The organism is Barnesiella sp. An22 (assembly GCF_963931395.1).
GTDB classification, from domain to species: Bacteria; Bacteroidota; Bacteroidia; order Bacteroidales; family Barnesiellaceae; genus Barnesiella; species Barnesiella merdigallinarum.
Genome location: NZ_OZ007014.1, coordinates 2017994 through 2133336, shown reverse-complemented (window position 1 = coordinate 2133336; position 115343 = coordinate 2017994). Strand labels below are relative to the sequence as shown.

The following is a 115343-nucleotide window of genomic DNA, read 5'->3' as shown; positions in this document are numbered from 1 at the left end:
TGCTTGCGGAATATGGCCCATGTAGGTGGCGGCATTGACCATCGACTGGAGTATGGCCAATAAGAGCCGTTCGGTGCGGTGCTCCAGGTCGAGCATCTGCTCGGCGGCCCATCGCAGATATTGCAGCGCATGGCTCATATCGACATTCCCGTACAAGGGTAGCATGTACATCCTGCCTATGCGATAGGCGGCCAGAGCGCGGTATTCGGGCCAGATTTTTTCGTCGTCGACTACCGACTGGTACAGTTGCGAGGCGCGGGTGAGGTATTCGCTGCCGGTCATGCCACTCTCGTGCAGGAAACTCCAGTGGTCGGGATTGGCAAACCAGTCGGCCGCATTCAAGGCCGATTGATAGTCGCCGGCTTCGCCCTCCCTTTGCCATTCCAGGACTGTCGCATACTCCTCTTCGAGGTTGGGGGTGGGAGTGCTGTCGTCCGATGGGTCGATAGCCTCTTTACACCGTTCGTATTGGGTACGGGCAGTATAGATGAGGTCGGTATAGTCTTCGTCGAGATCGCGCAACTTCTGCAATTCGAAGTAGCAGTTCCAAGCCCGTTCGGCCATATCGAGGGCTTCGTGATAGCGCCCCTCCTGATACAGGGTGCCGCTGGCGCTCAACGATGTTAATGCTTCTTTCTTCAGTTCGATTTTGTTCATGGTATGCGTAATGAGGGGGTATGACGATAAACAGATTGAGTCTCGGATACAATGAATAAGTCCCTATGATAATATCTCGGTGGCTAAAGGTATGGAAAATTTATAGGATTTCCATCGTTTTCGTGAAAAAAATGTAGGATAATTGCTGAAAACATAGCATTCCGTATCCGATTCTCCTCTTTTGTCTTCGAGTACAGAGCTGGGGTGAGATTGGGTTTGATGCTTATGCTTGCATGGGATAACCCCATAAAAAAAGCATCCGGAGAAAATCTTCTCCAGATGCTTCTGTATAGTTTATAAAGCAGGGTATTAGCCTTGAATAGCGGCGATACCGGGCAATACTTTACCTTCGATAGCTTCGAGCAGGGCACCGCCACCGGTCGAAACGTAAGAAACCTGGTCGGCCAGACCGAACTTGTTGATACAAGCAACCGAGTCACCACCACCAACGAGCGAGAAGGCACCGTTCTTCGTAGCCTCTACGATAGCGTCGGCAACAGCGCGCGAACCCGAGGTGAAGTTCTCAAATTCGAATACGCCCGTCGGACCGTTCCAGAGGATGGTTTTCGATTTCTTGATTACGTCGGCAAACAGAGCTTCCGATTTGGGACCGATGTCCATACCTTCCCAACCGTCGGGAATTTTGTCTACGTCGCAGAAGTCGGTGTGAGCGTCGTTCGAGAAGTCGTCGGCGATTTTGGCATCGACGGCCAGCACGAGGTTCACGTGGTTGGCTTTGGCTTTTTCAATCAGTTCGAGAGCCAGGTCGAGTTTGTCGTCCTCGCAGATAGAGTTACCGATTTTGCCACCCAGAGCTTTGGTGAAGGTGTAGGTCATACCACCGGCGATGATGAGGTTGTCGACTTTGGTCAACAGGTTTTCGATGATTTCGATCTTCGACGAAACTTTCGAACCACCCATGATGGCGGTGAAGGGGCGAACCATCTCTTTCATCACTTTGTTTACGGCAGCAACTTCTTTACCCATCAGATAACCGAACATTTTGTTTTCGGGGGTGAAGTATTCGGCCATCAGAGCCGTGGAGGCGTGAGCACGGTGAGCCGTACCGAAGGCGTCGTTTACATAAACGTCGGCCAGGCTGGCGAGGTCTTTGGTAAACTCTTTCTGGCTGGCTTTGATAGCTTTCTTGGCAGCAGCTTTTTCTTCGTCGCTGGCATCTTCGGCCAAGCCTCTGGGTTTGCCCTCTTCTTCGGCGTGGAAGCGGAGGTTCTCGAGCAGCAGCACTTCGCCCGGTTTCAAGGCAGCGGCAGCAGCTTTTACCTTGTCGCCTACGCAGTCGTCGACAAATTTAACCTCGGTGCCCAGCAGTTCGCTCAGGTGAGCTACGATGTGACGCAGAGAGAATTTATCTTCGGGACCTTTTTTGGGACGGCCCAGGTGCGAACCGATAATGAGGCTGCCACCATCGGCCAGAATCTTTTTCAACGTAGGCAAAGCCTTTACCATACGAGTGTCGTCGGTGATGTTAAAGTTCTCGTCGAGGGGAACATTAAAATCTACGCGTACAAATGCCTTTTTACCGGCAAAATTGTAATTGTCAATAGTTTGCATATCGTTTAATATTTAGTATGTAACTCGTTTCCGTTTGGCAAATTTAGGTAAAAATCGATTATCTTTTTACTATTAAATGCTATTTTCTTTAAAAATCAGAGTAATCCCTTGCTGTGCAACAGATGTTCCATCTCGTATTGTACCTTCAGGGCCTCTTCGCGGGCAGCTTGGGCGAAGGTTTCGTCGTTGGCCGCGTAGATGATTTTGCGCGATGAGTTAACAAGCAGGCCGCACTCGCTGTTCATTCCGTACTTGGCAACCTCTTCGAGACTGCCGCCCTGGGCGCCTACGCCGGGCACCAGCAGAAAGTTGTTGGGGGCAATGCGGCGCACATCCTCAAACAGTTGGCCTTGTGTGGCACCCACGACAAACATCAACTGCTCGTCGGTAGCCCAGGTCTGTGCCGTGCGCAGCACCTTCTCGAACAGGCGCTCGCCGTTGGCGTCGGTCGTCAGCTGGAAGTCGTGCGACCCTTTGTTCGAGGTGAGGCCGAGCAGAATGACCCACTTGTCGGGGTAGCCGAGGAAGGGCTTCACGCTGTCTTCGCCCATGTAGGGAGCCACGGTCACGGCATCGAGATCGAGGTGGCAGAAGAAACTGCGGGCATAGAGTTCCGAGGTGTTGCCGATGTCGCCCCGTTTGGCGTCGGCGATGATAAACTGGTCGGGGTAGTTCTCGCGCAGGTAGCTGACGGTTTTCTCAAAGGCCGTCCAGCCCATCACGCCCAGACTCTCGTAGAAAGCCAGGTTGGGCTTGTAGGCTACGCAGAGGTCGGCCGTGGCGTCGATAATCGCCTTGTTGAAGGCGAAGATGGGGTCTTCGTCCGACTTCAGGTGCTCGGGAATCTTCTGGATGTCGGTATCCAGTCCCACACAGAGGAAAGATTTTTTCCGCTTGATATTCTCGAATAGCTGTTTCTTATTCATATTGAAGAGTTCTTTAAATATGCAATTTCTTTTTGGATTTCTTCTATAACTTCGAGGTTTACAATTTGTTGTTTACCTGTCAAATCGTTTCTAAAGAAAACAAAGAATACATTTCCTTTGTATTTTTCTATGAAATGATGATATTCGTTTAACCTCTTTTCTATTTGTGAATAGTTGTTTATAGTTGATATTGATTTGATGATGATTCCGATACAGTATTTCTTGACAGAGATGTAACAGTCTATGCCAAAAGTTTGTTTCAATTCGTCTGTAGCTAACTGGATAGGATAATCTATTGATGATGTTAATTGATTGTATATTAAGTCTTTAGAAGTGATATATGGTTTGTCGGGTTCAAAAATAGTTTGATTTATAATCAAATGCTCTATCCCTATCTTTTCTCCTTTTAAAGGAGTAATATCTACAACGGCACCATATTCAATAAAATAGTGAAAAAATCTTTGGATATTATTGCCCCAATACACAAGGCAACAAGCCATTGGAGCGCCTTTCCCAACATCTTCTCCTTCCACCAAAAAACGAAGTCTGGTATCATATAGAAAACAAATAGATGAAGCTTGTCCGAATACAAATTTTTTCCAATGTGTAGTATTGGACGCTACGGGAATAAGGGCTATTATTTCTGAATTATATAAATTATGTGATAATGCGCACTTTGCCAACCAGTCTTTTATGGTTGTACCTCTATTCCTATCTGCTCCATAAGGAGGGTTAATATAGATAGTAGAATAATTCCACTGTTGTTTTAGCCCATCTGTTTCAGGTAATTTAAATTCGGTTTCTGCATGTACAATGGAAAAGGAGTTAGAACAAGGATCTAAATCTATTGTCCCGCCAAAAAATCTTTTAACTGCGTTTACGTATTTGGGTGGAGTACACCAACTTTGGCTCTGTGTATTTACTTTTCGTCCAGCAGTCATACAATTTCCTCCCAGTTTTTATCTCTAAGAATGTAGAGCTCATTTTTTAATGTCATAATGGAGGCATTCTGAGGAGAGATAATGTTAAACCAGTTTTCAATCTCATTGATATGAGAATGAAAATAGTGACATAATGCCATATGAGCTGCTAAATTCATTTTGACTTTAGTAAAAATATTACTTTTTTTACCTTCTTTGTAAGAATCTAAAAAAGATGTTTTTATCGATTCGTATTGTGGAGCTGGTGATAATAATAAATCTGTGATAAATTGAGCCAGGCCTAAATCAGATAAAAACAGTAGCCAATCATAGGATTGAGCGAGTACCTTTAGTTCTTTATTTGGATTTTCAGAAGTAAACCAGTTACCATGATTACTTACAATTCCAACGGATAATGTAAAGTTTTTCAGTAATTTTTCATGTTCTTTGCTGATGATAATGGAGTGTAATAGGTCTGAATAGGGTTGTATGATAGGCTTATTATTATCATATATTATACCATATTTTTCTCCTTTTTCATTACGGATTTTTTGAAGTGAAGATGTGTTTTGTGCTACGTATGCCCCCTGTTTTGCTTTTTCAATTGTTTGTGGCCCTTTTTTGTTTCCTTCTTCTACTCCTACACGCTTGCATTCAAACATCGCATAGGGCTTTTGATGTTGGATGTTTACCTTTACAGAAATAATACTATCTGTTATGTCTGTGATAGTAGATAGGACAAGCATATTCGAACTTTCTGCAATATTACAAGCATTCCTTAAAGTTAGATTTTTATCTAATAAACAGTTACTCTTTGTAGTAAATTCATCTCCTAGGTTGATTATTTTTAATATTTTGGAGGACGTTAAAGGTAGATGGTTTGCCACAAAGACCTCTTGTGTCTGTAATAAAGGATGTAATGTGAACTCTACATTATGAGTAATAGAAGGGTTCCCATATTCAGGTAATCCTCTTTCTATGGAGATAGAATCATTTAGTCCCCACTCGTTTAACAAATAGTAGGAAATGATTTCTATCATGGTTCCTAACGCTCTCCCAGCTGCTTTTTTAGCATCTTTAGTATGGAAGAATACCTGTTCGCTTAGAACTTTCTGTAAAGAGTCTATGGATAGATAACTCATAAAGATTCTATTTATGCAGATTATAATTCACTCTCTTTCATTCGTTCGGCATTCTCGGCCACGATGAGGTGGTCGATGCAGTCCTGTATGTCGCCGTCCATGAAGGCTGCCAGATTGTAGATGGTGTAGTTGATGCGGTGGTCGGTGATGCGTCCCTGCGGGTAGTTGTAGGTGCGAATCTTGGCCGACCGGTCGCCCGTCGATACCATGGTCTTGCGCCGGCTGGCGATGTCGTCGATATATTTCTGGTGCTCCTTGTCGTAGATGAACGAGCGCAACCGCGAGAGGGCCCGTTCCTTGTTCTTGGGCTGGTCGCGCGTTTCGGTACACTCGATGAGTATCTCTTCCGTCACGCCGGTAATGGGGTTCTTCCAGTTGTAGCGCAGCCGCACACCCGATTCTACCTTGTTCACGTTCTGGCCGCCGGCACCGCTCGAGCGGAAGGTATCCCACTTGATTTCGCCCTCGTTGATTTCTACGTCGAACTCTTCGGCTTCGGGCAGCACGGCTACCGTGGCGGCCGAGGTGTGTACGCGCCCCTGGGTTTCGGTGGCCGGTACACGTTGCACGCGGTGTACGCCCGACTCATACTTGAGGGTGCCGTACACGTTGTCGCCTGTCACGGTGAAGATAATTTCTTTGAAACCGCCCGAGGCACCTTCGCTGTAACTGCTTACCTCGGTCTTCCACCCCTTGGTCTCGCAATACTTGGTATACATGCGGAAGAGGTCGCCGGCAAAGATGGCAGCCTCGTCGCCGCCCGTTCCGCCACGTATCTCGACGATGGCGTTTTTGCTGTCTTCGGGGTCGGCCGGTACGAGCAGCAGCTTTATCTCCTCCTCGAGTTGCGGCAGTTGGGCCGTGCACGATTCGAGCTCGTCCTTGGCCATCTCGCGCATTTCGGGGTCGTTTTCGCTGTCGAGTATCTGTCTCGATTCGTTTATTCCGTTCAGCAGTTGTTTATAGCGTTTGGCTGCTTCCGATATTTTTTCGAGTTCCCGGTATTCTTTGGTGAGTTTTACATACCGTTTCATATCGCCTATGACGGCAGGGTCGGTGATGAGAGTCCCTATTTCTTGAAATCGGATAAGCAATCCCTCTAATTTTTCCAGTAGTGAATTTTGTTCGCTCATGAGGTTTATGTTTGCTTTGCGATATTTGCTTTGTGCAAAGATACGAAATTCGCACGATTTATTTTAACGGTAAGAGGGAAAAGATGACTCGGTGCAGGGACGGGGCATTGCCTGTCGTCTCGACGCCGGGTCATCTTGATATACAGAGTAGTAGTTTGGGGATAAAACGCATGTGTGGAAATAATGTTTGTCGAGACGAAAAACTTAACGAGCTTTAACAAAAACAGATCGCCAGACTCCCGTGCGGGAATCTGGCGATAGATGGTATAGGGTCGGGAGAATGTTGGTCGGGAGCCGCCCTCATGCGAAGCAGAGTGTGGTCCCTCTCTCCACGACGACTCCGATTAGAACCAGCGGACGTATGCCAAATCTTGACGATGGGGCAGGTCGGGGTTCTGGGGGAACATGCGGAACGAGTAGCGGAATACACCCGAGTCGTTGAGCAGGTAGCGCAACTTGTAAGTCACCTTGGTGCCATCGGTCTGTACCGGTTTCATTTCGAGAGTCTTGTACGGTTCGGTATTGCCCTCTTCGGCATTGGCGATGACGAGTTCTACACCCAGGCAGTTGCCCAAGCCCTTGTTGTCGAGAACGACTGTCATCTCATACTCTTCGCCTACGTGGGGGTTGTAGAGCAGACCGTCGGGAATCGATACCGAGCAGATTTCGATGTCGTTCCATTTCGATACGAACTCCTCTTTCCAGGCGGCAATCTCTTTGGCTTTGGCATAGTTGTCGGCCTTGAGCAGGTGAGTACGCTTGCCCTCTTTCAGGTAGAAGCGGTCGATGTAGTCGTGCAACATGCGCTCCATGGTGAAGTGGGGAGCAATCTTGGCAATCGAGTTCTTGATGTATTGAATCCACTCGGGAGAGTAGCCTTTGCTGTTCTTGGCGAAGTAAAGAGGAACGATTTGGTTCTCGAGCATCGAGTAGATGGTAGCGGCATCGAGTTTGTCTTGCTGTCCTTGGTCCTGGAAGGTGCGTTTGTCGGTCAGCGCCCAGCCGGCACCCTCTTTGTAACCTTCGTACCACCAGCCATCGAGTACCGAGAAGTTGAGCACGCCGTTCATTTCGGCTTTTTCGCCCGACGTACCCGATGCCTCGAGCGGACGGGTAGGCGTGTTCAACCAAATATCCACACCCGAGATAAGCCGTTTGGCAACCTTCATGTCGTAGTTCTCGAGGAAGATGATCTTGCCCAGGAACTCAGGCATGCGCGAGATTTCGACAATCCGTTTAATCAGACCCTGGCCGGCACCGTCGGCGGGGTGAGCCTTACCCGAGAAGATGAACTGTACCGGGTAGTTGGGGTTGTTGACAATCTTGGAGAGACGGTCGAGGTCGGTAAAGAGCAGGTGTGCACGTTTATAGGTGGCAAAACGACGGGCGAAGCCGATGAGCAGGGCGTTGGGGTTGATTTTCTCGAGAACCGAAACGATGCGTGAGGGGTCGCCCTGGTTTTTCAGCCAGGTTTCGCGGAAGTCGTCTTTCACGAATTTCACGAATTTGTTTTTCAACGTCTGACGGATATTCCAGATGATTTCGTCGTCTACGTCGTAAATCTTCTCCCACATCTTGGGGTCGGACTGGTGATCCATGAAGTCGGGACCGAAGGTCTTTACATAGAACTCTTTCCACTCCAAAGCGGCCCAGGTAGGCATGTGTACACCGTTGGTTACGTAGCCTACGTGCAGTTCGTCGGGGCTGTATCCTTTCCAGATGGGTTGGAACATCTTTTGCGATACCTTGCCGTGGAGCCAGCTTACACCGTTCACCTCCTGGCAGGTGTTGCAGGCAAATACACTCATCGAGAACTTCTCGTTGGTGTCGGGGTTTTCGCGACCCATGTTCATCAGGTCTTTCCATTCGATGCCCAGTTTGGCGGGGAACTCACCCATGTACTTGCCGAAGAGCGACTCGTCGAAGTAGTCGTGACCGGCAGGTACCGGCGTGTGTACCGTATAGAGCGACGAAGCACGCACTACCTCGAGGGCTTCGCCGAATTTCAGATGTTCGTTTTGTACATAGTCTACCAACCGTTGTACATTCAGCAGGGCAGCATGGCCCTCGTTGCAGTGGTAGAGATCGGTCTTGATACCCAGCTTGTTCAGCATCAAGATACCGCCGATACCCAGCAGATACTCCTGTTTCATACGGTTTTCCCAGTCACCGCCGTAGAGCTGGTAGGTGATGGAGCGGTCCCATTCGCTGTTCGAGTCGAGGTCGGTGTCGAGCAGATAGAGTTTGATGCGGCCTACATTCACGCGCCAGATGTGGGCATAGACAATGCGGCCGGGGTAGGGAACCTCGAGTACCATAGGACGGCCGTCTTTTTCGGTCATCTGCTCGATGGGGAGCTGGTTGAAGTTCTGGGCCTCGTAGTTGGCTATCTGCTGACCGTCCATCGAGAGGGTCTGCGTGAAGTAGCCATAACGGTAGAGGAAGCCAACGGCCGTCATATCGACGTTGCTGTCGCTGGCCTCTTTCAGATAGTCGCCGGCCAGAATACCGAGACCTCCCGAATAGATTTTCAGCACGTGGCTCAAGCCATATTCCATGCTGAAGTAGGAAATCGACGGTACATCCTTCCGCTTCTCTACCTGAAGATATTTTTCGAAATGATCATACACCTCTTTGATGTCGTGCATGAGCTGTTTGTCCTTAGTGATTTCTTCGAGTCTTTCGTACCCGATGCGTTGCAAGAATAGAACGGGGTTCTCGTGAACCGCTTTCCACAAATCCTTATCTATCGATTTAAACAAGTTTTTGGCCTCACTATTCCATGACCACCATAGATTTTTTGCTAAGACTGCCAGGCAGTTCAACTCTGCTGGAACTTGCGATTTAACAGTAATATCACGCCAGTTAGGAGTGTTTGTGTTGCTTACTTGTACTTTCATAATAGAATATTGAATTTATTATTAAGTCTTTTCTACATTAAATTATCCGAGTTATCCGAGTTGTCCGAGGGCTTTCGCAGAGCCGACTTTTTCAGCGCTATGTGGAAGGCCTCCGTGTAGTAGGTAATAAAGTTTTTCCATTCGGCTTCGAGCGAAACGGCCGTGGCTGCCTGCGATATTTTTTCGCGTTGTGCCTTTCCGCAGTGGCTCAGGGCAAGGATGGTGTCGGCCAGCTCTTCTGATACCTCTACGAAATTGAAGTCGCTGCGGTGCAGCACCTTTACGCCCGATTTCTTCAACCCCTGTTCCTGGCGGCTGTTGATCCATTGGCCGAATCCCGAGAGGTCGGTCGTGATGGTGGGCACCCCGAAGGCGATACTCTCGAGCGGGGTGTAGCCCCACGGTTCGTAGTACGAGGGGAATGCCGTGGCGTCGAGGCCGATAAGCAGGTCGTAGTACGACAGATTTACAATGCCGTCGTCGCCAGTCAGGTACGACGGGATGAAGACAATCTTCAGCCGGCTGCCGGCCTGATTGTCGAGATGCAGATAGTGTATCTGGTTCACCACACTGTCCTGGTCGTAGTTGTGCAGGGTGTGGGTGATAAAGGGTTCGGGCAGGGGGGTAGTCTCGTGAGCCTGTCTTTTCAACCGGTCTTGCAGATCGGCCCGGGGAACATCAATCCAAGCCGGCACCAGTACGAAGGCTACGATTTCGCGCTCCAGGTCGGGACTCTTGGCTATGCGTTTAACCGCATCGACAAAGAGGTCGATACCCTTATTCTTGTATTCATAGCGTCCCGAGGTGGCAATCAGGTATGCGTTTTTGTCGGGACGTTCGCCCGTGAGCGCTTCGGTGATGTCGAAGAGCCGTTGGCGGGCCACTTTGCGACGCTCCTTGTAAACCTCTTCCGAGGGAACGAAATTCCGTTCGAATCCGTTAGGGGTTACGATGTCGGGTTTGCGGTCCAGCAGTTGGGTACACTCCTTGGCCGTGATTTCGCTCACCGTTGTGAAACAGTCGGCCTCGATAGCCGCCGTTTTCTCCAGCGAGTGCTTCGATACGATATTCAACTCTTCGGCCATTTGGTCGCCGTTGTAGCCGGCCAGATAGTCGTACAGCGGTTTGCCGTTACCGGCAATCGAGCGACCTATCGAGGTGGCATGTGTGGTAAAGAGGGTAGCCACCTGCGGCAGGGTGTATTTGATATGCAACAGCCCCATGCCGGTCATCCATTCGTCGAAGTGGGCCACGACGTTGTATTTCTCGCCATGGATAAACTTGTAGTAGCTCTCGATAACCAGCGCCGAGGCGTAGGCAAAGGCACACGACTCGTCGTAGTCGCCATAGGCCGGCAGCGAGTTTACGCCATAGCGGTTCCACATCTCGCCGTAGAGGTCGTTTTTGTAGGCATAGAGCGGTTTGAAGTCTACCAGAATCACGATAGGGCGACCCGGTACATTCCAGCGGCCCACCTTTACCTTCATGTTCTGCGGCAGACATGCCTCACGTTGCCACTCTTTCAATAGCGTTTTCGAGCGGGTAAAATAGGGTGAGGGTTTATCGCCCCAGACATCGGGGCCTATAAAGATGACTTTATCCTTATATTGTTTTTGCAGAGTCTTTGCTTTGGTAGAGAGCACCGTGTAAATCCCGCCTACCTTGTTGCAAACTTCCCAACTAACTTCAAAAATATAATCAGGTACGAGTTGTTTTTCCATTACTGTAAAATCATTCCCTGTTGTTTCTTGGGGAATGGAGAGTGCAAATTTAGAGAAAATATTTTGTAACACAGCGATAAAAAAAATTTTTTGCAAATTCTTATCACGATAAAACGATGACCCGTGGAGTAAAAATCGGTTGTGCTCTCTGATCGGGAAAGGAAATCTTTTGTATTGCAAAAGTTGTATCTGTTCTATAAAGGATATAAAAAACAAGAGCCCGATTCTCAATTCTATGTCTATTGTATTTATCGAGGGTATGCGTTATTCCATACTATTCGTTGATGATGTCTTATAAAAGGAGGAAAGAAAGGTTTTCGTAATCTTCGAAATTCAATTTACCTGAAAAAACTGCGCCTTTCGTTTGCCTTTCCGCACTCCTTTCCTTATCTTTGTTACACGAAAATAGGATGCGGTTCGGCATAGTCAAACTTTCCTGTTTGCCTCTGCGCTATCCTTTTGTTATCTTTGCTACAGCGTAAATTTAAAATAGATAAGCTATGGCTAACAAAAGAACATTGAAAAAAGAGATTAACTACATCGCCGGTGAATTGCTGGCCGAGTGTCTGTTCAATAAATATTATGTGCCCGGTGTCGATGCCGACAAGCTCGATGAGCTGATGGGTAAAATCGCCAATATTCAAGACGATTTTCTGTGCCGTGTAAGTGCCAACGGCGACAAGGATCCCAAGAAGGTGAAAGTCTATTACAAAAAACTGCGTGCCGACTTCGACAAGGCTATCGACGGTGTTTTCGAAGATTTGGCTGCCCTTAACGGCTAATGGGTAGGATGAAGCGGGTCCTGAGTTCCTTCGTGCTGAAGGCTCTGGGGTGGCGGGTAGTGGTCACGCTGCCCGATTATCCTAAGTGTGTCATCTGCGTGGCGCCTCACACGAGCAACTGGGATTTCATCATCGGCAAGCTGGCCTATCTGTCGATAGGGCGCTTTGCCGGATTCATGATGAAGAAAGAGTGGTTTTTCCCGCCTCTCGGTGCCCTGTTCCGCTCGATGGGCGGGGTGCCTGTGTCGCGCGACAGACGTACCGATATGGTGTCGCAACTGGTGGCGATATTCAACGAACGCGAACGCTTTGCGATAGCCATTACCCCCGAGGCTACCCGTAAGCCCAATGCCGATTGGAAGAAGGGTTTTTACTACATTGCTCAGGGGGCGGGGGTTCCCATCGTGCTGGCCTATATTGACTACAAGGAGAAGCGGGTGGGTATCGAGCGTACCTTTACCCCTACGGGCGATGTCGAGGCCGACATGCGGGCCATCAAGTCGTATTACCAGGCGTTTCATGCCCGCAAGCCCGAGAATTTCATAACCGGATTGTAAGTAAATTTTGTATGAGCCGAGCGGGCTGGCTGGTCTGCTCGGCTTTTTTGTATAAACACGATTGAGATGAACGAATTGTTGAGGGTCGCCTTGGTGCAGACCGATATTGTGTGGGAGGATAAGGTACAGAATCGGGCGCGTTGTGCTGCGATGCTGGAGCGGCTCGCAGGGCGCTGCGACCTGGTGGTGCTCCCCGAGATGTTTACCACGGGCTTCTCGATGCGGGCCGAAGAGTTGGCCGAGCCGGTTTCGGGTCCGACGGTCGAGGCTTTGATTTCGTGGGCTCGGCAGTACAATCTGGCTGTGGCAGGCAGCTTCATGGCCCGGGAGGGTGAAGTGTGCTACAACCGCGGATTTTTGGTTACTCCCGACGGTACTCCGCACTACTACGACAAGCGTCACCTCTTCCGCATGGGCGAGGAGGGGCGTCATTTTGCAGCTGGCGACCACAAGCTCGTGGTGAATTATCGGGGGTGGAATATCGCCTTGCAGGTGTGCTACGATTTGCGTTTCCCGGTGTGGTGCCGCAATGTGAACAACGAGTACGACCTGATGCTGGTGGTGGCCAACTGGCCGCAGTCGCGGGCCTATGCCTGGCGCAGTCTGCTGGTGGCTCGTGCTATCGAGAATGCCGCCTATGTGTGCGGGGTGAACCGTACCGGCAACGATGCTACCGCAATGGTCTATCGGGGCGATACGATGGCCGTAGGGGTGAAGGGCGAGATTCTGGCCGAGACCGAACCCTTTGCCGAGCAGGTGCTCGAGGTCGAACTCGACTTGTCGAAGGTGCGTCGGTTCCGGGAGAAGTTCCCCGTATGGAAGGATGCCGACGATTTTGAGCTGCGGTAGTCTTTGCCGGAGTTATAAGGACATTTAAAAAAGGAAAGTGGCAGCGACCCTCTCGGGCCTCTGCCACGCTTGTTATTGTGTGTAATCTGTAAAAGTCGTATTTGTCAGGGCTGGGGATTGGTTGCAGCAGCCTGTTCGCGCAGGCGGCATTCCCAGATAACCCCTTTGTCGACGGCACCTTCGAAAAACTGCCGGACCGCTTCCCGACGGGCCGGGGGCATGAGGCCTCCGTATTTGAGGCACATCTTGCCCTCACTGTCGTAGACCGTAGTGGTGTTTTTGTCGAAGGCTCCGGGAGTAGGCATATAGACGACGTAGTAGAGCGCCCCCTCTTTCTCGTAGAGGGTGATGCGGCATTCGGTCTGCGAAAGAGTTTTCTTCCGCTCCTTCAACCACTCGATTTCATCGACGGGGTTGTGCTTTGTGGGATTCTTCTCCACTACATATTTACTACCGGCGCAAGAGGAGAGCATCAGCAGACCGGCGCATAGCAGAGTTATGAAATTTCGTACCGTTTTCATACTGCTCAGGCTTTATAACGTGTCCATTTAATCATCTCTTTATAGCTGGGTTTCTTGCCGTACATGAGTATGCCCACACGGTAGATGCGGCCGGCTACCCAGGCCAGCCCGATAGCCGAGCCGTAGAGGATAACCATCGAGAGGGCCAGCTCCCAGGTCGATACCCCGAAGGGGATACGCACCATCATGACGATGGGCGAGGTAAAGGGTATCATCGAGCACCACATGGCCAGCGGTCCGTCGGGATTCTCGGCACTGAAGATGCCGGCATAGAGGGCAAAGATGATGATGAAGGTGATGGGTACCATGAATTGTTGCGTGTCCGACTCGTTGTCGACGGCCGACCCGATGGCGGCGAAGAGCGAGGCATAGAGGATATACCCGCCGATGAAGAAGAACACGAAGCTGACGAGCAACTGGGTGATGTTGATGCTCCCCAGCATTTGCTGTACTTTGGCCATGGCGCCCATGTCGCCGGACAGTTGAGTGGCGTCGACACCGTTCATCGTAGTGGTCATGGCGGCCATGTCGCTCATTTGGGCGGGATCAACACCTCCGTTGAACGAGAAGTAGGCACCGGCCGAGAGGAATATGCCCACCAGGAAGATAATCCAGATGCCCAACTGGGTGAGCCCTACCAGCCCGATGCTGACGATTTTGCCAATCATCAGTTCAAACGGTTTGACCGACGATACCATCACCTCGACGATGCGGTTGGTCTTCTCCTGCATGACGCTCGACATCACCTGTCCGCCATAGAGCATGAGGAACATGTAGATGACCAGTGTCATAACCATGCCGATAATCGTCACGAACTCGGTCGAGGTCTGGGTCTCGGCCCCATCCTCTTCGAGCCGGATGGTGTCGACCTGGAGATTGATGTCCGACTCGTCGATGATGCGCTTGATGTCGGGGATATTGTACGAGAGCAGTTTCTCGTCCTTGAGGTAATCTTCCATCTGCGAGATGATGTTCAGCTCGCAACTGGAGGTAATCTGTTTCTGCGAATAGATGGTCATGCCCTGAGGATTGTCGAGCAGGTTGTCCTTGATGATGACATAGGCATAGGGCATGGTGCTTTCGTCGCCGTCGACCCGCATCTGGTCGGGCGATAAGGTCCCTTGGGTATACGTGTAGTGATACTCGTCGGTATCGTGATAAATATCCTTGTACAGGCCGGTCTGGTCGATGATGGCAATGAGGCGGGTCTCGTCGCTCGAGAGCTTGGAGAGCCAGATGGGTGCGAAGACGAGGGCCACCATGATGATGGGGGAGAGAATCGTCATCAGGATGAACGATTTCTTTTGAACTCGGGTGAGGTACTCGCGTTCTATGATAAGCGATATTTTACTCATGATGCAGTGTGTTTAGCTAAGCGTTTTGTTTTTCTTCCAGAGCCGACTCGCCAACGGTATCGATAAAGATTTCGTTCATCGTGGGCAGTATCTCTTCAAATCCGGCTATCTGGCATTGTTGCGTGAGCAGCCCGATGAGCTCGTTGTTGCTCATGTGCGGGTCGCGCTTGCGCAGGGTATAGGCGTGGCCGCGGGCGATGGTCCGTGCCTCGGTAATTTCGTAGAGGTCGTTGCTTTGCAACTCGCCCTGTTGTACTTCGACCTGAAAGAGATGCTTCTTGTGCTGTTCGCGGATGTCGTTGACCTTGCCTTGCAGCACGGCGTGCGAGCGGTTGATGAGGGTAATCTCGTCGCACAACTCCTCGACCGAACCCATGTTGTGAGTCGAGAAAATGATGGTGGCACCCTTGTCGCGCATTTCGAGAATCTCGCGTTTGAGCAGATTGGCATTCACGGGGTCGAATCCGCTGAAGGGCTCGTCGAAGATGAGCAGTTGCGGGTTGTGCATCACCGTGGTGATGAACTGTATCTTTTGTTGCATGCCTTTGGAGAGCTCTTCTATTTTCTTCTTTTCCCAACCGCGGATGTCGAATTTGCCCAGCCAATAGTTCATGCTCTCTTTGGCAGCTTGTCGCGACATGCCTTTCAATTGGGCCAGGTAGAGAATCTGTTCGCCCACCTTCATCTTTTTATAGAGGCCTCGCTCTTCGGGCAGATAGCCTATGTGCTCGACATCCGAGGGGTGTAGCGGGCGGCCGTCGATGAGAACTTCGCCTTCGTCGGGGGCGGTAATCTGGTTGATGATACGAATCAGGGTCGTTTTACCGGCTCCGTTGGGCCCCAGCAGGCCATAGATGCCGTTGCGGGGTACGCGCACGGTGACATCGTCGAGTGCTCGGTGTGAAGCATATTGTTTGACAATGTGATTGGCTTCGAGATAGTACATAGTGTTTTGACAATAGGTATATGATTGATGAGACAAAGGAACGTATATTTTTTGAATTAAACAAGTAAAATGATAAAATTTTATTGTTTTTCGATAAATAAATATTGAATATCTTTTTTATCTCGGCGATACGATACGGTCGCCTATCTGCTTGGCCAACGCTGTTCTCACCCGGTTGAGCTCGACGTTCTGCTCGATGAGCTCGATTATCCGTTGCTCGTCCTTGTTGCGCGAGGCCTCTTTGATTTGCTCCTGTATCTGCTTGATCGACTGCTCGAGAATGGCGTTTTTCAGCTCGTAGATGGCCCGTGGAATAAGCTCCCACAGACGATCGGCCTCCAGTTCTACCTTCTGGAATTTGGTGTGTACTTTGCTGAGCTGGTATTTCTCGCTCACCAGGTCGACGGCAAGCATGCTGATCGAGGAGTCGGGATGGGTCGTGAAATAGCGTTCGAGAAAATTGGTTTCGAAGGTTTGCAACTCTTCTTCCATCTCGCGGGCGATACGTGTTTGAGCTTCGGCCTCTTTCCGTTGTTTGTCGGCAATATCGCCGCTTTCGAGGCGTATCTGTTCGATGGCTTCGTCGACCAGTTTTTGTTCCTTCACCTGCAGTTCGGTTCGCAAGGCGGCTACTTGTTGAGCTTCGTATTCCCGCTGTTCGGCTGTTAGTTCTACGATATGCTTGTACAGCGGATTGCACAGTTCGATACTATCGATCGAGAGCTCTTCGACGATGTATTCCCACACCTTTTGCCACGACCCGTCGGGCAATTCGAACAGGTTGCGGTAGCCATAGCGCACGATATAGCGGATAATCTCCCGCTCGTATTTTTCGAGGGGCGATTGCTGTACCATCCGTTGCGACAGCGTGTGGTTGGTGACGGGGACGGCTTCGGGTGTTTCGGCCGGTGCCGGCATATCGGCCAGCGAAGGGGGTGGGGGAGTTTCGTTGCCGTTGGCCGGTGCGGCGGTTGTTGTGTTTCCCGATTTCGGGGCGTTCGTCGTGGCGGCCGATTGCCTCTCCTGATTGTAGCGCTCGCGCGAGAACTGCTGTTCGGCCCGTTTCTGGCGGCGTTTGTTCAGCTCCGACAGCAGTACCTGTTCGTCGATTTGCAACAGGCGGCTGCACTCTTGCACGTAGACCGAGCGGACAATGGCATCGGGAATGAGAGAGATGCTCTCGACGATATTCGAGATGATGTCAGCCCGTTTGATGGGGTCTTCGCCGGCATCTTCGAGCAGCAGTTGGGTCTTGAACCGAATGAAATCGGTCTCGTGTCCCTTGATATAACGGGTGAACGACTCGGCACTCTGACTCTTGGAGAAAGAGTCGGGGTCTTCGCCGTCGGGCAGCAACACCACTTTGATGTTGAGCCCCTCCTGCAGCAGCAGGTCGATACCTCGCAACGAGGCTTTGATGCCCGGAGCATCGCCGTCGTAGAGCACCGTGATGTTGTCGGTGAAGCGGTGAATGAGTCGTATCTGTCCGTGGGTAAGTGCCGTACCCGACGAAGCTACGACATTTTCGATACCCGACTGGTGCATCGACAGCACGTCGGTATACCCCTCGACCAGATAGCAGCGCCGCTCTTTCTCGATGGCCCGCTTGGCCTGGTAGATGCCGTAGAGCTCGTCGCTCTTGTGGTAAATATCCGATTCGGGCGAGTTGAAGTATTTGCTTATCTTCACCCCCGACTTCAAGATGCGTCCGCCAAAGGCGACCACCTTGCCCGATACGCTGTAGACCGGGAACATGACCCGGCCCGAGAAGAGGTCGTAGATGCGGCCGTTCTGCCCTTCGCGGCAGAGCCCCGTCTTGAGCAGATAGTCGATTTTATAGCCCCGTTTCTGGGCCTCCACGGCCAGGGCGTCGCGCTTTTCGGGCGAATATCCCAGCCCGAACTTGCGGATGATGTCTTCGTTGAAGCCCCGCTCCTTGAAATAGGCCAGACCCACCGAACGGCCTTCGTCGGTCTCGAGCAGCGACTTGCTGAAGAACTCTTGAGCGAAGGTGTTGATGACAAACATGTTTTCGCGTTCGCTCCGTTTCTGACGCTCTTCGTCGGTCAGCTCCTTTTCATGAACCTCGATGTTGTATTTCTTGGCCAGGTATTTCAGCGCTTCGTAGTAGGAGAGCTGTTCGTGTTCCATGATGAAGTGTATGGCGCTGCCACCCTTGCCGCAACTGAAACATTTGCAAACCCCCTTCGACGGCGATACGCTGAACGAGGGCGACCGGTCGTCGTGAAACGGGCATAACCCCCAATAGTTGGCTCCGCGCCGGCGCAAGCTGACGAAGTCGGATACGACATCGACGATGTCGGTCGCGGCCATAATTTTATCGATGGTTGCCTGGTCTATCATCTCTTTTCGTTTGGGTGCACGAAGATAGCGATTTCTTGACGATAATGGTTCGTCGAGCTCTTACTTTTTTCAATGCTGCAAAAATAGGTTAGAGTTGGTTGTTTTTGATTCTATTTTGCTAAAATATTGTATTTAAATAATAAATAAAGTTGTATACTCTCGTTTTTGAGTTGATTTTCTTGTCGTCGACTCAGAAAATTCATACATTTGCAATGTGTTTTTCATAGTATTAGATTTAAGGTTAATGAAGATTGGTTGTCGTGAGACAACCTTTCCTTTTTTAAACCCCTCGCAAGCTCTTCCTTCGGCGACATTCCCTCTCTTTTTCTACGAGTGTGGCAGTCATCTGTTGTGGTCCCGATAAATTGTATTGTCGGTACGCTCCGTTTTTTGTGGCCTGTTGTCAATCAACACAATCGATTTGTATTTTTCTGTTAAACAGATTGTTGTGGAAATATCATCTGCTTTGAGATTAAAATTTGCAGGGGTGTAATCATTTTCAAAATGAAATTTTTAATAGATTTTTATTAGAAAAATGACTTTATTTATCAAAATATTATTACATTTGTGTACATATTTTTTGACCCCAAAGTAGTAACTTAAAAAAAGTGGTATGAAAAAATTTACTTTTGTTTTGGCCGCTACGGCCTTGTGTGTAAATGTTGGCTTTGCCCAAACATTTGAACCGATGAATCGCTTGACTCCGGTTAAACAAGTAGCCCTCGAGAAGATTGAAAAGTCCTCGTTGAGCAGAACTTTACCGGGTACTGCTGAAACCAAATTTGATTTTATTAAGGAGAATCAAAAACGTATTGCCAAAAAACCGGCACAAGTTGCTGCTTTGACGGCACCTGAAGCTCTCCCTGCTACAAATGTAACACCTTCTTATTTTGTAGCTAACTGGAATGCTGTGTCGGGAGCTAATTATTACGAAGTAGATACATATAGAATATTTACTACGGCTGCCGATTCTGTTGAATATTGTGCTTTGTATGAAGATTTCTATTTCGCAGAGGCAAGTGATGAGTCGATTACCAACTATCTTAATGGTAGTACCTACCGTTCTCAGTGGGTATTGATCGATGGTAAGTTGGGCGATCAGTCTGTTATTCTCCCTGCCGCAGCTGCAGAGGGTTGCGAGTTGGATACTCCCCCGTTGGATTTGACGGCTGGTGGTGAAACCGGGAATATCCATTTCAGTCTCAGTCTAGAGGGTAATACCGGTGATAAGGTTTATATAGGGTATTATTATGATGAAAATGGTGAAAGCAAAGCTTATGCTTTGGGTGACCTGACTTTGGAAGATGGCGGGTTGAAAGGAAGTTATTCGGTTCCAGATCTTCCGTTGACTGAAGAATCGGGACTTTTCTTATATACGATGGCTTCGGAGAATACAGGTGATATAAAGGTTAATGAATTCGTTGTATCACAAACTCTTGCTCCCGGTCTTGAGTTTATGGCTTTCCATGATTATGCCACGACCACGGGTACATCGGTTCAGGTATTTACGATGGAGAGAGATGTAATGTCCGAAGGGGTAACTGATAATTTCTTCTATGGTGTATTTGCCTTGAATGTCAATATGGCCACCGGTCAAGTTACCGATGCTTCCAATATTTCAAATTTGATTGATGTAGATGGCCAAAGCGGTGTAGAAGGTGTACAAGTTAGCAACGACAAGATTTTCGTACACGACAATCTGCACGTTGTTCTTGAGAAACCGGCTACAATTGCCGTTTACAACATGGCCGGTGTACTGGTTATGAGTGTCGAGGGTGTGGAAGGTGAGAACGAAATCGCCTTGCCCGCTGCCGGTGCCTATATTGTAAAAGCCGGTAACACGGTTGCCAAAGTGATGAAATAATCTTATCACAGACTGATAAGACAAGGGGCTGCATCGCAACCGATGCAGCCCCTCTTGTTTTTTGCTTTCTGTTCTTATGAGTCTATGACTTCAGGTCGTCTTTTTTCTTAAAGGGATTCAGAAGCCACGACAGCCAGTTGTTGCGAGGCTTTGGCTTTTTCTCCAGAACCTCTTCGACATTGAAGATGATTTGGTCGGTCTCTTCGTCGATTATCGCCCCGCTGTCGGTATCCATATAGGTACACAAATCGACCAGCAGCTCTTTGCATCGTTCCATATCCAGCTTGCTCCTCTTCATGGTCCAAATCAATATGGTGCCCATGTAGTCGGGAAACTGGCCAAAAATCTGCGCTCTCGACTTCACCAGTTCGTTGGTCAATATCCCTACATATTGGGGAGTTACCTTCTTGGGATTTTTTATGTCGCAGCCATTGGTAATGGTGTACCAGTAATCGCTGATGATAGAGCCATGATACATGCGCTTCTTCGACAGGTGCAGGCGCACGCCGGGATAACTCAACCAGGCCACGGGTATCTCTATATGGTCGGCATCAAACTCTTTTCCCATGGTGGCGTAGTAGCCATATTTGTCGGGGCAAATAAATCCGTCTTTATAGGTGCAGAAGAAACGGATTATCTTCTCGGCATACTCGTTATGACTTTTCTCCCACAGGTCGTGTAAAAAGGTATTTAATTTGGCCCTATCAAAGTCCCAGTTCTGCATGAACTCTACAAATCGCGGGTCGGTCAGGTTGGGCTTGACCTGTACACATAAGCATAAAATCGGTGGCTGTTTGCCGGGCTCCTGTTGCCGTATCGCGGGTTTCTGCTCCTGGTTTTGTGGGTCGGCGATTTCCTGTCCCTGGCTCTGCTGATTGGCCAAGGCCTTTTGCATGAGGTTGTTGAAGTATTCTTCGGTCTCTTTTTGTGATTTCCACTTCTCTTCGTAGATGTTTTTCTCGGCATTGCCGAAGAGATCGAGCAGGACTTCGCCCGTTTTATCGTCATACATGATGCCGTAGTCGGCTTTCAGGTATTCGCAAAAGTCCCGCAGAAGTTGTTCCACAAAACTCCTGTCAATCTTCCATTGTTTGTGAAAAACAAAGGTGATGACACCCATATATTCCGGTAAGACACGTTTGGGACGTAAGACTTTTTCCACTCCTCCATCTCCGATAATAGCATATGACTTATTGTATATAAGAACAAGATATTTACGCAGTTTCTTCATATACAAGTCTCCTGCCGGAAAACTTAGCTCGGCAATCGGGTCTGATATATCGTTCTTGTCAAAGGGATATTTTATCGGGTCACAACTGTTGTACCGATCGGGACATATAAGCCCGTCGCGATAGTTGACAAAAAATTCTACAATTTGTCGAGCCCGTTCATTGTAGAACGGTCGTTCCAAGGAATCCAGAAATGTATGAAAGTCTTTTAATGAGAAATTCCAATCTTTTTCTTCGAGAAATTTTGTTATTCTCGGATCGGTCAGATTCTCTCTTATCTGTATTCTTATACCGATGTTTTCACAATTTGTCGCTTCCATAGGTGTGTTTTTTTTCAGATTGGGGTTACTCGTATCTGTTACATTCTGTATCGCAGGTTTCTGTTCCTGGTTTTGTGGGTCGGCGATTTCCTGTTCCTGGCTCTGCTGATTGGCCAAGGCCTTTTGCATGAGGTTGTTGAAGTATTCTTCGGTCTCTTTTTGTGATTTCCACTTCTCTTCGTAGATGTTTTTCTCGGCATTGCCGAAGAGATCGAGCAGGACTTCGCCCGTTTTATCGTCATACATAATACCGTAGTCGGCTTTCAGGTACTCGCAAAAGTCCCGCAGAAGTTGTTCCACAAAACTCCTGTCAATCTTCCATTGTTTGTAGAAAACAAAGGTGATGACACCCATATATTCGGGATATTTTCCCCGAGGGGGACGAACTATATCATCGTCAGGACCGGCAACTATTGCAAACTCTTCATTCCTTATGAGAGCAATATACTTGCGCAGTTTCTTTAGATAAAGGCCTCCCGAAATAAAACTTAACTTGGAAATCGGTTTTGATATATCGTCCTTGTCAAAAGGATATTTTATCGGGTCACAAATGTTGTACCGATCGGGACATATAATCCCGTCGCGATAGTTGACAAAAAATTCTACAATTTGTCGAGCCCGTTCATTGTAGAGCGGTCGTTCCAAGGAATCCAAGAATGTATAAAAGTCTTTTAACGAGAACGTCCAATTTTTCTCCTTGATGAACTCCAAAATTCTCGGATCGGTCAGGTTATCTTTTATCTTTATTTTTATACCGATGTTTTCACAATTTGTCGCTTCCATAAGTGTGTTTTTTTTCAGATTGGGGTTACTCGTATCTGTTACATTCTGTATCGCAGGTTTCTGTTCCTGGTTTTGTGGGTCGGCGATTTCCTGTTCCTGGCTCTGCTGATTGGCCAATGCCTTTTGCATGAGGTTGTTGAAGTATTCTTCGGTCTCTTTTTGTGATTTCCATTTCTCTTCGTAGATGTTTTTCTCGGCATTGCCGAAGAGATCGAGCAGGACTTCGCCCGTTTTATCGTCATACATAATACCGTAGTCGGCTTTCAGGTACTCGCAAAAGTCCCGCAGAAGTTGTTCCACAAAACTCCTGTCAATCTTCCATTGTTTGTAGAAGACAAAGGTGATGACACCCATATATTCGGGATATTTTCCCCGAGGGGGACGAACCACATAATCGGGATCGGCAACTATTCCAAATTCTTCATTATCTATAAGAACAAGATATTTGCGCAGTTTCTTCATATTCAAGTCTCCTGCCGGGAAACTTAGCATGGCAATCGGGTCTGATATATCGTTCTTGTCAAAGGGATATTTTATCGGGTCACAACTGTTGTACCGATCGGGACATATAATCCCGTCGCGATAGTTGACAAGAAATTCTACAATTTGTCGAGCTCGTTCATTGTAGAGCGGTCGCTCTAAGGTATCAAGGTATGCATCAAAGTCGTCTAATGAAAAATTCCAATCTTTTTCTTCGAGAAATTTTGTTATTCTCGGATCGGTCAGATTCTCTCTTACCTGTATTTTTATACCGATGTTTTCACAATTTGTCGCTTCCATAGGTGTGTTCTTTTTCAGATTAAGGCTTTACATATTATATCAGTTACAAAGTAGCAAAAAATTATTGAAAGAAACAATCTAGACCCATGCTTTTCTCGGGTGGAACGATTATGTACGTTTATACGGAAAGAGGCTGCATCCAAGATAGATACAGCCTCTTTCGTTATCCTGTGGAGTAGGGGGATTCCCTAAAATTCCCGGGCACACTCTTGCAGCACCTCCGAGAGGGTGGGGTGTGCATGTACCATCTCTTTCAGTTGGGCTACGGTGGTAGCGCGGTTCATCAGGGCCGAAATCTCCTGTATCAGATCGGCAGCGTGGGCCCCGAAGATATGGCCGCCGATGATGCGGCCGTTTTCGTCGGCAATGAGTTTGCACAGCCCGTCGGGCTCGCCCATGCTCACCGCCTTACCGTTGGCCCGGAAGAGCGATTTCTTGGCCGTGAAGGCGATGCCCTGCTGTTTGCACTCCTCTTCGGTGAGTCCCACCATACCGGCTTCGGGGTGGGTAAATACGGCCGAGGGAATGATACTGAGGTCGATGCCGCTCTCCTGGCCCAGCAGGTGGTCGATGACCTTGCGTCCCTGGAACGAGGCGGCATGGGCCAGCAGACAGCGGCCGTTTGCATCGCCTATGGCATAGACGTCGGGCACGTTGGTCTGCAGGTTGTTGTCGGTCTCGATGCCTTTGGGTGAGTAGTGTATGCCCACGGTGTCGAGTCCCAGCCCTTCGACGCGAGGGGCCCGGCCGGTAGCAATCAATACCGTGTCGGCCTCGACCGTGTGCTCCTGGTTTTTCCAGGTGTAGCGGACGGTCAGCCCCGAGCCGGTCGACTCGATGGAGTTTACACCGGCCTGGTTGAAGAACTCGATGCCCCGCTTGGAGAGAACCTGTTTCAGCCGTTTGCTGATGTCGGTGTCGAAGTTGGGCAGAATCTCTTTGGCAAACTCGAGCATGGTGACTTCGCTGCCGAAGCTGCGGAAGATGGAGGCGAACTCGAGCCCGATGACACCGGCCCCCACGATGCAGAGCCGCGAGGGTATGTGGTCGATGTCGAGCAGTTGGGTCGAGGTGACTACCCCGGGAAGATCACTCCCCGCGATGGGCGGAATCTTGGCCGTAGAGCCGGTGGCTATGAGTATGTGCCGGGCCGTATAGGTCTCGCCCGAGGCGCTCTTCACGGTGTGGGCGTCGAGCAGTTCGGCCCGCTCGGGTATGCAGGTGATGAGTTTGTTTTTCAACAGAAACTCGATGCCGGCGGTGAGTTGGGCCACCACCTCGTTTTTGCGGGCTACGACACGTGCCATATCTACGGTAGGAGCCGTCGCCCCGATACCCATCGCCTCGCAGTGGGCAATGGTGTCGGCCACCTCGGCGCTGCGACAGAAGCATTTGGTGGGGATACACCCCTCTTGCAGACAGGTGCCTCCGACCCGGCGCTCTTCAAACAGGGTGACGCTCAGTCCCTTCTTGGCGGCATACAGGGCCGTTTCGTATCCGCCGGGGCCGGCTCCGATGATGATAATATCGCTGTTCATGTGCATGTAAGAAATAAAAAACGGAGAGGGGAAAGCGCTGGGCGCCTTCCCGGTCTCCGTAAAGGTGAGGTTTTAATAATTCAAATCTTTGAAGCGCAAGATGGGGTTCTTGGCTGCGGTCGTCTCGTCGAGTCGGCGTACGGGTGTCACGTGCGGAGCGCTCTTCACCATTTCGGGGTCGTCGATGGCTTCGCGGGCCACGGTGCGCATGGCTTCGATAAACTCGTCGAGCGTCTCTTTCGACTCCGTCTCGGTAGGCTCGATCATAATCGACTGATGGAACAGCAGCGGGAAGTAGATGGTAGGCGCATGGTATCCATAGTCGAGCAGACGTTTGGCCACGTCGAGTGTAGTGACGCCGGTCGACTTGTCGAGCAGGCCGTCGAATACGAACTCGTGCTTGCAGATGCCCTCGATGGGGAGGTAGTAGCAATCTTTCAACGACTCTTTCACGTAGTTGGCGTTGAGTGTGGCCAGTTCGCCCACATGTTTGATTTGCTCCTTACCCAGCGATAGGATATAGGCGTAGGCCCGCATCATCACCCCGAAGTTGCCGAAGAAACCCGATACGCTGCCCAGGCTGTCGGCACCCCCTTCGACGGCGTAACGGTCGCCGTGTTTCACCACGCGGGGACGGGGCAGATAGTCGACCAGAGCGGCAGCCACACCTACGGGGCCGCTACCGGGACCACCACCGCCGTGCGGGGTAGAGAAGGTCTTGTGCAGGTTGATGTGCATGATGTCGAAGCCCATGTCGCCGGGACGGCAACGGCCCAGCAGCGGGTTGAGGTTGGCTCCGTCGTAGTAGAGCAGACCGCCGCATCCGTGTACCAGCTTGGCAATCTGGGGAATCTCTTTCTCGAAGATACCCAGCGTGTTGGGGTTGGTCATCATGATACCGGCAATCGTGTCGTCGAGCAGCGGTTCGAGCTTGGCCACGTCGATGGTTCCTTCGGGGGTCGAGGGCACCTCGACAATCTCCAGGCCGCACACGGCCGCACTGGCCGGGTTGGTGCCGTGGGCACTGTCGGGTACGATGACCTTGGTACGTTTCAGGTCGCCCCGTTTGATGTGGTACTGACGCATGAGCATCAGACCGGTCAGCTCGCCGTGAGCACCGGCAAAGGGGTTGAGCGTGAATTCGGCCAGACCCGAAATCTCGGCCAATGCCTGGGCCAACTCGTAGTAGAGCCGCAGGGCACCCTGTACCGACTCTTCGCTCTGCCGCGGGTGCAGCGTGGTGAAGGCCGGCATCGCAGCCATCTCTTCGTTTATCTTGGGGTTGTACTTCATGGTGCAGGAGCCCAGCGGATAGAAGCCGGTCTCGACACCGAAGTTCTTGTTCGATACGTTGGTATAGTGGCGCACTACGTCGAGTTCGCTCACTTCGGGCAATTCGGCCGGAGTCTCTCTCCGCAGTGTCTGGGGCAGGTCGGCCAGCGAATAGTTGCCGAAATCGGATTGGGGCAGGGAGTAGCCTACGCGTCCCGGTTTTGAAATTTCGAATATCAGTTTGTTGTAATACTTCATGGCTTATCCCTCCTGTTCGATTAGTGAAACCAAATTGTCAATCTCTTCGCGGGTGCGTTTTTCGGTTACGCAGAAGAGTATCGTGTCGTCGGTTCCTTCGACGGGGATACCGGCCAGGAAGCCTTTCTCTTCGAGATGTTTCATCAGCGTCTCCCGGTTCAGGGTGGTGCGTACGGCGAACTCTTTCAGGAAGGGTTTGTCGAAGCAGAGCGAGAATTTGCCCGTAGCCAGCAGTTTGTCGCACAGGTAGTGTGCCCCGGCATAGGATTTCTCGTTGACCTCCTGCAAACCGCGTTTGCCCATGAGAGCCATGTAGATGGTGACATACAGCGCCATGAGCGACTGGTTGGAGCAGATGTTGCTGTTGGCCTTCTGCCGGCGGATGTGCTGCTCGCGAGCCTGCAGGGTGAGTACGAAGGCCCGTTTGCCGTCGACATCTTTCGTAGCGCCTACGATACGGCCCGGCAACTTGCGCACCAGGTCGCGCGAGGCGGCCAGATAACCCACGTAGGGACCGCCGAAGTTCAACGGCATGCCCAGCGACTGACCGTCGCCGCAGGCAATATCGGCACCCCATTCGCCGGGCGTCTTCAACACGGCCATGGCCGAGGGGTCGGCGTTGACGATAAAGAGAGTCTTGTGGGCGTGCGTGCTCTCGGCAAAGCCAGTGAAGTCCTCGATGATGCCGTAGCGGTTGGGGGTGCTCACGATGACACCGGCCACGTCGTTGGCCTCGAGCATCTGTTCCATGGCGGCCTTGTCGGTCACGCCATCATTCTCGGGAATATAGTCGAGCGTCACGCCGTGGAAACGGGCGTAGGTCTCTACGACGGCAATCACCCGTTCGCTCACCGTGCGCGAGATAATTACCTTGTTGCGTTTCTTGGCATGGGCGATGGCCATGAGCATGGCCTCGGCCGTAGCGGTGGCGCCGTCGTACATCGAGGCGTTGCAGCACTCCATGCCGGTGAGTTCGCACATCATGCTTTGGAACTCGAAGATGTATTGCAGGGTTCCCTGCGAAATCTCGGGCTGGTAGGGGGTGTAGGCCGTGAGGTACTCCGAGCGGGCGATGAGCTGTCCGATGACCGAGGGAGAGTAGTGGTCATAGGCTCCGCCGCCGGCAAAGACGGTGAGCGGGTGGTTCAGGTTGCCCAGCTCCTTGAAATAGTTACGTACCTCGTCTTCCGACATCGACTTCTTCAGGTTGTAGTCTTTGTCGAAGCGAATGCTTTCGGGGATTTCGGCGTAGAGATCGTCGAGCGACGCGACGCCTATCCGCTCCAGCATTTCGGCAATATCCGATTCGGTATGCGGGAAATATTTGTACATGTACTTATCCTCCTCCGTCGATTATTCGCAAATAGCTTTGTAGGCCTCGGCGTCCATCAGGTTCTTCAACTCTTCGGGGTCGCTTATCGTTACCTTGCAGATCCAGTTGTTGAAAGCATCTTCGTTCAACAGTTCGGGCTTGTCTTCCAGCGCTTCGTTAATCTCCACGACGGTTCCGCTGATGGGCGACAGCAGGTCGCTGGCAGCTTTCACACTCTCGACGGCTCCGAACTCTTCGCCCTGGTTCAGCTCATCGTCTACCTCGGGCAGGTCTACGTATACTACGCTACCCAGTTGGTGTTGGGCATAGTCGGTGATACCGATGTAGCCGAATTCGCCTTCAACTTTTAACCACTCGTGTGATTCGGAATAATAAAGTCCGTCCAATACTGTACTCATAATCTTGTTATTTTTAGGTTTGTCAATAAATCATTTTTTATAGTTCTTTTCGTAGAAGCGTTTCTTGACGACCGTTCCCTTGAAGAATTTCTTGCGGATGTGAATCTCTACCTCGGTACCCAGGGCGGCGTAGGCGCTGTCGATAAGGGCCATGCACACGCTCTTGCCGGTAGATATGGAGTTGTAGCCGGTTGTGACGTGGCCTATCACCTTGCCGTCGGCATAGACTTCGTAGCCGCTGCGGGGGATAGCCTTGTCGGCCAGTTCGATGCCCACGATTTTGCGTTTGGCACCTTCGGCCTTCTGGCGGGCGATAGCCTCTTTGCCGATGAAATCGTCCTTGTCGAGTTTGACAAACATGCCCAGGCCGGCCTCGATGGGGGTGATGTCTTTTTCGAGTTCGTGACCGTAGAGCGGCAGTCCTACCTCGAAGCGCAGCGTGTCGCGGCAACCCAGTCCGCAGGGTAGTACCTGTTTCGAACCTACCAGCACATCCCATACCTTGTTGATGAAGGCGTGGCTGCCGTAAATCTCGAAACCGTCTTCGCCGGTATAGCCCGTGCGCGAAACGATGATGGTTTCGCCGTCGCACTCAATCTCCTTGCAGGTGTAGAACTGCAGATCCTTTACCTCGAGGTGCAGCAGCTCTTCGATGCAGGCTTCGGCTTTGGGACCCTGCACGGCCACTTCGCCGTAGTAGTCCGACTGGTTCTCGATATTCAGGTTGTAGCCGGCGCTGTGCTCGACAATCCACTGGTAATCCTTGGCAATGTTCGAGGCGTTTACCACGAGGAAGAATCGCTCGTCGCCCATTTTGTAGACCAGCAGGTCGTCGACGGTACCGCCGTCGGGGTAGAGCAGCATGCCGTAGAAGATTTTCCCGGGCTCGGCACCCCGTATGTTGTTGGTGAAAATGTAGTTGATGTAGCGCTCGCTGTCGGGGCCGGTGATGAGTATCTCGCCCATGTGCGACACATCGAATATGCCGGCGGCGTGGCGTACGGCATTGTGCTCCTCGATAATCGAGGTGTATTCAATAGGCATGTCAAATCCGCCGAAAGGCATCATCTTGGCACCCAGATCGAGGTGTTTCTGATGCAGGCACGTTTTTAAAATATCTTCCATAGTCAACAGGTGTTTTTTATGATAAAATCTATTTCTGCTCGTTGAATAAAATATGGGTAAAGGCCGCCCGGTCGAGCCGGTGTATGTGGCGCTCGATGGGGGTATCGTCGAGCACCCGGTCGAAGGCTTCGCGGGTGAAGGGCACCTCGCGGAAGCGGTCGAGGAACTCGTCGATTTCGCCTATCGGGAAGTAGTCGCCCATGAGGTTCAGCGCCTTGACGATGCCGTTTTTGATTTCGATACGGGCCTCTATCTCACCGGCCGAGCCGTAGCCGCGGCGCACCAACGTGTAGCGTGGGTTGTTACCCAGAATCCACTCCTCTTTCAGGTACTCCTTTTCGATTTCGCCGATGCGGGCGATGTCGTCGGGGGTAAGGCACTCCTCGCTGTCGCAGAGCGACGTGCGCATGAAGCGCTTGAACTCCTCGATGTCGATGTCGAGATACTCCTTGAGGTTGGTCACCCGTTTGCGCACCGACTCCACCCCCTTAGTGATGAGCTTCTCGTTGCTGGGGGTAATGGAGAGAATCAGGTCCTCGAGGTTGGTGTCGAAGAGCATGGTGCCGTGTACGATGCTGCGGCCTCCCACGCGGTAGAACGCGTTGCCCGACACCTTCTTGCCGTCGACGGTGATGTCGTTGCGTCCCGAAGCCAGGGCCTGCACGCCCAGTTTGTTCAGGGTGCGGGCGATGAGTTGCAGGTAGCGGTCGAAGGTGAAACTGACGTTGAAGTCGTCGGTGATGTAGGAGAACATGATGTTGCTGAAGTCGGCATAGACGCAGCCTCCGCCCGATTTGCGGCGATAGTACTGGATGCCGTGCGAGCGAACGTAGTCCATGTTGATTTCATTCTCCATCAACTGGTTGCGTCCAAAAATAACGGTAGGATTTACCTGCCACATGAAGAAGCAATCTTCGCCGCTTCGCGTACGGGCTATGTATTCTTCCATAGCCAGGTAGAACGACAGGCGGCGCACTGTTTGGTCCGGCAGGGCGATATATCTCATAGGTATCAGGTCAACAGCGTTTGTACCTTACAAATTTATATATTCTTTTGTAAAGGACGATAAATTGTCTCGAATTTTTCTTGAATTTTCTTGTTGCCCCGGTTTGGATGCTTTCAAATTGTACAAGAGTCGAACAGCGGTAGTCTTGTGAGTGTGTGGCGGTTTGGTCCTGTTGGCTCGTGTGTACGGACAAGCAGGTATGCAAAAAGCCCGCGGCTCACATGGGGGTGAGTAGCGGGCCTTTTATCTTGTTCGGACCGATTAGCGGTTTACCTGGTTGACGATGTTCCCGGCGATGTATTGCCGTATGTTGTCGGCAGCAATCTGCATCAACCGTTCGCGGGCCTCGAGAGTGGCCCAGGCAATGTGCGGGGTGATGTAGCAGTTGCGGGCAGCGACGAGCGGGTTGTCGGGCCGCGGCGGCTCCTGCGACAGAACGTCGACTCCGGCGGCCTTGATGCGGCCGCAGTTCAGGGCTTCGGCCAGGTCGTGCTCGTTGACCAGCGGACCGCGCCCCGTGTTGATGACGATAGCCGTCGGTTTCATGCGGGCAATGGCGTCGGCATTGACGAGGTTGCGGGTCGAGTCGGTGAGAGGGCAGTGCAGCGTGATGACGTCGCTCTCGGCCAACAGGGTTTCCCAGTCGACGGGGGTGACGTAGTCGGGCAGGGTTTCGCGGCTCTTGGAGGTCTTGGCCAGTACCTTCATGCCGAATGCGTGGGCGATGCGGGCCACGGCACTGCCAATGTGTCCGAACCCGACGATGCCGATGGTCTTGCCGGCCAGCTCGAATACCGGGCTCTTCAGATAGCAGAAGTCTTTGCAGCGTGCCCAGTCGCCGGCCTTCACGCTCTGCGAGTGGGTGGCCACGTCACTGGCTATGTTGAGGATGTGGGCAAATACCATTTGAGCCACCGAGTCGGTGCTGTACGACGGTATGTTGGTGACTACGATGCCGCGCTCTTTGGCGGCTTCGATGTCGACGATGTTGTATCCCGTAGCCAATACCCCGATGTAGCGCAGCCGGGGCAACTTGTCCAGCGTAGCGGCACTGAGCGGAGTCTTGTTGGTGAGTACGATGTCGGCTTCGGCGGCCCGTTCCACAATCTCGTCGACTGCGGTGCGGTCGTAGACGGTGAAGTCGCCCAGCGCTTCAATCTTCTCCCACGACAGGTCGCCGGGGTTCAGTCCGTAGCCGTCGAGCGCCACGATGCGGTGTGCCGGGCGACGCTCTTCGGCGGTCTTTTCGGTCGTACGTTTCAGTTCGTTCCAAGAGACTTCTCCCTCTTTTACTTTATATCCTTCGGTTATTTTCCACTCTTTCATAATGCACTATTCTTATTTAATCTCTATGGCATTTTTTACCTTTTCGTCGGTGAGGGCAATCTTCAACACCTCTTCGATATTCTTCACGTAGTGGAAGGTGAGCCCTTTCAGGTAGGTATCCTTGATTTCTTCGATGTCTTTGCGGTTCTCCTCCGAGAGGATAATGTCGCGTATGCCGGCTCGTTTGGCCGCCAGAATTTTCTCCTTGATACCGCCCACGGGCAGCACTTTGCCCCGCAGGGTAATCTCGCCCGTCATGGCCAAGTGGTCTTTCACCTTGCGTTGCGTGAAGGTCGAGGCCAGCGAGGTGACCATGGTGATACCCGCCGAGGGTCCGTCTTTGGGAATGGCACCTTCGGGTACGTGGATGTGCACGGCCCACTTGTCGAACACATCTTCGTCGATGCCCAGCAGCGAAGCGTGCGACTTGATGTATTGCAGGGCAATGACAGCCGACTCCTTCATCACGTCGCCCAGGTTGCCGGTGAGGGTGAGTTTCTCGCCCTTCGATTTGCTTAGGCTCGATTCGACGAAGAGTATTTCGCCGCCTACCGCCGTCCAGGCCAGCCCGGTTACGACACCGGCGTAGTCGTTGTTTTCGTATTTGTCGCGGTTGTACTCCTGAGCTCCCAGATACTCGTGCAGGTCGTCGAGCGAGAGGGTGTGGTTGTACTCCTTGCCCGAGGCCTTCATGCGGGCGATTTTCCGCATGATGCGGGCTATTTTCTTGTCGAGCTCGCGCACGCCCGACTCGCGGGTGTACTGGTCGACGATGGCAGCCATCACCTTTTTGGGTATGACTACGTCGCCCTCTTTCAACCCGTGGTTCTCGAGTTGCTTGGGTACCAGGTGCCGGCGGCCGATTTCGACCTTCTCCTCGAGTATGTATCCGCTGATGTCGATCAGCTCCATACGGTCGAGCAGGGGCTGCGATATGGTGTTGAGATTGTTGGCCGTAGCGATGAACAGAATCTTCGACAGGTCGTAGTCGATGTCGATGTAGTTGTCGTGGAAGGCGTTGTTCTGTTCGGGGTCGAGTACCTCGAGCAGAGCCGAAGCCGGGTCGCCCTTAAAGTCGTTACCTATCTTGTCGATTTCGTCGAGCACGAATACCGGGTTGGAGCTCTTCGCCTTGATGAGTCCCTGGATAATACGGCCCGGCATGGCCCCGATGTAGGTGCGCCGGTGACCCCGTATCTCGGCCTCGTCGTGCAGACCGCCCAACGAGATGCGTATATACTTGCGGTTCAGTGCCTCGGCTATGGATTTACCCAGCGAGGTCTTGCCCACGCCCGGAGGTCCGTAGAGGCAGATGATGGGCGATTTCATGTCGCCCCGCAGCTTCAGCACGGCCAGATGTTCGATGATGCGCTCTTTCACCTTGTCGAGACCGTAGTGGTCCTTGTCGAGCTGTTTCTGCACGTGGTTCAGGTTGAAGTTGTCTTGCGTGTACTCGTTCCACGGCAACTCGAGCAGCGTGTCGAGGTAGGTATACTGCACCGAGAAGTCGGGCGATTGCGGGTGCAGCCGCTCGAGCTTGCGCATCTCTTTCTCGAAAATCTCGGCCGTCTTGGCATCCCATTTCTTCTTTTCGGCCCGTTCGCGCAACTCCTGTATGTCCTGGTCCTGCATGTTGCCGCCCAGCTCCTCCTGGATAGTACGTATCTGCTGTTGCAGGAAGTGTTCCCGTTGTTGCTGGTTCAGGTCCTCGCGGGTTTTGGACTGGATGTCGGCCTTGATTTGCAGCAGTTGCGCCTCTTGGGTGAGCATCTCGTAGAGCTTGAAGAGGCGGGCCTTCATGTTGTCGATACCCAGCAGTTCCTGTTTTTGAGCAGCTGTCAGCGGGATATTGGCTCCCAGGAAGTTGATGAGGTAGTGGGCATTGTCGATATTTCGAATGGCAAAAATCAACTCTTTGGCCTGCTCGCCGATGTTTTTCAGCAAGTCGAAGGTCAGGTCTTTCATGGCCGATACCAACGCTTCAAACTCCTTGTCGTCGGGTTCGGGCATGATTTCGTCGAGTAGCGACACATTGGCACGCATGTAGGGGAAGGTCTCGGTCACTTCGTCGATTTTGAAGCGCTTCATCTTACCCTGCAGAATCACGGTCGTGCTGTCGTCGGGCATCTCCAGTATCTTGATGATTTCGCCGATTACACCCACCTCGTACAGGTCGTCGCGCCCCGGGTCTTCAACGGCTGCATTGCGCTGACATACCACGCCGATGGGGGTATGGTTGTTCTGAGCATCCTTGACCAGTTGCAGCGACTTGGGGCGGCCTACGTTCACCGGGATGGCTACTCCCGGGAACAATACCATGTTGCGCAAGGCGAGAATAGGCAATCCTTTGGTGTCTAACGTCTTGCATTCCGAATCGTTTTGTCCGGATATTTCGGTAAACAGTGGCATAATCGAAGGTGTATTTTCGTCGTTTTCGCAGATCATAAACTTGTTCTTATTCTTAGGTGTTTGGTTCCATATTGACATTTTGGCAGGTAGCCATACTTCTGTTGCAAGCATAGTCTTCCCCTGTCTCTTATTTTATGTTATCCTGCAACAGGCGTGCCAAAGTTACGCAAATAAGAGGGCATTGTCGAAATTATTATGTTTTTTTGTTTATTTTGCATGCCCAAAGCAAAGCAATATGGCAAATTCTTTTTTCAAATTCAAGCAGTTTACGATTTATCAGGAGCGTGCCACCATGCGGGTAGGTACCGATGGGGTGTTGCTCGGGGCCTGGTGTCGCATCGGAGAGGGCAAGCGCATTCTCGACGTGGGGACCGGCACCGGGCTGATAGCTCTCATGGCGGCTCAACGCTCGGCGGCTTGTATCGACGCCGTCGAGCTGGATTTCGGGGCTGCCTGCGATGCGGCTCTGAATGCGGGACTGTCGCCCTGGAGCGACCGTGTCACAATCTATAAGGCCGATTTCGGTGATTGGTTCGGCCGATACACCCGGCCGCGGTACGACCATATTCTCTCCAATCCGCCCTATTTCGTGCAGTCGTTGTTGCCGCCCGACAGCCGTCGGGAGAGGGCCCGGCACACTGGTACGCTCGACTACGAGACTCTGTTCGAGGGGGCAGCTGCGCTGCTGTTGCCGGGCGGACGTGTGTCGCTTATCTCACCGGCCGATTTGGAGGAGCATCTCACCTTTGTGGCCCTGTTGCACGGCTTCTATCCGGCCCGGTTCACTTATGTGTCGGGTATCGCGGGGCGAGCACCCAAACGGTTGCTGTCGGAGTGGGGCAGGGCACGCCGGCCTTTGCAGACCCATGCCATGGCCATCGAACAGCGGGGCACGGGCTACACAACAGACTATGTGTCGCTTACCCGTGATTTTTATCTGAAAATGTAAAACCCGGAACAAATGCGGTATCCCGACTGTTATAGTTGTAGTTTGTGTGATTCTATAATTTTAATTACAACTTGCTATGATGGATATTGCAACCATGTATTTCTGGGGTAAAACCAAGTATTGGTGGACCCTGATTGTTGTCGGGTTATTGATGATACCCTGTGGCTTCTGGCTCTGGTCGCAGCCTGCACTGGGCTACGAAGTGCTCTCCATGCTGCTGGGCTGGATGCTGATTCTCTTCGGGGTCGTGCAGCTCATCGTTTCGAACAATGTGAAGCGTAAGGTACGCGGCTGGGGCTGGTGGTTGGCCGGCGGCATCATCGACATGCTTGTCGGCTTCATCCTGGTAGGGAACCTCTCGTTCAGCGAGACGGTGCTGCCATTCTTCTTTGCGTTCATCTTTCTGTACAAGGGTATTTCAAACCTGACATCGGCTTTTGCCATGACCTCTACGCATCGCTACTGGTGGGTCTATCTCATCAACGGCGTGTTGCTGCTCATCCTCGGATTCCTGTTTCTGTCGATGCCCTTCATGGCTACCTTCTCGATAGTCTTCTTGTGTGCTGCCGCCTTTCTCTATTGGGGCATCACGCTTATCCTTTTCGGCTATTCGTTACGGCCCGGGGCCCAATGACGATTCCGAATCGGCCGCTCTCTCGTCGGGCGCTCTTCTCTGTCGGAGGGGAGCGCTTTTTGTTTAAGTGCGTTAAATCCTTTTGCAAGTGTTTCTTATAAACGGGAAAAGAGTATATTTGTAGAAAATTAAGAGAGCTGTATGCAGTATTTGTCGGCTTTTTAGTTTCTTTTAGTAGACAGAAGATTAAACTATTTTTCGAAAGGAAAGTCTAATAGAAAAAATAAAATCAATCAATAGAGTAATTAAACAAGGAGAAGTGGTTATGAAAACAAGAAGATTTGCCCTGTTGATTATGTTGTCGATGCTTGTGGTGAGCTTTGCCAGGGCAAGCTCGTATGTAATCGAAGACGATATTTATTATAATCCGAATGATAAGAATCCGATTGTAGAACAAAAGTCAAAAGAGAAAGCCGCCGAGGCTGCGGCTCAGGCTGCCGCTGCTCAGCCTGCATCGGATGCGGTAGTGAAGAAGACGCTGGTGATGACCACTGACAACCAGCTTTTCGACGTCGACGAGTACAACCGTCGCGGCGATTCGGCTACGGAGGTGACGCTCGACCAGTTGGCTGCCAACCAGCAGGAGAATCATGTCGAGTATAATATTGTCGACGAGAACGGCGACGACGGTTACTACCTGAGCGGCTTCAACGGATCGGCGTCGGACTACGAATATGCGCTGCGTATCCGTCGGTTCCACAACCCCAAATTTGTCGTATCGGTAAGCGATCCCTATTATTCCGACATCTATTTCCTCGACAACAACGACTGGAATGTCTATATTTCGGATAACTATGCGTGGGTAACTCCCACCTGGACGAATCCCTGGTATTGGGATTACATGTGGACTCCCTATTCCTATACCAGTTGGTCGTGGCGCTGGAGCCTGGGCCCGTGGCGGTTTGGCTGGGGCTACGATCCCTACTACTACGGTTGGGGCGGCTACTGGGGCGGTTACTGGGGTTGGAACTCGTGGTACAGTCCCTATTACCATCACCATCACCATCACTACTATTCGCCCTATTACCACCATCGTCCCTACTACGGATGGAATGCTCCGGCTCGCCCGCAATATACACCCAACGGACGTCAGCCCAACCGCTATGGCGGCAACGTGGTATCGTCAGGCAATGGGGTGAATACTACCGGACGTCGGGCTACGGTAGGTACGGCTTCGACTTCGGCTTCGAGTACCGTAGGCCGTCGGGCTACGACCAGCGTATCCTCTTCGTCGAGCGGCAACAGTTCCGTAAACGGTGTTCGTACCAATCGGGGAACGGTAATCAGCAATAGCTCCAACTCCGGTTCCAATTCGAACCGCGGGTACAGCTTCGGCTCTGCCAATACCTCTCGCCGGGGTACCAGCTCGTCGTCGGGTTCGGTATCGGTTCCGTCGACGACTCAAAGTCGCAGACAGACGACAATCAACACCCGTCCGAGCTCCTCGAGCAACAGCTATAACCGCGGTTACAACAGCGGTACTGTCGGTACGAGCCGTCGGGGTAGCAGTTCGAGCTCAAGCTCTTCGTTCAATCGCAACTCCTCGACTTCGGGACGTTCCTCGAGTTTCTCGAGCGGGTCGTCGAGCCGTCGCTCTTCGGGCAGCTATTCGGCTCCTTCCTCTTCGTCGAGAAGAAGCAGCGGTACCTCTTCGCGGGGTTCCAGCGGAGGAGGCCGTGGCGGTCGCAGATAAGCAAGGTGTGAATAATCAAGTAAGAACAATATGAAAACGATAAAATATGCTTTGGCTGGAGTTGCTCTTTGCAGCAGCTCCATGCTCTTCGGTCAAGGCGTGGTCGATGCCTTGAAATACTCCCAGCAAGATATACGAGGTACGGCCCGGTATATGGGTATGGCCGGGGCCTTCGGTGCATTGGGTGGCGATATAACCACCCTGAGTCAGAACCCGGCCGGTATCGGTGTCTATCGCAACTCCGACATTGCCGCCACCATCGACTTTTCGAATCAGGTGAGCACGGTGAATACCGCGGGAAACAGTTTTTCCGACAACAAATTCAAATTCTCGTGCAACAACTTCGGCTTTGTCTGGACCGTGCGGTTCAATCAGGAGGCCCTGAAAAATCTGAACTTCGGCTTTGCCTACAACAAGCAGAAATCGTTCGATCGTTCCTATCGGACCCGTTACTCGAACATCATGGGGGCCAACTCCCTGTCGGGGTATATCGCCAAGGTGTCCGAAGGATATACTGCCGACGACTTGGGCTATGACGATAACTCGAGCTACAACCCCTATGACAGTAGCCCTTGGTTGAGTGTGTTGGGAGCTAAGTCAAAGTTGATTAATCCCAAGACATCGGATCCAATGGCTCCTTGGAGTAGCATTATAGGCAGCGGCTCGTTGGCCTCGGGCGACCTGTATGTACGCGAAAAAGGCTCGATCGACGAGTACAATTTCAACATCGGCGGTAACATCTACGATGTCTTCTACTGGGGTATCGGTATTGCCGTTACCGACTTTTCGTATGACATACAGAGCGGATATGGCGAGAACTTTACCGGGGGCTATCTGCCCGACGATAACGGCTCGGTGAGCAGCGCCAATACCAATGGCTGGTATCTCATGCAGAATGCCTTGCACACCAACGGCTCGGGTATCAAGGCCAACTTGGGTGTAATTATGCGGGCAACCAACAATTTCCGGTTGGGTTTTGCTTTCCATACCCCCAACTATTACAAAATGACCGATACCTATTCGGCTGCCGTAAAATATAATTTCGACCGTAGCGGGACCTCGTATAACGATTTGGCCGAGACGCCTAACGGAAGTTACAGCTACGAGTTTGAGTCGCCTTGGCGCATGATTGCCAGTGCTGCCTACGTGTTTGGGCAGGGTGGTATTCTGAGTTTCGACTACGAGTATACGGCCAATAACAACATGTCGTTCGACGATCCCTATACAATTGACATGTTTTACAATACAAACAACGAAATTTCCGAGATGCTCTCTCCCGTGCATACTTTCAAGGTGGGTGGCGAATATCGCATTACTCCGCAGTTTAGTGCTCGGTTGGGCTATGCCTACCAAACGTCTCCTGTGAAATCGGAGTACAGGTCGGGACATGAGATTCCTACTGCCGGGACCCTGACCATGTTTACCCTCGACCGGGAGACCAACTACTTTACCGTAGGGCTTGGGTACCGTTTTGCCAATGTCTATGTCGATGTTGCCTATATGCACCGTTATCGTCGCAGCGAGCTTTTCCCCTTCTCTCCGCTGCCTTCGGGTTCCGACGACCTCTTCGATCCCGGTGTCATCAATCAGGCGTTGGCTATTTCGCCTCAAATATCAACGCTAACCGACCACAACAATTCGTTTGCCTTGACGATGGGAGTGAAGTTCTGACCGGCAGAAAAACAGTTTTTGAAAGGACGTTTCGTTTTGAAGCGTCCTTTCGCTTTTTGGGGGACCAGTAATAAGTGTTTATACGAATCAATAGTCGAAAATCAACTAAAATTCAGGACCTGAAGAGGCTATATATCTATTTATTAACCATCAAAATATATCCCTTTTTCTTTAATGAGTAATAGAAATCCGTGTGGTTGTTATACGTTACATGAGACCAATTGCTATTAAACTTCGGAGGTAAAGAGAAAGATGTAGAATATGATGCGCCCGAGATTTCAATATGGATGAATATAGACTGTAAAGAATAGAAGAGCTGAAATATTCCCTCTAAATATTTCAAATTGATTAAAGGGAGAACCCTCCGGTCCGATACCGAAAGATTCTCCCTTTATTGTATTCTTAAACAGAAGTCTATATTCTTCAACGGCCCGTCCAGACGGGAACAATGCGTTGCATACGCTAAATGTCAGCACAAATAAGTTAAGTTCCAGAAACTTACTGACCAATTATCTCTCAAAGCCCACTATGATGGCACAAGCATCATTATAATCCAAAGAGTTTATGATTGAATCCTGTTCAACCTGTCCCAAGCGGTTGTAAAAAAGGGTGTCTATTTCCCAGCCTTTGTTTTTGAACAAAGCATCCAAAGAATCTTTCTTCTCTTTTAACAGACTTCTGTATAGTGACTTCATATCATAATTCTTATTTGTCGCTATTTGGAATGTGCCACTTTCCAATCTCATATTTATACGAGGCGCGGTAATTACGGAATCATTGAATACAAATCCCATTCGCTTGTCTACCAGCTGTTCTGTCGAATCGGACCACGCTTGCAATTTATGTTTACTTACATTTCCTATTATCACGCTTTTCCCAAAATAATCTTCGTCCAATCTCAAATCGGTAAATTCTTTTACCGTAATGATAGGAGTGGAAGCGATACTGTCTGTTTGTCCGTCTATAATGCGATACCAGCCGTTTTCACGATGATGGTCCGTGCCTTGATGACCATCTCCATGACAACTTGTGGCAAAGAAAGAGATCAGCAGAAGAAGTCCAAATGCGTGTGTATTCATGTTCATATTACGTTTTCTTTTGTTTATCGCAAATATACGGATTATGTCCTATTTAGTTATAAGCAAAGGGATATATAATTTATTCCGTTAATCTTTGCTCAAACCATCTGCAAATCTATAATATGCCAATCCTCAGCCTTGCTCACTAACTACAACAATAAAGAAGAACAGTAGAGAATATAAAAAGGGAAAATCTCTCAACTCGATACCGAAAAATTCTCCCTTTTTTCTTTTACTCTTCAATGAGTAGCATATACTCTACTTTCTCTTTGCGTTTGAAGGTCTGTGCAGTTTTGCTTTATCGGACAGCAATAATTTTTTTATATAAAAAGAAATCGCTACCTTTGGATAGAAGGTCGTAGTTGGCAGGGTATGGACGAATGAAAAACGGAAGTCTCCCTTTGTCTCTCTGCCATTTATTACTTTTGAAAAAGAGTCGAAAAACAGAAATGCCCTCATGGACAAGCAGCCCACCATAGATACAACGAATAAAGAGCTTCAAGATGCCTTGAGCCTTATTCGCTATACGCATCAGTCGGTATTCCTTACCGGAAAAGCCGGCACAGGCAAGTCTACCTTTTTGAAGTATGTGTGCGAGCATGTGAAGAAGAAGCATGTTGTGCTGGCTCCTACGGGAGTGGCCGCCATCAATGTGGGCGGCAGCACCATCCATTCGTTTTTCAAGATGCCGTTCCGGCCCATGCTGCCCGACGATCCCGACTTGAGTCTGACCGGCGGTCGCATCTACGACCTGCTCAAGTACAACAAAAAGCAACGCCAGCTCTTGCGTGAGGTCGAGCTGATTATCATCGATGAAATTTCGATGGTGCGGGCCGATATGATCGATTTCATCGACCGGGTATTGCGCGTCTATTCGGGCAACATGCGCCTGCCGTTCGGTGGCAAGCAGTTGCTGCTGGTGGGCGACGTCTATCAGTTGGAGCCGGTGGTGACGGCCGACATGCGCGATATTCTGGGCCGTTTCTATCGCAATGCCTATTTCTTTTCGGCCCGGGTGTTCCACGAGATGGCTCTGGTGCCCATCGAGTTGCAGACGGTCTACCGCCAGCAGGACAGTCGCTTTGTCGAGATTCTGGACAAGATACGCAACAACACCGCTACCCGCGAAGAGCTTACGATATTGAACAGTCGCTATATACCGCAATATGAGTGCGACAAGGAGGATTTCTCGATTACGCTGGCAACCCGTCGCGACCAGGTCGACTATATCAACGAAAACCGGCTGGCTCGTCTGCCGGGCGAGGAGCATACTTTTCACGGTGAAATCAAAGGCGATTTCCCGGAAGGAAGTTTGCCCACGCTGCTCGATTTGGTCCTCAAGAAGGGGGCTCAGGTCATGTTTATCAAAAACGATCCCGAACGCCGGTGGGTGAATGGCACGATAGGCATCGTGTCGGACATTACCCCCGACGAGAAAATCGAGGTCGTGCTCGAGTCGGGCGAACTGTATGAGTTGGAGCGTTGTGTGTGGGAGAATATCAAGTATACCTATAACGAGAAAGAGAAGAGTATCGAGGAGAATGTGCTGGGTACTTTCGTGCAGTTTCCCATCCGGCTGGCCTGGGCCATTACGGTGCACAAGAGCCAGGGGTTGACCTTCAACAAGGTGGTTGTCGACTTTACCGGCGGAGCCTTTGCCGGCGGGCAGACTTATGTGGCGTTGAGCCGCTGCAAGTCGTTGGAGGGGATTGTACTGAAGAAGCCTATCATGCACCGCGACATCTTTGTCAACCCCGATATTGTGCGGTTCAGCCGGGAGTTCAACAACCCGGCGCTCATCGAGCAGTCGCTCAAGCTGGCCCAGGCCGACCGCCTGTATGCCGATACGGTGAAAGCCTTCGACGAAGGCGATTTCGACCTCATGCTGCAATCGTTTTTCAAAGCCATTCACACCCGGTACGACATTGAGAAGCCGGTAATCCAGCGCTATATCCGCCGCAAGTTGGATGTGATAAACCGGTTGAAGGACCGGAACCGTGAATTGCAACAGGCTTTGGCCGATAAGGAGGCGGTGCTGCGTCAGTATGCCCGGGAGTATTATTTGCTGGGCAACGAGTGCATCACCAAGGCCAAAGATGTGCGGGCGGCTTTGGCCAACTTCGACAAGGCGTTGTCGCTCGACCCGACGATGGTCGATGCCTGGGTACGTAAGGGTATTACGCTCGAGGACAGCGGCGACGAGCACGAGGCCATGGCCTGTTACAACGAGGCCGTGCGGTTGAGCCCGCTCAACTTCAAGGCCCTCTACAACCGGGGCAAGTTGCGCTACAAGCAGGGCGATTACGACTCGGCACTCTCCGATTTTGCCAAGGCCGTGAAGCAGAAACCGGGCCATGCCACGGCACACGACCGCCTGGGCGACACTTTTATCAAACTCGATATGCCCGACATGGCTGCCCGCCACTGGGCCATAGCCGAGGAGCTGCGAGAGAAACGACAACAAAACAACCAATAATAGCGACCATGATGAACAAAAGACTGAAAAAAGGTTTGAAAATTACCGGCATAACTCTGGCGGTGATTTTGGTATTGATGTTTGTCTTGCCCTTTGCGTTCCAAGACAAAGTGATGAACATCGTAAAGAAGGAGGCCAACGAGATGTTGAATGCCCGGCTCGACTTCGAGTCGCTCCACATCAGCCTCTTCTCGCACTTCCCCAGTGCCTCGATCGAGTTGAATGAGCTCTCCCTCTCGGGCGTAGGCGACTTCGAGGGCGATACGTTGGTATCGGCTCGCTCTATCGATGTGGCTGTCAATGTGATGAGCCTTTTCGGCGACGAGGGTTTCGATGTGAACTATATCGTGCTCGACCGGCCGTCCGTCAAGGCTGTGAAGCTGGCCGACGGGCGGGTAAACTGGGATATCATGAAACCCGATACCGTGGCCGAGGAGGATACGGTCGAGGAGGAGAGTTCGTCGGCTTTCAGGCTGAAACTGAAACACTTCAAGATTATCGACGCCACCCTTGTCTATCTGGACGATTCGACCCAGATGCAGTTCTATACCGACAAGTTGAACCTGAAACTCTCGGGCGACATGAGTGCCGACGTGACCGATATAGACAGCAAGCTCTCGTGCGAGAATATCTATTTTGCCATGGGCGGTGCCTCTTATCTGAAACAGGCCCGGGCCGAAGCCAAGTTGACGGTATCGGCCGATTTGAAGAACAGCAAGTTTACCTTGAAGGAAAATTCGTTGAGCCTCAATGCAATTACTTTGAACCTGGACGGTTGGGTGGCCATGCTCGACAACGGGGCCATGGATATGGACCTGAAGATAAACACGCCCGAAATCAACTTCAAAGAGATATTGTCGTTGATACCGGCCATCTACCAAAACAATTTCGACAAGTTGCGCACCACGGGCAACATGTCGCTCACAGCCTTTGCCAAGGGCCGCATGGTGGGTGATACGGTACCACAATTCGGCCTTACGCTGGGTGTGAAAGATGCCACTTTCAGCTACGAAGGGATGCCTGCCTCGGTCAACGGTATTCAGATAGCCGCTACCGTGAGCAATCCCGGCGGTGTGTTGGACAAGACAATCATCGATTTGTCGGACTTCCGGCTCAATATGGCCGGCAATCCCTTCCAGGCTACGCTCTATGCCGCCACGCCCATCTCCGATTTGAATTTCCAGGCTACGGCTAAAGGTACGGTACATCTGGGTAAAGTCAAGGATATTTATCCGCTGGGCGACTCAATCAGTCTGAGCGGTATCGTTACCGCCGATTTGCGCCTGGCCGGACGCATGTCGGATATTGAAAAAGAGAACTACGAAAAGATACAGGGCGAAGGTACCTTCTCGATTGCCGACATGGACCTGACCATGAAGGGAATGCCTGCCGTAGCGGTGAAGAAGGCTCAAGCCTCGATTTCGGCCAAGGCCATGTCGCTCTCGCAACTTGATGTGAAGGTAGGGCAGAGCGACCTGCAGGCCCAAGGCTCACTCACCAACTATCTGGCTTATGTATTGAAGGACGAGACGATAAAGGGTACCCTAACGGTTACCTCGTCGCTGCTCGATTTGAACGAACTGATGGGCGAGAGCGAAACGACCGAAGAGCCGACGGCCGAGGCCGATACGACAGCCCTCTCGGCCATCGAGGTGCCCAAGAATATCGACATGACCCTGAACGCTTCGTTCAACAAGATTCTGTTCCAGAAGATGGTGCTCGAGCAGGTGAAGGGCAAACTGGTCGTAGCCGACGGGGCCGTGCGCATGACTCCGCTCAGCTTGAAAGCCTTCGGCGGTACGATGGTGGCCAACGGTACCTATTCGACGGCCCAGAACGCATTGCAGCCGCAAGTCAACTTCGACCTCGATATACAGAAAGCCTCGTTCGAGAAGACGTTCGATCAACTCGATATGGTGAAGCAGATTGTTCCCATATTTGCCAAAACGGGCGGAACCTATTCGGTTCAATTCGATTTGAAGTCGGCCCTCGACAGCCAGATGTCGCCCGACCTGAATACTTTGACGGCTCAAGGTGTTATCCAGTCGAACGATATACAGTTGCAGAATATCGAGGTGTTCAGCCAGTTGGCAACCCTGTTGAAGAACGACAAGTTGCGCAACATCGAGGCCAAGGATTTGAAAATCTCCTTTGCCATAGCCGACGGCAAGGTGAAGACTTCGCCTTTCGACATCAAGATGGGCAACATCACCATGAACCTCTCGGGTGTCACCGGGCTCGACCAGACTATCGACTACACGGCCAAAATCAATATTCCTGGAGCCGGCGCCTTGAGCAACGTATCGGCTACCATCGGGGGAACCTTTACGAAGCCTTCGATCAAGCTGAATACCGAGGAGGTGGTGAAGAATGTGGTGACCAGTACGGTCGCTTCGAAAGTGCTGGGTGTCGATGCTGAGGATGTGGAGGCCCAGAAGGCCGCTATTCGCAAACAGGCCGAGGATGCCGGAAACAAACTGATTGCAACCGCCCAGTCCGAGAGTGAGAAACTGGTGGAAAAAGCCTCGAATCCGTTGGCCAAGATAGCTGCTCAGGCAGCCGGCAAGAAGCTGGTCGAGGAGGCCGAGAAGCAGGCCCAGAACTTGAAGGAAGAGGCCGAGAAGCTAATCGAGAAACAGTACGGAAGCGGCAAGTAATCGATGTTGTAGCAGAGAATACAGAGGTACAATGTACCCGTAGCTGATATTCAGAGGAGGGGAATCCGATCGGTTATACCGACGGTTTCCCCTCTTCGCTGTATCTATACCCGGCCAAGGAGGAGTGAAGCGATTATGAATTAACAATGCTATATAAAATATAAATTGTATTTGCTTTATTCTGATGTGGATTTTATCTTTGTAAGGTTAAATATATAATATTATGAGACATATCTGTAAAAGATTAACATTAGCCTCGCTTGTCATAGGAATGACAAGTATGACTTTTTCTGTGAAATCGCAAGATTTTACGGAGCAAAACCTCCCGAATCCCGATAATATTCCGGCTCCTGTTTTTCCGGTACCTACCGAGAGACAATTAAACTGGATGGAGACCGAGTTTTATGGATTCTCGCATTATGGACCCAATACCTTTATGAGTACCGAGTGGGGAAATAATCGCCGGCCCAATCCTAAAGAGTATGCACCGCAGACGATTCCCGATTGCGACCAATGGGTAGAATCGATGCACGCTGCCGGTATGAAAGGGGCCGTGGTTATCTGCAAGCACCACGATGGTTTCTGTCTGTGGCCTACCGAGAGCACCGATTTCTGTGTGACGAACGGTGGCGGTGTGAGTGCACAAGTCGATATTCCCCAACTCTTCTCCGAAGCCTGCCGCAAGTATGGCATGAAATTCGGTGTATATCTGTCGCCGTGGGATGCCAGCAACGAATATTATGGAACCAGCACCTATGTGACCGACGTGTTCTTGAAACAGATTACCGAGCTTTGTACCAATTACGGTGAATTGTTCGAAATCTGGTTCGACGGTGCCAACGGCGGTAGCGGTTACTATGGCGGATCTTACCTGACAACCCGTACAATCGACAAAAAGACCTATTACGATTGGGATAACCTCACGCAACGTATTCACGAAATGCAGCCCAATTGTGTCGTATGGGGACGTGAGTTCCGCTGGTGCGGTAACGAAGACGGTTATTCGGGCAAGACCTGCTGGTCCAATTTCGACGTAAACGCAGTCAATAGCGAAACCACCAATAATGTAGGTGCCGAAGATGGTCTGCTGTTCATGCCCTCTGAGGTCGATGTAAGAACGACGTCGAAGTGGTTCTGGACCTCGTCGGAACAAGCCAAGTCGGCCGAGCAACTCTTCAAAATCTATCTCGAGAGCGTAGGTCGCAATGCTACGCTGATTATGAACTGTGCCCCCAACAGCGACGGGAAAATGCCCGACAACGTACGCACGAGCCTCAGCGGTCTGGGTACATTGCTCACCGAGCGTTTGAGCAACGACATGGCCTTGCACGCCAATGTAACGGCCGAGCAGACCCGTACCCCGGGTAATTTTGCCGCTTCGAACATGACCGATGGCGACAAGACTACCTACTGGGCTACCAACGACGACGAAACTACGGGTACTTTCGTTATAGATTTGGGCGAGCTGAAAACGATTCACTACGTTACCCTGCAAGAGTATATCGCGCTGGGACAACGCGTAAAGGGCTTTACCATTGAAACCAGCCAGGACAACGGTTCGTGGGATTCGTTTGCTACCGGTACCACAATCGGTTACAAACGCATCATGGCCAAGAACGACGACACTACCTCGTATGGCAGTGGTACGCAGGCCCGTTATATCCGTGTGAAGATAACCGACAGCAAAGCCTGTCCGCTCATCAGTACCGTTTCGGTTTTCTAACAAATCAATCCTATCTAAAATTGTAAAAGATGAAAAGAATATATAAGAACCTCATTGGTGCCGTTTCGTTGCTTTGGGCATTTGGTGGATATGCCGAAACTACTTTGTGCCAGTTTGAGGAAGTTGATTACAGCGCAATCTCCACCTATGATTATTGGGACCAGTCTCCGTTCAATACCGGCTCGCTGACCGGTCAGATTGAGGTGGTAGACAACCCGGTATCCGACGATATAAACGGGTCGGCCAAGGTGCTGGCTTTCCAGCGTTCGCGATATGGCAGCCACTTGTACGGTGCCCGCATCGATTTGACTTCGCCTATTGCTTTGTCGCCCACACCGCAATACATCCATGTACTGATGTATAAACCTGTGGCCGGTCGTGTAGCTCTTGTCGGACTCGGTAAACGTAACGACTGGGCCGACCAGCCGGCTACGACCGTACAGTTTGTGACGGCTGCAACCAAGGAGATCGACGCCAACAAGTGGGTCGATGCCGTATTCAGTGTATATGGCAACGATGCTGCCGAGCTGCATAGCATTGTCATTGTGCCCGATGTAGATTCGCACCTGGCTACCGAAACCGATTACGTGGCCTATTTCGATGATATTCTCATCAACGACGATTCGCAACAGCGCTTTACGTTCGATCCCTATCCTTTGAACTTCGATGCCACGCAAGAGAAAACTCGTAATGACCGTGCTCTCGAGGGCCTTGCATTCTCGGGTGATATGGGCGCTTCGTATGAGTCGGATATCGCAAGCGAAAGAACCGTATATGTCGATAAGACTTCGGCCGATCCCATCGAATTGAAGGTGGGCGAGACCGTCAATGTAGAATTTACCTACACCGGTAGCTGGATGCACCGATATGTATACATCGATAAAGGCAATGACGGACGTTTCGATGTAGATATTCAGAACAATGTTCCTACCGCCAGCAGCGATTTGGTCGCCTATTCTTATTTGTCGGGCTATAACAGTACCGGTGCATCGGCTTCGAACGATACAAGCCTCGATCCTCCTGCATTTACGCTTGCTTCCGACATGGCGCCGGGCTTCTACCGTATCCGTTGCAAGGTCGACTGGGATAGCTCGGTGGCTGCCGGTAACCCGGCTTCCGACAACTCGGTTGTAGCCAATGGTGGTGGTATTGTCGATTACCTGGCCAATGTACACCGCGACAATGTGGCTTTGAATGTAGTAGCCAGAATGTGCGAAGTGACTGCCGCCGACGGTTCGGCTCTGCCTGCTGAGATTCCCTTTGGCGAAGACTTCTCGTTCAACATTGCCATGGACGACAATTACGATATTACCGGTCTTGAAATCAAGCACGGCTACAACCACGAGGGCGAAGAGTATCTGTTCGGTAACCGTCAGTGGAAAGTCGATAATATGGAGCTTAGCGAAGATGGTTTGATTACAATCCCGGCCGAATATATCGACGGCGATGTTGCCATCACAATCTTGTTCGAAAACAAATCGGTAGGTATCCAGGAGTCGGAGAACGACGGCTTGAGAGTGATTGCCGGTGAAAACCAAATCGAGCTGCTCAGCAACGAGGAGGTTGACTATTCGGTAGTTCATGTCAACGGCGCTTGCTATGCTACGGGCAAATTTGCCGGACGTGAAGTAATCGAGTTGCCGGCCGGTGTCTATTTTGTAAATGGTCAAAAGTGTATTGTACGTTAATCGGGTCGATTCGTACGAACATAGATTAAAGAAGAGGCCGCCTCGGGTTACGGGGTGGCCTCTTTCCGTATCGCCCGGCCGGTTTATATATGGGTGCGGTGTAGATGTCTCTCGGAGGTGAAGCCTGGGAATGATTGTTCCAAAATGCGGTATCGTTTTTCGATAACTCGCATAGCCGATTTTCGTATTGGTTTATTCCTTATCTTGGCACTCTGTTAATAAGAAAGAATGAAAGCAGGTAAAAAGATTTTAGGGATATGGGTAGGTGTGAATCTCCCTTTTTTCGTCTCGTACGTTTCGGCTGCAGAGCCCGATTCGATATATAGGAGAGAGATTATGGAAGTCGGCATGGACAGCTGTATCGTGAACAGAGCCATGTCTTCTCAGCATGCCGTTACAATCGATTCGTCGGGTATGGAGGCCCGAGTCGACAGCAGTCGTGTCGATACCGCTTTTCAGGTACCCCAAGAGATAAGTAATCCCGATTGGGATATAGCAGCCCCTCCTCGCAAACGGCCATGGTTGTCGGGGGTAGAGGTGGTGGGAACCAATGCGCTGTTTCACATTATTACCCGTTATATCATTCACGAAGACTATGCACAGATTACCTGGTCGTCGATTAAAAACAATTTTAAGACGGGGTTCTTGTGGGATAACGACAAGTTCAACACCAACCTCTTTTTTCATCCCTATCAGGGAGGATTGTATTTCAACTGTGCACGCTCCAACGGTTTGAACTTCTGGGAATCGGCTCCCTATGCCTTGTTTGGCAGCTCCATCTGGGAGTTGTTTCTGGAGTTGCAGCCACCTTCGACCAACGATATTATTTCTACTACCCTGGGCGGTATGGCGCTGGGCGAGGTGAGCTATCGCTTGTCGTCGCTTGCGCTCAACGGGCAGGCTCGGGGGTGGAATCGCTTTGCACACGAGGCGGTGGGCTTGATACTCAACCCGGTGCGTGGAGTCAATCGATTGATGACCGGCGAGGCCTGGCGCGTGGGCCCTCGTTATGTCGATCGTATGGCCACCGTGCCCTTCTATTTTCAGTTCGATGCCGGCTATCGGGTGCTCAACTGTTTTGACTCACAGCCCAATCGCAGCCGACATATCGGGTTCATTGGATTTAATATGGTTTATAACGATCCGTTCGAGATCGAGGGGAATGAGCCGTTCGAGCATTTTACGGCACGTATGTTGTTGAATCTCTTTTCTCGTCAGCCGGCTATCGGTGAGGCCAGTATCTGTGCCTCGATATGGGGTAGGGCACACGACTATGCCAATGGCAACGAGCTGTTTGCCGGTATCTTCCAGAATTATAACTATTACGACAGTGAGAGCTTTTCGGATGAATCGTCATACACACCGTTCCGCATAGCCGAGACGGTCTCATACGGCCCCGGTTTGTTGTATCGGGCCCGGTTTCAAGGCAACAATAGCCTGTCGCTGAATGGCTTTCTGTCGGGCATTGTGTTAGGTGGTTCGTTGAGTGACTACTTTCAGTTTCACGACCGGGACTACAATATGGGCAGCGGGTATAGCGTGCGGGTCAACGGGCTCTTTTCGCTGCGGCAAAAGCTGGGGCTCTATCTGGCTTTTGAGAATTACCACATTTTCACCTGGAAAGGCTATGAACAGAAAGATTATGAGCATATAGACCAGAACTACCTCAATGCGCAGGGCGATGTGGGCAATGCCCGGTTACAGCGTTTGAACTTCAGAGCCTCGTTTGCCATAGCTCCTCAGCTCTCTATTGCAGCCGAGACGGCCTGGTATCGACGTAAAACCCATTATAAATATTTCCCCGACGTGCGTTCCGATACGTTTGAATTTCGACTGATGCTCTCGTATCATATTTGAGCGCATCGTCGCATCGGGAGTGCAGTCGGGGAAAGATGATGAACCGGTTGCCGTCGGTCAGACGGTAATCAGTTCATATTGCATGGTACCTAATCCTATCTTTTCGGCATGTTCGAGACCGGCTTGCCAGTTGGTGTCTGGGTGCATCAGGTGGAACTTGTCGGCACCTTCGAGATGTTCGTGAGGATGCTTCTCGACCAGACGGCTGCCGTCGATGGCCGGAGCGGCAATCACCAGATCGGCACAAGCCTTGTCGAGAGCTACGGGGTCGAACGAGGCCAGGATACCCAGGTCGGGCACGATGGCGGCATCGTTGTGATTCCAGCAGTCGCACTCAGGCGACACGTTCATGATGAAACTGATGTGGAAGTTGGGTTTATCTTTCAAGATGGCTTGTGTATATTCGGCAATCTTGTAGTTGAGCCGTTCCGAGGTATCGCTTTCGCCCATGACGGCTGCATCGTGTTGGCACAAGGCTACGCACTGTCCGCAACCTACACATTTGTCGTAGTCGATTACGGCCTTGTGGTCGGCATTGAGGTGTATAGCGTCGTGGGCACAGTGTTTCACGCATACGTTGCACCCCTTGCAGTTGTCAATATCGATGCGAGGTTGCGAGTTGCAGTGCAGCTCCAGTTTGCCGCCCACGCTGGCACCACCCATACCCAGGTTTTTCAAGGCTCCGCCAAATCCGGCCTGCTCGTGCCCCTTGAAATGGGTCATCGAGATGACGATGTCGGCATCGGCCAAGGCAGCCCCGATTTTAGGCGCTTTGCAATATTCGCCATTCAGGGGTATTTCGCGGTATTCGGTCCCTTTCAGACCATCGGCAATGATTACCTGGCATTGGGCCGAGATGGGGTTATAGCCGTTTTCCATGGCGCTTTGCAGGTGGTCTACGGCATTGGCACGTCGGCCCGAGTAGAGCGTATTGCAGTCGGTGAGGAAGGGTTTGGCACCCCACGAACGGAGCAGATTGGCCAGTCGGGCGGCATAGTTGGGCCGCAGGTAGGCCAGGTTGCCCGGTTCCCCGAAGTGGATTTTTATAGCTACAAACTGGTCCTTGAAATCGATGGTCTCGATACCGGCCCGTTTGATTAACCGCTCCATCTTGTCGAGCAGGTTGCTCGAGGGGGTGGTGTGCAGATTGGTGAAAAATACCTTTGACTTTTCCATAACAGTTTGTTTTAGTTGAATGTCGTGTACTGTATAAAAGACCCTCTGATTGGTAGTGGGCCTCCCTCTCTTTTCTGAAACAAATGTACGAAAAAAAATATCGGAATACAACTGCTATTTGTAGAGCAAGAATTGAATAAAATTTATTTCTATATAAATAAAATTGAACTTTTATTTTATTTATGGAAAAGTAATACTATATTTGTAGAAAAAATTTAACCGATAAAAGTATAGCGATGAAACGGAAAAACGTAAAACTGATGATGCTGGCAGCCTTGTTCCCGATGCTCTGCTGGGCTGCCGGGGAGCAACCGATTTCGCTCGGTACTCCTACGGGTGAAATCCAGGGAAGGGTGATGCTGCCCGATGTCGAACGTCCGCCGGTAGTTCTGATTATTGCCGGGTCGGGTCCTACCGATATGGATGGCAATTCGCTGCTGGGAGCCGTCACCCTTAAAAACAATTCGTTGAAACTGCTGGCCGAAGGGTTGGCCCGGCGGGGTATCGCCTCGCTGCGTTACGACAAGCGGGGCATTGCCTCGAGTGCCGCGGCCGGTAAGGAGGAGAAGGATTTGCGATTCGACGATTATGTGGCCGATGCCCGGGGGTGGATAGAGCTGTTGAGTGAGGATAGCCGTTTTTCGGGTATCTTTGTCGTGGGGCATAGCGAGGGGTCGTTGATAGGCATGCTGGCCAGTGAAGGGAATGCGAAAGTAAAAGGTTTCGTCTCCATAGCTGGTGCGGGACATCCGGCTTATGAGATTATCGAGACTCAGATGAGCAACCAGCCGGCCGAGGTGCGCCAGTTGGTGAAGAACATTAACGACTCGTTGCGGGCCGGAAAGGCTGTGAACGACGTACCTGTGGGATTGATGGCGCTGTATCGCCCCTCGGTGCAACCCTATCTGATGTCGTGGTATCGGTACGATCCGCGGGAGGTAGTGGCCCGTTTGGAGCAGCCGGTGCTGTTGGTCCAGGGCGATAAGGATATACAGGTATCGGTAGGGGATGCCGAAGCGTTGAAGGCGGCTCAGCCTCAGGCCGAGTTGCATCTCATCGAGAACATGAATCACGTATTGAAGTCGTGCGACACGGTCGATGCCGGAGTGCAGCAGGCTACCTATACCAATCCCGACCTGCCGGTCGTAGAGGAGTTGTTGAACGTAATCGAAAAATTTATAAAGCCATGAATCAAAACGAAACGAAAAAACGATTGCCGCTGCGCTGCCCGGCGTGTGAGGCTCCGTTGAAGGTCGCCAAGATGGTTTGCGACCAGTGTGGCACCGAAGTGTCGGGCGTGTTTGACCTGCCGGTTCTGACCCGGCTGACCGAAGAGGAGCAACGCTTCATACTCGAGTTTGTAAAAGCGAGCGGAAGCCTGAAGGATATGGCCAAGCAGATGGGGGTGAGCTACCCTACGGTGCGCAACTATCTGGACGATTTGATTGAGAAACTGAATAATATGGAGGCATGATGAAAACGGTTTTGGCATTTTTGAAAAATCCCTTTTACAGGGTAGCCGGTTACACCTCGCTCGTGTGGGGTGTGGCAGGTATCGTGGTGGCTACGGCTATCGCATTTGTGGGCGGAGTTCATTTTCATGGCCTGCTGCACTATGGCGGTGCTCCCAACGGGGCGTGGTGGTGCTTTGTGGTCGAGCATTTGGCCGTTTGGCTGGTACCCTCGGTGTTGATTTATCTTTTGGCCTTGTTTTGCAGCCGTTCGCATGTGCGGCCCGTCGATGTGTTGGGAACCGTCGCCTTTGCCCAACTGCCCTTTGTGCTGCTCTCGCTCTTCATGGCATTACCCCCGATGCACGAGATCGTGAAAATACAGTCGTTGCAGGCGGCCGACCGGCTGCTCTCCGACACGACTTGGCTGCTGGCAGTTGTGTGGCTCGGTGCCGTGAGCCTGTTGCTTACGATATGGGTATTGTACTGGATGTTTAGGGCCATATCGGTCGCTTGTAATCTGAAGGGGCGAAACCTGTGGCTGGTCTTTATCATCGGTATCTTTGGCGGTGATATACTCTGCCGCTATTTGATAGGGCTCTGCTATTGAGCGGAGAGATATGACTCAAGAAAAAGTGAAGCGGCTATCGGGGATGAATGCCCGGTAGCCGCTTCGTTCGTATGAGAAAATCGTGTGCTGTTCGTTATTGTATGTTTTTGGTCAGACTCTGGAGCTGACTGATGGAGATATCGCCGGTGAGCTGTATGAGCACAAACTCTTCGCTGCCGTCGTCGACCAGCATCACCAGTTCCTTGATTTTTTTCTGAGGCTTGGGATAGATGTAGATGACAACCGACTCTTCGTCGTCCTTTACCTGCATCAACTCCTCATAGGGGGCTTTCTTGAAGTAGGCCGAGCTGGCCTTGCGAATGCGCTTGATCAGGTTGGCATCCTCTTCACAAGTAAGAATCTGGATGCGGTCGAGGTCGTTGATGACGCTTTTCAGGTCGAGGGCATCGACCTCCAGCTGCCCCGCGGGCATCATGTTCAGCAGTGCTTTGGATATGTTGACATAGGTGACGTTTTTCTCGTTGGAGAATTGGTCGAATATGGAGGAGTTTTGAGCCTGGGCCGAGAACAGCCCGAGAGCCATCCATAACAGCGTATAAATAAGTCGTTTCATAGTTTATTCGTATTTGAAATGTTTGTTGATGATTCGGTTGGTCTTGATAATCTCCTGTTGGGCCTGTTGCCACTGCTGGGTACCTTTGTTCAGTTTCTGAGAGACGAGCAGCAAGGCTCGTTGAGCCTCGGCGCAGGCATACATCTCTTGGGCGTTAAGTTGGGGCGAGGCCGGTTGTCGGGTGAAATAGAGTGCGGCAGCCGAGGCCAGAACCACGATAGCGGCAATACCGCTTACCCATCGCCAGACGGGAGCGATGCGCATCGCTTTTTTGCGGGCCGGCAGCCGGTCGATAAATGACGACAGCCGCTCTTCCAGCCCCTCGGGAATTTCGACCGTGTGGGGCACGAGTGCGAGGACGATGCGCTTCTCGGCGAGAAATTCCTGTGGAACCTCGTGAGTGGCCAAATAGTCTCTCAACGCTTGTTCGTCGGCCTCCGACAGATTGCCTTCAAAGAAGGAGTCTATTTGTTTTCGTAACTCTTGTGTGGTCATATCGTTTGTGTAAATAGTTCTTTAATCGTTTTTCGGGCCCGCGAGAGCAACACCCGTATGTTGGCGTTGCTCAGGCCGGTTTCGCGTTCTATTTCTTCTGTGCTCTTCTCTTCGAAATGCCTCAGCAGTACAACCTGCCGTTGCTGTTCGGGCAACTCGGAGATGATGTGCAGCACTATCTTCATCTCTTCTTTCTGCTCGAGTGCCTGGTCGGGTGGCGGTTCCGGCGAACTCTCGCCAACCAGTCCCGATTCGTCGTCGGTCTGGACGAGCGGAGCCTTCAACTTGTCGAGGCACATGTGCTTCAAGGTGGTGACGGCATAGGCTTCGTCGCTTTCGACATGCTCGAGAAAATCCTGCTTCTCCCACAGCTTCAGGTAGGTGCTCTGTACCATATCCTCGGCGTCGCACGCATTGCCCACGTATCGGTAGGCGATGCGGTAGAGCTTTTGGTAGTAGGGCAGGAATCTCGCTTTAAACTCCGCGTGAGTCATATCGATCGACTATTCTATCGTTTTGTTCAGGAGCTCCGATTTCAGATTCCCTTTGAATCTTACCAGATTGATTTCATCTTTTTCGAGGTCGATGATGACGACTTCGGTAATTTTCTTCTTATTGCGTTTCATAAGGATTTTCACCACTTCGTCATCGTCATGGGTATCGATGAGCATTTCGTAGGGCTTGTAATCCCCCTTCACAATCGTCTTTCGCAGAGTTTGGTAAGTGCTTTCGTCGATGGCAGCTTCGACGGCTTCCAGGTTCTTGATGCCATCGATTACTCCCTTTTTCTCTGTTTTGCTTATCTTTTCGTGGGTATACTCGGCGTTGGGCAGGTCCTTTACCTGGTCGAACAGTTTGTCTATCTTGTTCCCGGCCAAGACTGTCAAGGCCGAGAGCAGCAAGATGGAGAGTGTAAAGATTCTTGTTTTCATGGCTGGAGGTATTATTTGTTGTTTTCGATAATTTCGTTCAGTTGTTTAGGATCTATTGCGCCTTTGATGCGTATGAGGTTTGCCTCGTCCTCTTCGAGAGAGAGAATGACGATTTCTCTGATCTTGTCTTTCTCCATCTTCATCAGTATGCGGGCTATCTCTCCATCTTCATTCGACGAGATAATCGTCTCGTAGCCTTCGCTCTGGCAATCCTCTATCAGCTTTTTCAGCCGGGTATAGTCGGCAGTCGAAATATCTTCGGCACTGACTATGTTCATCGATTTCACCCCTTTCATTTCGGATGAGAAGGGTTTGATCAAGTTCATGACAAACGGGTTTATGTTGACGGTTTGTGCTTCGGGCAGTCGGGCAATCGAGCGTGACAGGTTGTCGATACAGTTCCCGGCTACGATGGCCGACGAGCAGCCCAGCAGGAGCAATGCGGTGAGGAAGATTCGGGTTTTCATCTTATTCATTTTTTATTAGGTCCTTCATTCTGATTCCGGGTGATAAGCGCTTTATCTTCGGTTTTCATATAGAGGACGAACAATCCGGGAATATGTTACAAAGAAAATGAAAAAAACGAGAGAAAAGTGCGATTCTTTCCTCTCGTTTTCTATGGGATATTGATTTTCAAGAGCTTGTTTAAGCCTTTTGAATAATTTCCATGCCTTTCAAGATGGCTTTCTCGTTCAACGGAATGAGGTTGTGGTGGCGTTCGGGGAGCGATTTCTTAAGCCCCTTCAATACATTCTCCATGCTCACCATCGGTTTCAACTTGAGCAAACCGCCCAGTACAATCATGTTCAGGGCCTTGGTGTTGTTCATTTCGATAGCAGCCTCCATGGCGTTGATGCGATAGACGTTGATGTCGGTACGCGTAGGGGGGTGGTGTATTCCGTAACCGTCGTAAATGAGAATACCGCCCGGTTTTACCTTGTTTTCAAACTTCTCGAGCGAGGGTTGGTTCAGGATGACAGCCACGTCGAACGAGTTCAATACCGGCGAGCTGATGCGCTCGTCGCTGAGGATTACCGTCACGTTGGCCGTACCGCCTCGTTGTTCGGGTCCGTACGAAGGCATCCAGGTAACCTCTTTGCCTTCCATCAGTCCGGAGTAGGCGAGTATCTTACCCATCGAGAGCACGCCTTGTCCGCCGAATCCAGCTATGATAATTTCTTCTTTCATGTCGGTCGTGTTTTTTGATTATACGTTTTTGAGGTCTCCCAGCGGGTATTTGGCAAACATGTGTTCCTCCATCCATTGGTTGGATTTGACGGGAGACATTTTCCAACCCGAGTTACAGGTCGATACGATTTCGACCATCGAGGTGCCTTTGCCGGCCATCGAGTTTTCGAAGGCCAGACGGATGGCTTTCTTGGCTTTACGTATGGCGGCGGGAGTGTGCACGCTCTGGCGGGTTACATAGCAGGTACCGTCGACGCGTTCTACCAGTTCGGCAATGCGCAGGGGGTATCCGTTCAAGGCTACGTTACGGCCATAGGGGCAGGTCGAGGTCTTCATGCCCTCGAGGGTCGTGGGGGCCATCTGACCACCGGTCATACCATATATACCGTTATTGATGAATATGATGGCAATGTTTTCGCCACGATTGCAGGCGTGGATGGTCTCGGCCGTACCGATGGCAGCCAGGTCGCCGTCGCCTTGGTAGGTGAATACCATCTTCTTGGGGTTGAGTCGTTTTACGGCAGTGGCGATGGCCGGTGCACGACCGTGAGCGGCTTCGATCCAGTCGACGTCGATATAGTTGTAGGCAAATACGGCACACCCTACGGGGGCTACACCTATTGTCTCTTCTTCAATACCCATTTCGTCGATGACTTCGGCAATGAGTTTATGTACTACGCCATGGCTACAACCCGGGCAGTAGTGCATGGGATTATCGTTCATGAGCCGAGGTTTCGTGTAAACCAGGTTCTCGGGCTTTATAATTTCGTTGATATCCATAATGCGTATGAGTTATGAACCACCTTCAGGTTCGGGTATTTACATTAGTTTTTCTTTCAGTGCGGTCAGAACTTCGTCGGGCGTGGGAACGATACCTCCCAGACGGCCGAAGTGTTCTACCCGTACTTTTCCGTTGACGGCCAGACGAACATCTTCTACCATTTGTCCTGCATTGAGCTCGGCCGAAAGGATGCCTTTCACATGATCGGCCTGGCGGGCGATGGCTTCCGAGGGGAAGGGCCACAACGTGATGGGTCGCAACAGACCTATCTTGATACCCTCTTCGGCAGCCAGTTCGATGGTCTTCTGGCAGATACGCGACATGGAACCGAAGGCAACTATCAGGTAGTCGGCGTTTTCACAGTTGATCTCTTCGTAGCGGACCTCGTTTTCGGCAATGCGTTTGTAGGTGGCCTGGAAGCGGATGTTGTTCTGCTCCATGATGGCGGGGTCGAGTTCGAGCGAGGTAACTACGTTCCGTTTGCGGTCTTTGGGTTTTCCCAGTGTAGCCCACGGATTTTGCTGGCGTATCTCTTCTTCGGTGCGGCGTTTGCGGAAGGGAGGCAAAACCACCTTTTCCATCATCTGCCCGATAACACCGTCGGCCAGCAGAATAGCAGGATTACGGTATTTGAAGGCCAGGTCGAAACCCAGTGCCACGAAATCGGCCATCTCCTGTACCGATGCGGGAGCCAGCGTAATGAGGTGGTAGTCGCCGTGACCGCCGCCTTTGGTAGCCTGGAAGTAGTCGGCCTGACTTGGCTGGATGGTACCCAGACCCGGGCCTCCTCGCATGACGTTGACAATCAAGCAGGGCAACTCGGCACCTGCCAGGTAGGAGACACCCTCCTGCATCAAACTTACACCGGGACTCGACGAGGTCGTCATCACGGCCTTGCCGCAACTGGCACCGCCATACACCATGTTGATGGCAGCCACTTCGCTCTCGGCTTGCAATACAACCATACCGGTCGTTTCCCACGGTTGCTCTTCCATGAGCGTTTCCATCACCTCCGACTGGGGAGTAATGGGGTATCCGAAATAACCATCGGCTCCATAGCGTATAGCTGCATGGGCTATGGCTTCGTTACCCTTCATCAGTTTTATCTCTTCTTTCATAATTAACGGATTTATCGGAATGAACCGGTTACAATTTTACTTTATATACGGTGATACACCCGTCGGGACATACGAGTCCGCAACTTGCACACCCGATACATGCGTCGGGATTTTGCATGAAAGCATAATGATAACCTCGATCATTAACTTCGGTAGGCTGTAATGCGAGAACCTGACTGGGACAGGCGACCACGCATAGTTCGCAGCCTTTGCAACGTTCTTTGTTAACGACGACAGCGCCTTTGATTTTAGCCATATGTTATTGTTTTTAGTTTCACAAATATAAAAAATATATTTTTAAATTGATAGCAAAATAGGTAGTTTTTTCTCAAAACTACCTATCTGTATAAAAGGTTGACTTTCAAACTAATGGATTGATACGAAAATCAACTAAAATATAATAAATCGTTATAATTTCTTTGAAATATGTTTTATAACATAGAGTAGATTGTTATATGACTTACGATTTGAAAGTTAGCCTATTTTTATGCCCGAAAATCCCATGAAAGCCATGGCCAACAGTCCGGCGGCTACGAGTGCGATGGGAGTACCCTGCATGGCCTTGGGGATGCTCGAAAGACTCATCTGTTCGCGCATGCCGGCAAAGAGCACGAGGGCCAGCGTGAAACCCAGCGCCGTCGATATGGCATAGACGGTAGACTCGAGCAGGGTCATGTTTTTTTGAATCACAATCAGGGCCACACCCAATATGGTACAGTTGGTTGTGATAAGCGGCAGGAATACGCCCAGTGCCTGGTAGAGTGCAGGGGCAATTTTCTTGATGATGATTTCGAGCAGTTGCACCAGAGCGGCAATGACCAGGATGAAGACGATGGTCTGCATGTAGTCGAGCCCCAGCGGCATGAGCAGATAGGTTTGCAGCAGGTAGGTGACGATGGTCGACAGCGTCATGACGAAGGTGACGGCCGCACCCATACCCAGCGCCGAGTCGATGCGTTTGGATACGCCCAGGAAGGGGCAGATACCCAGGAACTGCGAGAGCACGATATTGTTGACGAATATCGCAGTAATAAATATAGATATATAGGTGAGCATGATTATCGGGTTTTAATGGAGTGGATAATGGCAATTAAGAATCCCAGAACAATGAAGGCACCAGGGGCCAAAATGAAGATGAGCGAGCCATACTCCTCGGGATAGATGGGCAGCCCGAAGATGTGACCCGTGCCCAAAAATTCGCGCACACAACCCAGCAGGGTAAGGGCTACGGTAAATCCCAGCCCGATGCCCAGTCCGTCGAAGAACGATTCGCCCGGTGTATGCTTGGCGGCAAATGCCTCGGCACGACCCAGCAGGATGCAGTTGACCACGATGAGCGGGATGAAGAGTCCCAGCGTGGCATAGAGCTCGGGCAGGTAGGCCTGCATGCAGAGTTGCAGAATGGTCACGAATGTGGCGATGATGACGATGAAGGCGGGGATGCGCACCTTGTCGGGAATAATGCTCTTGACCATCGAGATGACGACGTTGGAGCAGATGAGCACAAACAGGGTAGAGAGTCCCATGCCCAGGCCGCCCATGGCCGAGGTGGTGGTTCCCAGCGTGGGGCACATGCCCAGCAGCAGTACAAAGGTGGGGTTCTCTTTGATGAGCCCGTTCAAAAGGATTTTCGTCTTATTCATGGTTGCCTCCTTTCAGCGATTCGGTGTAGGCAGCGTATGCCGTACGCACGGCAGCCAGGAACGCCCGCGAGGTGATGGTGGCGGCGGTGATGGCGTCGATGTCGCCCGAGTCTTTCGTTACGTGAAAATTGCACTCTTCGGGCGATTTCCCGATGATGCTCTGGTTGTTTTTTTCGGTGCGGAACCAGTCGCCCATCTTGGCTCCCAGGCCGGGGGTCTCCTGATGTTTCAACACCTGATAGTCTTTGATGGTACCGTCGGCTTCGAACCCTACGATAATGCGAATCTCGCCGCCGTAGCCGGTGTTGTTGCTGCACTCGACGGCAGCCCCTGCGAGCTTGCCGCCCAGTTTGGCGGGATATATGGTGGCGGTGGTTTCGCCGTATTCGTTATGTACGGTGTAGGTCATCTGCTCGTCCAGCGGCGAGTTGTCATAGGTCGGTATCACCTGTTGTATGGCTTTCTCCCGACTGGCTTTGGAGGCCCGGGCTATCGGTTCTTCGGTGAGTTGGTAGGTGTAGCCCAGCAGACCACCGGCAATGGCCGTAATGAGAGTGAGCGACCAAAGCATGTTCCACAATGTAGATTCTTTCTTCTTCATGGTTATGCCCTCCCGAATCGTTTAGGTTTCACATAGTTGTTGATGAGCGGAGTAAACGCGTTCATAATGAGGATAGCGAACGACACCCCCTCGGGGTAGCCGCCCCACTGGCGGATAACGACGGTGAGGACGCCGATACCGATGCCGTAGATGATCATGCCCCGCGAGGTCATGGGCGAGGTCACATAGTCGGTAGCCATGTAGATGGCACCCAGCAGAAGTCCGCCCGAAAGCAGTTGGATGAGGGCAAAGTCGAAGGCATGTTGCCAGGCACCCGAGGCTTGTGCGCTCAACTCTTCGCCCAGGCCCAAGGCAAAGCTGAACACGAATACCGTGGCCAGTATCGACACGGGGATGTGCCAGCTGATGATGCGGCGGTAGAGCAAAAAGGCAAATCCGATGAGCAGGGCGATGGCGCCCACTTCGCCCAGGCTTCCGCCCTGGTTGCCTATCCACAGGTCCGAGATATTGACCTGGCTTACCCATTGGCTCCCTTCCTCTTTCAGTTTAGAGAGCAGCGTGGCACCGGTCTCGGCGTCGGTATAGCTCCAGCGCGAAGCACTCGGCACAGGCCACTGTGTCATGTAGGTGGGGAAGGAGATAAGCAGGAATACCCGACCGACCAGCGCGGGGTTGAAGAGGTTGTTGCCCAGTCCGCCGAAAGCCATCTTGGTGATGCCTATCGCCGCAATCGAGCCGATGATGACAATCCAGACCGGCAGGTTGGAGGGCAGGTTGAAACCCAGCAGCAACCCGGTGAGAATGGCCGAGCCGTCGCCGATGGTGGGTTTCACTTTCAGCAGAAATTTTTGTATGAGGTATTCGACGACGACACACGAAAGTATCGACGTGAGGGTGACGATTAAGGCTCCGACTCCAAAGAAATAGAGCGATACAGCGAATGCCGGCAACAGGGCAATGATGACGCTGTACATACACTGCGAGGCCGACAGGCGACCGTGTATGTGAGGAGCAGGTGATACGGTTAGTTCCATTTCGAAAAGCGTAGATTAGGATTGTTTTCTGGATCGTATAATTCGGTTTACGGCATTTTTGCCGACTCGTATATAGTCGAGAATCGGGCGGTTCGACGGGCAGCTGTATGAGCAGCAACCACACTCGAGGCACGAGGTGATGAGCTCCCGCTCGGCCCGGTCGAACAGATGGTTCTGTGACAGTTTGGCCAGCAGGAAGGGTTCGAGTCCCATGGGGCAGGCCGATACGCATTTGCCACACCGTATGCAGGGCTCTATGGCTCCGCGGTGTGCATGCTTCTCGTCCAGTATCACAATGCCCGAACAGCCTTTGGATATGGGCGAGTCGATGTTCGACACCGCTTTGCCCATCATGGGGCCGCCCAATATCACTTTGGCACAGTCGTCGGGCAGGCCGCCCGCTATGTCAATCAGTTCGTGCATCGACATGCCGAGCCGCACCCGGTAGTTGCCCGGCTTGGCTATGTGGTCGCCCGTGACGGTTACTATGCGGTCGACGAGCGGTTTGTTCTTCTGCACCGCTTCGTAGACGGCGAAGGCCGTACCCACGTTCTGCACGATGGCACCGGTCGACACGGGCAGGGCACCGTTGGCCACCTGCTTGTGCAAGATAGCGTCGATGAGCTGTTTTTCGCCCCCTTGCGGATAGCGGGTACGCAGCGGTACGATGGTGATGCCGGGATAGCGGGTGGCGTGTTGCTGCAGCAGGGCAATGGCATCGGGCTTGTTGTTTTCGATGCCAATATAGGCCTGCTCCACGTTGATGGCCTTCATCAGAATGCGGCAGCCGACGAGAATCTGGTCGGGCGACTCGAGCATGAGGGCGTGGTCGTCGGTCAGGTAGGGTTCGCACTCGGTGGCGTTGACGATAAGCACTGTGGGTTTGAACTCTTTGGGCGGCATCAGCTTGACGTGGGTGGGGAAGGTGGCGCCTCCCAGCCCCACGATACCAGCCTGGGCTATCTTTTGGATAATCTCTTGCGGGGAGAGCGTAATCTCCTCCTTCAGTTCGGGCGAGCGGTCGATGCTCTCCTCCCACTCGTCGCCCTCGGTGTCGATGATGATGGTGGTGCCATATTGGCCAAAGGCATTGGCCGCCTTGTCTACCTTGGAGACCGTGCCCGATACGGGCGAGTGAATATTGGCCGAAACGAATCCGCCGGCTTCGGCAATGAGTGTACCCACCTTTACGGTGTCGCCCTTCTTCACGATGCAGTTGGCCGGTGCGCCTATGTGCTGGTTGAGCATGATGGCAACTTGCCGGGGTACGGCTACCGGTGTCACGGGGCAGTGGGCCGTCAGTTTGTGTTCATTCGGATGTATGCCTCCTATGCGAAATGTCTTTAACATATAGCAGATTCCTTTTCGTTGGTTGATACTTTCTCTTTTTCAGTTTCACAAACCACATGTATGGCGTGGGTGGGGCACCCTTCGACGCAGGCCTGGCACGAGAGGCAGAGCGTGTCGTCGATGTAGGCCAGGTTGTCGGTAATGGCGATGGCTCCGTTGGGGCAGCTCTTGGCGCATTTGCCGCAGCCGATGCAGGCTACCGAGCAGACCTTGCGGGCGATGATGCCCTTGTCGCGGTTGTTGCAGGCTACGTAGACGCGGGGTTCTTGCCGCTTGCGCAACTCGATGATGTTGCGGGGGCAGGCTTTCACGCACGACCCGCAGGCAATACAGATATTGGGGTCGACGATGGGCAGCCGGGTGACGGGGTCCATGGTGATGCCCCCGAAGTCGCAAGCGGCGGCACAGTCGCCTTCGCCCAGACAGCCGTAGTTGCAGTTGCTTTCGCCCGAGTAGAGGGCGGCTTCTACCGCACAGCTGTGGGCTCCCTCGTAGTGGCTGGTTCGGGGCCGGTTTTCACACGAGCCGTTGCAGCGCACTACCGCAATGCGGGGTGCCTGTTCCACGGCTTCCATTCCCACGATGGGGGCAATCTTCTGCATGACTGCATTGCCTCCCACGGGACACAGCAGATTGTCGAGCGAGGTTGCTTTGGCACATTGTTCCGCAAAGTTGCGACAGCCGGCAAAGCCGCAGCCGCCGCAGTTGGCTCCCGGGAGCACCGCCTCGATTTCGTCGATACGCGGGTCTTCCTCGACGTGGAATTTGCGGGAGATGACATAAAGCAGGGTCGCACTGACCAATCCGATAATACTTAATATGATGATCGATGTTACCATAAGTTATGAGACAAATGTTTTTTTCAAAAAGAATGTAAACTGTTTTTTCAGCCGGTCGCGATAGCCATAGAGTATTGTGTAGTAGACTGCCGGTACAGCCAGCGCACAGAGCCCGGTGACGAGTTCGCTCGCGTGAGCCAGAGTCGTAGCTGCCAATGAGAGGATGATGAGCAGAAGCGGCAGTACGGCCGTGAGCCACAGGGCCTTGTGACCAGCCTTGGCGGCGAGGGTTACCACCACCTTGTCGCCAATCTGTACCGGGGTGCGGTCGCGTTTTACCTCGATGATTTTCTCTTTCTGGTCGGCTGTCGAGCACACGCCGGCGGCATGGCAACCGGCACAGGCCGACTGTTGCAGGATGCGCACCAGTATGTGCGAATCGGTCACTCCCGTCACAATGCCTTCGTGTTCTATGTCAGGCTCTTTCATGTTCGCTATCCAATCCTCTTTCTTTGTTTTTCACGGGGTCTCTGTCCGGCGGTCAAGCGGGCAGGGCAGCGGCCTCTTTTTCTTGCGGCTACGGTATTTCGTCAGAAATAGGAGTCGTACAGTTTTTTATATCTATCCTCTTGCTGAATATCGGTAATCCATTTATTCAGGCTGTCGAGTAATGTCGAATCGTTTTTCCGGAGCGCCCACGATTGAAACTGGGTGAAACTGATGTCGGTATTACAGTCGAGTTGGGGATAGTCTTTGCTCATTTGCTGGGCGATTGCCTTGTCGCACACGGCAAATTCGATTTCGCCGGTAGCCACCATCATAATGAGCTGTTCGGCTCCGTAGGTCTTCTCTTCCTGGATGTAGATGGTGTCGCCTATCTCGCGGGCCAGGTTGTTGATGCGCAGTCGGGTGGGGGCATCGCTCACGATGTAGAGGGTTTTGCCGGCCAGGTCGAGCTGATTGCGAATAAGCTTCTTGCCCTCCTCGGCAGGCTTCCGCTGTACAAGTACCTGCTTGTTGAGCTGGAGGGGAACGGTGAAGGCGAGTTCTTCCTTAATCTCCGAGGTAACGGGCAGCTGCCGGGCGATGATGTCGTATTGCCCCGACTCCAGTCCTTCGATACTTTTGCTCAGGTTTACTTCGGGAGTAATCTCTATCGAGAGTCCACTCCGCTCACCTATCATACGGGCCAGTTCATAGTCGAAGCCCGAGAGGCTGTCGCCTTGCAGATAATAGGAGAGGGGGGTATAGTCGGTTACGATGCGCAGCACACCGTCGGTGCGAATCTCCTCGAAACTGCGGGGATGAACTTCCGAACTTTTTGTCCGCAGCCATGCCATGACTCCTACCACAATCACCAGCAGGGCAATGTATATATACAGGTGATGCTTGAGTTTCATAGGCTAATTGGAAAAATCGATGGAGAGTCCCATTTGGAACATTCTCGGGTTTAACGGATAATGTGGCAGCGAGAAGTAGTTGTTCCCGCCAAACAGACCTTGGTTTACGTGCGACATCATCACGAAGAAGCGGGTCTGCTTCAGCTTCATGTTGATGTAGGCATTCATAAAGGGATAGTTCCCCACCTCGATTTGGTCTTGGGTGTGGAAGGTGAGTGTGGCCGGCTGGAAGGTCTCGCTTTTGTACTTGGTGTAGTAGTGGCAGTCGACGCCCAGTTGCACGTGCAGTACCTTGGCAATGCGGAAGAGCAGGTAGAGGTTGCTGTATACACTCAACTCGGGCAAGGGGATAATCGAGGGTTTGCTGGTCTTTTGATAGACCACCTCGTTTTCCCAGTTGAGAATACCAAGCCGGAAGTTCTGGTCGAGACGGGCCTGAAACACCTGTATGATGGAGCCCTCTTGTTGGGGCAGGCAATTGTTGTCGAAGTAGATGTAGTTCTGTATGTTCTCGACCCCTACGTTCAGCTTGGTACCCCATCGCTTCACGCTGAGTTCGCCGCCCACGCGCATGCGCCGGGTCTTCCCGAAACTGTTGTTCCACATGAAGTGGTTCGAAGCATATCGTTTATAAAAATAGGAGGGTTCTATGTTCTTGAAGAATCCGTAGGCTTGGAGCTGCACGGTGTCTTTCCACAGGCGGAATCGGCTGCGTACGTCGGCCGTCACATCGATGTCACCGATGACAGACCCCGCCAGACCGAATTTGCCGTTTACGTTGTAGGTGAGCAGTTCGCCCTTTTGTTTCGACAGTTCTCCGCCTACCCACAACAGGTTCTCGCTGTGGTTGCGTGGTATGGAGAAGTCGGGTCGCGGCGTGAGGCCTTCGATGACGGTTCCTGCCGAGAGGGTATCGCGCGGCATGGAATAGTGACGATATTCATAGGTAAGGTAAGCGGCCAGCCCCATCTTGGCGTATTTGTTGAAGCCCTCGAGCAACGATATGCCCACCGTGTTTCGCAGCGACTGGTAGGTGGTCTCTTCGTTGGTACCACCCAGTCCCATGTAGGTATTGGCAAAGAACGTGGTATCTTCGGTGGCCGACTGGTTGACAAACCGGTGCTTGTTTTCGTTATATTCGATAGTATGGATAATGCTGGTTACCGGGACAAAGGTGCGTATGACTGTAGTGTCTTGCTGCTCTTCCTGGTAAAATCCGAATTTGTAGCGTTGGGTGGCATAGTATTCTTTGCCTCGTATGCGGTTGTAGGCATCGCTCAGGTTGGTAGGGATGGTACGGGTATCGACGCTCGCTTGTCCGCCCTGCACCTCTTCGGGATTGAGTATGTAGGTATCGTCGGTAATACCGCCATTCTCTTGATTGACAAAGTTGTAGGTATTGAGGAAGAACTGGATGTCGTACCGGTCGCCCAGATAACTGCCGAAGATGCTGTATGCCAGGTCTTTGGTAGCCTGATGCTGGTAATTACCTCGCGACAGGATGTAGTTCACGCTACCGCCCAGAGCCAACCGAGGGTTTATGTTTCCCGAAAATACGGCCTTCAAGTCGTCTTGAGCTGTCTGCTTCGAACCGCCGGTGAGGTAGGAGAGCTGGGTGAAGGGGATATGCGTGTTGTAGAATTTCCAGGTCGATGCCGTTTGTATCCAGTGACTGAAGGGGTCCTTGAAGAAAAACTCCGAGGGAATGCCTCGGTCGAAAAATATCTTGGAGAAGGCGGCACCACCCAGATTGCCCGTCGTACCGTAGGCAGTCGAGTAGCTCGAGGGGATGTCGGTGCTGTAAAAATTGTGCATGAGCGTATCCATGGGAACATCGTAACGCAACCCTAACGGTTGGGTGATGCTCCAGGCATAAGGTGCAGGTATGTTCTGTTTTTTCTTGCCCTCCGATGCGAGTACGCAGAAAAACACGAGTAATATGAATAGGCCGACCTTTCTCATGGGGTTGCAAAGTTAGGAAAAGGAGAGCGCAAAGGCAAATGAAAAACAGAGTTTTTAAATAGTGCCGAGTCTGCCCGTAATTTCTCTTGATGAAAGTGGATAAATATCAAGCATTCCAAATTGAAGTAGTCGTCGATACGGGACGATGCTCTCTTGCAAAACTCTGAAAACCGACAGTTCCAAACGGTCGTTTGCTTACGTTCGGCCTGCCGGCTTTCAGAGATAGTTTATCTATATCGGTCTGTTAGTTGCTCTGGTAGAGGTAGCGCTTGATGCTGCGTTTGGGAGTCTTCTCAAACTCCTCGTAATAGATTTTCAACCGGCTTATCTGGCTGTAAGCGGGCAGCTCCTTGTTGAGTGAGGTGATGTCCTCCTCCATCTGTGCTTCGAGGGCATGTCCCGTCAGGTTGGAGCGTTGGGCATTCTCGATGTCGGGGTAGACGAGAGCCACCAGTTTTCCCTCCTGCTCGACGATGAGCGACTCGCACACATAGGGCATGTTGTTCAGGCGGTCTTCAATCTCTTCGGGGTAGATGTTTTGTCCCGAGGGGCCCAGAATCATATTCTTGTTGCGTCCTCTCAAGTAGACGAATCCATCGGCATCGATGGTGCATAGGTCGCCGGTTTTCATCCAACCATCGGGAGTGAATATGGCTTGGGTGGCCTCTTCGTTTTTGTAATAGCCGAGCATGGTGTTGGCTCCCTTTACCTGCAGTTCGCCCACGGTGTGCTCGGGGTCGGGTGAGTCGACGCGACCCTCCATGCGGTCGACAATTCGTCCGCAGGAGCCTATGCGGGTCTCGTCCCAGGGCGCATACGAGATGAGCGGACCGCACTCGGTCATGCCATAGCCTACGGTGAAGGGGAAGCCGATACGACGCAAAAAGAGCTCGACCTCTCGGTTGAGGGCGGCCCCGCCGATAATCATCTGCACCAGATTGCCGCCAAAGGTTTCGTAGAGACGGTCGTTGATTTTGGCCAACAGCTGGCTGTCGAGGAAGGGCACCTTCAGCATCACCTTCATCAAGGGCTTTTCGAGCAAGGGGAATACCTTGGTTTTGATAATCTTCTCGATAATGAGCGGGACGGCAATAATCAGTTTGGGCTTCACGGTGGCAAAGGCATCCATAATGATCTTGGGCGAGGGCACCCGGGTGAGGAAGTGCAGATGGCACCCCTTGGTAAAGGGGTGTATCATCTCGATGACCATGCCATACATGTGGGCCATGGGCAGCATGCACACGATGCCGTCGCCGGCCGTGAGGAAAGGCAGGTGCTCGAGGCAGAACTCGACATTGGACCACAGGCTGCGGTAGGGGAGCATGACTCCTTTGGAGAATCCGGTAGAGCCTGAGGTGTAGTTGATGACGGCCATCTCTTCGGGCGAATCCTCGTAGTAACTCACCGCTTCGGGGGTAAAGCGCGAGGGGTATTTACGGCCGAAGTATTCGTTCAGCCGGTTGCGGGTATCGATGAGCCGTTCGCTGTTCGACTTGAGCAGAGAGAAGTCGTTGAGCAGGAGAATGCCCCGCAAATCCTTCATCAGGTTCTCGTTCAGGTTTTCCCATACCCCGTCGCCCACAAAGAGCAGTTTGGCTTCGGAGTGGTTGACGATGTGGTGGATGTTGTCGGCCTTGAACTCGTGCAGGATAGGGACGGGCACGGCCCCGTAGGTGATGGTGGCAAAGAAGGCCACGGCCCAGTGTGCCGAATTCTTGCCGCAGATGGCCACCTTGTCGCCGTGTTCGATGCCCGCGCTCTCGAGCAGCAGGTGTATTTTGGCAATTTTGCGGGCAATGTCTTTGTAGTGGTAAGAGACACCGTCGAAGTCGCTCAAGGCGATACGTTCCCAGTTCTCTTTAATGGCTCGTTCGATGTATTTATTAAAACTCTCGTAATTCATAAAATCAAAATTTTACGGGTCATGATTTTACAAAGTTACAAGATTCCGCGAGAAATCCTAATTTCGCCACCCCATTTCGGGGGCAGTTGAAAGTTTATTTAGTTTTTTCTCAGAGAAAAAAGGATATTCAGGCCACCCGAGGGTTCGTTTTTAACCCATATTTCACCTTTGTGGAAGAGAACAGCGTTTTTGACGATGGCCAGTCCCAGACCGGTGCCGCCGAGTTTGCGGGAGCGTCCTTTGTCTACCCGATAGAAACGCTCGAAGAGGCGGTTCAGATGCTCTTCGGGTACCCCCACGCCGTTGTCGGAGAAGGAGAAGTAGTAATACTTGTCGTCCTCGAGATAGCAGTCGATGGTGATTCGGGTACCTTGTCCGGCGTACGCGATGGCGTTGTCGGTGAGATTTCGGAATATCGAGTAGAGCAGCGAGTAGTTGCCGTTCAACGTCATCTTGTCGTGGAGGTTTCGCATCTCTACGGTCATATTACGCTCGGTAAGTGCGGCTTGCGATTCGTTGATGACCTCGGTGATAATCTTCTGCAAGTCGGTGTTGTCGGTGTCGTAGAGGTCTTTCGACTCGTCGAGGCGGTTGAGCATAGAGATGTCGCGCAACAGGTCGGTGAGCCGCTTCGATTGGGCGTAGCAGCGCTCCATGAACATTTTTTTGCGCGCTTCGTCCATCTGGGTAGAGAGGATGGTCTCCATATATCCCCTGATGCTGCTCACCGGGGTCTTCAGCTCGTGGGCGATATTCTGGGTCAACTGCCGTTTCAACCGGCTCTCCTGCTCCTGTTGGGTGATGTCGTTGATGGCGATTTCGAAGGTGTGGTCCTGGAAGATGATGCACTCGACAAGGAAGGTGCGGCTCCCTTTGTCGAGGGTCATCGACTCGGAGATGAACTCTTCGCGCACATTGGGCTCGTAGAGTTTCTGCGATATGAAATCGTTGATTTTTTTCAGATTTTCCTCTTTGAACAGATAGTCGGCCGGAGACACCGTATTGTCGGTAATGAGGCTGAGATACTGGATAAAGAGGTTGTTGGCCATGATTATCCGTTTGTCTTTGGAGAAGAAGGCCAGGCCCTCTTTGGAGAATTGCAGGTGTTTGAACAGCTTTTCCTGTTCGATCGACAATTTCTCTTTGGTACGCAACAGGTTGTCGTAGATATGGGTAAGACTCTGGGTAATATTGCCGATGTCGTCGACGCCCGATTTGATGGTGATGTGTATGGGCTTCTCTTGTTCGGCTTGTTGGGCCAGTTGGCTAAGGGCGGCAATCGATTTGCCCAGGCTACGGCAGAAATAGTATAGCAACAGGATTGCGAAAATCGATATGCCCACCATGAAGTAGATAAACTCTTTGTTGGGATTGAGTATGGAGAGGCTCTCCCGCTCGAAGGGAATCGACGAGCGTACCACCCAGTCGCCGTACCGTCGGGCCGAATAGAAGTAGTTTTTCTTATGCGTTTGCGAGTATCGAATGGCATAGCCCTCTTTTCCCTTCAGGGCCTGTTGTATTTCGGGCCGGGTCAGGTGATTGTCGGCAACCGTGTCGCTCTCTTTTCCCGACTGGCTCTCGAGTATCACATCGCCGTTTTGGGCCGAGATGACGGTTACCCTCAAGTCGCGGCTGGTCATGTTGCGGATAATCGAGTCGATAGAGATGTGGTCGATGTCCTGGTTTTTGATTTGGGCATACAAGAGTCCGTTATAGTCTTGCAAAAGGGCATTCAACGACTGTTGCCGGTTCTCCTTTTCGAGCTGGTATTCGAAGAGCAGGATGATGGCAATAAAGACGACAAACAGCGACCCGATGGAAAAGAACAGTTTTCGGTCGAAGGTCATAAACTGAGCACGCTTTTCGATAGTCATAGGTCAAAATCAGGCAGTTTCGAAACAATATCCGTATCCAAGCCGGGTGACGATGTGTTTCCCGTACTCTCCGATTTTTTTCCGCAGGCGGGTGATGTTTACGTCGATTGTGCGGTCGAGCACATATACCTCGTCGGTCCAGATTTTCGAAAGAATCTCTTCACGCGAAAAGACCTGACCCGGGTGGGAGAGCAGGAGCGAAAGGATCTCAAACTCTTTTTTGGTGAGCGGCAACTCGTTCTGGTCGATGAAGGCCCGCTTTTTGGTCGGGTCGATATACAGATTTTCGAATTGCAGGATTTCGGGGGTCTCCTTTTCGGAGCTGCGGCGAAGCACGGCCTTGACACGGGCAATGACCTCACGGATGGAGAAGGGTTTGGATATGTAGTCGTCGGCTCCGATATTGAAGCCCATCAGTTTGTCATCTTCGGTATCCTTGGCTGTGAGGAAGATGATGGGAATGTGTTTGAGCTTTTCGTTCTTGCGCAGCAGTGAGGCCATTTTGAAGCCGTTCATTTCGCCCATCATCACATCGAGCAGCAGCAGGTTGTAATCGCTCAGGTTCATTTGCAGAGCCTCTTCGGCCGAGTTGGCCGTGTCGACTTCATACCCTTCTACTTCGAGGTTGAATTTCAGAATTTCGCACAAATCCTCTTCGTCGTCTACAACTAAAATCTTGTAATTGGTCATAGTTCTCGGTTTTTTTGATGCTGCAAAATTGAGAAATAGATATTTCAACGGTGTGACAATCGAGCCCTATTTTCAATCTGCATCCGAATCGCGCTTCTGGAAATCGAGCAACAGGACAAAATCCTTCACATCGTTGCCTTTGCGATCGCTTCGCATGACAGGAGAGAAGTCGTATTGCCGGCCATATTTCTCCTGTATGTACTGGAAATCGCGTTCGCCCACGAGCAGGTAGCCTGCTTCGGGGTTCTCTTTTTCAAACTCGACTACCCGGTCTTGCGTGTAGAAGTTGATGATGAAGAAGTGAAGCATGGGTACCGATACGTAAGAGTATATCTTCCCCTCGGGTACTTCGGCTACGACTTTATCGGCAAAGGGTTTCATCGACTTGGCATTGAGGATGACCGGCAGCGTAGAGGCGTCGAGCATGAGTTGTATACCGAAGAAGAGCGCCACGACCGAGTAGACATACCGGTTGTTGTAGGTCAGGTAGCGCTTACTCTTGTAGATGTCGTAAATGAGGAAGACGATGAATATGCCCGAGATAATCGACACGATGTTCCACGACTCGGCCAGGGCGGTCATGTAGTAACCAAGGTCGTCGGGCAATATTGCCCGATAGTGGTCGCCGACTCCGCTCTTGACAAGGAGCAGAATAATCAGCAGCAAGGTTCCTACCGAAGCGATGAATATCGAAAATACCCGCCACACCTTGGGCTTCTGTTTGAGCAGATAGAGCATGTACTCGGCCAGGAAGTAGGCGATGAAGGGGTAGATGGGCAGGATGTATACCGACCGTTTGCTCTTGGGTATGCAGTAGAATACAAAGATGATGACGATAGCCAGGAGGCTGAAGAGCCGCATGCGGTCCATGTGGGCGATGTACGCTTTGAACCGTTCCCAGTATGTTTTCACCGTACCGTGCGGTCGTTTGTATTTCAGCACAAACAGCGACATGATGACCAGCAACGACCACGGCAGCCAGCCGGCCAGGGTGATGTAGAAGTAGTAGATGACGGGCTGTTCGTGCGACTCGTACGACATCTTGCCCAGGAATCGGCCGAAGTTCTCTTCCAATACCAGTTGCAAGAAGGTGTCGCCTCCCTGCTGATAGGCGGCAAAGTACCACAGCAGGGGCAGAATGCAGGCCAGCAGAGCCAGCGGCAGGACTTTATAGATGGTACGCCAGAGCGATACCTTTTGGAGCAACAGGAATACCCCGATGACGGCGCACGGCAGAATGATGCCCACCGGGCCTTTGGTGAGGGTGGCGATGCTCATAAAGAGAACGGCCCAAACGGGGATACCCCGCAAGTGGTGTTCCCACCACCGGTAGAGTTGCAGCAGGGCCAGCACGATAAAGCAGGTGAGCACCATGTCTACCCGCGAGGCCATGGCCGCCCGGTGTACTTCGAAGCCCGAGAGCAGTAGCAGCGAGGCCAGAAAGGCCAGGTCGTTGCGACTGCGCTTGGCAAAGAAGAGGAAGCACATGGCCGACATGACGATTAAGGCCAGAGCCGACGGCAGCCGCGAGGTAAACTCGGTCACCTCGCCTGTGGGCAGGGAGAGTGCGGCAATGCACCAGTGGAAAAAGGGGGGCTTGTAGGCTATGTCGCTCCCGTTGTTGACGGGCAATATCCAGTTGTCGTTTTGCAGCATGCTCACGGCCACGATGGCTTCGCGGGGTTCGCCCTTGGTGTGGAAGTTGGTCAACCCCAGGTAGGGCACGATGGTGAGCGAGCTGATAATCAGCAATAACAAGAACAATGAGAATCGTGAACTCATCTTAGGCATGTTCATAATCGAGCAGTCTTAAAGTGTTTGTGAGTTGGAGGAGTCGAAATTGATTTTTTTGTCGATGATGTATTCGGGGCGGTTCTTGGTCTCGTCGAAGATATTGCCTATATATTCGCCGAGAATACCTATCGTAAACAGCTGTACGCCACCCAGAAATACGATGGTGATGATGGTCGAAGACCACCCGGGCACGATAGACTCTTTGCCCGACAGGTACATGACGAAGACCCAGATGGCAAAGGCCAGGGCGATGAAAATCGATAGCGTACCCAGCGAAATGGCCAGTTTGAGGGGCTTCTTGGAGAAGCCGAAGATACCGGCCGAGGCGAGGGCAAACATCTTGCGCACCGAGTATTTGGTCTTTCCGGCAGCTCGTTCGTTGCGGTCGTAATAGAAGGGGGTCTGTTTGAATCCCATCCAACTGAAGAGCCCTCGCAGGTACTTGTGTTTCTCGGGGAATTGCTTGAAGGCCTCGAGCACCTTGCGGTCGACGAGCCTGAAGTCGCCTGTATCGACGGGAAAGGTATAGTCCGACAGCGAATTGAGCATGCGGTAGTAGAGCTTGGCCGTGAACTTTTTCATAAAGGTTTCGCCTTCGCGCTTGTTGCGCACGGCATAGACTACGTTGCTGCCCTCCCGCAGGTGGGTCTCGATCATTTGGGGTATTACCTCGGGCGGGTCTTGCAGGTCGACGTCGATGATGACGGCCACATCGCCCGTGCAGTTGTGCAGACCGGCACTTACGGCATTCTGGTGGCCGAAGTTGCGCGAGAACGACAGCACCTTGGTGTGCGGGTCGTTCTGGGCAAAGCCCATCAACAGCTCCTCGGTGCGGTCCTTGCTGCCGTCGTTGATGAAAATAAGCTCATAGTCGTAGGGTATACTGCCCATGACCTGGGAGAAGCGCCTGTGCGACAAAGGGAGTACCTCCTCTTCGTTATAGCAGGGAATGATGACAGATACTTTCATGGCCTATCTCTCTTATTTTTTAAACGTAATACACTTGTTCAGAGTAAAGTTGCACAGCGTGTATACCACCATGCTCACCAGTTGGGCCCAGGTGTCGGCCAGGTGCAACACCTCTACCAGAACAAGCAGCGCTACGAACTGTATGCCGTAACAGATCCCGAAGCTGACGAGAAACAGCACGGCTTCGCGCATAAAGTTACTATTTAATTTCTTAAATACCCACAGTTTGCTCCAAAAGAAACTGTTGATGACGCCGGCTATATAGCCAGCCAGATTGGCAATCGTATATTTGATGTGCAGCAACTCTTGCAATACATAGATGACAATCAGGGTAATGAGCGTGTTGATGACCCCGACGATGCCGAACCGGATGAGCTGCCACAGGGTATTTTTATCGTATTTCTTCAGAGAATCCAACATGGGAGCAAGGTTATTCTTTTTTAGTCGGGTTGTCGTTTTCGTCTTTCAAGGCGGGCAGAGACCAGTGGAATTTCACCGCCAGCAGTCTGACCGCTACGACCGAAATACCGCAAATCGACTGATTGGTAATACTGTTGAAACCCATCTTCTGCCCCAGATAGAACATAATGCCACCCGCCACACAGGCCAGGGCATAAATATCCTTGCGGAACAGGAGCGGCTCTTCGTTGATGAGTATGTCGCGTATGATGCTGCCCACCGAGCCGGTAATCGTACCCATGACGATGGCGACCCAGAAGGGGAAGCCGAACATGAGGCTCTTCTCTACGCCCACTACCACAAACAGAGCCAACCCGATGGTGTCGAAAATAAAGAAAGTATTCTCGAGTTTCACCAGATACTGTTTGAAAATAATCACGAATATGAGGGCTATGGCGGTGACAGTGAGGTAGCTGCCGTTGATCATCCAGAAGGGGGTGGCATTGAGCAGTACATCGCGGGTGGTACCGCCGCCGATGGCGGTAACCAATCCTACGGCATAGGCGCCGAACCAGTCGAAACGCTTGGCAGCGGCCAGTCTGATGCCGCTGATGGCAAAGGCCAGTGTTCCTACAATCTCCAGTATGGTGGCAAAGGTCGTATTCATAACATTTTCCCTATAAGAATGCAAAGTTACTATTTTTTGTGAGATTCAATGCTTTTTGTCGGCTCTATGTTTTTGTCGCATGAAATAAGTATTGTGAAGAATTTTTATAAGAATAAAAGTGTACCTTTGTCTCCATAAATCATTTGGAATGAAAAAGCGGCTGCTACTGTTCTTCTCCGTTTGCTTTGCTGGTCTCACACTTCTGGCTTCGTCTCCCAAATACGAGATGCGAGCCGTGTGGCTCACGACAAACTGGGGGCTGGACTGGCCGTCACGCCCGATGCACACGCCGGTCGATGCCCGTCGGCAGCAACAGGAGCTTGTTGAGATACTCGACCGTCTGCAGGCATTGGGTATCAATACTGTCTTTTTCCAGGCACGTATCCGTGGCGAGGTCTTTTATTCTTCGCAGTACGAGCCGTGGGCTGCCGTGTTGAGCGGCGGTCGCAACCCCGGTTACGACCCGTTGGCTCTGATTGTCGACGAGTGTCACAAGCGGGCCATGGAGTGCCACGCGTGGTTGGTCACCTTTCCGGTCGGTTCCAACCGTCAGGTAAAGCGTCAGGGCAATCAGTCGGTCGTAGCCCGTCACCGGTCGTGGTGCAAGCAGCTGGCAGGCGAATGGTTTCTCGACCCGGGAAATCCCGAGGTGCGAGACTATCTGGTCGGGGTGGTCGACGAGATTGTGACGAAATACGATGTCGATGGCATTCACCTCGACTATGTGCGCTACCCCGACGATGCCCGTCGGTTTCCCGATGCCGATTCGTATCGGAAATGGGGGCGGGGGGCCTCCTCGCTGATGAACTGGCGCGAGGACAATATCACGGCTACCGTTTCGGTCATCTACGACAAGGTGAAGCAGTTGAAGCCGTGGGTCAAGGTGAGCAGTTCGCCGCTAGGCCGTTACGCCTCGTTACCGGGATTCCCGGCCTGGTGGAGCTGTCGGGAGGCGGTGCATCAAGACCCTAAACGGTGGTTGCAGGAGGGGAAGCACGATTTTATCGCCCCGATGATGTATTTCAAGGAAGAGAACTATTTCCCGTTTCTGCACGATTGGGCCGAGAGCTGTCCGGCCGGGAGCGTGGCCAGTGGTATCGGCGTCTACCGGCTCGACCGGGAGAATGGAAACTGGAGTCTCGACGAGATAAAACGTCAGATTGAAACGACCCGGCAGGTGGGGGTAGGGCAAGCCTATTTCCGTTACGGCAATCTGCACAGGCACACCGCGTTGGAGCAGTGGCTCACGGCGTGGTTCTACCGCTATCCGGCTTTGACCCCTCGCCCGGTAGGGGCTCCCGCGCAGACGGTTGCAGCACCTGAAGGCCTTCGGGACGAGATGGTGGCGGGGAGTACGCGGTTGTCGTGGCAGCCGGTCGATGCGGCATTCACTTATGTGGTCTATGCCACCGACGACTCGTTACGGGTCGAGGACGGCGAGCAGATAGCTGCCGTGTTGCCCCGCACCGCGAGCGAGTGGATATTGCCGGGTTCGTATCGCTGCTATGCCGTAGTGGCTCGCGACCGCTATGGCAACGAGAGTATCCCGGCCGTGTGGCACAGCCCGACGGTCGAGGCGGGAAAGTATGAGATAAAACTGTATTCACATAAAAAATAAAGAAGCTATGTATCCTTTGAAATTTGAAGACATCCTCCGTCCGATCATTTGGGGAGGAGAAGAGATTAGCCGATTCAAACAGTTGCCCGAGATCCATCCCGGGGTGGGTGAGAGCTGGGAGATATCCCAGGTAGGCGACCGCGTGTCGGTTGTAAGCGAAGGTGCCGACAAGGGCAAGAACCTGACCGAGCTTATTAAACGCGATGGTGCCGCTCTGCTGGGCAAGCATGTAGCCGAACGCTATGGCGAGAAATTCCCGTTGCTCATCAAGTTTATCGATGCCCACGACAACCTTTCGATTCAGGTACACCCCAACGACGAGGTGGCCATGGCCCGTCACAATTCGTTCGGTAAAACCGAGATGTGGTATGTTATCGATGCCAAACCGGGAGCCGGTCTCTATTCGGGCTTTTCGCAGCAGATTACTCCCGAGGAGTATGTAGAGCGTATCAAAAACAACACCATCACCGACGTGCTGCAGTTCCATAAGGTAAAGAGCGGCGATGTCTTCTTCTTGCCGGCCGGCCGTATCCACGCCATCTGCAAGGGTATCCTGATTGCCGAGATCCAACAGAGCTCCGACATCACCTACCGCATCTACGATTACGACCGTCGCGATGCCCAGGGCAACCCGCGCGAGCTGCACGTAGAGCAGTCGATTGCCGCTGTCGACTTCAAGATGTACGACAATCTGCGCACCCAGTACGAGGCCCGCAACAACGACGCCGTTACGCTGGTCGAGTGCCCCTTCTTCGAGACCAATCTCATTGAGGTGGACAAGAGCGTGAAACGTCCCGTAGCCGCACACGATTCGTTCGTCATCTATATGTGCATGGGCGGCAAAGTGCGCCTGACCGACAACAACGGTTATACCATCACGCTGCATCAGGGACAAACCTCGTTGGTTCCTGCCGCTCTCGAAAGTGTGACCATCGAGGCCGAGTCGCCTGCCAAACTGCTCGAATGCTATATCCCGGTTCAGAAATAAGCTGTGGAACTTGAGTATAACAGAAAAGCCGGGGTGTGTGCCTCGGCTTTTTCGTTATATGTATATTGCTTTTGACAGCTATCCTTACACCTCTTTCTTCTTCCCGGCGCGGGTGTAGAACTTACAATACTCGCGTATGCCGCACTCCAGGCAGTTGGGCTTGCGGGCTGTGCAGACGTAGCGGCCGTGCAGGATGAGCCAGTGGTGGGCAATGGGCAGCAGGTGGCTCGGTATGTTTTTGACTAGGGTCTTCTCGGTCTCGAGTGGAGTCTTGGAGTTGTTGGTGAGCCCGATGCGGTTCGAAACGCGGAAGACGTGGGTGTCGACGGCCATGGCCTCTTTGTGGAAAACCACCGAAGCTACGACGTTGGCTGTCTTGCGACCTACGCCGGGTAGCTTTTGCAGCTCGTCGACCTCCGAGGGGACTACGCCGTTGAACTCTTCGACAAGCGTGCGGGCCATGCCCACCAGATGTTTTGACTTGTTGTTAGGGTACGATACGCTCTTGATGTAGGCGAACACCTCGTCGGGGGTAGCCAGGGCCATGGCCTGCGGGGTGGGGTATGCCTCGAAAAGGGCCGGGGTGACCATGTTCACCCGCTTGTCGGTGCATTGGGCCGAAAGGATTACGGCCACGAGCAACTGGAACGGGTCGTGGTAGTGCAACTCGGTCTCGGCTACCGGGCGGTTCTCCTGGAACCACCGGATTACCCCTTCGTATCGTTCCTTGGTTGTCATGGCGTTACCGGCAGTCCGTGTTTAGTGAGCCGACTTGAACTCTTCGAGGAACCGTACGTCGTTCTCCGAGAACATGCGCAGGTCTTTCACCTTGTACTTGAGGTTGGTGATTCGCTCGATACCCATACCCAGAGCATAACCGCTGTATACCTTGCTGTCGATGCCGCAGGCGTCAAGTACGTTGGGGTCGACCATGCCGCAGCCCAGAATCTCTACCCAGCCGGTGTGCTTGCAGAAGGCACACCCTTTACCCCCGCAGATGTTGCACGAGATGTCCATCTCGGCCGAAGGCTCGGTGAAGGGGAAGTAGGAGGGACGCAACCGTATTTGAGTCTCGCTGCCGAACATCTCTTTGGCAAAGTAGAGCAGTGCCTGTTTCAGGTCGGCAAACGATACGTTCTTGTCGATGTATAGAGCCTCTACCTGGTGGAAGAAGCAGTGAGCCCGATACGAGATGGCCTCGTTACGATACACGCGCCCCGGGCAGATGATGCGGATAGGGGGCTGTGCGTGCTCCATCGTGCGAGTCTGTACCGACGAGGTGTGGGTACGCAGCAGGATGTCGGGCGATCGTTGGATGAAGAAGGTGTCCTGCATGTCGCGGGCGGGGTGGTCTTCGGCAAAGTTCAGGGCCGAGAACACGTGCCAGTCGTCCTCGATTTCGGGACCTTCGGCAATCGAGAAACCCAACCGGGCGAAGATGTCGCAAATTTCGTTTTTAACCAGCGAAAGCGGGTGTCTCGTTCCCATCGGAATGGGGTAGGCCGTGCGGGTGAGGTCGATGTTCTGCTCGTCGCTGTGCGTCTCTTCGAATTCGCTTTTCAGTTCGTTGAGTCTTTCGATAGCCCGCTCTTTCAACTCGTTCAACTGTTTGCCCACCTCGCGCTTTTGCTCGGCGGCTACGCTTCTGAAGTCGTTGAAAAGTTGGGAAATTTCACCTTTTTTACTGAGGTATTTTATACGAATAGCCTCTAAATCTTCTGATTTGGAGACCTTTAATGCTTCGATTTCTTCTCTGATACGTTGGATTTTTTCAATCATACCTGTAACTTCTTAGATTCAAAATGCAAATTTAATAATAAAAGGTGGCTCGCCGGGTGGATTTGAACGAAATATTTTTGTCGGCCCGTAAAAAAAGAGGGGAGCGGCGGGGGAAAATCTCGCTTTATTATTACTTTTGTTTCAAGATTTCAAGAAGAGTTCCCCATGTCTGCATTCACATTTTTACAGCAAGTAGAGGCCTTTATCGCCGATAACCGCCTGTTGGACAAGTCGGCCCCCGTCGTAGTGGGGATAAGTGGCGGTGCCGATTCGGTGGCGTTGCTGCATGTGCTTACGCGGTTGGGCTATTCGTGTATCGCCTGTCATTGCAATTTCAATTTGCGGGGCGACGAATCTCTGCGAGACCGCAATTTTACCTGTGAGACGGCTCGGGCATTCGGGGTACCTTTCGATGAAATATCGTTCGATACGCAGCACTATGCCCGCGAACACAGCCTCTCTATCGAGATGGCTTGTCGCCAACTGCGCTACGACTGGTTCGAAACGAAGCGCAGGGAATACGGAGCCCAGGCGATAGCCGTGGCGCATCACCGCGACGACAGTGTGGAGACCCTGTTGTTGAATCTGGTGCGGGGCACGGGCATTGCCGGCCTTACCTCGATGCGTCCCCGCAACGGTTTTGTGGTGCGTCCCTTCCTGCCGGTCTCGAGGCAGGAGATAGAGGCTTATCTCGAGGATCAGCATTTGTCGCATGTGGTCGACCACACCAACCTCGAAACTGTTTTTGTTCGAAATAAAATCCGGCTCGAGGTGCTGCCGTTGCTGCGCACCATCAACCCGTCGGCCGACCGTTCCATCTACACCACCATGCAGAATTTGCGCGAGGTGGAACGGGTCTATCGCGATGCCATCGAGCGCCAACGGAGCGAGGTGTTGACGAGTGAGGCGGGCGAGACTCGTATCTCTATCGAGCGGCTGATGTCGCTTCCGTCGCCGCGGGCTTTCCTCTTTGAACTGCTTTCTCCCTGTGGCTTTGTACCCGACCAGATAGACGAGATACTGGCCGCTTGCAACGGAGAGTCGGGTCGTGTATTTCTGGCTCCCGATCACCGCGTAGTCAAGGATAGAGATACATTGATATGGGTACGGCAGGAGGTCGACGAATCGCAGTCGGATGTTGTGGCAACGATTGCATCGCCTTGCGAGGGCGAGGTGCTGCTCGACGGTTGTTTGTCGTACAGATGTGTCGAGGGAGAGGGATATGAATTGCCGCGCGACAAGACGCATGCTTGTTTCGATTTGGATAAACTCGAGTTTCCGCTGACTATTCGCCGGTGGCGCATAGGCGATCGCTTTCGGCCTTTCGGAATGAAGGGGTGTCGCAAGTTGAGCGACTACTTCCGTGATCGAAAGTATTCGTTGGTCGACAAATCCCATGCGTTGCTGCTGTGCTCGGGCGATACGATTCTATGGATTCTGGGCGAGCGTGCAGCCGATGGCTACCGGGTAACCTCTGAAACAAGAAGAGTTATCGAATTTAATTATAAAAAATAGTTAAAATCCAAACTTAATTTTACAATCTTTGTTTTGTTTGGTAAATCAGCCGTATATTTGTTCACTGAATTGCGTAGTGAAATTCTGTACGCAGCGTATTTCAACCAAATCCAATAGTTATATTTGTTTTTTCGGCCGGTATGTATCAGGCATACAGGAGCCTTGATAAATATACAAAGTGTAAATCATATTTATATCTACATGTATAATATTTTAGAATTAAGCGCTAAAACTCTTGACCAGTTAAAAGCGATAGCCACCGAGATGGGCATCGAGAAGATCGACAGCACCGAGAAGGAAGATCTTGTCTATAAAATCTTGGACCAGCAGGCTATCGATATGGCCAGCAAAGCTGCAGCCAGTCCGTCTGCTCCTAAGAAAAGAGGGCCTAAACCTAAAAAGAACAAAGAGAAATCGGCCTCCGAAAACTCGAAGGAGGCAGAAAATAAATCCAATGCAGAGCCGAAAGCTGTCGCTCCGGCCGACTCGGACGATGCAAATGAACCGAAAAAGAGGGGTCGGAAGAAGAAAAACGACACCAAAGGAAACAATGCGGATGATAAGGTAGCCGAATCGGCAGAGACGCCAGAGGTGAAAGAGATATCGGCCATTATCGAAGAGACGGGCCTGGCTTCGCACCCGGCCTTGAAAGAACCGGTTGCCGAGTTGTTCGAGAATTTGAAGGAGAGTACCGCTACTTCCTCAGAACAGAAACCGGATGCGGAATCAACCGAGCTGCAGGCTCAACCCAATCAGCCGATGGGCGGACAGCCCAAGCAACGCAAGCGGATTCAGAAAAAGGCTATCCCCGTATTGGAATCGGCCAACGAATCTCAGCCTCAGCAGCCTGCGCTTCCTTTGACACAACAGCCGGCTCCGCAGACCACAGCCGAAAGCAAACCCGCCGAGACTCAACCGCAACAGCCTGCCCAGCCGCAGCAATTCCAACCGCAACCGGCTCAACAATCGGCACAACCTCACCAGCAACAACAATTACCTCCGTTGCAGCCCTCGACCTTGCAAACCTTCTTCCCGCATAGCGAAAAACAACGCTTCGTTCCCCGCGGACAGCGTACCTTTGTACCGCAAAACCGAAACAACGCCAACAATCAAAATAACAACGGACAGAACCAGTCTCAGCAACCGGTTCCCGAGCCGAAACCGGTAGAGAAGGCCTACGATTTCGACGGTATCCTCACCGGTGTAGGTGTACTCGAGATGATGCCCGACGGCTATGGGTTCCTGCGCTCGTCGGACTACAACTACCTCACGTCGCCCGACGACGTGTATGTATCGCAGTCGCAAATCAAGCTCTTCGGTCTGAAAACAGGCGACGTGGTCGAGGGTCCCATCCGGCCGCCCAAGGAGGGAGAAAAATATTTCCCGCTGGTAAAGGTCGAGAAAATCAACGGCCGCACCCCCGAATATGTGCGTGACCGGGTTCCGTTCGACCACTTGACGCCGCTCTTCCCCGACGAGAAATTCGACTTGACCAGCGGCAAATATTGCAACCTGTCGACCCGTGTAGTCGATATGTTCTCGCCCATCGGCAAAGGACAGCGCGGTTTGATTGTGGCTCCCCCGAAAACCGGTAAAACCGTATTGCTGAAAGATATAGCCAATGCCATCTCGGAGAATCACCCCGAGGTGTACATGATTATCCTCCTGATTGACGAACGTCCCGAGGAGGTGACCGACATGGCCCGCAGCGTAAAGGCCGAGGTTATTTCGTCGACCTTCGACGAGCCGGCCGAGCGTCACGTGAAGGTGGCCAGCATTGTACTGGAGAAGGCCAAACGCATGGTCGAGTGCGGTCACGACGTAGTGATACTGCTCGACTCCATCACCCGCCTGGCTCGCGCCTACAACACCGTATCGCCGGCGTCGGGCAAGGTGCTCTCGGGTGGTGTCGATGCCAACGCCCTGCACAAACCCAAACGCTTCTTCGGTGCCGCCCGTAACATCGAGAACGGCGGTAGCCTCACCATCATCGCCACGGCTCTGACCGAGACGGGCTCGAAGATGGACGAGGTGATTTTCGAGGAGTTCAAAGGTACCGGCAACATGGAGTTGCAACTCGACCGGAAACTCTCGAACAAACGCATCTTCCCGGCTGTCGATATTACGGCATCGAGTACGCGTCGCGACGACCTGCTGTTGCCTAAAGATACCCTCAACCGCATGTGGATTCTGCGTCGTTACCTCTCCGATATGAATTCGATCGAGGCCATGGAGTTCATGCGCGACCGCATGGAGCGCACCTCGTCGAACGAAGAGCTGCTGCTGTCGATGAACGACTAAATCTGAATTTGAAAGAGGGGAGGAGATGCTCCTCAGAAAACCGATACAAGACCCCGGGAGTCGAAAAAAAACTCCCGGGGTTTATTTTTATTAAAGGTTTGCGCGGTTCAACCCGAGGAATAAAATAGTTACCTTTGCCACCCGTTAGGAGGAAATGACTTATGAAGATAAACAAGACCAATGCGGCCCGGCTGCTCGACCGGGGAAAGATTGCTTACGAACTGGTACCGTATGAGGTTGACGAGAATAATCTGGCGGCTACGCATGTAGCCGAGCAGTTGGGCGAGGATATTGCCCAGGTATTCAAGACGCTGGTATTGCGGGGCGACAAACATGGCATATTCGTCTGTGTGATTCCGGGCGACAAGGAGGTCGATTTGAAAAAGGCGGCCAAGATGTCGGGCAACAAGAGTGCCGAGATGATCGCCATGAAAGAGTTGTTGCCTACTACGGGCTATATTCGGGGCGGCTGTTCGCCTATCGGCATGAAGAAGAATTTCCCCGTCTATATCCAGGAGAGCTGCCTCTCACACGACTATATCTACATCAGTGCCGGGCAGCGAGGCCTGCAAATCAAAATCGCTCCTGCCGACCTGATTGGCTTTGTTTCGGCTCAGGTGGGCGATATGATTGATTAAGCGCCGAACTATCGCTTCTGGATTTCGCCGAGAAACTGGAGTAGTTGCGGCTCGATGCGCCGGAACTCCTGTTCGAAGTTGGGGGTGAAGATGCCTTGGCCCAGGGTGCGGTGTATCTCGTCGAGCGGCCAGTAGCGACCGTCGTCTATCTCGACGGGGTCGATGGTGATGGGGCCGTCGTAGCAGGTGCAGAAGGCATTCACCATCTCGCGCTCACGAGCCGATTCGAAGATATAGGTAATGAGCGGGTGGGGTGTGAAGCGGGTGATGCCCAGCTCTTCGCGCACCTCGCGGGTCAACGCCTCCTCAATCGATTCGCCGTAGTCTACGTGTCCGCCCACGGCCGTATCCCATTTGCCCGGTTGTATGTCCTTGCTCATCGAGCGCTTTTGCAGGTACAGCTCTCCGTCGGGGTTGAGTATGTGCAGATGCACGACCGGGTGCAGCAGCTTGGAACCGTTGTGACACTCCCGTCGGGTTGCCTTCCCGATGACTTTTCCCTGCTCGTCAATCAGGGGAAACCACTCTTCGTTACTCATGATTCTCTGTATTGGGGTTGGGTTTGTACTCTTGAATCCGTTGCTGCAAGGTCGCTTCGTCGAGCGGTTGACCATTCTCGCCGAAAGGCAGTCTGAAGCCGCAACCCTCGCGCCATCGGCTACAACCGTAAGCCGCCTTGCCCTGTATCACTTCGCCCTTGTGGCATAGCGGGCATATCAGGGGCTGTTTGTCGGTCGGGGCCGGGGCTTGAGCCTCGTCGCCTTTTGTTGCTTTCTTTTTGCGAGGTTTGGCGGGTGCGGCCGCTTTTTTCTTGGCCTCTTTCTTGGGGGGCTCTACCGGAGGAGTGGCTGCCGTGATGCGCCCCGAATTGTCGCTGAGCACATGCAGCACGATTTCGCCGACCATCTTTTTCAGCTCTTCCAGAAAGTCGGCGGCCCGGTACTCGTTGCGCTCGATTTTCCGCAACTTGTTTTCCCAGATCCCTGTCAGTTCGGCCGACTTGAGCAGTTCGTCGCGGATGGTCCCGATAAGCTCTATCCCCGTTTGTGTGGCAATGAGGTTCTTCCGCTCCTTGCGGATATAGTGCCGTTTGAAGAGCGTCTCGATAATGGCGGCTCGGGTCGAGGGACGTCCGATACCGTTCTCCTTGAGGGCATCGCGCAGCTCCTCGTCCTCGACCAGCTTTCCGGCAGTCTCCATGGCCCGCAACAGCGTAGCCTCGGTGTAGAGCTTGGGCGGTTGTGTCCACTTCTCGGCCAGCGAAGGGGTGTGCGGCCCCGTCTCGCCCTTGGTGAAGGCGGGCAGGGTGCTTTCGTTCTCGTCGCTGTTCTCCTCCTCTTTCCCGAATACGATGCGCCAACCCGGTGAAAGAATCTGTTTGCCGGTCGCCTTGAATTCAATCTGATTGACTTCGCCCAGCACGGTGGTATTGGCAATGAGGCAATCGGGGTAGAATGCCGCAATAAAACGGCGGGCCACCAGATCGTAGACCTTACGCTCTTCGGTGGTGAGGTTTACGGCCTTTACGTTGGTGGGAATGATGGCGTGGTGGTCGGTCACCTTGGAGTTGTCGAACACCTTCTTGCTCTTGGGAATCTTCCCGGTCTGGAAAGGAGCCGTCAACGGTTGGTAGTCGACCAGGGCTGCCAGTATGCCCGGTACTTTGGGGTAGATGTCGTCGCTCAGGAAGGTGGTGTCGACACGCGGATAGGTGGTTACCTTCTTCTCGTAGAGCGACTGGATAATCTTCAGCGTATTTTCAGCCGAATAGGAGAATTTCTTGTTGCACTCGACCTGCAGGCTGGTCAGGTCGAAGAGTCTCGGTGGGGCCTCTTTCCCCTGTTTGGTGGTGACATCGGTCACGGTAAAGGGGAAGCCCTCGATTTTCTGCAGGAAATCTTTTCCCTCCTCCTCGCTTTGGAACCGACCTTTGGTCACCGAGAAGGTGGTGTCGCGGTAGACGGTTTTCAACTCCCAGTAAGGCTGGGGAACAAAGTGCTCTATCTCGAGTTGCCGGTTGACAATCAGGGCCAGCGTAGGGGTCTGTACCCGACCGATGGAGAGTACCTGCCGGTTCTGCCCGTATTTGAGGGTATAAAGCCGGGTGGCATTCATGCCCAGCAGCCAGTCGCCGATGGCCCGTGACAAGCCGGCATAGTAGAGCGAGTCGAACTCGGCCTGCGGTTTGAGATTCTGGAATCCCTCCCGGATAGACTCTTCGGTCAACGACGAAATCCAGAGCCGGTATACGGGGCATTTGCAGGCCGCTTTCTGCATGACCCACCGTTGAATGAGCTCTCCCTCCTGGCCGGCATCGCCGCAGTTTATCACGGCATCGGCTTTCGACATGAGCGACTCGATGATGCCGAACTGTTTTTCGATGCCCCGGTCGGGTATCAGCTTGATGCCGAAACGGGCCGGTATCATGGGGAGCGACCGCAGGGTCCACTGCTTCCACTGGTCGGTATATTCGTGGGGTTCTTTCAAGGTGCAGAGGTGTCCGTAGGTCCAGGTCACCTGGTAGCCATTGCCTTCGAAGTAGCCGTCGTGTCGGCTTTTGGCGCCTACAATATCGGCAATCTCTTTGGCAACACTGGGCTTTTCGGCAACGCACACTTTCATAATGGGTCTCGTTTCTTTTTGAAGTTTAACGAGTGCAAAGGTACGTTTTTATTTTCATTCGGCCTCGACTTTTCCACGCCTCCCTTTATCGGTCGGGTCGAGAGGTGATGCGTTTGACGGCAAACCTCAACGGCGGGTCGATGATTGTAATCGTAAACTCCGACTGTTCCCGGATGGTCAATGCCCGATGCAGCGATTGCCAGAGCCTGACGACCCGGCGAGCATCGAGCAGTTGCCGGGTGAAGTCGTCCGGCGAGCCGAAACGGTTCCGATAACTCTCTTCGCTCCATTGCCTCAGTTTCTCTTCCCGCATCGATATTTGTTCCTTTTCACACCTGTTGTTCAGTTGCTGAATTACTGCTTGGGTCTGTGGGGTGATAGCGGTATTTCCATCTAAAGCAAGCCGTAACGCCTCTTTTTCCTCGGGCAAGAGGTCGACGTTCCGGGCTTCGAGAGCTTCGATAAATTCGACGCTCGTCCAGTCGGGGGGCGTGGTACTGTTGGCTTGGTTCTCCAACAGGGTGATGAAAGGAAGATAGTATTCCGAAACCACCGAGAGAGGTTCTTTCAGGGGATAAATAGTAGCGAATGGTATTTCTATTTTTCTGTATTTTGAGTATTCGCTATCTGTATTTATATTTTTAATTGTATTATATACAATCAAATGCGAAATAAATAGATAGTAATTGTTGAGAATGGAGAGGAGGTAGGCCTTACTCGAGAGTTTTTGTGCCTGCCAATCATGATTCAATCGTTCAAGTTTTACTTTAAGTTTATTCTCTTCAGACCGGTAGTAGAGCGAGGGCGATAGCGTACGTAGTGCCTGCATCCAATTGTCGTCTGTCTCGGCCTCTTGCAGGCGTATCTGCCGCAACTCGTAGTTGGCTTGTGCATTTCGTCCCTGATAAATCAAGTGGGTACAGTTCTGTTCTATTTCACGGATATTTCGATAAGGGGCCAACAGCTCATCAAGCGGGATTTGCAGAGAAAGCGTGTCGTCTGGCTCGATATAGAAGGGGATGTATCGGTCGCCCAAAATCAACTTTTGCTGCACAGGATGGCAGAGGGGCAGCTGGACGGCGAAAGTGCCATCGTCGGCAACAGGAACTTCGATGGTAGTTTGCTGCCGGGTGAGCAGGTCGGTCAGTACAATCTTTCCGTCGGGCAAATTCAGCCGCCGATGGTACCCGATGAAGCGACCTTGCAGCCAGGCGGTGTCGGGTTCGAAGGTGATGACCGGCAGTGGTGGGCTGGGGCGTGTGGCCGGTTGCGGCGACAGGGCGACGGGCGATTGCTGCCGATTGAGTGAGAGGCCGATGACTCGTATCTCGCCCGATGGTTTGTTGCCTATCAGGTCGAATTCGCTACACGAAGCCGGCAGGGGTGGAAAATCCATCTCGACAGCGACGGTACTGTCGTCATCGAACTGGAATATGCGGTTGAAGTCGACCCCGTCCACATCTTTTATCCGGGCCGTGAAGTTGCCCAGACTGTCTTGTATCACCCAGTCGTCGTGCAGGGTAAGCGTGGTGTGAGGGGGTTGTTTCAGGGTGATGTAGAGTCGGCTCAACGTGTCGCGCAGCAAGATACTGTCGACGGTAACTACCGGCGTATTGCGGGCTGTCCACGCCGGGGCTATCCAGGTATGTTCGGCGGCCTGGAGCCAGGCCGAGCCCAGCGAGAGGAGGAGTAATAAAAAAGCTCTCATCGTTTATTCGTACAAGTGTGTATCGAGTAAACAAACGAGAGCCTTTACAGGTTCACCCGTGGGGCCGATTAGAGCCCTTTTTGTTTGGCTTCGTCCCAGATGGCATCCATCTCGGCAAGTGTCATATCCTTGAGGTTTCGTCCCTTTTGCAGTGTTTCGTGCTCGAGGTAGTTGAACCGGCGGATAAATTTCTGGTTGGTGTGCTCCAGGGCATTCTCGGGGTTGATGCCGTAGAGCCGGGCCGCGTTAATCAGGCTGAAGAAGAGGTCGCCGAACTCACTCTCCATATTCTCGGGATTCATGTGGTCGATTTCCTCTTTCAACTCATCGAACTCCTCGTGGACCTTGTCCCAGACTTGCGACCGCTCTTCCCAGTCGAACCCCACGTTGCGGACCTTGTCTTGTATGCGGTAGGCCTTGATCAGGGCCGGCAGAGCCGAAGGTACCCCTTCGAGCACCGTTTTGTTGCCGCCTTTCTCTTTCAGCTTCAACTGTTCCCAGTTCTGCTCCACCTCGTTCGAACCTTCGACGTGGGTAGTCCCGAACACATGCGGGTGGCGGTAGATGAGTTTGTCGCAAAGAGCATTGCACACGTCGGCAATGTCGAATGTGCCGTTCTCTTCGCCAATCTTGGCATAGAATGCAATGTGCAGCAACACGTCGCCCAGCTCTTTTTTGGTAGCCTCGTTGTCGTGACGAATGAGGGCATCGCACAACTCGTAGGTCTCTTCTATGGTGTTGGGTCGCAGACTCTCGTTGGTCTGCTTGTGGTCCCAGGGGCATTTCTCGCGTAAAATGTCGAGTATGTCGATAAGGCGACCGAATGCTTCTGTCTTTTCTTCTCTGGTGTGTGACATAATCGTTTTTTATTTATTGAATGCTTTCAATCCGCTTTGCAGGAATTTGACGAAGCGAGGCACGCTTTCGTCATATCCGTAAGGAGCAGCCAACGGTTCGCCCTTGTCGTCGATAATCACGTAGTAGGGTTGGGCATTGGCCCCGAACTTGTAGCGTTGCAGGAAGCTCCATTTCTCGCCCACGGTGGTCAGCTTCACCTGCTTGCCGTTTTCGGTCACGGTGATAGGTTTGCTCAGTTTCTCCTTATCGTCGACCATGAGGGTGATGAGTACATACTGCTTTTCGAGAATCTCTTTTACTTTCGGGTCGGTCCAGACCGAAGCCTCCATCTTGCGGCAGTTGACGCAACCATAGCCCGAGAAGTCGATCAGAATCGGTTTCTTCTCTTTGCGGGCATAAGCCAAACCCTCGTTGTAATCGTTGAAGGCGGCGTGCACCTCCTGATCGTAGAGGTTGAAGTCCTGAGTATACAAGGGAGGAGCGAATGCGCTGATGGCTTTCAGCGGAGCTCCCCACAGGCCGGGAATCATGTAGATGGAGAACGACAGCGATACGATAGCCAGGAACAACCGGGGTACCGACACATATTTTACCGGTGAGTCGTGCGAGAAACTGATTTTGCCCAGCAGATAGAATCCCAGCAGGGCGAAGATGACAATCCAGAGTACCAGGAAGGTCTCACGGTCGAGGATGTGCCAGCCATAGGCCAGGTCGGCCACCGAGAGGAATTTGAGCGACAGGGCCAGTTCCAGGAAACCCAGCACCACTTTGACCATATTCAACCAGCCGCCCGATTTGGGCATCTGTTTCATCAGTGAGGGGAACATGGCGAAGAGGGCAAACGGTATGGCCAGGGCGATGGCAAAACCACCCATTCCCACAGCCGGGGCCAGCTTGCCACCCCACGAAGCAGCTTCGACCAACAGGGTGCCGATGATGGGACCCGTGCAGGAGAAGGAGACCAGAACCAGCGTAAAGGCCATGAAGAAGATGGCGATAATGCCGGTAGCGGTGTCGGCCTTGCGGTCGAGCTTGTTACTCCACGATGCCGGCAGAGTAATCTCGAAGGCTCCGAAAAAGGAGACGGCAAAGAGTACCAGCAGAGCAAAGAAGAGTATATTGAAGAGGGCGTTGGTGGCCAGGTCGTTCAAGGCGCTGGCTCCGAACAGCAAGGTGATGAGCAACCCTACACCCACGTAGATGACAATGATGGAGAGCCCGTAGAGAATGGCCTCGCCGATGGCTTTACGACGGCTTTGCTGTTTCTTGAGGAAGAAGCTCACCGTGAGCGGAATCATGGGCCATACGCAGGGCGTGAGCAGCGCCAGCAGACCGCCTACGAAACCCGACAGGAAGATGAACCAGAGGGAGTCGGAGTGATGTACGCCGTCGCTGTCCATGGATTGAATCTGCTCGATAACCGGTTGCCAGCCCGGCTGGTCGGTCCGGCTCGACGATGATTTGGTGTTGAAGGCGACCGGCGTCATGACCGGGGCCGGAGCGGCCTCGGCCTGGCTTTCGCCAAACGAAAATTCATATTTGGTCGGTGGCAGACAGGTCACGTCGTTACAGGCCTGGTAGGTGATATAGCCGGTAATCTTGAAGTTGTCGGGGTCGTCGATGGTAACGGCCTGTTTGAAATCGATTTTGGAGTTGTACCATCCCAGCTTCATGTCGAACAGCGAGCTGTACTCTTCGTGCGGACGTTGAGCCGGTGTCACCTCACCCTTCAGCGATACCTGCGACAGTTCGTCGAACGAAAACGACGTGGGGATAGGTCCGCCCTGGGGAATGTCGGTGGCATAGAGATGCCATCCGTCCTCGATAAAGGCGTGAAAAACGATTTCTTTCTCTTGGCCTTCGCCTTGCAGGGAGACTTTCCATTTGACCGGTTCCAGTATCTGTGCCTGAACGCCTATGCAGAGGAATAGGCTCACAATCGATAGGAGCAAATTTTTTCTCATAACAACTCTGTTTTAGTGGGGCAAAGATAACTTTTATCTGCCAAATGAAAAACCGATTGACCGATATGATTTGGGTAATAATAGATAAAATATGTAGATGAACAAAAATAGTATTCGATATGTGGATAATAATTTTTACCTTTGCCTTGAATGAAAAGATGTAGCTGAACCCGGCAGAATAGCCTGTTTTTTATTGGGTGTTGTCGGCGTTTGCGCTATCTTTGTGCAAAATAAAAAGAGTAAGAACCCGTTAAAAACGATAGATGATTAACAAAATAATTGCGGAAGAAAAAATACAGCAAGTACGCAAACTGATAGAGAAGAAAGAAAAGATCGTCATTACTTGCCACGTTTCTCCCGATGGCGATGCCATAGGAGCTTCGTTGGGGTTGTATCATTTTCTCGATGGGCTGGGCAAGGAGGTGAACGTGGTCGTTCCCGATCTGTTGCCGAGGAACCTGCTTTTTCTGAAGGGTTCGAAAGAGATTGTCGTCTATACGCGCTATCCCGAGTTTGCCGAAAAACTGATAACCGAGGCCGAGCTCATTTTCTGTCTCGACTTCAATGCGCTCAACCGCATCGACCGCCTGCAAAAGTCGGTATCGCTCTCCGAAGCCAAGAAGGTGCTCATCGACCATCACCTCAATCCCGAGGAGTTTTGCGACATCACCATCTCGCATCCCGAGGTGGCATCGACCAGCGAGCTGATATTCCGCCTTATCTGTCGCATGGGCATGTTCGACCGCATGAGCCTCTACTCGGCCGAAGCCATCTATACGGGCATGATGACCGATACCGGCAACTTTACCTACAACTCCAATACTCCCGAAATTTACTACATCATTGCCGAACTGGTGAAACTGGGTATCAACAAAGACCGCATCTATGCCTTGGTCTACAATACCAATACGGTCGACAAGATACGGTTGAACGGCTATGCCGTGAGTGAGAAGATGGAGATATTTCCCGAATACAAGGCGGCTCTGATTTCGCTCACTCGTGAGGAGTTGAAAAAATACGACTACCACAAGGGCGACAGCGAGGGGCTGGTCAATGTGCCGCTGGGCATCGAGGGTATCCGCTTCTCGACCTTTCTGCGGGAAGACAAGGAGTATATCAAGGTATCGATGCGCTCCAAGGGATTCTACCCGGTCAACAAGGTAGCAGCCGAACACTTCAACGGCGGCGGTCACCTGAATGCGGCCGGCGGCGAATTTCACGGAACGATGGAAGAGGCTCAGGCTCTGCTGCGCAGCATCTTGCCCCTCTATGACAAATATATGGCAAAAGACAAAGAATAATCGATTGATAAATTATGAATAAGTTAGCACAAGTTTTAATTGTTTTGTTCGCAGGCGTAACCCTTTTGTCGTCGTGTAACGATGGCAAGTCGTATGCCGACTTGTTGAAAGAAGAAGACAAGGCCGTGAAAACGTTTCTGGCCGACAAGATAGTCATCAACGAGATACCGGCCGACTCGGTATTCATCTCCTTGCAGGATGTCCCCAACAACGACACGTTGGCGGTACCATACTACAAACTCGATACCGACGGCAATGTCTACATGCAGGTGCTCGAGCCGGGCGATATGAACGACCGTTTCGAGAAGGGCAACGACGTGAATCTGCGCTTCCTGCGTTACGACCTGAAAGCGCTGGTGGCCGGCAGCAATCCTTCGCCGGTAGGGAATACCAACCCCTCCGACTACATTACGATTCGCTTCGGCGAAACTACCCTGTCGTCGACCACTCAATACGGTACGGGCATACAGTACCCCATGTACTTCCTGGGGAATGAATGCCGGGTCAATCTGCTCATCCGGGCCAAAGCCGGATTTACTGCCGAAACCTCGACCGTGATGCCTTATCTATACTATGTACAATACAATAAATCAAAATAATAAAGCTATATGTCTCTTATTAAATCTATTTCAGGAATACGCGGTACGATCGGAGGGAAAGCCGGCGAAGGGCTCAATCCGCTCGATATCGTCAAGTTTACGGCAGCTTATGCTACCTTCATTCGTAAAAATTCACCGGTAAAGACCAATAAGATTGTAGTAGGACGCGATGCCCGTATTTCCGGCGAAATGGTAAAACACACCGTAATCGGTACCCTCATGGGTATGGGCTTCGATGTGGTAAACATCGGGTTGGCCACCACGCCTACCACCGAAATTGCGGTTACCATGGAGAAGGCTTGCGGCGGTATTATCCTGACGGCCAGCCATAACCCCAAGCAGTGGAATGCCTTGAAGCTGCTTAACGAGAAGGGCGAGTTTCTGAATGCTGCCGAGGGACAGGAGGTGCTGCGCATCGCCGAGGCCGAGGACTTCGAGTTTGCCGAAGTCGACGAGTTGGGCCAACTGTATGTGAACAATACCTACACCCAGAAACATATCGAGAGCGTACTGGCTCTCGACCTGGTCGATGTCGATGCTATCCGCAAGGCCAACTTTACCGTGGCCATCGACTGCGTCAACTCGGTGGGCGGTATCGTTATCCCCGCTTTGCTGAAGGCTCTGGGCGTGAAGAATATCATCGAACTGAACTGCACGCCCGATGGCAAATTCCCCCACAATCCCGAGCCGCTGCCCGAGAACCTCACCCAGATAGCCGGGGTGATGAAAGAGGGTCGTGCCGATGTCGGTTTCGTGGTTGACCCCGATGTAGACCGTCTGGCTATCGTTTGCGAGAATGGCGACATGTTTGTCGAGGAGTATACGCTGGTTGCCGTGGCCGACTATGTACTGAAACACACGCCCGGCAATACGGTGTCGAACCTCAGCTCGTCGAGAGCTCTCCGCGACGTGACCCGTTCGTACGGACAGCAATACAACGCCTCGGCCGTGGGCGAGGTGAATGTAGTTACCCTGATGAAACAGACCGGAGCCGTTATCGGCGGCGAGGGCAACGGTGGAGTCATCTATCCCGCCAGCCACTACGGTCGCGATGCGTTGGTAGGTATCGCCCTGTTCCTTTCGCACCTGGCCAAATCGGGCAAAACCGTCAGCCAGTTGAAAGCTACCTATCCGGCTTACAGCATTGCTAAACAGAAGATACAGCTTACCCCCGACATCGACGTGGACGCCCTGCTGGCTGCCGTGAAGAGCAAGTATGCCCAGTACGACATCACCGACATCGACGGTGTGAAGATAGACTTTCCCGACAGCTGGGTACACCTGCGCAAGTCGAATACCGAGCCGATTATCCGGGTTTATTCCGAGGCCCGCACACCCGAATTGGCCGAAGAGGCTGCTGCCGGCGTGATGGCCGTAATTGCCGAGATGACCAAAAAATAAGCTGCGGGTAGAGAGACCGCAACTCACCGATATAGCCGAGGGGCACTCCTGCAACAGGGGTGCCCCTCGATTGGTATGGTGGGTTTGTGAACGGGTTATTTGCGGGAGAGATAGAGGTAGGTATAGACGCACCCGACGAAGAGGGCGCCACCCACGATATTGCCGAGTGTGGCCGGTACGAGATTGTCGAGCAGGAATTGCCCCCAAGTGACCGAGGCCCCCTGCAACATGCCCAGCGGAATGAAAAACATGTTGGCGATGCTGTGCTCGTAACCGATGGCCACGAAACACATCACGGGGAACCAGAGACCCATCATCTTCCCGGCGGTAGAGTGGGCGCTGAATCCCAGCCAGACAGCCAGACATACCAGCCAGTTGGCCCCGATGCCCTTGACGAATACCACACCCCACGGCAGGCTCGTCTTGGTCTGGGCTATCTGCACGATAGCGCTCTTCCACGGGTCGGCATCGACAATGCCGGCACACCAAATCATTACGTAGACGAAGAAAAGGGCCCCGATGAAATTGCCGACATAGACCAGCACCCAGTTGCGCAACACGGGGGCGATGCCGTATTTCCGGTTCATCAGTCCCGGAATTAACACGGCATTGTTGCCGGTGAAGAGTTCGGCCCCGGCCAATACCACCAGAATGAGGCCCAGGGGGAACATGCAGCCCGAGAGGAGGCGTTGCAGTCCCGGATTGCCGGCGGTCCACTCGGGAAAGCCGTAGCCAATGAGCAGCGACAGCAGGCCGCCCATGGCAATGTAGATGCCGGCCAGCATGGCGGCGACGAGAGTGCGCGGGGTAGAGAGGGTTACTTTACTGAGTGATGCCCGTTCGACTTGGGCAACGATTTCGGAGGGTGTGGAGAATGACATGGAAAAATTTGAATTATACGTTTTACAGAATGTACAAAGCCTAAAAAAAGCTGCATCGTGAAGGGTGCAGCTCGATAGGTTCATAGCCCCTTAGAGGGGAACGACGCCGATACCGGGACGGTCGGGAAGCGAAATCATGCCGTCGACAATCTTCATGCCGTCGAAGAGGTCGTTCGATATGAGCAGGTTCCCGTCGAGGTCGGCCCAGTCGACCATCGGCGACAGCTGCGCGGCGGCCGACACGGCACACGAGGTTTCGGTCATGCAGCCCACCATTACCTTCATGTCGAGGGCTCGGGCCAATATGGCCATCTGGTAGGCTTCGCGCATGCCCGTGCTCTTCATCAGCTTGATGTTGATGCCGTCGTAGAGGCCGTAGGCCCGGCGCACATCGGGCAGCCGTTGCAGGAACTCGTCGGCAATGAGGGGTAGCGAGGCACGCTCGTGCAGCCAGGCCTGCTCGTCGATCATCTCTTTGGGCATGGGTTGCTCCACAAACAGGCAGTTCTGCTCCTTGAGCCACTCGACCATCTCGAGGGCATACTCCTTGGAGCTCCACCCCTGGTTGGCATCGACGCAGATGGGCCGGTCGGTCTCGGAGCGAATGATGCGCACCAACTCCTTGTCGTTGTCGAGCCCCATCTTTATCTTCAGGATGCGGTAGGGGGCGGCCTCTTTCAACTTCTGCCGCACCACCTCTTCGGTATCGATGCCGATGGTAAACGAGGTGGCCGGGGCCTTCTCGGGCGAGAGCCCCCAGATTTTATACCAGGGTTGCCCCATGATTTTTCCCAGCAGGTCGTGCAGGGCAATATCGACCGAGGCTTTGGCCGCCCGGTTGTCGGGGGCTACCGAGTCGACATAGTCGAGAATCTCTTCGATACGGAAGGGGTCGGTAAATTGCGACAGATCGAGCTGTCCGAGAAACCGGCATACCGACTCTTGCGTCTCGCCCAGATAGGGCGGCATGGAGGCCTCGCCGTAACCGATGTAGTTGCCATAGCGCAGTTGCACCTGCACGTCGGGGGTATGCGTGCGCGAGTTCTTGGCCAGGTTGAAGGCGTGTTTCAACTTCAAGTCATAGGGCTTGAACGAAAGTTCCAGCCGGTCGCGTCCGGTCGCTTGGGGTGCGGAGCTGCCGCAACCGCTGAAAAGGGTAGGCGCCAGGCTCAACCCCAGAGTGCCCATGGCACTTTTCAGTAAAAAATTCCGTCGGTCCATCGTCACGATTATTTTTGGTCGAAATACCACGGGTGAGCCTTTACAGCCGTAATTCCGGGTGTTCCTATTTTGGTTTTCATACGACTGATGCTCACGAAATTCGATTCCCGGTAATCGGGCGCCGCCGGGTCGAGGTTGTTGAGCTTTACCTGTCCCGAGCAGTGGATGTACTCGCCGTCGTTCAGATAGAGAGCCACATGGTCTACACGGCCCCGCTCATCGCCGAAAAAGAGCAGGTCGCCCGTCTGGCACGATTGCCATTGGTCGGCCGGGATGATGTCGCCGGTAAGTGCCTGCTGCGAAGCGTCGCGCGAGAGAATCACACCACTGCAGAAGTAGGCGGTCTTGACGAAGCCCGAGCAGTCGGCCCCTTTGACCGAAGTCCCGCCCCAGAGATAGGTCGAGCCCATCATCTGCCGGGCCGTCCTCACCACCACCTTCATGTCGAGGGGACGTGCAGCCCATTGGGCCAGGTCGCAGCACTCGTCGCTCTTCAGGAAACCTTTGCGGCCGTCGGGGAAGCGAACGGGAACGAACCCCTTGCGGGCTTTCCCGTCGGCTTGCAGAATGGCACCGGCCACGATGTCCGACACGATGCCGGCGTTGCGGTCGGGCGCATCATACACAAAGCCCTGGTAGCCGGTGTAGACATACCGGGCAGACTCTCGCCAGGCCTTCCAGCCGGCTTCGTCCTGCAGGGTTACCGAGTTGGCCGGTACCCAACTAATGTAGTGGTCGGGGGTCTGTACCAGAAGCCAGGCCTTGTCGCGTTCCAGGACGAGAAGCGGAGTGCCCATGATGGCCTGGGTCATCATCTCGGCCGCATGCCGGGGGCCACCTCTCAGGCTGGCACAGCACACGGTGACAAGTCCGCGGGTGAGCGAGCCCAGATTCTTATCGGGCAGCATCTTGATACCGTCGACACAGGCGATGCCTGCCGAATCGAGCCGGTGCAGCAGGGCTTCGACAGCCAGCCGGTTGTTGCAACGGCCTTTCAGTACACACAGCGAGTCGTTCAGCAGTTCGCCCTCTACGGCAAAGATTGCGGTACGTGAGTCGGGGGCATATTGCCGTTTCGTCTCGTCGATAGCTGTTTTTACAAAATCGGTTTGAGCTTGCGCCATAGCGGGAAGAATGAGCAGCACACAGCAGATTGTTTTGAATAGAGTTCTGAGCATAAAGTCGAATTTCAAGGTAATTAGCACGATACAAATTGTATGATAAAGATGCAAATGTCGAAAGTAAAAAAACAAGTTCATTTGATTTTTATACCAAACCGCATCTTATCTCCTCCAAAGGTAACAAGAAATCTTAAAAATCCTGTCTTTTTGTCCTGCAAAATGTATAGCCCGTTACCTTTTTGTCGAATTTAGCGGGTCAGATCAATCTGCGGTAATACCCAGAACCGGCTCTCGGGGTGGTGTTTCTCCAGATAGTCCCGGAGGTACGCCTCGGTGTCGGCATCGATCAGTTCGTCGGCTTTGGGGTAGGTATTGTATACGAGTCCGTAGAGGGGAATCGCCCGCTTCTCCAGTGCCTCGATAGAGAGCAACGTGTGGTTGATGCTGCCCAGCCGGCCCGACGTGACCAGAATAACCGGCAGATGTTGGTCGGCCACATAGTCGATGGTGAGGTAGTCGCGGGTAATGGGGACCATGAGACCGCCGGCACCCTCGAGCAGAACCACGTCGTAGCGGTCGCGCAGGATGCGAGTCGACTCGCCGATCCGGTCGATGGGGATTGTCTGGTGGTCTATCTCGGCAGCCAGATGCGGTGAGGCCGGGTAGGAGTAGACGATGGGGAAGGTGATGTGCTGCCTATCCTCCTCGGTCATGGGTATGCCCATGATTTCGCGGTGCAGGTCTATGTCTTCGGAGTGGCCCACGTTGCCGGTCTGAATCATCTTTTGGGTTATGGTCTTGATGCCCTGGCGGTTCCATTCGCGGGCCAGCCAGCCGGTGGCATAGCTTTTACCGATGTTGGTATCGATGCCGGTAATGAAAAAAGTTCCTTTCATAGTTATCTCTTTTTGTGTGCAATGATATAGACGGGACAATAGGTGAGCGTGCACGAGTGAGCTTCGCCGAATGTCTCGCGGTAGCGTTTGATAAAGTTGAATCCTTTGTGTCGGTTGCCCGGAGTCCCCGTTACACCGGTATTGCGCAGGTGGCGCAGCAGGTCGACCGGAGTATCGAAACGCAGCGTGTAGCTCTCGCGTTCGAAGGTGTCGAGTTGGAAGTAGCGACCGAAGAGCCGTTGCAGGTCGTCGTATTCCCAATAGGGCATCTCGACGGAGGCCAGGGTGCGAATCTCGGGCAAGTTGCCGGCGACAAACGAGCTGAAAGCAATCGTTCCCGAGTCGGAGAGACAGGCCGAAATGCGTTTCAGGAAGCTCTCCAAATCGGTAAACCATTGGATGGTCGAGGCCGATACTATCAGGTCGTATGGTCCTGCGAAGTCGATTCGCTCGGCATCGCCGGCTACGAAATCGAGCTGTTCGAAGGGGAGCCCTTCGACATGGCGTTTCATCTCGGGCGAGAGGTCGTTCAAGGTGAACCGGGCCTGCGGGAAACGCTCGACCAGCAGACGGGTCAGTTTGCCGGTACCGCACCCGATTTCCAGAATGCGACGGCATTCGTCGGCCGGGCGGTCGGGTATCATCTCGTTCAAGCGGCGGGCTATCCGGTCTTGGATAAGTCCCTCTTGCTCGTAGGTAGAGGCGGCGCTTTCGAACCGGCTCCGGATAACCGCCTTGTCGAATCGGTGTTCGAGCACGATAGGGCGGAATGGCAGGTAGTGAGCCGCTTCGACAGTTGTGACCGGGGTGTTTTCCTTCCAGGACTTCAACTGGTTCTCGGGCGGGAATATACGGTCTTTGGTCCCGACGATGGCCCGGTCCCAGTGGAATCGGGGGGCCGGATGCCGGGCTATACCGCTACTGATAGCCATCAGTTCGCTGCGCAGACTATCGATGCTGCGGTCGGGGAGCACCTCGAGGAAGCGGCTCAGGGAGTCGCGGTCGTTGCACATGCGGCGGTAAAACTTGTTCAGGCTTGCGGCATCGAGGTGGTCGAGGGTAGCCTGGAATATCTCGGGCGATATGCCCCGCTCCGGGTCGATGCCGCAGGGGGTGCCGTTGATGGCCGTCGCATGCCGGATGGGCAGGTCCGTATCGGGCAAGACCACCGAGGCGGCCCATACCCCGAACGACCAGGCATAGAGCTCGATATTTTTGTATCCGGCAAGCAGGCTCGTGTCGAAGTCGAGCGTCGTATAGTCGTAGCAGATGCAGCAGTCGCACCCGATGTGCTCGAGTTCGGCAAAAGGGCGGGTATCCATGCCCCAGCCGGCAAAGAAGAGAATCAGGTCTTCGCTGCCTTGGCGTGAAATGAAATGCTGTATCATAGGCTCGATTGTATCTGTTGTATGGTCGAGACAAGCCGCTCGATGTCGGCTTCGCTACACTCGGCAGTGAGTGAAATGCGCAGGCGCGACGTGCCCGCGGGAACCGTGGGCGGACGCACCGGCAGCAGGTAAAACCCTTCGCGTTGCAGCCGCAGGGCCACGTCGACGGCCCGTTCCGATTCGCCCAGTACATAGGGTATGATGTGGCTGCTGCTGAAGATGCCGCCGTTCAACGGGTTGAGTACTTCGCGCACGCGGCGGCCTATCCGGGCCAAGTGCTCCCGACGTTCCGTCATGTCGCATATCTTGTTGACAATAAAGAGGGTCCACTCGAGGTTGATTGGGGGGAGTGCCGTGGTGAAAATAAGAGTACGCATGGTGTTGACCAGGTACTGCTTCATCTCTTCGGAGCAGATGACAAAGGCTCCTACCGAGGCGGCGGCCTTGCCGAATGTACCTACCAGAAAGTCGATGTCGCCGATAACCCCGTGCTCTTCGGCACAACCCAGTCCGTGCGGGCCGCGCACCCCGAAGGCATGCGCCTCGTCGAGGTAGAGATAGAGGTTGGGGTAGCGGTGTTTCAACGCCACGAGCCGAGGCAGGTCACTCTCGTCGCCATCCATGCTGAAGATACTTTCAGTAACGACAAACAGGCGGTCGTACTCCCCGGCATTCTCGGCCACCAGCCGCTCCAGCTGTTCGTAGTTGTTGTGACGGTAGCGTATGCAGCGGGCCTTGGAGAGACCGATGCCGTCGACGATACTCGCATGGACCAGCTTGTCGGCCAGGATGAGCGACCGGCTGTCGGTCACGGCCGGCAGGATGCCGCTGTTGGCGTGGTAGCCGCTGTTGAAGACGAGGGCGCTCTCGGCCCCGTAGAGTTGGGCCAGCCGCTCCTCGAGCCGGGTGTATACGGGATAGTTGCCCGTGAGCAGGCGCGACGAGGTGGAGGAGAAGCGGCATTCCAGCGGGTCGAGTGTTTGCAGAAATTCGCTCTTCAGCGCCACGTTGTCGGCCAATCCCAGATAGTCGTTCGACGAGAGGTTCAGCATTTCCTGCCCGTCGCGCACCAGATAGAGCCCTTGCGGCTCCATCTCGGGCAGTTTGCGCAAGTTCCCTTTCCGGGCCAGCGCATCGAGTTGAGAAGCGTAGCTATCCATCATGATTCCAGATTTTTAACCACATCGACCAGAGCCGAGGTGAGGAAGGTGAGCTGTTCGCTCGTGATGATAAACGGAGGCATGATGTAGACCAGCTTGCCGAAAGGTCGTACCCACACCCGATGCTCGACAAACTGCCGTTGAATGGAGGCCATGTCGACCGGCTTCTTCGTCTCGATGACACCGATGGCTCCCAATACGCGCACATCGGCCACCTGGGGCAGGGTGGCGGCAGGGGCCAGTTCGCGTATCAACTGGGCCTCGATGGCAGCCACTTTCTCCTGCCAGCCCGACGAGAGCAGCAGCGAGACCGAAGCCCGGGCAATGGCACAAGCCAGCGGGTTGCCCATGAAGGTAGGACCGTGCATGAATACGCCCGGTGTGCCGCGCGATATGGTGTCGGCCACCTCGTGTGTGGTGAGGGTAGCCGCCATGGTCAGGTAGCCGCCGGTGAGTGCCTTGCCTATACACATGATGTCGGGGGTAACGCCGGCATGTTCCCAGGCAAAGAGTTTGCCGGTGCGGCCGAATCCGGTGGCAATCTCGTCGAAGATAAGCAGCAGGCCATAGCGGTCGCACAAGGCACGGGCCTCGCGCAGGTATTGGGGGTGATAGAACCACATGCCGCCGGCCCCTTGCACGATGGGTTCGAGGATAAGGGCGGCCAGTTCGTCGTGATGGGCTTCGATAGCCTCTTTGAGGGGTTCGATGCAGGCGGGGTCCCACTCACCGTCGTATCGGTAGGAGGGGGAGGGCACGAAATAGCGCACCGGCAGTGCGCTGCCGAAGATGGAGTGCATGCCCGTCACCGGGTCGCATACCGACATGGCATTCCACGTGTCGCCGTGGTATCCTGACCGTATGGTGATGAAATTGCACTTTTTCGATTCGCCGCGCGAGTACCAGTATTGTACCGCCATTTTCAGAGCCACTTCGACCGATACCGACCCCGAGTCGCAGTAGAAGATGTGTTGCATGGTCGAGGGTACGATCTGCAGGAGCAGTTTGCCCAACTCGATGGCCGGGCGGTGGGTAAGCCCGCCGAACATCACGTGCGACATGGCCTTGAGTTGCTCTTCAGCCGCCTGGTTCAATACCGGGTTGTTGTATCCGTGGACGGCAGCCCACCACGACGACATACCGTCGATGAGCCGCTCGCCGGTTTCGAGTTCGATATAAACCCCCTCGGCCCGTTTTACCGGATAACAAGGCAGCGGATTGATGGTCGAGGTATAGGGGTGCCACAAATGTTCGGCATCAAAATTGTCCATAAGCATACGATTTTAAGGGGTGACAAAAATAGAAAATCCGGCATAAGGCGGTCGTCGGACCGTTATGTCGGAATCGAGTATATACCATAGAAGCAGATACAGACCGGGCAGGGGCATCGACCGCAAGGGGCGACACCGAACGAAGAGCCAGGGCCTCCATGGCCTGGGGTTGCAGTTCGGACAACTCGGGCGAGGAGTCGTCGGGCAGACCCTCATCGTGTTCGGTCCATACGGTATCTTTCCGGTTGCAAGCATCGAGTGAGACTAGTCCCTTCTTGAGCGACTGGTCGGCTATCTCCTTGCGCACACTCCCGATGTTGATGCAGCGGCCTATGCTGCAAAAGGTCGAATAGCTGTGGCGGTTCCATCGGCGGAATCGCACACGGCGAATCAAAATGGGAGTGACGGTTTTCATACGTGGGCAAAAGTACAAAAAATAATCTTCGTTTATTGGTTGTGAAGAGAGAATTTCATAAATCTTTCTTCTTTACATTGGCAGTTTCTTCGTATCTTTGCTCATGCACAGCTATGAAATCTGATGTATCTCGCCTTGCGATGGAGCAAGGCGGAATAAGAGAAATGAAATATGAGGATAAATCTGATTTATATAACGATATTAAGCCTGCTGTCGATGACTTCGTGCTTTACGGGGGTCGAGAGTACCGGTAAAATCACCTTGCCCGAAGAGAATCGGGCCGAGAAACAGAGCCCCGAAGATGCCTTTATCGAATCGTATTTCGTACCGCAGGGGTGCGACTCGTGGCGCGTGGGGAAGGCGTTTTACTATACCGACGAAAAACTTTCGTTTGTCTTTCAGGCCGAGCGACCTACCTTCCCCGACAGCGTATCGCTGAAAGGTAAAATCTTCACTTACACGGGGAGTGTCGAAGAGAGCCCTTTCGGTGGGGAGCAGAAGGTGGTGCTCCTGTTTGAGTGCGAAGGGTACAAATTCCGCTACGATACCGACAAGACTCGGGCCGAAATCGCACGAATGAAATACACGCCGCTGATACCGCCCTTTATCGACCTCGACGACCTGAACATGGCCCGCTCGTTGTTGAAAGGGCGCACCCTCTATATCAAGACCCCCATGTGGTACGACCGCAACGGCGATGCGATAGACGGCCGCAAGCTGATACCGGTCGAGGTGCTCGACATCCGCCCGGGCAACAACGTGCTGCCGGTCGAGGTGTGGTTCAAGGACGACAAAGGCAACGAGGCCGGGGTATTCATGTCGCTGTTGACTTCGGCACGCTCGCAATACATTACGTTCGACCGGCTCTTCTCCTTCGAGAATCCCCGGTTGCAATACAAGGAGATACAGGACGAGGCTTGGGAGCAAATCACCTTGAGCCGGGTAAAGGCCGGCATGACCAAGGCCGAGTGCAAGCTGTCGCTGGGCAACCCCGACGAGGTGAAGAAGATACCCACTTACAGCGGATTGAGAGAACAATGGATATATAACTCGGGGGCCTATCTCTTTTTTGTCGATGGCTTGCTGACCGAATATAGATTATAGTATGATACGAATCGAAGAAAACTATTTTATACAGGCCTTGCATACCTTCCGTATGCCGGTGTATGCCCGTTGGTTTGTCGAATACGACCGGGTAGACGACCTGGTCTCGTTGCTGCACTCCGATTTGTTGCAGCATCACCCCTTCCTGCCGATGGGCGGGGGGAGCAATCTGCTGTTTGTTCACGAACACTACAATGGGGTACTGTTGCACTCGGCCATCCGCACGGTCGAACTGCTGAGCGAGACCGACTCGGAGGTCTTCATCAAGGTGGGTGCAGGTGTCGTGTGGGACGACTTCGTGGCCCATTGTGTAGCCCAAGGGTGGGGTGGAGCCGAGAATCTGTCGTATATCCCGGGCGAGGTAGGGGCCAGTGCCGTGCAGAACATCGGGGCCTATGGCGTGGAGGTAAAGGATATTATCGCCGAGGTCGAGACCATCGAAATCGCTACCGGGCAGCCTCGGGTATTCCAGAATACCGAGTGCGAGTATGGCTACCGCAGCAGTATCTTCAAACACGCCTTGAAGGGGAAATATATCGTTACGGCGGTGACCTATCGGTTGCAGAAGCATCCGCAACTGCATCTCGATTACGGCAATCTGCGCAGTTCGCTATCCGGCGACCACATCACCATCGCCGATGTACGCCGGGCGGTAATCGACATCCGTCGCTCCAAGTTACCCGAGCCCGACGAATACGGCAGTGCCGGCAGTTTCTTTATGAACCCGGTCATCCCGGTCGAGCAGTACGAACAGCTGAAAGTACGGTTCCCCGATATGCCGCACTATGCCGTAGACGAGGCGCATGTGAAGGTGCCTGCCGGCTGGCTCATTGACCGTTGCGGCTGGAAGGGCAAGGAGGAGGGCGGCGCTGCCGTGTATGAAAAGCAGTGCCTGGTGCTCATCAACAAACACAATGCCCGCCCGGACGACGTGGTGAGACTGGCCGAGAAAATAAGACGGTCGGTACAGGAGACCTATGGCATTACCATCAATCCCGAAGTGAATTATATTGGATAAATAGATATGATGCAGATCACATTTTTGGGGACAGGCACTTCGACCGGAATACCGCAAATCGGTTGTACCTGTCCGGTTTGTACGTCGAAAGACCCACACGATAACCGGCTGAGAACTTCGGCCGTCGTTACGGTAGGCGGTAAAAACATACTCATCGACTGCGGTCCCGACTTCAGGCAGCAGATGCTCCGTGCACATCTGGGGCGAATCGATGCGGTACTCATTACACACATTCACTACGACCACACGGGCGGTATCGACGATCTGCGCCCCTTCGGCGGTTCGCACACGTTGCCCATCTATCTGGAGCACCCGGTGGCCGAGGGCATTCGCACGCGGTTACCGTACTGCTTTGGCGACCACCTTTATCCCGGGGTGCCCAACATCATGTTGCAGGAGATAGGCGTCGAGCCCTTCTCGATCAAGGGAATCGAGATTACTCCCATACGGGTGATGCATTACAAGTTGCCTATTCTGGGCTACCGCATAGACGACCTGGTCTACATTACCGATGCCCTCACGATTCCCGAGACGGAATACGAAAAGATGAAGCAGGTAGATGTACTGGTCATCAACGCGCTGCGCAAACAGCCGCACCTCTCGCACCAGACCTTGGCCGAGGCGTTGCGGGTAATCGAGCGGGTACAGCCGCGCGAAGCCTATCTGGTGCACATGAGTCACCACATGGGGCTCACGGCCGATGTCGAAAAGGAGTTGCCGCCTCATGTTCACTTTGCCTACGACGGGCTGGTGGTCGAGAGCAGGTAAGTTATGTCGATAGTATAATAAGTAATAAAACGAGAGCGGGGTTGAAACTTGTACATTTCAACCCCGCTCTTCGTTTATGGGTTCGAACCTGTTTTAGTTCGTCTTTTTAGCTCTCATACTCATCGCCGTGAGGAAGGCAATCAGCAACAGATACATCACCAATCCGGCAATCTGCATCGTGCTTTCGCTCAACGTGTGTTGATATTTGAAGCTGGTCAGGCTCAATCCGGTGCTGACTACACCCATCAGGGCACCACCGGCAATGAATCCCGAGGCAAGCAAGGTACCGCGGTCTACACGAGCCTTGTTGAGAGCAGCATCTTTCGAGCGGCTACCCACATACCAGCTGATAAGACCGCCGACTACCAGCGGGGTATTCAACTCGATGGGGATGAACATACCCAGGGCAAAAGCCAAGGCAGGAACGCCCAGCCAGGTAAGTATCACGGCCAGAATGGCACCGATACCGTAGAGCAGCCAGGGAGCTCCTTGTCCCATCATCAGGGGCTCGATAACGGCGGCCATGGCATTGGCCTGAGGAGCTACGAGCGCATTTTCGCCCGAGAAACCGTAAGCCTTGTTCAGCAGCAGGATTACACCGCCTACGGTAGCGGCCGAAACCAGGGTGCCGAGGAATTTCCAAGACTCCTGCTTGCGGGGCGTAGAACCTATCCAGTAACCGATTTTCAAGTCGGTCACGAAGCCACCGGCCATCGAGAGAGCCGTACAAACCACACCGCCAATCACGAGGGCGGCTACCATTCCGCTGGTACCTTTCAGGCCTACGGCCACGAGAATAACCGAGGCCAGAATCAGGGTCATCAGCGTCATGCCCGAAACCGGGTTGGTACCTACGATAGCGATGGCATTGGCGGCTACCGTGGTGAAGAGGAAGGCGATGCCGGCTACCACGACAAAGGCAACGACGGCTTGCAGCAGGTTGTTGATGACACCCAGGTAGAAGAAGAGGAAGGTCACAATCAGCGCTATGACGATGGCCCCGACGATGAATTTCATCGAGAGGTCGCGCTGGGTGCGCGGTGCCTTGTTGTCGTCGCTATCCTTCTTGCTCGAAAACTCTTTCGTGGCCAGTCCCAGCGCACCTTTGATGATGCCCCACGAGCGGATAATGCCGATGACACCGGCCATGGCGATACCGCCGATACCGATGTAGCGGCCGTAGTTGGTGAAAATCTCTTCGGGAGCAGCGGCAGCCAGTTCACTGCCGGGCACACTGCCCAGCAGCGGGATAATGATGAACCACACGAAGAGAGAGCCCGAGCAGATAATGAGACTGTATTTCAAACCCACGATGTAGCCGAGGCCCAACACGGCGGCGCCGGTATTGACCTTGAACACCATCTTCACGTTGTTGGCCAACTCGGTGCCCCAGGGTATTACACGGGTCGTGAGCACATCGCTCCACCAGCCGAAGGTCGAGAGGCAGAAGTCGTAGATACCGCCCACGAGACCGGCCAGAATCAGGGGTTTGGCCTGACTGCCGCCCTTCTCGCCCGACACGAGTACCTGAGCCGTAGCCGTAGCTTCGGGGAAGGGGTATTTGCCGTGCATGTCGGATACAAAATATTTACGGAAAGGTATCAGGAACAGGATACCCAGGATACCACCCAGCAGCGAGCTGAGGAATACCTCCATGAAGTTGACGGTCAGTTCGGGATACTTGGCCTGCAGGATATAGAGGGCAGGCAGGGTGAAGATAGCACCGGCCACGATGACGCCCGAGCAGGCTCCGATCGATTGGATAATCACATTTTCGCCCAGGGCATTCTTGCGCTTGGCGGCTCCCGACAGACCTACGGCAATGATGGCGATAGGTATGGCGGCCTCGAACACTTGTCCTACCCGCAATCCCAGGTAAGCAGCGGCGGCCGAGAAGATAATCGCCATGACGATACCCCAGGTCACCGACCAGGCATTCGCCTCGGGATAGACTTTGTCGGGCGAGAGAATAGGACGGTATTCTTCACCCGGTTTCAACTCCCGAAACGCGTTTTCGGGCAAGTCGACAGGTTGTTTTTCGTTTGTTTCCATCTTATTTTTATTCTGTTTTTGTGTATTGCTTTTTACAAAATCGTGGCAAGTTAGTAAAAAATGGAAACATAGCGGGTATTCTTGCGCTTGTTTTTTGCCACGGGGGAGCATAAAATGCGTTTTTACGTGACAGAACGAACAAAAAAATCTATATTTGCTTCACAAATAAGAAGTGTAATTACTCGATATAGAACCGATATAATGCTAAAGAATATGAAAGATATATTGACTTATTTGACTCGACTGAGAGAAAACAATAATCGGGAGTGGTTCCAAGCCCACAAAGAGGAGTATGACCGGTTGCGCCCGATCTTTATCGACAAGGTGCAGCAACTGATCGACCGCATCGCACAGTTCGACGACGAGATTGCGGGGCTGGAGGCGAAATCGTGCATGTACCGCATCTATCGCGATATTCGTTTCTCGCCCGACAAGACACCTTATAAAACCTATATGTCGGCCTACATGGCCAAGGGCGGCCGCAAGAGCCTGCGGGCCGGTTACTATTTCCATCTCGAGCCGGGCAACTGTATGATTAGCGGCGGGGTATGGTGCCCCGAGCCGAAACTGCTGAAGGCTTTGCGACAGGCGATTTACGACAACTACGACGAGTTTCAGGAACTCATCGGCCGCCCGCAGTTCAAGACGCTTTATCCCGATTGGGAGGGTGAGACCCTCAAGGTAGTACCCCGGCCGTTCCCCCGCGATTGCGAGCAGGCCGAGTGGCTCAAACGGAAAGATTATGTGATGGTCCATTTCGCCCCCGACAACTTTTTCGATGCCCCCGACTGGGTGGAACAGACGGCTCACGCTTTCGAGATAATGAAACCGGTAAACGATTTCTTCAACTATACGGTCGACGAGGTATATAACCTGTAACCGTCCGAGGTATTTAGTTCAGCTCGACTACCGTAATGCCGGCGCCGCCCAACTGCACGTGCTCGTCCTGAAAGTGGGCTACGCCCGGCACGGTCTTGAGGTATTGCCGGATGACCTGCCGCAGCACACCAGTGCCCGTACCGTGCAGAATGCGCACGCGGGTACAGCCCACTTGTATGGCATCGTCGATGAAGTAGGTGACTGCCTGCAACGCCTCGTCGGCCCGCATGCCCCGCACATCAATCTCTTGTTTGAAGTTGAGCTGCTTCTCCCTCATATCTTCGGTAGTCTGTACCCCCAGGAAGGTAGCCTTGGCATTCTCCTTTTTGATCTGGCTTTTGCTTACCCGCTCCAGCCGGTCGGCCTTGACGGTCGACTTGAGCATGCCGAAAGCCACGGTTACGTTGTTGCCATTCACTTCGAGCACTTCGCCCACCGAGGTTTGGCCCTTCAGCCGCACGGCATCGCCTGCGGCGAGGGGTGAGGCGGTTGCGGCCTGCGGTTGGGGCTCTTCACTCTTCTTGCGCTGTTGCTTGCGTTTCTTCCGCTCGGCTATCTGTTTGAGCTTGCGGCTCACCAGGTCGTCGGCTGCGGGTTCGGACTCTTCGCTCAGCTCGGCTTTGAACTGCTCGAACTTTTGGCGGGCGGCACGGGTCTTCTCCTTCTCGGCCTGCGCCTCCTTGATTTCGCGTATCGTGTTCTCGATGCGGGCATTGGCCTCGGCCAGAATCTGGGCGGCATCGCCTTTGGCCTGTTTCAGCAACTCCTTGCGTTGCTTTTCCAGAGCGGTGAGGTCGGCCTCGTAGCGGGCGGTGAGCTCCTCGAGCTTCTTCTCGCGCTGGCGTATGTTCTGGCGTTTGCTCTCCCAGTAGCGTTTGTCGCGCACGATGTCTTGCAGATACTTGTCCATATCGATGTAGGCCGAACCCACCTTCTCGGAGGCCGAGGCGATGACATCTTCGGGCAAACCTATCTTGCGGGCTATCTCGATGGCAAACGAGCTGCCGGGGTTACCGATGGATAGCTTGAAGAGCGGCTGCATGAGGTGACGGTCGTAGAGCATGGCGCCGTTGACGATGCCGTCGGTATCTTCGGCAAAATGTTTCAGGTTCTGGTAGTGGGTCGTGATGACTCCGTAGGCCCGCTTCTGGTTGAAACGGTCGAGCAGGGCTTCGGCAATGGCCCCACCGATTTGAGGCTCGGTGCCGCCACCGAACTCATCGATGAGCAGGAGACTGTTCTCGTTGGCATTCCGCACGAAAAATTTCATGTGCGTGAGGTGCGAACTGTATGTACTCAGGTCGTCCTCGATAGACTGCTCGTCGCCGATGTCGATGAATATGTCCTTGAAGATGCCGGTGCGGGAGTTGTCGTACATGGGCACCAGCAGACCGCACTGCAACATGTATTGCAGCAGTCCGGCCGTTTTGAGGCAGACCGATTTACCGCCGGCGTTGGGACCCGAGATGAGCAGGATGCGGTTTTTCTCGTCGAGAGTCAGGTCGAGGGGAACAACAGTCTTGCCCTGTCGCTTGAGCGAGAGGTAGAGCAGGGGATGCACGGCGTGGTACCACTCGATTTGCCGTTTGTTCTCAAAGCGAGGCAATGTCCCGCCGGTCTCCAGTGCCAGGAGGGCCTTGGCCCGGATGAAATCTATCTCGGCCAGAAATTCATAGGAGTAGATGATTTCGTCGATATAGGGACGCAGGGTGTCGGTAAAGGCGGTGAGTATGCGCACGATTTCGCGTCGCTCCTCGTTCTCGAGTTCACGCACCCGGTTGTTAGCTTCGACTACCTCGGCCGGTTCGATGAATATGGTCTTGCCGCTGGCCGACTCATCGTGCACGATACCCTTGATTTTCCGTTTGTACGAAGGGGCCACCGGTATCACCAGCCGGCCGTCGCGCATGGTGGGGCTCACCTCTTTGTCGACGAACCCCTCGCTCTGTGCCGCCCGCAGGATGGAGTTCAGGTTGCGCGATATGCTCGAGAGGGTCGAGGCGATGCTGCTGCGAATCTGGGCCAGGGCGGGCGAAGCGTTATCCTTGATATGGCCGAATTTGTCGAGAATCGCATCGATCTGTTTGACCAGCTGGGGGAATGCCTCTACCTCTTGGGCCAGTTCGTGCAGGTAGGGATAGCGAATCTCCTCCTCTTCGCCGGGACGAAGAAAGCGCACGATGGCCTGAATCGTGTCGAGCGAACGCCGCAGGTCGAACAGTTCGCTCTCTTCCAGAAAGGTCCCTTCGATGCGAACCCGTTTCAGCGAAGCTCGTACGTCGAAAAAGAAATCGGCCGGGAAATCGTCGGCCTGCTCGATAATGTGTACAAACTCCCATGTGCAGTTCAGCTGCTTGCGTATGGCGTCGTAGTCGGTAGAGAATTGCATTCTATCGGTATAGTCCGTTCCCAGGCTGCTGAGACACTTCTCTTTAATGAGCGACCGTATCTGGTCGAAACCTATCTTCTGCTCGAAATTCTGCGGATATATCACACTTTATAATTTAGAAAAACGTATGCAAAAGTAATAAAAAGCGTGGGGATAATCGATATTTGTCTCTGAACAAAACACAGCGGTTAGGTGTAATAAAGCGCGTATAACCGTTAATTGAAAAAAGAGATGGATTCAATAAGCTCGATTTACAAAGATATTCGGCGGATGTTCCAGTCGGCAGTTCCGCCTTATGTAGCTACAATCAACGACGACTACCACTACGAAGTGTGGGCTATCAAACAACAGGCTGGTCAATCGCAAAGCTCGGAGGAGTTGCTGGGATATGTAGCCAAACACGACGACAGTGTGACCGTAGGCTTCAACAACAAGTTGGGCGAGGAGGCTCGAAAACGTCTCTTTTCGGCCCTGTTGCTGACCAAGATGAATGGTCACGGCCGAATCTCCATTCATCGCATGACTCACCAGTTACATGCCGATTTGCAAGAGGCCATTGCCAACCTGATGCGCTATTACAGCGAGATGAACTGGATATAATCGGGGGCTGTACTTTTGCAAACTATTACCGACTATCTGCTATTTTTTGCTTAATAAAACTGTTTTTGGATATTTATTGTTATATTTGCGCCCTATAAATAAGCGCATTTATGACACAGATTGAAACCAATAACGAAGGAGAAGACAAGAAAAGTCTCAATTTCATAGAACAGATTGTAGAGGCCGACTTGAAGGCGGGTAAGAATGGAGGTCGTTTGAGCACCCGTTTTCCGCCCGAACCGAACGGCTACCTGCATATAGGTCATGCCAAAGCCATTTGCATCGACTTCGGTATTGCCGAGAAGTTCGGCGGTACCTGCAACTTGCGTTTCGACGATACCAACCCTGTCAAGGAGGATGTCGAATATGTCGACTCGATCAAGGAAGACATTCACTGGCTGGGTTTCGACTGGGGCGACCGGTTGTACTATGCGTCGGACTACTTCCCCAAACTGTGGGATTTGGCCATCCGCATGATTAAGGAGGGCAAAGCCTATGTCGACGAACAGTCGTCGGAGGAGATTGCCCGCCAGAAGGGTACCCCCACGCAACCGGGTATCGAGAGCCCTTACCGCAACCGCAGCGTCGAAGAGAACCTCGACCTGTTTGAGCGCATGAACAAAGGCGAATTCGAGGAGGGCCGTTTCGTATTGCGTGCCAAAATCGACATGGCTTCGCCCAACATGCACTTCAGAGACCCCATCATGTACCGCATCATCAAGCACCCGCACCACCGCACGGGCACGAAGTGGAACGTATATCCCATGTACGACTTTGCCCACGGACAGTCCGACTACTTCGAGGGTGTGACGCACTCGATCTGTACGCTGGAGTTTGAGGTGCACCGCCCCTTGTACGAGTATTTCGTGAAGGAGCTGGCCGACGACAGCTACTGCCCGCGACAAATCGAGTTCAACCGGTTGAACCTCACCTACACGGTGATGAGCAAGCGCAAATTGCTGCAACTGGTCAAGGAGGGGCTGGTAGCCGGTTGGGACGACCCGCGTATGCCGACTCTCTGTGGTTTGCGCCGTCGCGGATATACGCCCGAGTCTATCAAGAACTTTATCCAGAAAATCGGTTACACCAAGTACGACGGTATCATCAGCGTATCGCTGCTCGAACACAGCATTCGCGAAGACCTGAACAAGACCGCTACCCGCGTATCGGCCGTGCTCAATCCGGTGAAACTGATTATTACCAACTATCCCGAAGGACAGGTCGAATACCTCGACATCGAGAATAACCCCGAGGATCCCGAAGCCGGAACACACAAGATTCCTTTCACGCGCGAGTTGTACATCGAGCGCGACGACTTCATGGAGAATCCGCCGAAGAAATTCTTCCGCCTGGCTCCCGACCAGGAGGTGCGCCTGAAAGCCGCCTACATTATCAAATGTACCGGTGTGAAGAAAGATGCCGACGGAAACATCGAGGAGATCTATTGCGAATACGACCCCGATACCCGCAGCGGTATGCCGGGCAGCATGCGCAAGGTGAAAGGTACGTTGCACTGGGTATCGGCCCAATACAGTACCACGGCCGAAGTACGGCTTTACGACCGACTCTTCAACGTGGAGAACCCCTCGGAAGAGAAGGATGTCGACTTCAGAGAGCTGTTGAACCCCGATTCGTTGAAGGTAATCGACAACTGCCGCATCGAGCCTTATCTGGCCGAAAATGCCAAACCGGGCGACCGCTTCCAGTTCCAACGCACGGGATACTTCTGTGTCGACCCCGATTCGACCGAAGGTCATCTGGTCTTCAACCGCACCGTGTCGTTGAAAGATAGCTGGGAAAAACTGAAATCGAAATAAGATACCATTCCATTTCCATACTGTCGGATTCCTTGCCAGGCAAGGAGTCCGGCAGTTTTTATCTGAAAGCCAAGCAAGAATGTCTTCCAAAAAATCCAATGAACTCATAGAACGGTACGAACAGATGGTGTCGGGGGCGGGCAGTTGCTATTTCGATTCCGACGAAATCGACGAGATTGCCGACCATTACGAGTCCAAAGGGCAGATGCCCAAGGCTCTGCATGCCATCGAGTTCGGGTTGAAGCTGCACCCCGACGATGTGGACCTGCGCCTCAAACAGGCCCGCTATCTGCTCTATCTCGACCGGACTACCGAAGCCAGAAAGATTATGTCGGAGTTGGCCGATTACAGTCCCGATGCCACCCTCATACGGGCCGAGCTCCTCTTCCTTGACGGGCAGGTGAAACAGGCTCACCGGTTGATGCTCACGTTGCTCGACAGTGATGAGTTGCAGGAGGATATTTGTTTCGAAGCCATCGACATCTATGCCGACTATAATTGTTTCGACGGGTTGGTCGAGTTCGTACACAAGGCCGAGAAGGTGTTGCCCGACAGTCGTGAGCTGTTGCGCGAGATGGCTGCCCTTTGCGAAGACCGGTCGGAGTACGACCGGGCCATCGTGATTTACAACAAGCTGATTGACAAAGATCCCTATTCGGTGGCCGACTGGTTTTCTTTGGCCAAGGTCGAGGCTCTGCTCAAGCACTACGACAAGGCTATCGAGGCTTGCGATTTTGCCCTGGCCGTGAAGGAGGACGACGAGGCGGTGCTTTCGTTCAAAGGGTATTGTTACTACGACTCGGGCCAATACGACAAGGCCATCGAGCAGTTCAAGGAGTATGCCGAGGTGACCAAAGACAAGTCGGTAGCCTATGAACTGATAGGGGAGTGTTACATCAAGCGGGAGGATTACAACAACGCCTTGACCTATTTTCACAAGGCTCTCGAAGCCGATCCCGCAAACTCGAATATCTGTTACCAGTTGGCCACGTGTTATTACGACCTGGGGAAGATTCGGGAAGCCATCATCTATCTGCAGGACACAATTAGTCTCGACGAACGGGACGACGAGGCCCATTCGTTTCTGGGCGAAATATTTTTGCAGGTGGGCGATTACGAAAAGGCTTATCGCCATTTGTCCCGTTCGCTGGCGCTGAATGCCAACGATCGGGAGACCTTGCGGCTGAAGGGGGTGGCCTGTCTGCATCTGGAGAATTACAAAGAGGCCATCGAGGCTTTCGAAGAGGTGCTTCAGGGCGACATGTACGACTTGCAGACCCGTTTCAATCTGGTGTTGGCCTATGCCC

The 115343-nt window shown here is 52.7% G+C and carries 95 protein-coding genes and 1 pseudogene (2 of these 96 running past the window's edge); 31 read left to right on the top strand and 65 right to left on the bottom strand.

All coding sequences use genetic code 11. From position 1 onward, the window contains the following. From ABGT88_RS08775 to ABGT88_RS08740, 8 genes are all read right to left on the bottom strand, one after another. Positions 1-657 carry the 5' portion of a hypothetical protein gene (locus tag ABGT88_RS08775; RefSeq protein WP_346701593.1) on the bottom strand. The gene continues 630 nt to the left of window position 1, outside the view, so the window shows 657 of its 1287 coding nt (coding positions 1-657); its start codon is at positions 655-657; the stop codon falls past the left edge of the window. 309 nt (positions 658-966) lie between these two features. After that, entirely contained in the window at positions 967-2229 is a 1263-nt protein-coding gene (locus ABGT88_RS08770; RefSeq protein WP_087407334.1) for a phosphoglycerate kinase, read from the bottom strand. 95 nt (positions 2230-2324) lie between these two features. Continuing rightward, complete coding sequence (gene pyrF / locus ABGT88_RS08765; protein WP_087407750.1) at positions 2325-3155, bottom strand: orotidine-5'-phosphate decarboxylase; 831 nt, start codon at positions 3153-3155, stop codon at positions 2325-2327. Continuing rightward, positions 3152-4096, bottom strand: a complete 945-nt coding sequence (locus ABGT88_RS08760; protein WP_346701590.1) for a DNA N-6-adenine-methyltransferase — start codon at positions 4094-4096, stop codon at positions 3152-3154. The genes pyrF and ABGT88_RS08760 overlap by 4 nt, the downstream gene beginning before the upstream one ends. Then, entirely contained in the window at positions 4093-5217 is a 1125-nt protein-coding gene (locus ABGT88_RS08755) for a hypothetical protein (RefSeq protein ID WP_346701588.1), read from the bottom strand. Before ABGT88_RS08755 ends, ABGT88_RS08760 begins: the two co-directional genes overlap by 4 nt. A gap of 20 nt (positions 5218-5237) precedes the next feature. Beyond that, positions 5238-6350, bottom strand: coding sequence for a peptide chain release factor 1 (gene prfA, locus ABGT88_RS08750; protein ID WP_346701586.1), 1113 nt, complete (start codon positions 6348-6350; stop codon positions 5238-5240). A gap of 344 nt (positions 6351-6694) precedes the next feature. Beyond that, entirely contained in the window at positions 6695-9250 is a 2556-nt protein-coding gene (glgP, locus tag ABGT88_RS08745; RefSeq protein WP_346701584.1) for an alpha-glucan family phosphorylase, read from the bottom strand. 32 nt (positions 9251-9282) lie between these two features. Beyond that, complete coding sequence (locus ABGT88_RS08740; RefSeq protein WP_346701582.1) at positions 9283-10971, bottom strand: glycosyltransferase; 1689 nt, start codon at positions 10969-10971, stop codon at positions 9283-9285. 500 nt (positions 10972-11471) lie between these two features. On the opposite strand from ABGT88_RS08740, the gene ABGT88_RS08735 reads away from it, so the two are divergent. The 3 genes from ABGT88_RS08735 (at position 11472) to ABGT88_RS08725 (ending at position 13159) form a co-directional block, all read left to right on the top strand. Next, on the top strand, positions 11472-11753 hold the full coding sequence (locus ABGT88_RS08735) for a hypothetical protein (protein ID WP_300130476.1): 282 nt from the start codon (positions 11472-11474) through the stop codon (positions 11751-11753). Between the two features lie 8 nt (positions 11754-11761). Further along, on the top strand, positions 11762-12310 hold the full coding sequence (locus tag ABGT88_RS08730; protein WP_346702853.1) for a lysophospholipid acyltransferase family protein: 549 nt from the start codon (positions 11762-11764) through the stop codon (positions 12308-12310). Positions 12311-12376: 66 nt separating this feature from the next. Next, a complete protein-coding gene (locus ABGT88_RS08725; protein ID WP_346701580.1) occupies positions 12377-13159 on the top strand; it encodes an amidohydrolase in 783 nt (260 codons plus the stop codon). 104 nt (positions 13160-13263) lie between these two features. Here ABGT88_RS08725 and ABGT88_RS08720 read toward each other — a convergent pair whose 3' ends face one another. The 4 genes from ABGT88_RS08720 to dnaG form a co-directional block, all read right to left on the bottom strand. Then, complete coding sequence (locus ABGT88_RS08720; RefSeq protein ID WP_346701578.1) at positions 13264-13680, bottom strand: hypothetical protein; 417 nt, start codon at positions 13678-13680, stop codon at positions 13264-13266. Positions 13681-13685: 5 nt separating this feature from the next. After that, positions 13686-15035, bottom strand: a complete 1350-nt coding sequence (locus tag ABGT88_RS08715; RefSeq protein ID WP_346701576.1) for an ABC transporter permease — start codon at positions 15033-15035, stop codon at positions 13686-13688. 16 nt (positions 15036-15051) lie between these two features. Continuing rightward, a complete protein-coding gene (locus ABGT88_RS08710; protein ID WP_087407342.1) occupies positions 15052-15981 on the bottom strand; it encodes an ABC transporter ATP-binding protein in 930 nt (309 codons plus the stop codon). A 117-nt stretch (positions 15982-16098) separates the two neighbouring features. Next, on the bottom strand, positions 16099-18345 hold the full coding sequence (gene dnaG / locus ABGT88_RS08705; protein ID WP_346701574.1) for a DNA primase: 2247 nt from the start codon (positions 18343-18345) through the stop codon (positions 16099-16101). 613 nt (positions 18346-18958) lie between these two features. Between dnaG and ABGT88_RS08700 the strand changes: the two genes are divergently transcribed. Beyond that, positions 18959-20209: a hypothetical protein gene (locus ABGT88_RS08700; RefSeq protein ID WP_087407344.1), complete on the top strand. Its 1251-nt coding sequence runs from the start codon at positions 18959-18961 to the stop codon at positions 20207-20209. Between the two features lie 82 nt (positions 20210-20291). Here ABGT88_RS08700 and ABGT88_RS08695 read toward each other — a convergent pair whose 3' ends face one another. The 9 genes from ABGT88_RS08695 to lon all read right to left on the bottom strand — a co-directional run bounded on the left by ABGT88_RS08695 (position 20292) and on the right by lon (position 33986). After that, positions 20292-23003 carry a hypothetical protein gene (locus ABGT88_RS08695; RefSeq protein ID WP_346701572.1) on the bottom strand — a complete coding sequence of 904 codons (2712 nt, stop codon included), beginning with the start codon at positions 23001-23003 and terminating at the stop codon, positions 20292-20294. Positions 23004-23509: 506 nt separating this feature from the next. Continuing rightward, positions 23510-24859, bottom strand: coding sequence for a dihydrolipoyl dehydrogenase (lpdA, locus tag ABGT88_RS08690; protein WP_346701570.1), 1350 nt, complete (start codon positions 24857-24859; stop codon positions 23510-23512). Between the two features lie 72 nt (positions 24860-24931). After that, on the bottom strand, positions 24932-26389 hold the full coding sequence (gcvPB, locus tag ABGT88_RS08685) for an aminomethyl-transferring glycine dehydrogenase subunit GcvPB (protein WP_087407347.1): 1458 nt from the start codon (positions 26387-26389) through the stop codon (positions 24932-24934). A gap of 3 nt (positions 26390-26392) precedes the next feature. Next, a complete protein-coding gene (gene gcvPA, locus ABGT88_RS08680; RefSeq protein WP_087407348.1) occupies positions 26393-27721 on the bottom strand; it encodes an aminomethyl-transferring glycine dehydrogenase subunit GcvPA in 1329 nt (442 codons plus the stop codon). A 21-nt stretch (positions 27722-27742) separates the two neighbouring features. Beyond that, complete coding sequence (gcvH, locus tag ABGT88_RS08675) at positions 27743-28120, bottom strand: glycine cleavage system protein GcvH (protein WP_087407349.1); 378 nt, start codon at positions 28118-28120, stop codon at positions 27743-27745. A 30-nt stretch (positions 28121-28150) separates the two neighbouring features. Beyond that, complete coding sequence (gene gcvT, locus ABGT88_RS08670) at positions 28151-29245, bottom strand: glycine cleavage system aminomethyltransferase GcvT (RefSeq protein ID WP_300130491.1); 1095 nt, start codon at positions 29243-29245, stop codon at positions 28151-28153. Between the two features lie 28 nt (positions 29246-29273). Continuing rightward, positions 29274-30251 carry a lipoate--protein ligase gene (locus ABGT88_RS08665; RefSeq protein ID WP_346701567.1) on the bottom strand — a complete coding sequence of 326 codons (978 nt, stop codon included), beginning with the start codon at positions 30249-30251 and terminating at the stop codon, positions 29274-29276. A gap of 261 nt (positions 30252-30512) precedes the next feature. Continuing rightward, a complete protein-coding gene (locus tag ABGT88_RS08660; protein WP_087407352.1) occupies positions 30513-31577 on the bottom strand; it encodes a D-2-hydroxyacid dehydrogenase in 1065 nt (354 codons plus the stop codon). Between the two features lie 12 nt (positions 31578-31589). Next, positions 31590-33986 (bottom strand): endopeptidase La, encoded by a 2397-nt coding sequence (gene lon / locus ABGT88_RS08655; RefSeq protein ID WP_346702851.1) that lies wholly within the window; start codon positions 33984-33986, stop codon positions 31590-31592. Positions 33987-34221: 235 nt separating this feature from the next. Here lon and ABGT88_RS08650 point away from each other — a divergent pair, with 235 nt between their 5' ends. From ABGT88_RS08650 to ABGT88_RS08635, 4 genes are all read left to right on the top strand, one after another. Further along, positions 34222-34935: a methyltransferase gene (locus ABGT88_RS08650; RefSeq protein WP_346701564.1), complete on the top strand. Its 714-nt coding sequence runs from the start codon at positions 34222-34224 to the stop codon at positions 34933-34935. Positions 34936-35011: 76 nt separating this feature from the next. Then, on the top strand, positions 35012-35569 hold the full coding sequence (locus ABGT88_RS08645) for an HdeD family acid-resistance protein (protein WP_289540707.1): 558 nt from the start codon (positions 35012-35014) through the stop codon (positions 35567-35569). 265 nt (positions 35570-35834) lie between these two features. Next, the gene (locus ABGT88_RS08640) at positions 35835-37262 is read left to right on the top strand and encodes a hypothetical protein (RefSeq protein ID WP_346701562.1); all 1428 of its coding nucleotides are present in this window, start codon (positions 35835-35837) and stop codon (positions 37260-37262) included. Between the two features lie 30 nt (positions 37263-37292). After that, on the top strand, positions 37293-38933 hold the full coding sequence (locus tag ABGT88_RS08635) for an outer membrane protein transport protein (protein ID WP_346701560.1): 1641 nt from the start codon (positions 37293-37295) through the stop codon (positions 38931-38933). A 509-nt stretch (positions 38934-39442) separates the two neighbouring features. Here the strand turns inward: ABGT88_RS08635 and ABGT88_RS08630 are convergent. Further along, positions 39443-40018, bottom strand: coding sequence for a SecDF P1 head subdomain-containing protein (locus tag ABGT88_RS08630; RefSeq protein WP_346701558.1), 576 nt, complete (start codon positions 40016-40018; stop codon positions 39443-39445). Between the two features lie 451 nt (positions 40019-40469). Here ABGT88_RS08630 and ABGT88_RS08625 point away from each other — a divergent pair, with 451 nt between their 5' ends. The 5 genes from ABGT88_RS08625 (at position 40470) to ABGT88_RS08605 (ending at position 50413) form a co-directional block, all read left to right on the top strand. Further along, positions 40470-42488, top strand: a complete 2019-nt coding sequence (locus ABGT88_RS08625) for a tetratricopeptide repeat protein (protein ID WP_346701556.1) — start codon at positions 40470-40472, stop codon at positions 42486-42488. Between the two features lie 8 nt (positions 42489-42496). Further along, positions 42497-45145, top strand: a complete 2649-nt coding sequence (locus ABGT88_RS08620) for an AsmA-like C-terminal region-containing protein (protein WP_346701554.1) — start codon at positions 42497-42499, stop codon at positions 45143-45145. Between the two features lie 388 nt (positions 45146-45533). Continuing rightward, positions 45534-46868 carry an alpha-L-fucosidase gene (locus ABGT88_RS08615; RefSeq protein ID WP_346701552.1) on the top strand — a complete coding sequence of 445 codons (1335 nt, stop codon included), beginning with the start codon at positions 45534-45536 and terminating at the stop codon, positions 46866-46868. A 29-nt stretch (positions 46869-46897) separates the two neighbouring features. After that, positions 46898-48556, top strand: coding sequence for a hypothetical protein (locus ABGT88_RS08610; RefSeq protein WP_298663456.1), 1659 nt, complete (start codon positions 46898-46900; stop codon positions 48554-48556). A gap of 336 nt (positions 48557-48892) precedes the next feature. After that, complete coding sequence (locus tag ABGT88_RS08605) at positions 48893-50413, top strand: DUF3943 domain-containing protein (protein WP_346701550.1); 1521 nt, start codon at positions 48893-48895, stop codon at positions 50411-50413. Between the two features lie 57 nt (positions 50414-50470). Here ABGT88_RS08605 and ABGT88_RS08600 read toward each other — a convergent pair whose 3' ends face one another. Then, a complete protein-coding gene (locus tag ABGT88_RS08600; protein WP_298663458.1) occupies positions 50471-51589 on the bottom strand; it encodes a DUF362 domain-containing protein in 1119 nt (372 codons plus the stop codon). 260 nt (positions 51590-51849) lie between these two features. On the opposite strand from ABGT88_RS08600, the gene ABGT88_RS08595 reads away from it, so the two are divergent. The 3 genes from ABGT88_RS08595 to ABGT88_RS08585 are packed head-to-tail and all read left to right on the top strand — an operon-like array spanning position 51850 to position 53650. Then, complete coding sequence (locus ABGT88_RS08595; protein WP_241147789.1) at positions 51850-52779, top strand: alpha/beta hydrolase; 930 nt, start codon at positions 51850-51852, stop codon at positions 52777-52779. After that, a complete protein-coding gene (locus tag ABGT88_RS08590; protein ID WP_300130517.1) occupies positions 52776-53063 on the top strand; it encodes a DUF2089 family protein in 288 nt (95 codons plus the stop codon). Before ABGT88_RS08595 ends, ABGT88_RS08590 begins: the two co-directional genes overlap by 4 nt. Continuing rightward, entirely contained in the window at positions 53060-53650 is a 591-nt protein-coding gene (locus ABGT88_RS08585) for a hypothetical protein (RefSeq protein WP_087407367.1), read from the top strand. The genes ABGT88_RS08590 and ABGT88_RS08585 overlap by 4 nt, the downstream gene beginning before the upstream one ends. 94 nt (positions 53651-53744) lie before the next feature. On the opposite strand, the gene ABGT88_RS08580 is transcribed toward ABGT88_RS08585, so the two are convergent. The 25 genes from ABGT88_RS08580 to ABGT88_RS08460 all read right to left on the bottom strand — a co-directional run bounded on the left by ABGT88_RS08580 (position 53745) and on the right by ABGT88_RS08460 (position 75764). Continuing rightward, positions 53745-54224 (bottom strand): DUF4252 domain-containing protein, encoded by a 480-nt coding sequence (locus ABGT88_RS08580; RefSeq protein ID WP_087407368.1) that lies wholly within the window; start codon positions 54222-54224, stop codon positions 53745-53747. 3 nt (positions 54225-54227) lie between these two features. Further along, the gene (locus tag ABGT88_RS08575; protein ID WP_087407369.1) at positions 54228-54719 is read right to left on the bottom strand and encodes an anti-sigma factor; all 492 of its coding nucleotides are present in this window, start codon (positions 54717-54719) and stop codon (positions 54228-54230) included. Beyond that, a complete protein-coding gene (locus tag ABGT88_RS08570; RefSeq protein ID WP_258327434.1) occupies positions 54716-55213 on the bottom strand; it encodes an RNA polymerase sigma factor in 498 nt (165 codons plus the stop codon). The genes ABGT88_RS08575 and ABGT88_RS08570 overlap by 4 nt, the downstream gene beginning before the upstream one ends. Positions 55214-55222: 9 nt before the next feature. Further along, a complete protein-coding gene (locus ABGT88_RS08565; RefSeq protein ID WP_087407371.1) occupies positions 55223-55651 on the bottom strand; it encodes a DUF4252 domain-containing protein in 429 nt (142 codons plus the stop codon). A gap of 11 nt (positions 55652-55662) precedes the next feature. Next, positions 55663-56118, bottom strand: a complete 456-nt coding sequence (locus ABGT88_RS08560; protein ID WP_258327433.1) for a DUF4252 domain-containing protein — start codon at positions 56116-56118, stop codon at positions 55663-55665. A gap of 178 nt (positions 56119-56296) precedes the next feature. Next, entirely contained in the window at positions 56297-56839 is a 543-nt protein-coding gene (locus tag ABGT88_RS08555; protein ID WP_087407373.1) for a 2-oxoacid:acceptor oxidoreductase family protein, read from the bottom strand. Between the two features lie 18 nt (positions 56840-56857). Next, positions 56858-57619 (bottom strand): thiamine pyrophosphate-dependent enzyme, encoded by a 762-nt coding sequence (locus ABGT88_RS08550; RefSeq protein ID WP_087407374.1) that lies wholly within the window; start codon positions 57617-57619, stop codon positions 56858-56860. A gap of 39 nt (positions 57620-57658) precedes the next feature. Continuing rightward, positions 57659-58738 (bottom strand): 3-methyl-2-oxobutanoate dehydrogenase subunit VorB, encoded by a 1080-nt coding sequence (locus ABGT88_RS08545; RefSeq protein WP_346701546.1) that lies wholly within the window; start codon positions 58736-58738, stop codon positions 57659-57661. A 28-nt stretch (positions 58739-58766) separates the two neighbouring features. After that, entirely contained in the window at positions 58767-58994 is a 228-nt protein-coding gene (locus ABGT88_RS08540) for a 4Fe-4S binding protein (protein ID WP_084546950.1), read from the bottom strand. Between the two features lie 218 nt (positions 58995-59212). After that, a complete protein-coding gene (rsxA, locus tag ABGT88_RS08535; RefSeq protein ID WP_087407376.1) occupies positions 59213-59794 on the bottom strand; it encodes an electron transport complex subunit RsxA in 582 nt (193 codons plus the stop codon). A gap of 2 nt (positions 59795-59796) precedes the next feature. Next, positions 59797-60381, bottom strand: a complete 585-nt coding sequence (locus ABGT88_RS08530) for an electron transport complex subunit RsxE (RefSeq protein ID WP_258327431.1) — start codon at positions 60379-60381, stop codon at positions 59797-59799. Further along, positions 60374-60982, bottom strand: a complete 609-nt coding sequence (locus ABGT88_RS08525; RefSeq protein ID WP_346701543.1) for an RnfABCDGE type electron transport complex subunit G — start codon at positions 60980-60982, stop codon at positions 60374-60376. The genes ABGT88_RS08530 and ABGT88_RS08525 overlap by 8 nt, the downstream gene beginning before the upstream one ends. Before the next feature lie 2 nt (positions 60983-60984). Then, on the bottom strand, positions 60985-61977 hold the full coding sequence (locus ABGT88_RS08520; protein WP_346701541.1) for an RnfABCDGE type electron transport complex subunit D: 993 nt from the start codon (positions 61975-61977) through the stop codon (positions 60985-60987). A 15-nt stretch (positions 61978-61992) separates the two neighbouring features. Beyond that, a complete protein-coding gene (gene rsxC / locus ABGT88_RS08515) occupies positions 61993-63327 on the bottom strand; it encodes an electron transport complex subunit RsxC (RefSeq protein WP_346701539.1) in 1335 nt (444 codons plus the stop codon). Continuing rightward, positions 63321-64166: an RnfABCDGE type electron transport complex subunit B gene (locus tag ABGT88_RS08510; RefSeq protein ID WP_087407381.1), complete on the bottom strand. Its 846-nt coding sequence runs from the start codon at positions 64164-64166 to the stop codon at positions 63321-63323. The genes rsxC and ABGT88_RS08510 overlap by 7 nt, the downstream gene beginning before the upstream one ends. A 3-nt stretch (positions 64167-64169) precedes the next feature. Then, complete coding sequence (locus tag ABGT88_RS08505; RefSeq protein ID WP_298663464.1) at positions 64170-64595, bottom strand: SoxR reducing system RseC family protein; 426 nt, start codon at positions 64593-64595, stop codon at positions 64170-64172. A 101-nt stretch (positions 64596-64696) separates the two neighbouring features. Further along, a complete protein-coding gene (locus ABGT88_RS08500) occupies positions 64697-65506 on the bottom strand; it encodes a transporter substrate-binding domain-containing protein (RefSeq protein WP_087407383.1) in 810 nt (269 codons plus the stop codon). Between the two features lie 3 nt (positions 65507-65509). Then, positions 65510-67468: a putative porin gene (locus ABGT88_RS08495; RefSeq protein ID WP_346701536.1), complete on the bottom strand. Its 1959-nt coding sequence runs from the start codon at positions 67466-67468 to the stop codon at positions 65510-65512. Positions 67469-67712: 244 nt separating this feature from the next. Next, entirely contained in the window at positions 67713-69371 is a 1659-nt protein-coding gene (locus ABGT88_RS08490; protein ID WP_298663466.1) for an AMP-binding protein, read from the bottom strand. A gap of 98 nt (positions 69372-69469) precedes the next feature. Then, positions 69470-71245: a cell wall metabolism sensor histidine kinase WalK gene (locus tag ABGT88_RS08485; protein WP_087407386.1), complete on the bottom strand. Its 1776-nt coding sequence runs from the start codon at positions 71243-71245 to the stop codon at positions 69470-69472. A 9-nt stretch (positions 71246-71254) separates the two neighbouring features. Beyond that, a complete protein-coding gene (locus ABGT88_RS08480; RefSeq protein ID WP_087407387.1) occupies positions 71255-71935 on the bottom strand; it encodes a response regulator transcription factor in 681 nt (226 codons plus the stop codon). 72 nt (positions 71936-72007) lie between these two features. Continuing rightward, a complete protein-coding gene (locus tag ABGT88_RS08475) occupies positions 72008-73732 on the bottom strand; it encodes a glycosyltransferase family 39 protein (RefSeq protein ID WP_346701533.1) in 1725 nt (574 codons plus the stop codon). 12 nt (positions 73733-73744) lie between these two features. Then, positions 73745-74698: a glycosyltransferase family 2 protein gene (locus ABGT88_RS08470; protein WP_087407389.1), complete on the bottom strand. Its 954-nt coding sequence runs from the start codon at positions 74696-74698 to the stop codon at positions 73745-73747. Positions 74699-74710: 12 nt separating this feature from the next. After that, positions 74711-75118 carry a GtrA family protein gene (locus ABGT88_RS08465; RefSeq protein ID WP_087407390.1) on the bottom strand — a complete coding sequence of 136 codons (408 nt, stop codon included), beginning with the start codon at positions 75116-75118 and terminating at the stop codon, positions 74711-74713. 10 nt (positions 75119-75128) lie between these two features. After that, entirely contained in the window at positions 75129-75764 is a 636-nt protein-coding gene (locus ABGT88_RS08460) for a trimeric intracellular cation channel family protein (protein WP_258327422.1), read from the bottom strand. 148 nt (positions 75765-75912) lie between these two features. Here ABGT88_RS08460 and ABGT88_RS08455 point away from each other — a divergent pair, with 148 nt between their 5' ends. Together ABGT88_RS08455 and ABGT88_RS08450 are read left to right on the top strand one after the other, a co-directional pair. Continuing rightward, on the top strand, positions 75913-77382 hold the full coding sequence (locus tag ABGT88_RS08455) for a family 10 glycosylhydrolase (RefSeq protein WP_346701530.1): 1470 nt from the start codon (positions 75913-75915) through the stop codon (positions 77380-77382). 7 nt (positions 77383-77389) lie between these two features. After that, positions 77390-78370: a type I phosphomannose isomerase catalytic subunit gene (locus ABGT88_RS08450; RefSeq protein WP_298663055.1), complete on the top strand. Its 981-nt coding sequence runs from the start codon at positions 77390-77392 to the stop codon at positions 78368-78370. Between the two features lie 84 nt (positions 78371-78454). On the opposite strand, the gene nth is transcribed toward ABGT88_RS08450, so the two are convergent. Together nth and pheS are read right to left on the bottom strand one after the other, a co-directional pair. Then, complete coding sequence (nth, locus tag ABGT88_RS08445; protein WP_298663054.1) at positions 78455-79108, bottom strand: endonuclease III; 654 nt, start codon at positions 79106-79108, stop codon at positions 78455-78457. Between the two features lie 21 nt (positions 79109-79129). Beyond that, the gene (gene pheS, locus ABGT88_RS08440; protein WP_289540771.1) at positions 79130-80149 is read right to left on the bottom strand and encodes a phenylalanine--tRNA ligase subunit alpha; all 1020 of its coding nucleotides are present in this window, start codon (positions 80147-80149) and stop codon (positions 79130-79132) included. Between the two features lie 165 nt (positions 80150-80314). On the opposite strand from pheS, the gene tilS reads away from it, so the two are divergent. The 3 genes from tilS to ybaK all read left to right on the top strand — a co-directional run bounded on the left by tilS (position 80315) and on the right by ybaK (position 84603). Further along, the gene (gene tilS, locus ABGT88_RS08435; RefSeq protein ID WP_298663053.1) at positions 80315-81664 is read left to right on the top strand and encodes a tRNA lysidine(34) synthetase TilS; all 1350 of its coding nucleotides are present in this window, start codon (positions 80315-80317) and stop codon (positions 81662-81664) included. Positions 81665-81865: 201 nt separating this feature from the next. Beyond that, entirely contained in the window at positions 81866-83965 is a 2100-nt protein-coding gene (gene rho / locus ABGT88_RS08430; protein ID WP_346701526.1) for a transcription termination factor Rho, read from the top strand. 161 nt (positions 83966-84126) lie between these two features. Next, positions 84127-84603: a Cys-tRNA(Pro) deacylase gene (ybaK, locus tag ABGT88_RS08425; RefSeq protein WP_087407399.1), complete on the top strand. Its 477-nt coding sequence runs from the start codon at positions 84127-84129 to the stop codon at positions 84601-84603. Positions 84604-84611: 8 nt separating this feature from the next. Here ybaK and ABGT88_RS08420 read toward each other — a convergent pair whose 3' ends face one another. The 5 genes from ABGT88_RS08420 to ABGT88_RS08400 all read right to left on the bottom strand — a co-directional run bounded on the left by ABGT88_RS08420 (position 84612) and on the right by ABGT88_RS08400 (position 91755). Next, the gene (locus tag ABGT88_RS08420) at positions 84612-85142 is read right to left on the bottom strand and encodes an NUDIX domain-containing protein (RefSeq protein ID WP_087407400.1); all 531 of its coding nucleotides are present in this window, start codon (positions 85140-85142) and stop codon (positions 84612-84614) included. Beyond that, positions 85135-87225, bottom strand: a complete 2091-nt coding sequence (locus ABGT88_RS08415; RefSeq protein ID WP_087407401.1) for a DNA topoisomerase 3 — start codon at positions 87223-87225, stop codon at positions 85135-85137. Before ABGT88_RS08415 ends, ABGT88_RS08420 begins: the two co-directional genes overlap by 8 nt. A gap of 85 nt (positions 87226-87310) precedes the next feature. Next, complete coding sequence (locus tag ABGT88_RS08410; protein WP_346701523.1) at positions 87311-88933, bottom strand: hypothetical protein; 1623 nt, start codon at positions 88931-88933, stop codon at positions 87311-87313. Positions 88934-89001: 68 nt separating this feature from the next. Continuing rightward, positions 89002-89790 (bottom strand): nucleoside triphosphate pyrophosphohydrolase, encoded by a 789-nt coding sequence (gene mazG / locus ABGT88_RS08405; RefSeq protein WP_346701521.1) that lies wholly within the window; start codon positions 89788-89790, stop codon positions 89002-89004. Positions 89791-89799: 9 nt separating this feature from the next. After that, complete coding sequence (locus tag ABGT88_RS08400; RefSeq protein WP_346701519.1) at positions 89800-91755, bottom strand: thioredoxin family protein; 1956 nt, start codon at positions 91753-91755, stop codon at positions 89800-89802. 263 nt (positions 91756-92018) lie between these two features. Between ABGT88_RS08400 and ABGT88_RS08395 the strand changes: the two genes are divergently transcribed. The 3 genes from ABGT88_RS08395 to glmM are packed head-to-tail and all read left to right on the top strand — an operon-like array spanning position 92019 to position 95056. Further along, positions 92019-93056 (top strand): bifunctional oligoribonuclease/PAP phosphatase NrnA, encoded by a 1038-nt coding sequence (locus ABGT88_RS08395; protein WP_087407405.1) that lies wholly within the window; start codon positions 92019-92021, stop codon positions 93054-93056. A 14-nt stretch (positions 93057-93070) separates the two neighbouring features. Further along, positions 93071-93655, top strand: a complete 585-nt coding sequence (locus ABGT88_RS08390; RefSeq protein WP_087407406.1) for a DUF4827 family protein — start codon at positions 93071-93073, stop codon at positions 93653-93655. A 9-nt stretch (positions 93656-93664) separates the two neighbouring features. Beyond that, a complete protein-coding gene (gene glmM, locus ABGT88_RS08385; RefSeq protein WP_258327410.1) occupies positions 93665-95056 on the top strand; it encodes a phosphoglucosamine mutase in 1392 nt (463 codons plus the stop codon). A 95-nt stretch (positions 95057-95151) separates the two neighbouring features. Here glmM and ABGT88_RS08380 read toward each other — a convergent pair whose 3' ends face one another. The 8 genes and pseudogenes from ABGT88_RS08380 to ABGT88_RS08345 all read right to left on the bottom strand — a co-directional run bounded on the left by ABGT88_RS08380 (position 95152) and on the right by ABGT88_RS08345 (position 103409). Then, complete coding sequence (locus ABGT88_RS08380) at positions 95152-95937, bottom strand: formate/nitrite transporter family protein (protein ID WP_300130581.1); 786 nt, start codon at positions 95935-95937, stop codon at positions 95152-95154. A 90-nt stretch (positions 95938-96027) separates the two neighbouring features. Continuing rightward, positions 96028-97158 carry a dipeptide epimerase gene (locus ABGT88_RS08375; RefSeq protein ID WP_087407409.1) on the bottom strand — a complete coding sequence of 377 codons (1131 nt, stop codon included), beginning with the start codon at positions 97156-97158 and terminating at the stop codon, positions 96028-96030. Between the two features lie 8 nt (positions 97159-97166). Then, a complete protein-coding gene (locus ABGT88_RS08370; RefSeq protein WP_258327538.1) occupies positions 97167-98336 on the bottom strand; it encodes an NlpC/P60 family protein in 1170 nt (389 codons plus the stop codon). Positions 98337-98527: 191 nt separating this feature from the next. Beyond that, positions 98528-99175, bottom strand: a complete 648-nt coding sequence (gene bioD / locus ABGT88_RS08365) for a dethiobiotin synthase (RefSeq protein ID WP_346701515.1) — start codon at positions 99173-99175, stop codon at positions 98528-98530. A gap of 2 nt (positions 99176-99177) precedes the next feature. Then, on the bottom strand, positions 99178-100563 hold the full coding sequence (gene bioC, locus ABGT88_RS08360) for a malonyl-ACP O-methyltransferase BioC (RefSeq protein ID WP_346701513.1): 1386 nt from the start codon (positions 100561-100563) through the stop codon (positions 99178-99180). Then, on the bottom strand, positions 100560-101723 hold the full coding sequence (locus ABGT88_RS08355; protein WP_346702849.1) for an 8-amino-7-oxononanoate synthase: 1164 nt from the start codon (positions 101721-101723) through the stop codon (positions 100560-100562). The genes bioC and ABGT88_RS08355 overlap by 4 nt, the downstream gene beginning before the upstream one ends. Continuing rightward, a pseudogene (gene bioA / locus ABGT88_RS08350) lies at positions 101723-102985 on the bottom strand (adenosylmethionine--8-amino-7-oxononanoate transaminase); the annotation flags it as partial. The gene ABGT88_RS08355 and the pseudogene bioA, both read right to left, overlap by 1 nt. After that, a complete protein-coding gene (locus tag ABGT88_RS08345) occupies positions 102981-103409 on the bottom strand; it encodes a hypothetical protein (RefSeq protein ID WP_143240878.1) in 429 nt (142 codons plus the stop codon). The gene ABGT88_RS08345 and the pseudogene bioA, both read right to left, overlap by 5 nt. 171 nt (positions 103410-103580) lie before the next feature. Here ABGT88_RS08345 and ABGT88_RS08340 point away from each other — a divergent pair, with 171 nt between their 5' ends. From ABGT88_RS08340 to ABGT88_RS08330, 3 genes are read left to right on the top strand one after another with little or no spacing between them, the layout of a single operon-like run. Next, positions 103581-104513, top strand: a complete 933-nt coding sequence (locus ABGT88_RS08340; protein WP_346701511.1) for a hypothetical protein — start codon at positions 103581-103583, stop codon at positions 104511-104513. Between the two features lie 4 nt (positions 104514-104517). Further along, positions 104518-105531 carry a UDP-N-acetylmuramate dehydrogenase gene (gene murB, locus ABGT88_RS08335; protein WP_346702847.1) on the top strand — a complete coding sequence of 338 codons (1014 nt, stop codon included), beginning with the start codon at positions 104518-104520 and terminating at the stop codon, positions 105529-105531. A gap of 9 nt (positions 105532-105540) precedes the next feature. Next, positions 105541-106299 carry an MBL fold metallo-hydrolase gene (locus ABGT88_RS08330; protein WP_087407754.1) on the top strand — a complete coding sequence of 253 codons (759 nt, stop codon included), beginning with the start codon at positions 105541-105543 and terminating at the stop codon, positions 106297-106299. A gap of 93 nt (positions 106300-106392) precedes the next feature. Here ABGT88_RS08330 and ABGT88_RS08325 read toward each other — a convergent pair whose 3' ends face one another. Further along, complete coding sequence (locus ABGT88_RS08325; protein WP_346701509.1) at positions 106393-108351, bottom strand: OPT family oligopeptide transporter; 1959 nt, start codon at positions 108349-108351, stop codon at positions 106393-106395. Between the two features lie 213 nt (positions 108352-108564). Between ABGT88_RS08325 and ABGT88_RS08320 the strand changes: the two genes are divergently transcribed. After that, positions 108565-109230 (top strand): DUF2461 domain-containing protein, encoded by a 666-nt coding sequence (locus ABGT88_RS08320; RefSeq protein WP_258327543.1) that lies wholly within the window; start codon positions 108565-108567, stop codon positions 109228-109230. Between the two features lie 13 nt (positions 109231-109243). Here the strand turns inward: ABGT88_RS08320 and ABGT88_RS08315 are convergent, their stop codons facing one another. Further along, positions 109244-111724 carry an endonuclease MutS2 gene (locus ABGT88_RS08315; RefSeq protein WP_346701507.1) on the bottom strand — a complete coding sequence of 827 codons (2481 nt, stop codon included), beginning with the start codon at positions 111722-111724 and terminating at the stop codon, positions 109244-109246. 126 nt (positions 111725-111850) lie between these two features. Between ABGT88_RS08315 and ABGT88_RS08310 the strand changes: the two genes are divergently transcribed. The 3 genes from ABGT88_RS08310 to ABGT88_RS08300 all read left to right on the top strand — a co-directional run. Then, on the top strand, positions 111851-112219 hold the full coding sequence (locus ABGT88_RS08310) for a hypothetical protein (protein ID WP_087407420.1): 369 nt from the start codon (positions 111851-111853) through the stop codon (positions 112217-112219). 110 nt (positions 112220-112329) lie between these two features. Then, the gene (locus ABGT88_RS08305) at positions 112330-114036 is read left to right on the top strand and encodes a glutamine--tRNA ligase/YqeY domain fusion protein (RefSeq protein WP_346701504.1); all 1707 of its coding nucleotides are present in this window, start codon (positions 112330-112332) and stop codon (positions 114034-114036) included. Positions 114037-114115: 79 nt separating this feature from the next. Continuing rightward, a protein-coding gene (locus tag ABGT88_RS08300) for a tetratricopeptide repeat protein (RefSeq protein ID WP_346701502.1) crosses the window boundary here: on the top strand, positions 114116-115343 show its 5' portion. Its footprint extends 191 nt past the window's final position; the window shows 1228 of its 1419 coding nt (coding positions 1-1228); its start codon is at positions 114116-114118; the stop codon falls past the right edge of the window.

What these genes read in the sequence shown, in the direction of transcription:
- ABGT88_RS08600 (WP_298663458.1), bottom strand. Translation starts at nt 51,589, where the DNA reads ATGGAAAAGTCAAAGGTATTTTTCACCAATCTGCACACCACCCCCTCG.
- gcvPB (WP_087407347.1), bottom strand. Translation starts at nt 26,389, where the DNA reads ATGAAGTATTACAACAAACTGATATTCGAAATTTCAAAACCGGGACGC.
- ABGT88_RS08700 (WP_087407344.1), top strand. Translation starts at nt 18,959, where the DNA reads ATGAAAAAATTTACTTTTGTTTTGGCCGCTACGGCCTTGTGTGTAAAT.
- ABGT88_RS08520 (WP_346701541.1), bottom strand. Translation starts at nt 61,977, where the DNA reads ATGGAACTAACCGTATCACCTGCTCCTCACATACACGGTCGCCTGTCG.
- ABGT88_RS08760 (WP_346701590.1), bottom strand. Translation starts at nt 4,096, where the DNA reads ATGACTGCTGGACGAAAAGTAAATACACAGAGCCAAAGTTGGTGTACT.
- ABGT88_RS08740 (WP_346701582.1), bottom strand. Translation starts at nt 10,971, where the DNA reads ATGGAAAAACAACTCGTACCTGATTATATTTTTGAAGTTAGTTGGGAA.
- ABGT88_RS08325 (WP_346701509.1), bottom strand. Translation starts at nt 108,351, where the DNA reads ATGGAAACAAACGAAAAACAACCTGTCGACTTGCCCGAAAACGCGTTT.
- ABGT88_RS08345 (WP_143240878.1), bottom strand. Translation starts at nt 103,409, where the DNA reads ATGAAAACCGTCACTCCCATTTTGATTCGCCGTGTGCGATTCCGCCGA.
- ABGT88_RS08625 (WP_346701556.1), top strand. Translation starts at nt 40,470, where the DNA reads ATGGACAAGCAGCCCACCATAGATACAACGAATAAAGAGCTTCAAGAT.
- ABGT88_RS08400 (WP_346701519.1), bottom strand. Translation starts at nt 91,755, where the DNA reads ATGAGAAAAAATTTGCTCCTATCGATTGTGAGCCTATTCCTCTGCATA.
- nth (WP_298663054.1), bottom strand. Translation starts at nt 79,108, where the DNA reads ATGACAACCAAGGAACGATACGAAGGGGTAATCCGGTGGTTCCAGGAG.
- dnaG (WP_346701574.1), bottom strand. Translation starts at nt 18,345, where the DNA reads ATGATAGACCAGGCAACCATCGATAAAATTATGGCCGCGACCGACATC.
- glgP (WP_346701584.1), bottom strand. Translation starts at nt 9,250, where the DNA reads ATGAAAGTACAAGTAAGCAACACAAACACTCCTAACTGGCGTGATATT.
- ABGT88_RS08610 (WP_298663456.1), top strand. Translation starts at nt 46,898, where the DNA reads ATGAAAAGAATATATAAGAACCTCATTGGTGCCGTTTCGTTGCTTTGG.
- ABGT88_RS08485 (WP_087407386.1), bottom strand. Translation starts at nt 71,245, where the DNA reads ATGACTATCGAAAAGCGTGCTCAGTTTATGACCTTCGACCGAAAACTG.
- ABGT88_RS08665 (WP_346701567.1), bottom strand. Translation starts at nt 30,251, where the DNA reads ATGAGATATATCGCCCTGCCGGACCAAACAGTGCGCCGCCTGTCGTTC.
- ABGT88_RS08355 (WP_346702849.1), bottom strand. Translation starts at nt 101,723, where the DNA reads ATGGATAGCTACGCTTCTCAACTCGATGCGCTGGCCCGGAAAGGGAAC.
- ABGT88_RS08550 (WP_087407374.1), bottom strand. Translation starts at nt 57,619, where the DNA reads ATGGATATCAACGAAATTATAAAGCCCGAGAACCTGGTTTACACGAAA.
- ABGT88_RS08375 (WP_087407409.1), bottom strand. Translation starts at nt 97,158, where the DNA reads ATGGACCGACGGAATTTTTTACTGAAAAGTGCCATGGGCACTCTGGGG.
- lon (WP_346702851.1), bottom strand. Translation starts at nt 33,986, where the DNA reads ATGCCACTGTTTACCGAAATATCCGGACAAAACGATTCGGAATGCAAG.
- pheS (WP_289540771.1), bottom strand. Translation starts at nt 80,149, where the DNA reads ATGATTGAAAAAATCCAACGTATCAGAGAAGAAATCGAAGCATTAAAG.
- ABGT88_RS08470 (WP_087407389.1), bottom strand. Translation starts at nt 74,698, where the DNA reads ATGAAAGTATCTGTCATCATTCCCTGCTATAACGAAGAGGAGGTACTC.
- ABGT88_RS08340 (WP_346701511.1), top strand. Translation starts at nt 103,581, where the DNA reads ATGAGGATAAATCTGATTTATATAACGATATTAAGCCTGCTGTCGATG.
- ABGT88_RS08380 (WP_300130581.1), bottom strand. Translation starts at nt 95,937, where the DNA reads ATGTCATTCTCCACACCCTCCGAAATCGTTGCCCAAGTCGAACGGGCA.
- ABGT88_RS08490 (WP_298663466.1), bottom strand. Translation starts at nt 69,371, where the DNA reads ATGAATTACGAGAGTTTTAATAAATACATCGAACGAGCCATTAAAGAG.
- ABGT88_RS08390 (WP_087407406.1), top strand. Translation starts at nt 93,071, where the DNA reads ATGAATAAGTTAGCACAAGTTTTAATTGTTTTGTTCGCAGGCGTAACC.
- ABGT88_RS08450 (WP_298663055.1), top strand. Translation starts at nt 77,390, where the DNA reads ATGTATCCTTTGAAATTTGAAGACATCCTCCGTCCGATCATTTGGGGA.
- ABGT88_RS08595 (WP_241147789.1), top strand. Translation starts at nt 51,850, where the DNA reads ATGATGCTGGCAGCCTTGTTCCCGATGCTCTGCTGGGCTGCCGGGGAG.
- ABGT88_RS08605 (WP_346701550.1), top strand. Translation starts at nt 48,893, where the DNA reads ATGGAAGTCGGCATGGACAGCTGTATCGTGAACAGAGCCATGTCTTCT.
- prfA (WP_346701586.1), bottom strand. Translation starts at nt 6,350, where the DNA reads ATGAGCGAACAAAATTCACTACTGGAAAAATTAGAGGGATTGCTTATC.
- ABGT88_RS08770 (WP_087407334.1), bottom strand. Translation starts at nt 2,229, where the DNA reads ATGCAAACTATTGACAATTACAATTTTGCCGGTAAAAAGGCATTTGTA.
- ABGT88_RS08455 (WP_346701530.1), top strand. Translation starts at nt 75,913, where the DNA reads ATGAAAAAGCGGCTGCTACTGTTCTTCTCCGTTTGCTTTGCTGGTCTC.
- ABGT88_RS08645 (WP_289540707.1), top strand. Translation starts at nt 35,012, where the DNA reads ATGATGGATATTGCAACCATGTATTTCTGGGGTAAAACCAAGTATTGG.
- ABGT88_RS08560 (WP_258327433.1), bottom strand. Translation starts at nt 56,118, where the DNA reads ATGAAAACCCGAATCTTCCTCACCGCATTGCTCCTGCTGGGCTGCTCG.
- ABGT88_RS08460 (WP_258327422.1), bottom strand. Translation starts at nt 75,764, where the DNA reads ATGAATACGACCTTTGCCACCATACTGGAGATTGTAGGAACACTGGCC.
- bioD (WP_346701515.1), bottom strand. Translation starts at nt 99,175, where the DNA reads ATGAAAGGAACTTTTTTCATTACCGGCATCGATACCAACATCGGTAAA.
- bioC (WP_346701513.1), bottom strand. Translation starts at nt 100,563, where the DNA reads ATGATACAGCATTTCATTTCACGCCAAGGCAGCGAAGACCTGATTCTC.
- ABGT88_RS08415 (WP_087407401.1), bottom strand. Translation starts at nt 87,225, where the DNA reads ATGAAAGTGTGCGTTGCCGAAAAGCCCAGTGTTGCCAAAGAGATTGCC.
- ABGT88_RS08525 (WP_346701543.1), bottom strand. Translation starts at nt 60,982, where the DNA reads ATGAAGAAGAAAGAATCTACATTGTGGAACATGCTTTGGTCGCTCACT.
- ABGT88_RS08735 (WP_300130476.1), top strand. Translation starts at nt 11,472, where the DNA reads ATGGCTAACAAAAGAACATTGAAAAAAGAGATTAACTACATCGCCGGT.
- ABGT88_RS08565 (WP_087407371.1), bottom strand. Translation starts at nt 55,651, where the DNA reads ATGAAAACAAGAATCTTTACACTCTCCATCTTGCTGCTCTCGGCCTTG.
- tilS (WP_298663053.1), top strand. Translation starts at nt 80,315, where the DNA reads ATGTCTGCATTCACATTTTTACAGCAAGTAGAGGCCTTTATCGCCGAT.
- ABGT88_RS08570 (WP_258327434.1), bottom strand. Translation starts at nt 55,213, where the DNA reads ATGACTCACGCGGAGTTTAAAGCGAGATTCCTGCCCTACTACCAAAAG.
- ABGT88_RS08540 (WP_084546950.1), bottom strand. Translation starts at nt 58,994, where the DNA reads ATGGCTAAAATCAAAGGCGCTGTCGTCGTTAACAAAGAACGTTGCAAA.
- ABGT88_RS08530 (WP_258327431.1), bottom strand. Translation starts at nt 60,381, where the DNA reads ATGAATAAGACGAAAATCCTTTTGAACGGGCTCATCAAAGAGAACCCC.
- ABGT88_RS08650 (WP_346701564.1), top strand. Translation starts at nt 34,222, where the DNA reads ATGGCAAATTCTTTTTTCAAATTCAAGCAGTTTACGATTTATCAGGAG.
- lpdA (WP_346701570.1), bottom strand. Translation starts at nt 24,859, where the DNA reads ATGAACAGCGATATTATCATCATCGGAGCCGGCCCCGGCGGATACGAA.
- ABGT88_RS08575 (WP_087407369.1), bottom strand. Translation starts at nt 54,719, where the DNA reads ATGACCACACAAGAGTTACGAAAACAAATAGACTCCTTCTTTGAAGGC.
- ABGT88_RS08410 (WP_346701523.1), bottom strand. Translation starts at nt 88,933, where the DNA reads ATGAGAGCTTTTTTATTACTCCTCCTCTCGCTGGGCTCGGCCTGGCTC.
- ABGT88_RS08730 (WP_346702853.1), top strand. Translation starts at nt 11,762, where the DNA reads ATGAAGCGGGTCCTGAGTTCCTTCGTGCTGAAGGCTCTGGGGTGGCGG.
- mazG (WP_346701521.1), bottom strand. Translation starts at nt 89,790, where the DNA reads ATGTCACACACCAGAGAAGAAAAGACAGAAGCATTCGGTCGCCTTATC.
- ABGT88_RS08715 (WP_346701576.1), bottom strand. Translation starts at nt 15,035, where the DNA reads ATGAGTAAAATATCGCTTATCATAGAACGCGAGTACCTCACCCGAGTT.
- ABGT88_RS08505 (WP_298663464.1), bottom strand. Translation starts at nt 64,595, where the DNA reads ATGAAAGAGCCTGACATAGAACACGAAGGCATTGTGACGGGAGTGACC.
- rsxA (WP_087407376.1), bottom strand. Translation starts at nt 59,794, where the DNA reads ATGCTCACCTATATATCTATATTTATTACTGCGATATTCGTCAACAAT.
- ABGT88_RS08555 (WP_087407373.1), bottom strand. Translation starts at nt 56,839, where the DNA reads ATGAAAGAAGAAATTATCATAGCTGGATTCGGCGGACAAGGCGTGCTC.
- ABGT88_RS08510 (WP_087407381.1), bottom strand. Translation starts at nt 64,166, where the DNA reads ATGGTAACATCGATCATCATATTAAGTATTATCGGATTGGTCAGTGCG.
- ABGT88_RS08500 (WP_087407383.1), bottom strand. Translation starts at nt 65,506, where the DNA reads ATGAAACTCAAGCATCACCTGTATATATACATTGCCCTGCTGGTGATT.
- ABGT88_RS08545 (WP_346701546.1), bottom strand. Translation starts at nt 58,738, where the DNA reads ATGAAAGAAGAGATAAAACTGATGAAGGGTAACGAAGCCATAGCCCAT.
- ABGT88_RS08635 (WP_346701560.1), top strand. Translation starts at nt 37,293, where the DNA reads ATGAAAACGATAAAATATGCTTTGGCTGGAGTTGCTCTTTGCAGCAGC.
- gcvH (WP_087407349.1), bottom strand. Translation starts at nt 28,120, where the DNA reads ATGAGTACAGTATTGGACGGACTTTATTATTCCGAATCACACGAGTGG.
- ABGT88_RS08420 (WP_087407400.1), bottom strand. Translation starts at nt 85,142, where the DNA reads ATGAGTAACGAAGAGTGGTTTCCCCTGATTGACGAGCAGGGAAAAGTC.
- ABGT88_RS08475 (WP_346701533.1), bottom strand. Translation starts at nt 73,732, where the DNA reads ATGAACATGCCTAAGATGAGTTCACGATTCTCATTGTTCTTGTTATTG.
- ABGT88_RS08310 (WP_087407420.1), top strand. Translation starts at nt 111,851, where the DNA reads ATGGATTCAATAAGCTCGATTTACAAAGATATTCGGCGGATGTTCCAG.
- ABGT88_RS08465 (WP_087407390.1), bottom strand. Translation starts at nt 75,118, where the DNA reads ATGTTGGATTCTCTGAAGAAATACGATAAAAATACCCTGTGGCAGCTC.
- ABGT88_RS08695 (WP_346701572.1), bottom strand. Translation starts at nt 23,003, where the DNA reads ATGAAGAAACTGCGCAAATATCTTGTTCTTATAGATAATGAAGAATTT.
- ABGT88_RS08660 (WP_087407352.1), bottom strand. Translation starts at nt 31,577, where the DNA reads ATGAAAGAGTGGAAAATAACCGAAGGATATAAAGTAAAAGAGGGAGAA.
- ABGT88_RS08395 (WP_087407405.1), top strand. Translation starts at nt 92,019, where the DNA reads ATGATTAACAAAATAATTGCGGAAGAAAAAATACAGCAAGTACGCAAA.
- ABGT88_RS08370 (WP_258327538.1), bottom strand. Translation starts at nt 98,336, where the DNA reads ATGCTCAGAACTCTATTCAAAACAATCTGCTGTGTGCTGCTCATTCTT.
- ABGT88_RS08710 (WP_087407342.1), bottom strand. Translation starts at nt 15,981, where the DNA reads ATGTACTATCTCGAAGCCAATCACATTGTCAAACAATATGCTTCACAC.
- ABGT88_RS08305 (WP_346701504.1), top strand. Translation starts at nt 112,330, where the DNA reads ATGACACAGATTGAAACCAATAACGAAGGAGAAGACAAGAAAAGTCTC.
- ABGT88_RS08480 (WP_087407387.1), bottom strand. Translation starts at nt 71,935, where the DNA reads ATGACCAATTACAAGATTTTAGTTGTAGACGACGAAGAGGATTTGTGC.
- ybaK (WP_087407399.1), top strand. Translation starts at nt 84,127, where the DNA reads ATGAAGATAAACAAGACCAATGCGGCCCGGCTGCTCGACCGGGGAAAG.
- ABGT88_RS08590 (WP_300130517.1), top strand. Translation starts at nt 52,776, where the DNA reads ATGAATCAAAACGAAACGAAAAAACGATTGCCGCTGCGCTGCCCGGCG.
- gcvT (WP_300130491.1), bottom strand. Translation starts at nt 29,245, where the DNA reads ATGGAAGATATTTTAAAAACGTGCCTGCATCAGAAACACCTCGATCTG.
- ABGT88_RS08330 (WP_087407754.1), top strand. Translation starts at nt 105,541, where the DNA reads ATGCAGATCACATTTTTGGGGACAGGCACTTCGACCGGAATACCGCAA.
- rho (WP_346701526.1), top strand. Translation starts at nt 81,866, where the DNA reads ATGTATAATATTTTAGAATTAAGCGCTAAAACTCTTGACCAGTTAAAA.
- ABGT88_RS08720 (WP_346701578.1), bottom strand. Translation starts at nt 13,680, where the DNA reads ATGAAAACGGTACGAAATTTCATAACTCTGCTATGCGCCGGTCTGCTG.
- ABGT88_RS08755 (WP_346701588.1), bottom strand. Translation starts at nt 5,217, where the DNA reads ATGAGTTATCTATCCATAGACTCTTTACAGAAAGTTCTAAGCGAACAG.
- ABGT88_RS08580 (WP_087407368.1), bottom strand. Translation starts at nt 54,224, where the DNA reads ATGAAACGACTTATTTATACGCTGTTATGGATGGCTCTCGGGCTGTTC.
- pyrF (WP_087407750.1), bottom strand. Translation starts at nt 3,155, where the DNA reads ATGAATAAGAAACAGCTATTCGAGAATATCAAGCGGAAAAAATCTTTC.
- ABGT88_RS08620 (WP_346701554.1), top strand. Translation starts at nt 42,497, where the DNA reads ATGATGAACAAAAGACTGAAAAAAGGTTTGAAAATTACCGGCATAACT.
- ABGT88_RS08725 (WP_346701580.1), top strand. Translation starts at nt 12,377, where the DNA reads ATGAACGAATTGTTGAGGGTCGCCTTGGTGCAGACCGATATTGTGTGG.
- ABGT88_RS08320 (WP_258327543.1), top strand. Translation starts at nt 108,565, where the DNA reads ATGAAAGATATATTGACTTATTTGACTCGACTGAGAGAAAACAATAAT.
- gcvPA (WP_087407348.1), bottom strand. Translation starts at nt 27,721, where the DNA reads ATGTACAAATATTTCCCGCATACCGAATCGGATATTGCCGAAATGCTG.
- rsxC (WP_346701539.1), bottom strand. Translation starts at nt 63,327, where the DNA reads ATGTTAAAGACATTTCGCATAGGAGGCATACATCCGAATGAACACAAA.
- ABGT88_RS08630 (WP_346701558.1), bottom strand. Translation starts at nt 40,018, where the DNA reads ATGAACATGAATACACACGCATTTGGACTTCTTCTGCTGATCTCTTTC.
- glmM (WP_258327410.1), top strand. Translation starts at nt 93,665, where the DNA reads ATGTCTCTTATTAAATCTATTTCAGGAATACGCGGTACGATCGGAGGG.
- ABGT88_RS08615 (WP_346701552.1), top strand. Translation starts at nt 45,534, where the DNA reads ATGGAGACCGAGTTTTATGGATTCTCGCATTATGGACCCAATACCTTT.
- ABGT88_RS08585 (WP_087407367.1), top strand. Translation starts at nt 53,060, where the DNA reads ATGATGAAAACGGTTTTGGCATTTTTGAAAAATCCCTTTTACAGGGTA.
- ABGT88_RS08495 (WP_346701536.1), bottom strand. Translation starts at nt 67,468, where the DNA reads ATGAGAAAGGTCGGCCTATTCATATTACTCGTGTTTTTCTGCGTACTC.
- ABGT88_RS08640 (WP_346701562.1), top strand. Translation starts at nt 35,835, where the DNA reads ATGAAAACAAGAAGATTTGCCCTGTTGATTATGTTGTCGATGCTTGTG.